At 64.0% G+C, this 108,678-nt stretch carries 114 protein-coding genes, 4 pseudogenes and 1 riboswitch (2 of these 119 running past the window's edge); of the genes and pseudogenes, 53 read left to right on the plus strand and 65 right to left on the minus strand.

Annotated features, from left to right (window positions below):
- The 7 genes from ACVJGD_RS12205 to ACVJGD_RS12235 form a co-directional block, all read right to left on the minus strand.
- Window positions 1-405: the 5' portion of an XdhC family protein gene (locus ACVJGD_RS12205; protein WP_456634573.1), read on the minus strand. It extends 297 nt beyond the left edge of the window; only the first 405 of its 702 coding nucleotides appear in the window; its start codon is at window positions 403-405; its stop codon lies off the left edge, out of view.
- 2 nt (window positions 406-407) lie between these two features.
- Window positions 408-731 (minus strand): XdhC family protein, encoded by a 324-nt coding sequence (locus ACVJGD_RS12210; RefSeq protein WP_456634574.1) that lies wholly within the window; start codon window positions 729-731, stop codon window positions 408-410.
- Between the two features lie 13 nt (window positions 732-744).
- Window positions 745-1,947, minus strand: coding sequence for a vWA domain-containing protein (locus tag ACVJGD_RS12215; RefSeq protein ID WP_456634575.1), 1,203 nt, complete (start codon window positions 1,945-1,947; stop codon window positions 745-747).
- 108 nt (window positions 1,948-2,055) lie between these two features.
- Window positions 2,056-2,964 carry an AAA family ATPase gene (locus ACVJGD_RS12220; RefSeq protein ID WP_456634576.1) on the minus strand — a complete coding sequence of 303 codons (909 nt, stop codon included), beginning with the start codon at window positions 2,962-2,964 and terminating at the stop codon, window positions 2,056-2,058.
- Between the two features lie 37 nt (window positions 2,965-3,001).
- Window positions 3,002-3,808, minus strand: a complete 807-nt coding sequence (locus ACVJGD_RS12225; protein ID WP_456634577.1) for an FAD binding domain-containing protein — start codon at window positions 3,806-3,808, stop codon at window positions 3,002-3,004.
- A 52-nt stretch (window positions 3,809-3,860) separates the two neighbouring features.
- Window positions 3,861-4,346, minus strand: a complete 486-nt coding sequence (locus ACVJGD_RS12230) for a (2Fe-2S)-binding protein (protein ID WP_456634578.1) — start codon at window positions 4,344-4,346, stop codon at window positions 3,861-3,863.
- Window positions 4,347-4,524: 178 nt separating this feature from the next.
- Window positions 4,525-4,971, minus strand: coding sequence for an SRPBCC family protein (locus ACVJGD_RS12235; protein ID WP_454619895.1), 447 nt, complete (start codon window positions 4,969-4,971; stop codon window positions 4,525-4,527).
- 190 nt (window positions 4,972-5,161) lie between these two features.
- On the opposite strand from ACVJGD_RS12235, the gene ACVJGD_RS12240 reads away from it, so the two are divergent.
- The 3 genes from ACVJGD_RS12240 to ACVJGD_RS12250 all read left to right on the plus strand — a co-directional run bounded on the left by ACVJGD_RS12240 (window position 5,162) and on the right by ACVJGD_RS12250 (window position 7,954).
- A complete protein-coding gene (locus ACVJGD_RS12240) occupies window positions 5,162-6,520 on the plus strand; it encodes a 3-carboxy-cis,cis-muconate cycloisomerase (protein ID WP_456634579.1) in 1,359 nt (452 codons plus the stop codon).
- A gap of 146 nt (window positions 6,521-6,666) precedes the next feature.
- Complete coding sequence (locus ACVJGD_RS12245) at window positions 6,667-7,623, plus strand: alpha/beta fold hydrolase (RefSeq protein ID WP_456634580.1); 957 nt, start codon at window positions 6,667-6,669, stop codon at window positions 7,621-7,623.
- On the plus strand, window positions 7,562-7,954 hold the full coding sequence (locus ACVJGD_RS12250; protein WP_282527254.1) for a carboxymuconolactone decarboxylase family protein: 393 nt from the start codon (window positions 7,562-7,564) through the stop codon (window positions 7,952-7,954). The genes ACVJGD_RS12245 and ACVJGD_RS12250 overlap by 62 nt, the downstream gene beginning before the upstream one ends.
- On the opposite strand, the gene ACVJGD_RS12255 is transcribed toward ACVJGD_RS12250, so the two are convergent.
- Together ACVJGD_RS12255 and ACVJGD_RS12260 are read right to left on the minus strand one after the other, a co-directional pair.
- On the minus strand, window positions 7,934-8,461 hold the full coding sequence (locus ACVJGD_RS12255) for a hypothetical protein (RefSeq protein ID WP_456634581.1): 528 nt from the start codon (window positions 8,459-8,461) through the stop codon (window positions 7,934-7,936). The genes ACVJGD_RS12250 and ACVJGD_RS12255 overlap by 21 nt on opposite strands.
- Before the next feature lie 203 nt (window positions 8,462-8,664).
- Window positions 8,665-8,826: a hypothetical protein gene (locus ACVJGD_RS12260; RefSeq protein WP_456634582.1), complete on the minus strand. Its 162-nt coding sequence runs from the start codon at window positions 8,824-8,826 to the stop codon at window positions 8,665-8,667.
- A gap of 368 nt (window positions 8,827-9,194) precedes the next feature.
- On the opposite strand from ACVJGD_RS12260, the gene ACVJGD_RS12265 reads away from it, so the two are divergent.
- From ACVJGD_RS12265 to ACVJGD_RS12285, 5 genes are all read left to right on the plus strand, one after another.
- Window positions 9,195-10,112 (plus strand): branched-chain amino acid ABC transporter permease, encoded by a 918-nt coding sequence (locus ACVJGD_RS12265; protein ID WP_456634583.1) that lies wholly within the window; start codon window positions 9,195-9,197, stop codon window positions 10,110-10,112.
- An 11-nt stretch (window positions 10,113-10,123) separates the two neighbouring features.
- Window positions 10,124-11,449 carry a high-affinity branched-chain amino acid ABC transporter permease LivM gene (gene livM, locus ACVJGD_RS12270; protein WP_456634584.1) on the plus strand — a complete coding sequence of 442 codons (1,326 nt, stop codon included), beginning with the start codon at window positions 10,124-10,126 and terminating at the stop codon, window positions 11,447-11,449.
- Window positions 11,446-12,279, plus strand: coding sequence for an ABC transporter ATP-binding protein (locus ACVJGD_RS12275; RefSeq protein WP_456634585.1), 834 nt, complete (start codon window positions 11,446-11,448; stop codon window positions 12,277-12,279). Before livM ends, ACVJGD_RS12275 begins: the two co-directional genes overlap by 4 nt.
- Window positions 12,276-13,010 (plus strand): ABC transporter ATP-binding protein, encoded by a 735-nt coding sequence (locus ACVJGD_RS12280; RefSeq protein WP_456634586.1) that lies wholly within the window; start codon window positions 12,276-12,278, stop codon window positions 13,008-13,010. Before ACVJGD_RS12275 ends, ACVJGD_RS12280 begins: the two co-directional genes overlap by 4 nt.
- 158 nt (window positions 13,011-13,168) lie before the next feature.
- A complete protein-coding gene (locus ACVJGD_RS12285) occupies window positions 13,169-14,287 on the plus strand; it encodes a branched-chain amino acid ABC transporter substrate-binding protein (RefSeq protein WP_456634587.1) in 1,119 nt (372 codons plus the stop codon).
- A 1,060-nt stretch (window positions 14,288-15,347) separates the two neighbouring features.
- On the opposite strand, the gene ACVJGD_RS12290 is transcribed toward ACVJGD_RS12285, so the two are convergent.
- Complete coding sequence (locus tag ACVJGD_RS12290) at window positions 15,348-15,749, minus strand: response regulator (RefSeq protein WP_456634588.1); 402 nt, start codon at window positions 15,747-15,749, stop codon at window positions 15,348-15,350.
- Between the two features lie 433 nt (window positions 15,750-16,182).
- Between ACVJGD_RS12290 and ACVJGD_RS12295 the strand changes: the two genes are divergently transcribed.
- Window positions 16,183-18,465, plus strand: coding sequence for an MASE4 domain-containing protein (locus ACVJGD_RS12295; RefSeq protein ID WP_456640236.1), 2,283 nt, complete (start codon window positions 16,183-16,185; stop codon window positions 18,463-18,465).
- A 54-nt stretch (window positions 18,466-18,519) separates the two neighbouring features.
- Window positions 18,520-19,515, plus strand: a complete 996-nt coding sequence (locus tag ACVJGD_RS12300) for a P1 family peptidase (protein WP_456640237.1) — start codon at window positions 18,520-18,522, stop codon at window positions 19,513-19,515.
- 2 nt (window positions 19,516-19,517) lie between these two features.
- Here the strand turns inward: ACVJGD_RS12300 and ACVJGD_RS12305 are convergent, their stop codons facing one another.
- Window positions 19,518-20,285, minus strand: coding sequence for an EF-hand domain-containing protein (locus tag ACVJGD_RS12305; protein WP_456634589.1), 768 nt, complete (start codon window positions 20,283-20,285; stop codon window positions 19,518-19,520).
- A gap of 257 nt (window positions 20,286-20,542) precedes the next feature.
- On the opposite strand from ACVJGD_RS12305, the gene rpe reads away from it, so the two are divergent.
- On the plus strand, window positions 20,543-21,244 hold the full coding sequence (gene rpe, locus ACVJGD_RS12310) for a ribulose-phosphate 3-epimerase (protein ID WP_130580214.1): 702 nt from the start codon (window positions 20,543-20,545) through the stop codon (window positions 21,242-21,244).
- On the opposite strand, the gene ACVJGD_RS12315 is transcribed toward rpe, so the two are convergent.
- From ACVJGD_RS12315 to ACVJGD_RS12340, 6 genes are all read right to left on the minus strand, one after another.
- Window positions 21,241-22,641 (minus strand): protein kinase domain-containing protein, encoded by a 1,401-nt coding sequence (locus ACVJGD_RS12315; protein WP_456634590.1) that lies wholly within the window; start codon window positions 22,639-22,641, stop codon window positions 21,241-21,243. The genes rpe and ACVJGD_RS12315 overlap by 4 nt on opposite strands.
- A gap of 4 nt (window positions 22,642-22,645) precedes the next feature.
- The gene (locus tag ACVJGD_RS12320) at window positions 22,646-23,386 is read right to left on the minus strand and encodes a metallophosphoesterase family protein (RefSeq protein ID WP_456640238.1); all 741 of its coding nucleotides are present in this window, start codon (window positions 23,384-23,386) and stop codon (window positions 22,646-22,648) included.
- A 103-nt stretch (window positions 23,387-23,489) separates the two neighbouring features.
- Window positions 23,490-24,086 carry a TetR family transcriptional regulator gene (locus tag ACVJGD_RS12325; RefSeq protein WP_456634591.1) on the minus strand — a complete coding sequence of 199 codons (597 nt, stop codon included), beginning with the start codon at window positions 24,084-24,086 and terminating at the stop codon, window positions 23,490-23,492.
- Between the two features lie 463 nt (window positions 24,087-24,549).
- Entirely contained in the window at window positions 24,550-25,161 is a 612-nt protein-coding gene (locus ACVJGD_RS12330) for a hypothetical protein (protein WP_456634592.1), read from the minus strand.
- A complete protein-coding gene (locus ACVJGD_RS12335; protein WP_456634593.1) occupies window positions 25,158-25,829 on the minus strand; it encodes a hypothetical protein in 672 nt (223 codons plus the stop codon). The genes ACVJGD_RS12330 and ACVJGD_RS12335 overlap by 4 nt, the downstream gene beginning before the upstream one ends.
- Window positions 25,819-26,580, minus strand: coding sequence for a MotA/TolQ/ExbB proton channel family protein (locus ACVJGD_RS12340; protein ID WP_456634594.1), 762 nt, complete (start codon window positions 26,578-26,580; stop codon window positions 25,819-25,821). Before ACVJGD_RS12340 ends, ACVJGD_RS12335 begins: the two co-directional genes overlap by 11 nt.
- A gap of 202 nt (window positions 26,581-26,782) precedes the next feature.
- Between ACVJGD_RS12340 and ACVJGD_RS12345 the strand changes: the two genes are divergently transcribed.
- From ACVJGD_RS12345 to ACVJGD_RS12390, 10 genes and pseudogenes are all read left to right on the plus strand, one after another.
- Entirely contained in the window at window positions 26,783-28,153 is a 1,371-nt protein-coding gene (locus ACVJGD_RS12345) for a histidine kinase (protein ID WP_456634595.1), read from the plus strand.
- Window positions 28,153-28,806 (plus strand): response regulator, encoded by a 654-nt coding sequence (locus tag ACVJGD_RS12350; protein ID WP_456634596.1) that lies wholly within the window; start codon window positions 28,153-28,155, stop codon window positions 28,804-28,806. Before ACVJGD_RS12345 ends, ACVJGD_RS12350 begins: the two co-directional genes overlap by 1 nt.
- Before the next feature lie 170 nt (window positions 28,807-28,976).
- Entirely contained in the window at window positions 28,977-30,284 is a 1,308-nt protein-coding gene (gene purB / locus ACVJGD_RS12355; protein ID WP_456634597.1) for an adenylosuccinate lyase, read from the plus strand.
- A gap of 138 nt (window positions 30,285-30,422) precedes the next feature.
- Window positions 30,423-31,208 carry a glutamate racemase gene (gene murI / locus ACVJGD_RS12360; protein WP_456634598.1) on the plus strand — a complete coding sequence of 262 codons (786 nt, stop codon included), beginning with the start codon at window positions 30,423-30,425 and terminating at the stop codon, window positions 31,206-31,208.
- Window positions 31,209-31,273: 65 nt separating this feature from the next.
- On the plus strand, window positions 31,274-32,050 hold the full coding sequence (locus ACVJGD_RS12365; RefSeq protein WP_456634599.1) for an HpcH/HpaI aldolase family protein: 777 nt from the start codon (window positions 31,274-31,276) through the stop codon (window positions 32,048-32,050).
- Window positions 32,051-32,093: 43 nt separating this feature from the next.
- Window positions 32,094-32,330 (plus strand): annotated as a pseudogene (locus ACVJGD_RS12370) (cupin domain-containing protein); the annotation flags it as partial.
- 184 nt (window positions 32,331-32,514) lie between these two features.
- Window positions 32,515-33,288, plus strand: coding sequence for an acyltransferase (locus ACVJGD_RS12375; protein ID WP_456634600.1), 774 nt, complete (start codon window positions 32,515-32,517; stop codon window positions 33,286-33,288).
- 210 nt (window positions 33,289-33,498) lie between these two features.
- Window positions 33,499-34,116: a 30S ribosomal protein S4 gene (gene rpsD, locus ACVJGD_RS12380; RefSeq protein ID WP_456634601.1), complete on the plus strand. Its 618-nt coding sequence runs from the start codon at window positions 33,499-33,501 to the stop codon at window positions 34,114-34,116.
- Between the two features lie 291 nt (window positions 34,117-34,407).
- The gene (locus ACVJGD_RS12385; RefSeq protein ID WP_456634602.1) at window positions 34,408-34,704 is read left to right on the plus strand and encodes a type II toxin-antitoxin system RelE/ParE family toxin; all 297 of its coding nucleotides are present in this window, start codon (window positions 34,408-34,410) and stop codon (window positions 34,702-34,704) included.
- A 56-nt stretch (window positions 34,705-34,760) separates the two neighbouring features.
- Window positions 34,761-35,828, plus strand: coding sequence for a threonine aldolase family protein (locus tag ACVJGD_RS12390; RefSeq protein WP_456640239.1), 1,068 nt, complete (start codon window positions 34,761-34,763; stop codon window positions 35,826-35,828).
- 5 nt (window positions 35,829-35,833) lie between these two features.
- Here the strand turns inward: ACVJGD_RS12390 and ACVJGD_RS12395 are convergent, their stop codons facing one another.
- The 4 genes from ACVJGD_RS12395 to grxD are packed head-to-tail and all read right to left on the minus strand — an operon-like array spanning window position 35,834 to window position 39,322.
- Window positions 35,834-37,123, minus strand: coding sequence for a serine hydrolase domain-containing protein (locus tag ACVJGD_RS12395; protein ID WP_456634603.1), 1,290 nt, complete (start codon window positions 37,121-37,123; stop codon window positions 35,834-35,836).
- On the minus strand, window positions 37,104-38,396 hold the full coding sequence (locus ACVJGD_RS12400) for a serine hydrolase domain-containing protein (RefSeq protein ID WP_456634604.1): 1,293 nt from the start codon (window positions 38,394-38,396) through the stop codon (window positions 37,104-37,106). The genes ACVJGD_RS12395 and ACVJGD_RS12400 overlap by 20 nt, the downstream gene beginning before the upstream one ends.
- 42 nt (window positions 38,397-38,438) lie before the next feature.
- Window positions 38,439-38,984, minus strand: coding sequence for an O-acetyl-ADP-ribose deacetylase (locus tag ACVJGD_RS12405; RefSeq protein WP_456634605.1), 546 nt, complete (start codon window positions 38,982-38,984; stop codon window positions 38,439-38,441).
- A gap of 5 nt (window positions 38,985-38,989) precedes the next feature.
- A complete protein-coding gene (gene grxD, locus ACVJGD_RS12410) occupies window positions 38,990-39,322 on the minus strand; it encodes a Grx4 family monothiol glutaredoxin (RefSeq protein ID WP_225119355.1) in 333 nt (110 codons plus the stop codon).
- Between the two features lie 290 nt (window positions 39,323-39,612).
- Between grxD and egtB the strand changes: the two genes are divergently transcribed.
- Window positions 39,613-40,866 carry an ergothioneine biosynthesis protein EgtB gene (gene egtB, locus ACVJGD_RS12415; RefSeq protein ID WP_456634606.1) on the plus strand — a complete coding sequence of 418 codons (1,254 nt, stop codon included), beginning with the start codon at window positions 39,613-39,615 and terminating at the stop codon, window positions 40,864-40,866.
- A 109-nt stretch (window positions 40,867-40,975) separates the two neighbouring features.
- Entirely contained in the window at window positions 40,976-41,947 is a 972-nt protein-coding gene (egtD, locus tag ACVJGD_RS12420; protein ID WP_456634607.1) for an L-histidine N(alpha)-methyltransferase, read from the plus strand.
- On the opposite strand, the gene ACVJGD_RS12425 is transcribed toward egtD, so the two are convergent.
- Together ACVJGD_RS12425 and ACVJGD_RS12430 are read right to left on the minus strand one after the other, a co-directional pair.
- Window positions 41,923-43,125, minus strand: a complete 1,203-nt coding sequence (locus tag ACVJGD_RS12425) for a low temperature requirement protein A (RefSeq protein ID WP_456634608.1) — start codon at window positions 43,123-43,125, stop codon at window positions 41,923-41,925. The two genes, egtD and ACVJGD_RS12425, sit on opposite strands and share 25 nt — an antisense overlap.
- 148 nt (window positions 43,126-43,273) lie before the next feature.
- Window positions 43,274-43,519, minus strand: a complete 246-nt coding sequence (locus ACVJGD_RS12430) for a BolA/IbaG family iron-sulfur metabolism protein (protein ID WP_027584882.1) — start codon at window positions 43,517-43,519, stop codon at window positions 43,274-43,276.
- Window positions 43,520-43,692: 173 nt separating this feature from the next.
- Between ACVJGD_RS12430 and ACVJGD_RS12435 the strand changes: the two are divergent.
- A pseudogene (locus ACVJGD_RS12435) lies at window positions 43,693-44,053 on the plus strand (DUF427 domain-containing protein).
- A gap of 138 nt (window positions 44,054-44,191) precedes the next feature.
- On the opposite strand, the gene ACVJGD_RS12440 reads toward ACVJGD_RS12435, so the two are convergent.
- Window positions 44,192-44,365, minus strand: coding sequence for a DUF1328 domain-containing protein (locus ACVJGD_RS12440; protein ID WP_028166384.1), 174 nt, complete (start codon window positions 44,363-44,365; stop codon window positions 44,192-44,194).
- Between the two features lie 106 nt (window positions 44,366-44,471).
- Window positions 44,472-44,843, minus strand: coding sequence for a hypothetical protein (locus ACVJGD_RS12445; RefSeq protein ID WP_456634609.1), 372 nt, complete (start codon window positions 44,841-44,843; stop codon window positions 44,472-44,474).
- Between the two features lie 172 nt (window positions 44,844-45,015).
- Here ACVJGD_RS12445 and ACVJGD_RS12450 point away from each other — a divergent pair, with 172 nt between their 5' ends.
- Window positions 45,016-46,200, plus strand: a complete 1,185-nt coding sequence (locus ACVJGD_RS12450; RefSeq protein WP_456634610.1) for an acyltransferase family protein — start codon at window positions 45,016-45,018, stop codon at window positions 46,198-46,200.
- A gap of 120 nt (window positions 46,201-46,320) precedes the next feature.
- Here the strand turns inward: ACVJGD_RS12450 and purL are convergent.
- Window positions 46,321-48,529 (minus strand): annotated as a pseudogene (gene purL, locus ACVJGD_RS12455) (phosphoribosylformylglycinamidine synthase subunit PurL).
- A gap of 161 nt (window positions 48,530-48,690) precedes the next feature.
- Here purL and ACVJGD_RS12460 point away from each other — a divergent pair.
- Entirely contained in the window at window positions 48,691-49,170 is a 480-nt protein-coding gene (locus tag ACVJGD_RS12460) for a PaaI family thioesterase (RefSeq protein WP_456634611.1), read from the plus strand.
- 84 nt (window positions 49,171-49,254) lie between these two features.
- On the plus strand, window positions 49,255-50,250 hold the full coding sequence (locus ACVJGD_RS12465; RefSeq protein WP_456634612.1) for a DMT family transporter: 996 nt from the start codon (window positions 49,255-49,257) through the stop codon (window positions 50,248-50,250).
- Window positions 50,251-50,270: 20 nt separating this feature from the next.
- On the opposite strand, the gene ACVJGD_RS12470 is transcribed toward ACVJGD_RS12465, so the two are convergent.
- The 5 genes from ACVJGD_RS12470 to purC are packed head-to-tail and all read right to left on the minus strand — an operon-like array spanning window position 50,271 to window position 53,205.
- The gene (locus ACVJGD_RS12470) at window positions 50,271-51,239 is read right to left on the minus strand and encodes a tripartite tricarboxylate transporter substrate binding protein BugD (protein ID WP_456634613.1); all 969 of its coding nucleotides are present in this window, start codon (window positions 51,237-51,239) and stop codon (window positions 50,271-50,273) included.
- The gene (purQ, locus tag ACVJGD_RS12475) at window positions 51,236-51,937 is read right to left on the minus strand and encodes a phosphoribosylformylglycinamidine synthase subunit PurQ (protein ID WP_456634614.1); all 702 of its coding nucleotides are present in this window, start codon (window positions 51,935-51,937) and stop codon (window positions 51,236-51,238) included. The genes ACVJGD_RS12470 and purQ overlap by 4 nt, the downstream gene beginning before the upstream one ends.
- Window positions 51,934-52,167: a hypothetical protein gene (locus ACVJGD_RS12480; protein WP_456634615.1), complete on the minus strand. Its 234-nt coding sequence runs from the start codon at window positions 52,165-52,167 to the stop codon at window positions 51,934-51,936. The genes purQ and ACVJGD_RS12480 overlap by 4 nt, the downstream gene beginning before the upstream one ends.
- Before the next feature lie 11 nt (window positions 52,168-52,178).
- Window positions 52,179-52,421, minus strand: coding sequence for a phosphoribosylformylglycinamidine synthase subunit PurS (gene purS, locus ACVJGD_RS12485; RefSeq protein ID WP_456634616.1), 243 nt, complete (start codon window positions 52,419-52,421; stop codon window positions 52,179-52,181).
- A gap of 16 nt (window positions 52,422-52,437) precedes the next feature.
- Window positions 52,438-53,205 carry a phosphoribosylaminoimidazolesuccinocarboxamide synthase gene (gene purC, locus ACVJGD_RS12490; protein ID WP_008974302.1) on the minus strand — a complete coding sequence of 256 codons (768 nt, stop codon included), beginning with the start codon at window positions 53,203-53,205 and terminating at the stop codon, window positions 52,438-52,440.
- A gap of 334 nt (window positions 53,206-53,539) precedes the next feature.
- On the opposite strand from purC, the gene ACVJGD_RS12495 reads away from it, so the two are divergent.
- The gene (locus ACVJGD_RS12495; protein WP_456634617.1) at window positions 53,540-53,863 is read left to right on the plus strand and encodes a DUF1476 domain-containing protein; all 324 of its coding nucleotides are present in this window, start codon (window positions 53,540-53,542) and stop codon (window positions 53,861-53,863) included.
- A 139-nt stretch (window positions 53,864-54,002) separates the two neighbouring features.
- On the opposite strand, the gene cynS is transcribed toward ACVJGD_RS12495, so the two are convergent.
- The 4 genes from cynS to ACVJGD_RS12515 all read right to left on the minus strand — a co-directional run bounded on the left by cynS (window position 54,003) and on the right by ACVJGD_RS12515 (window position 57,734).
- Complete coding sequence (gene cynS / locus ACVJGD_RS12500; protein WP_456634618.1) at window positions 54,003-54,491, minus strand: cyanase; 489 nt, start codon at window positions 54,489-54,491, stop codon at window positions 54,003-54,005.
- Between the two features lie 62 nt (window positions 54,492-54,553).
- Window positions 54,554-55,480 (minus strand): ABC transporter ATP-binding protein, encoded by a 927-nt coding sequence (locus ACVJGD_RS12505; RefSeq protein ID WP_456634619.1) that lies wholly within the window; start codon window positions 55,478-55,480, stop codon window positions 54,554-54,556.
- A 6-nt stretch (window positions 55,481-55,486) separates the two neighbouring features.
- A complete protein-coding gene (gene ntrB / locus ACVJGD_RS12510; protein WP_456634620.1) occupies window positions 55,487-56,323 on the minus strand; it encodes a nitrate ABC transporter permease in 837 nt (278 codons plus the stop codon).
- Between the two features lie 28 nt (window positions 56,324-56,351).
- Window positions 56,352-57,734, minus strand: coding sequence for a CmpA/NrtA family ABC transporter substrate-binding protein (locus ACVJGD_RS12515; protein WP_456634621.1), 1,383 nt, complete (start codon window positions 57,732-57,734; stop codon window positions 56,352-56,354).
- Window positions 57,735-57,906: 172 nt separating this feature from the next.
- Between ACVJGD_RS12515 and ACVJGD_RS12520 the strand changes: the two genes are divergently transcribed.
- Entirely contained in the window at window positions 57,907-59,829 is a 1,923-nt protein-coding gene (locus tag ACVJGD_RS12520; RefSeq protein WP_456634622.1) for a sigma 54-interacting transcriptional regulator, read from the plus strand.
- Here ACVJGD_RS12520 and ACVJGD_RS12525 read toward each other — a convergent pair.
- Window positions 59,826-61,019, minus strand: a complete 1,194-nt coding sequence (locus ACVJGD_RS12525; RefSeq protein ID WP_456634623.1) for a TrmJ/YjtD family RNA methyltransferase — start codon at window positions 61,017-61,019, stop codon at window positions 59,826-59,828. The genes ACVJGD_RS12520 and ACVJGD_RS12525 overlap by 4 nt on opposite strands.
- Before the next feature lie 372 nt (window positions 61,020-61,391).
- Here ACVJGD_RS12525 and ACVJGD_RS12530 point away from each other — a divergent pair, with 372 nt between their 5' ends.
- Together ACVJGD_RS12530 and ACVJGD_RS12535 are read left to right on the plus strand one after the other, a co-directional pair.
- Window positions 61,392-62,606: an NADP-dependent isocitrate dehydrogenase gene (locus tag ACVJGD_RS12530; protein ID WP_456634624.1), complete on the plus strand. Its 1,215-nt coding sequence runs from the start codon at window positions 61,392-61,394 to the stop codon at window positions 62,604-62,606.
- A gap of 52 nt (window positions 62,607-62,658) precedes the next feature.
- A complete protein-coding gene (locus ACVJGD_RS12535; protein WP_456634625.1) occupies window positions 62,659-63,165 on the plus strand; it encodes a DUF3455 domain-containing protein in 507 nt (168 codons plus the stop codon).
- A 704-nt stretch (window positions 63,166-63,869) separates the two neighbouring features.
- On the opposite strand, the gene ACVJGD_RS12540 is transcribed toward ACVJGD_RS12535, so the two are convergent.
- The 10 genes and pseudogenes from ACVJGD_RS12540 to alaS form a co-directional block, all read right to left on the minus strand.
- Window positions 63,870-64,187 carry a hypothetical protein gene (locus ACVJGD_RS12540; RefSeq protein ID WP_456634626.1) on the minus strand — a complete coding sequence of 106 codons (318 nt, stop codon included), beginning with the start codon at window positions 64,185-64,187 and terminating at the stop codon, window positions 63,870-63,872.
- A gap of 11 nt (window positions 64,188-64,198) precedes the next feature.
- Window positions 64,199-65,428: an efflux RND transporter periplasmic adaptor subunit gene (locus ACVJGD_RS12545; RefSeq protein ID WP_456634627.1), complete on the minus strand. Its 1,230-nt coding sequence runs from the start codon at window positions 65,426-65,428 to the stop codon at window positions 64,199-64,201.
- 2 nt (window positions 65,429-65,430) lie between these two features.
- Window positions 65,431-67,794, minus strand: coding sequence for an ABC transporter permease (locus tag ACVJGD_RS12550; RefSeq protein WP_456634628.1), 2,364 nt, complete (start codon window positions 67,792-67,794; stop codon window positions 65,431-65,433).
- Between the two features lie 4 nt (window positions 67,795-67,798).
- Window positions 67,799-68,506 (minus strand): ABC transporter ATP-binding protein, encoded by a 708-nt coding sequence (locus ACVJGD_RS12555; protein WP_456634629.1) that lies wholly within the window; start codon window positions 68,504-68,506, stop codon window positions 67,799-67,801.
- Between the two features lie 157 nt (window positions 68,507-68,663).
- The gene (locus tag ACVJGD_RS12560; protein WP_456634630.1) at window positions 68,664-69,146 is read right to left on the minus strand and encodes a hypothetical protein; all 483 of its coding nucleotides are present in this window, start codon (window positions 69,144-69,146) and stop codon (window positions 68,664-68,666) included.
- On the minus strand, window positions 69,139-69,813 hold the full coding sequence (locus ACVJGD_RS12565; protein WP_456634631.1) for a methyltransferase family protein: 675 nt from the start codon (window positions 69,811-69,813) through the stop codon (window positions 69,139-69,141). Before ACVJGD_RS12565 ends, ACVJGD_RS12560 begins: the two co-directional genes overlap by 8 nt.
- Window positions 69,813-70,069 (minus strand): annotated as a pseudogene (locus ACVJGD_RS12570) (DUF2933 domain-containing protein). The gene ACVJGD_RS12565 and the pseudogene ACVJGD_RS12570 overlap by 1 nt, the downstream one beginning before the upstream one ends.
- A 120-nt stretch (window positions 70,070-70,189) precedes the next feature.
- Entirely contained in the window at window positions 70,190-70,693 is a 504-nt protein-coding gene (locus ACVJGD_RS12575; RefSeq protein WP_456634632.1) for a Spy/CpxP family protein refolding chaperone, read from the minus strand.
- 487 nt (window positions 70,694-71,180) lie between these two features.
- Window positions 71,181-72,440, minus strand: a complete 1,260-nt coding sequence (locus ACVJGD_RS12580; protein ID WP_456634633.1) for a cyclic nucleotide-gated ion channel — start codon at window positions 72,438-72,440, stop codon at window positions 71,181-71,183.
- Window positions 72,441-72,446: 6 nt separating this feature from the next.
- Entirely contained in the window at window positions 72,447-75,119 is a 2,673-nt protein-coding gene (alaS, locus tag ACVJGD_RS12585; protein ID WP_456634634.1) for an alanine--tRNA ligase, read from the minus strand.
- A gap of 203 nt (window positions 75,120-75,322) precedes the next feature.
- A riboswitch (glycine riboswitch) is annotated at window positions 75,323-75,408 on the plus strand.
- Window positions 75,409-75,543: 135 nt separating this feature from the next.
- Here alaS and gcvT point away from each other — a divergent pair.
- The 3 genes from gcvT (at window position 75,544) to gcvP (ending at window position 80,092) form a co-directional block, all read left to right on the plus strand.
- Window positions 75,544-76,689: a glycine cleavage system aminomethyltransferase GcvT gene (gene gcvT, locus ACVJGD_RS12590; protein WP_456634635.1), complete on the plus strand. Its 1,146-nt coding sequence runs from the start codon at window positions 75,544-75,546 to the stop codon at window positions 76,687-76,689.
- A 9-nt stretch (window positions 76,690-76,698) separates the two neighbouring features.
- The gene (gcvH, locus tag ACVJGD_RS12595) at window positions 76,699-77,064 is read left to right on the plus strand and encodes a glycine cleavage system protein GcvH (RefSeq protein WP_456634636.1); all 366 of its coding nucleotides are present in this window, start codon (window positions 76,699-76,701) and stop codon (window positions 77,062-77,064) included.
- Window positions 77,065-77,218: 154 nt separating this feature from the next.
- Window positions 77,219-80,092 carry an aminomethyl-transferring glycine dehydrogenase gene (gene gcvP, locus ACVJGD_RS12600; RefSeq protein ID WP_456634637.1) on the plus strand — a complete coding sequence of 958 codons (2,874 nt, stop codon included), beginning with the start codon at window positions 77,219-77,221 and terminating at the stop codon, window positions 80,090-80,092.
- 132 nt (window positions 80,093-80,224) lie between these two features.
- Here gcvP and ACVJGD_RS12605 read toward each other — a convergent pair whose 3' ends face one another.
- Together ACVJGD_RS12605 and recA are read right to left on the minus strand one after the other, a co-directional pair.
- A complete protein-coding gene (locus tag ACVJGD_RS12605; protein ID WP_456634638.1) occupies window positions 80,225-81,211 on the minus strand; it encodes a hypothetical protein in 987 nt (328 codons plus the stop codon).
- Window positions 81,212-81,316: 105 nt separating this feature from the next.
- Window positions 81,317-82,405, minus strand: coding sequence for a recombinase RecA (gene recA, locus ACVJGD_RS12610; RefSeq protein WP_456634639.1), 1,089 nt, complete (start codon window positions 82,403-82,405; stop codon window positions 81,317-81,319).
- Window positions 82,406-82,693: 288 nt separating this feature from the next.
- On the opposite strand from recA, the gene ACVJGD_RS12615 reads away from it, so the two are divergent.
- The 4 genes from ACVJGD_RS12615 to ACVJGD_RS12630 all read left to right on the plus strand — a co-directional run bounded on the left by ACVJGD_RS12615 (window position 82,694) and on the right by ACVJGD_RS12630 (window position 84,572).
- Window positions 82,694-82,873: a hypothetical protein gene (locus tag ACVJGD_RS12615; RefSeq protein WP_456634640.1), complete on the plus strand. Its 180-nt coding sequence runs from the start codon at window positions 82,694-82,696 to the stop codon at window positions 82,871-82,873.
- A 132-nt stretch (window positions 82,874-83,005) separates the two neighbouring features.
- On the plus strand, window positions 83,006-83,173 hold the full coding sequence (locus ACVJGD_RS12620) for a hypothetical protein (protein WP_456634641.1): 168 nt from the start codon (window positions 83,006-83,008) through the stop codon (window positions 83,171-83,173).
- 720 nt (window positions 83,174-83,893) lie between these two features.
- Window positions 83,894-84,232 (plus strand): hypothetical protein, encoded by a 339-nt coding sequence (locus tag ACVJGD_RS12625; RefSeq protein ID WP_456634642.1) that lies wholly within the window; start codon window positions 83,894-83,896, stop codon window positions 84,230-84,232.
- Between the two features lie 106 nt (window positions 84,233-84,338).
- Window positions 84,339-84,572, plus strand: a complete 234-nt coding sequence (locus ACVJGD_RS12630; protein ID WP_456634643.1) for a DUF6894 family protein — start codon at window positions 84,339-84,341, stop codon at window positions 84,570-84,572.
- Between the two features lie 128 nt (window positions 84,573-84,700).
- Here ACVJGD_RS12630 and ACVJGD_RS12635 read toward each other — a convergent pair whose 3' ends face one another.
- Both ACVJGD_RS12635 and ACVJGD_RS12640 read right to left on the minus strand, forming a co-directional pair.
- Entirely contained in the window at window positions 84,701-84,931 is a 231-nt protein-coding gene (locus tag ACVJGD_RS12635) for a hypothetical protein (RefSeq protein WP_028163513.1), read from the minus strand.
- 82 nt (window positions 84,932-85,013) lie between these two features.
- Complete coding sequence (locus ACVJGD_RS12640; RefSeq protein ID WP_456634644.1) at window positions 85,014-85,292, minus strand: hypothetical protein; 279 nt, start codon at window positions 85,290-85,292, stop codon at window positions 85,014-85,016.
- Window positions 85,293-85,528: 236 nt separating this feature from the next.
- Between ACVJGD_RS12640 and ACVJGD_RS12645 the strand changes: the two genes are divergently transcribed.
- Window positions 85,529-85,990, plus strand: a complete 462-nt coding sequence (locus tag ACVJGD_RS12645; RefSeq protein WP_456634645.1) for a PaaI family thioesterase — start codon at window positions 85,529-85,531, stop codon at window positions 85,988-85,990.
- A gap of 4 nt (window positions 85,991-85,994) precedes the next feature.
- Here ACVJGD_RS12645 and ACVJGD_RS12650 read toward each other — a convergent pair whose 3' ends face one another.
- The 3 genes from ACVJGD_RS12650 to ACVJGD_RS12660 all read right to left on the minus strand — a co-directional run bounded on the left by ACVJGD_RS12650 (window position 85,995) and on the right by ACVJGD_RS12660 (window position 89,939).
- A complete protein-coding gene (locus ACVJGD_RS12650; RefSeq protein WP_456634646.1) occupies window positions 85,995-88,010 on the minus strand; it encodes a pyrroloquinoline quinone-dependent dehydrogenase in 2,016 nt (671 codons plus the stop codon).
- 72 nt (window positions 88,011-88,082) lie between these two features.
- On the minus strand, window positions 88,083-89,543 hold the full coding sequence (locus ACVJGD_RS12655) for a caspase family protein (protein WP_456634647.1): 1,461 nt from the start codon (window positions 89,541-89,543) through the stop codon (window positions 88,083-88,085).
- 162 nt (window positions 89,544-89,705) lie between these two features.
- The gene (locus ACVJGD_RS12660; protein WP_456634648.1) at window positions 89,706-89,939 is read right to left on the minus strand and encodes a hypothetical protein; all 234 of its coding nucleotides are present in this window, start codon (window positions 89,937-89,939) and stop codon (window positions 89,706-89,708) included.
- 177 nt (window positions 89,940-90,116) lie between these two features.
- On the opposite strand from ACVJGD_RS12660, the gene ACVJGD_RS12665 reads away from it, so the two are divergent.
- The 3 genes from ACVJGD_RS12665 to ACVJGD_RS12675 all read left to right on the plus strand — a co-directional run bounded on the left by ACVJGD_RS12665 (window position 90,117) and on the right by ACVJGD_RS12675 (window position 92,390).
- The gene (locus ACVJGD_RS12665; RefSeq protein WP_456634649.1) at window positions 90,117-90,500 is read left to right on the plus strand and encodes a hypothetical protein; all 384 of its coding nucleotides are present in this window, start codon (window positions 90,117-90,119) and stop codon (window positions 90,498-90,500) included.
- Window positions 90,501-90,646: 146 nt separating this feature from the next.
- Window positions 90,647-90,979: a hypothetical protein gene (locus tag ACVJGD_RS12670; protein ID WP_456634650.1), complete on the plus strand. Its 333-nt coding sequence runs from the start codon at window positions 90,647-90,649 to the stop codon at window positions 90,977-90,979.
- Window positions 90,980-91,178: 199 nt separating this feature from the next.
- Window positions 91,179-92,390: a GNAT family N-acetyltransferase gene (locus tag ACVJGD_RS12675; RefSeq protein WP_456634651.1), complete on the plus strand. Its 1,212-nt coding sequence runs from the start codon at window positions 91,179-91,181 to the stop codon at window positions 92,388-92,390.
- Window positions 92,391-92,588: 198 nt separating this feature from the next.
- Here the strand turns inward: ACVJGD_RS12675 and ACVJGD_RS12680 are convergent, their stop codons facing one another.
- The 5 genes from ACVJGD_RS12680 to ACVJGD_RS12700 form a co-directional block, all read right to left on the minus strand.
- Window positions 92,589-93,227: an NIPSNAP family protein gene (locus ACVJGD_RS12680; protein WP_456634652.1), complete on the minus strand. Its 639-nt coding sequence runs from the start codon at window positions 93,225-93,227 to the stop codon at window positions 92,589-92,591.
- A gap of 127 nt (window positions 93,228-93,354) precedes the next feature.
- The gene (locus ACVJGD_RS12685) at window positions 93,355-93,561 is read right to left on the minus strand and encodes a type II toxin-antitoxin system HicA family toxin (protein ID WP_456634653.1); all 207 of its coding nucleotides are present in this window, start codon (window positions 93,559-93,561) and stop codon (window positions 93,355-93,357) included.
- The gene (locus ACVJGD_RS12690; protein WP_456634654.1) at window positions 93,558-93,761 is read right to left on the minus strand and encodes a type II toxin-antitoxin system HicB family antitoxin; all 204 of its coding nucleotides are present in this window, start codon (window positions 93,759-93,761) and stop codon (window positions 93,558-93,560) included. The genes ACVJGD_RS12685 and ACVJGD_RS12690 overlap by 4 nt, the downstream gene beginning before the upstream one ends.
- A 54-nt stretch (window positions 93,762-93,815) precedes the next feature.
- Window positions 93,816-94,481 (minus strand): DsbA family oxidoreductase, encoded by a 666-nt coding sequence (locus tag ACVJGD_RS12695; RefSeq protein ID WP_456634655.1) that lies wholly within the window; start codon window positions 94,479-94,481, stop codon window positions 93,816-93,818.
- A 60-nt stretch (window positions 94,482-94,541) separates the two neighbouring features.
- Window positions 94,542-95,363: a helix-turn-helix domain-containing protein gene (locus ACVJGD_RS12700; RefSeq protein ID WP_456634656.1), complete on the minus strand. Its 822-nt coding sequence runs from the start codon at window positions 95,361-95,363 to the stop codon at window positions 94,542-94,544.
- Window positions 95,364-95,490: 127 nt separating this feature from the next.
- On the opposite strand from ACVJGD_RS12700, the gene ACVJGD_RS12705 reads away from it, so the two are divergent.
- Together ACVJGD_RS12705 and ACVJGD_RS12710 are read left to right on the plus strand one after the other, a co-directional pair.
- On the plus strand, window positions 95,491-95,712 hold the full coding sequence (locus ACVJGD_RS12705; protein ID WP_456634657.1) for a hypothetical protein: 222 nt from the start codon (window positions 95,491-95,493) through the stop codon (window positions 95,710-95,712).
- 36 nt (window positions 95,713-95,748) lie between these two features.
- Entirely contained in the window at window positions 95,749-96,147 is a 399-nt protein-coding gene (locus ACVJGD_RS12710; RefSeq protein WP_456634658.1) for a hypothetical protein, read from the plus strand.
- A gap of 79 nt (window positions 96,148-96,226) precedes the next feature.
- On the opposite strand, the gene ACVJGD_RS12715 is transcribed toward ACVJGD_RS12710, so the two are convergent.
- Complete coding sequence (locus tag ACVJGD_RS12715) at window positions 96,227-96,685, minus strand: group III truncated hemoglobin (RefSeq protein ID WP_456634659.1); 459 nt, start codon at window positions 96,683-96,685, stop codon at window positions 96,227-96,229.
- A gap of 84 nt (window positions 96,686-96,769) precedes the next feature.
- Between ACVJGD_RS12715 and ACVJGD_RS12720 the strand changes: the two genes are divergently transcribed.
- Complete coding sequence (locus ACVJGD_RS12720) at window positions 96,770-97,198, plus strand: RrF2 family transcriptional regulator (protein ID WP_456634660.1); 429 nt, start codon at window positions 96,770-96,772, stop codon at window positions 97,196-97,198.
- On the opposite strand, the gene ACVJGD_RS12725 is transcribed toward ACVJGD_RS12720, so the two are convergent.
- A complete protein-coding gene (locus tag ACVJGD_RS12725; RefSeq protein ID WP_456634661.1) occupies window positions 97,195-97,884 on the minus strand; it encodes an SET domain-containing protein in 690 nt (229 codons plus the stop codon). The two genes, ACVJGD_RS12720 and ACVJGD_RS12725, sit on opposite strands and share 4 nt — an antisense overlap.
- Window positions 97,885-98,101: 217 nt before the next feature.
- Between ACVJGD_RS12725 and ACVJGD_RS12730 the strand changes: the two genes are divergently transcribed.
- Window positions 98,102-98,701, plus strand: coding sequence for a hypothetical protein (locus tag ACVJGD_RS12730; RefSeq protein ID WP_456640240.1), 600 nt, complete (start codon window positions 98,102-98,104; stop codon window positions 98,699-98,701).
- Here the strand turns inward: ACVJGD_RS12730 and ACVJGD_RS12735 are convergent, their stop codons facing one another.
- Complete coding sequence (locus ACVJGD_RS12735; protein ID WP_456634662.1) at window positions 98,702-99,427, minus strand: TetR/AcrR family transcriptional regulator; 726 nt, start codon at window positions 99,425-99,427, stop codon at window positions 98,702-98,704.
- 111 nt (window positions 99,428-99,538) lie between these two features.
- Between ACVJGD_RS12735 and ACVJGD_RS12740 the strand changes: the two genes are divergently transcribed.
- From ACVJGD_RS12740 to ACVJGD_RS12755, 4 genes are all read left to right on the plus strand, one after another.
- Window positions 99,539-100,942, plus strand: coding sequence for a carotenoid oxygenase family protein (locus tag ACVJGD_RS12740; protein WP_456634663.1), 1,404 nt, complete (start codon window positions 99,539-99,541; stop codon window positions 100,940-100,942).
- Window positions 100,943-101,183: 241 nt separating this feature from the next.
- A complete protein-coding gene (locus tag ACVJGD_RS12745) occupies window positions 101,184-101,759 on the plus strand; it encodes a hypothetical protein (protein ID WP_456634664.1) in 576 nt (191 codons plus the stop codon).
- Between the two features lie 22 nt (window positions 101,760-101,781).
- On the plus strand, window positions 101,782-102,336 hold the full coding sequence (locus tag ACVJGD_RS12750; RefSeq protein ID WP_456634665.1) for an inner membrane-spanning protein YciB: 555 nt from the start codon (window positions 101,782-101,784) through the stop codon (window positions 102,334-102,336).
- A gap of 89 nt (window positions 102,337-102,425) precedes the next feature.
- Window positions 102,426-102,722: a hypothetical protein gene (locus ACVJGD_RS12755; RefSeq protein WP_456640241.1), complete on the plus strand. Its 297-nt coding sequence runs from the start codon at window positions 102,426-102,428 to the stop codon at window positions 102,720-102,722.
- Window positions 102,723-102,846: 124 nt separating this feature from the next.
- On the opposite strand, the gene ACVJGD_RS12760 is transcribed toward ACVJGD_RS12755, so the two are convergent.
- Entirely contained in the window at window positions 102,847-104,502 is a 1,656-nt protein-coding gene (locus ACVJGD_RS12760; protein ID WP_456634666.1) for a fumarate hydratase, read from the minus strand.
- Between the two features lie 248 nt (window positions 104,503-104,750).
- On the opposite strand from ACVJGD_RS12760, the gene ACVJGD_RS12765 reads away from it, so the two are divergent.
- Together ACVJGD_RS12765 and ACVJGD_RS12770 are read left to right on the plus strand one after the other, a co-directional pair.
- Window positions 104,751-105,182: a hypothetical protein gene (locus ACVJGD_RS12765; protein ID WP_456640242.1), complete on the plus strand. Its 432-nt coding sequence runs from the start codon at window positions 104,751-104,753 to the stop codon at window positions 105,180-105,182.
- Between the two features lie 83 nt (window positions 105,183-105,265).
- Window positions 105,266-105,625, plus strand: coding sequence for a GFA family protein (locus ACVJGD_RS12770; protein WP_456634667.1), 360 nt, complete (start codon window positions 105,266-105,268; stop codon window positions 105,623-105,625).
- 149 nt (window positions 105,626-105,774) lie between these two features.
- Here the strand turns inward: ACVJGD_RS12770 and ACVJGD_RS12775 are convergent, their stop codons facing one another.
- Window positions 105,775-106,482, minus strand: coding sequence for a glutathione S-transferase (locus ACVJGD_RS12775; protein ID WP_456634668.1), 708 nt, complete (start codon window positions 106,480-106,482; stop codon window positions 105,775-105,777).
- A gap of 152 nt (window positions 106,483-106,634) precedes the next feature.
- Between ACVJGD_RS12775 and ACVJGD_RS12780 the strand changes: the two genes are divergently transcribed.
- Window positions 106,635-107,030 carry a DUF3606 domain-containing protein gene (locus ACVJGD_RS12780; protein WP_456634669.1) on the plus strand — a complete coding sequence of 132 codons (396 nt, stop codon included), beginning with the start codon at window positions 106,635-106,637 and terminating at the stop codon, window positions 107,028-107,030.
- A 190-nt stretch (window positions 107,031-107,220) separates the two neighbouring features.
- Here the strand turns inward: ACVJGD_RS12780 and ACVJGD_RS12785 are convergent, their stop codons facing one another.
- Both ACVJGD_RS12785 and ACVJGD_RS12790 read right to left on the minus strand, forming a co-directional pair.
- Window positions 107,221-107,898 (minus strand): lectin, encoded by a 678-nt coding sequence (locus ACVJGD_RS12785; protein WP_456634670.1) that lies wholly within the window; start codon window positions 107,896-107,898, stop codon window positions 107,221-107,223.
- Window positions 107,899-108,048: 150 nt separating this feature from the next.
- Window positions 108,049-108,678: the 3' portion of a Tim44 domain-containing protein gene (locus ACVJGD_RS12790; protein ID WP_456634671.1), read on the minus strand. 342 nt of this gene lie beyond the right edge of the window; only the last 630 of its 972 coding nucleotides appear in the window; the start codon falls outside the window, past its right edge; it ends in the stop codon at window positions 108,049-108,051.

Raw genomic sequence — 108,678 nt, forward strand, 5'->3', positions numbered from 1 at the left:
ATCGACGTTGAGCGGCGGCAACGCGACGTCAGGCCACTCCGCAATCAACGGCACGTCGGGAAAGCGTTCGGGGCTCGCAAAGGCCGTGCGCGGATCGACGACAGTGACGTCATAATCCAGCGATCGCGCCAGCGGCGCCAGCGCCTGGCTGATATGGACGGCGCCGACGATCACGAGCTTTGCGGTCGGCGCGTAGACGTTGAGGAACAGCTTCTTGCCGCCGACCTCGACGTTGGTGCTCTTGCCCATGCGCAATGCCTTGGCAAGCTCGGCATTCAAGGGATCGGCGGCAAAGTCCTTGGCCTTCACCAGGCGCTGCTCGCCATCAGCGGTATCGGTGACGACGATCACCGGGCGCCGTGCGGCGCGCTCGGCATTCAGCTCTTTCAGCGTTTCGAGCTTCACGGCTAGCCTACCTTCTCGACGAAGACGCGGATGGTGCCGCCGCAGGACAGGCCGACATTCCAGGCGGTCTCGTCAGCGACGCCGAATTCGAGCATCTTTGGCTGGCCGCTCGAGATCACATCGAGCGCCTCGGTCACCACGGCGCCCTCGACGCAGCCGCCGGAGACCGAGCCCAGGAACGTGCCCTCGTCGTTGATGACGAGGCTCGAACCCGCCGGTCGGGGCGCCGAGCCCCAGGTTTCGACCACGGTGGCCAGCGCCACCCCGTGGCCGGCCTTCTGCCAGTCCTCAGCCGCCTTCAGGATGTCCTCGTCGCGATTGAGCATTTGAAAACCCTCTTCAAGCTACGGAGCGGATCAGGCTGCGATGATGAGGCGGCGGGGGGGCCGAAAGCGCCTCGATCAGCCCCTGGATGGAACTCAAGTTATGTACCGGGCGGAATTCGTCAACGTGGGGCAGCATCATTTTGATGCCCTGCGCCTTGGCCTCGAAGCCGCTGTAGCGCAGCAGCGGGTTGAGCCAGATCAGGCGGCGACAGGAACGGTGCAGCCGGTCCATCTCGAAGGCAAGCTTGGCGTCCGCCTCGCGCTCCAGCCCGTCGGAGATCAGCAGCACGATCGCCCCCTGCCCCAGCACCCGCCGGGCCCACAGCTTGTTGAACGTGTGCAGCGAGGTCGCGATCCTCGTGCCGCCGGCCCAGTCCTCGACGCTCGAGGAGCAGCTTGCCAGCGCCTCGTCGGGATCGCGCTGGCGCAGCGCCCGCGTCACATTGGTCAGCCGGGTGCCGAACAGGAACACCGAGACGCGCTTGCGGGCGTCGGTGATGGCATGCAGGAAGTGCAGGAACAGGCGGGTATATTCGCTCATCGAGCCGGAGATATCGAGCAGCGCCACGATCGGCGCCGGCTTGTCGATGCGGCCGAGCTTGCGGATGTCGACGATCTCCCCGCCGGTGCGCAAGGAGTTGCGCACGGTGCGGCGCATGTCGAGCCGGAGGCCGCGGGCATCAGGCTGGTAGCGGCGGGTCTCCAGCTCGGCCTGCGGCAGCCTCATCTTGGCGATGGCGCGGGTGACCTCGGTGATCTCGGCCGCGCTCATCTGCGCAAAATCCTTCTTCTGCAGGATCTCGCGGTCGGAGACCGAGAGCTTCAGTTCCTGCGCCTGCTCCTGCGGCCGCTCCTCGCGGCTCGCCGGGTGCGACAGCGCTTCCTGCACGCGGCGCGAGGCCGGCGGCGGCTTCTTCTTGGCGTGGTCGGGCAGCGGCACCGAGTCCAGCATGCTCTTCCACTCCTCGGCGGCGCGGAAGAACAGGTCGAAGGCCTGGGCAAAGATCAGCGCGTGCTCGTGGCGCTTGACGAAGATCGCTTCCAGCGTGGCGTAGAAATCGGCGCGGCTGCCGACTTCGATCAACTGCAGCGCATTGAGCGCATCGATCACCGAGCCCGGCCCGACCGGCAGCCCGGCCGCCCGCAGCGCGCGGGCAAAGCCGACGACATTGTCGGCCATGTGCCCCGTCGGCGGCGCAAGGTGGTTGATGGGCATCGGTGGCGACCTTGTCATTCCGGGGCATGCGAAGCATGAACCCGGAATCCAGAGATTGTGGCGCGAGATTCCGGGTTCGCGCTCCGCGCGCCCCGGAATGACGAATGACTAACTGTCGCTCGTCGCTTCCTTCAAAACCTTCTGCAGCGTATCGCCCTGCATGCGCGCGATGTCGTCCTGGTACTTCAGCAGCGCACCGAGGGTGTCGCCGACCACCTGCGGCGTCAGCGAGCGGGCATCGAGCTCAGAGAGCGCAGTCGCCCAGTCGATGGTCTCGGCGACGCCGGGCGACTTGTAGAAATCCTGGTCGCGCAACGCCTGCACGAAGCGCACCACCTGCTGCGACAGCTTGGCCGAGATGTTCGGCACCCGCGACTTGACGATCGCGAGTTCGCGCTCGGCGGCAGGGTAATCGACCCAGTGATAGAGACAGCGCCGCTTCAGCGCGTCGTGGATCTCGCGGGTGCGGTTGGAGGTGATGATCACGATCGGCGGCGCCGGCGCCTTCACGGTGCCGAGCTCGGGGATCGTCACCTGGAAGTCCGACAGGATTTCGAGAAGATAGGCCTCGAACGCCTCGTCAGCGCGGTCGAGCTCGTCGATCAGGAGCACCGGCGGGCCGGCGACGTCAGGCTCCAGCGCCTGCAACAGCGGCCGCTTGATCAGGAAACGCTCGGCGAAGATGTCGCTCGCAAGCTGGTCACGGTCGGTATCGCCCGAGGCCTCCGCCAGGCGAATCGCGATCATCTGTGACGCGCTATTCCACTCGTAGACCGCGGAGGCGACGTCGAGACCCTCATAGCATTGCAGGCGGATCAGCTTCCGCCCGAGCGCTGAAGACAGCACCTTGGCGATCTCGGTCTTGCCGACGCCGGCCTCGCCTTCCAGAAACAGCGGCCGGCCCATGCGCAGCGCCAGATAGGTCACGGTCGCGAGCGACCGCTCGGCGAGATAGCCGCGCGAGGTCAGGAGCTCGAGCAGCGCATCGACGGATTTCGGTAACGCCGATGCGGTCATGGGAAAGCCGGTGTTGGAGCCAAGGCAGCCTGCACTATCACGCTTTAGCGTTAGCAGCTTCGACCGCCCGGCGCGCCAGCACCCCGATCAAATGCGCGCGATATTCGGCGCTGCCATGCAGGTCGCTGTTCAGCCCTTCCGGGGATACGTTGATGCCCTCCAGCACCTTGGGCGAGAACCGCTTCTTCAGCGGCTCCTCGAAGGCTGCGACGCGGAACACGCCGTCCGAGCCGGCGCCGGTGACGGCGACGCGGACGTCCGACGGCCGCCGTGCCACGAACACGCCGACCAGCGCATAGCGCGAGGCCTGGTTGCGGAACTTCACATAGGCCGCCTTCTTCGGCACCGGGAACATCACCTTGGTGATGATCTCGTCGCCCTCGAGCGCGGTCGAGAACAGGCCCTGGAAGAACTCTTCCGCCTTGAGCCGGCGCTTGTTGGTGACGATGGTCGCGCCCAGCGCCAGCACGGCGGCCGGATAGTCCGCAGTCGGATCGTTATTGGCAAGCGAGCCGCCGATGGTGCCGCGATGGCGCACGGCCGGATCGCCGATTCCGCCTGCGAGTTCGGCCAGCGCCGGGATCGCCTCGCCGACAACGGCGGAGCTGGCGACGTCGGCATGCTTGGCGGTGGCGCCGATCACGAGCGCGCGGCCCTTCATCTCGATGGTGTCGAGGCCTTCGACGTGGGAGAGGTCGACCAGATGCGGCGGGCTCGCGAGCCGCTGCTTCATGACAGGCACCAGCGTGTGGCCGCCGGCGATCAGCTTGGCATCCTCGTTCTTCACCAACAGATTGGCGGCCTGTCGCACGGTCGCCGGACGATGATACTTGAATTCATACATTGGAATATCCCGGAAATAGCTTCAAATCGCGATCGCGGTCGAAGCGTCAGATTCAAGCGAGATCGGACTTCGCCATCGCCTTGGCGCCGGCGGCGATCGAGGCGACGATGTTCTGATAGCCGGTGCAGCGGCACAGATTGCCTTCGAGCTCTTCGCGGATCACCTCGTCGGAGAGCTCGTGGCCCTTGCGATGCACCATGTCGACCGCGGTCATGATCATGCCGGGCGTGCAGAAGCCGCACTGCAAGCCATGATGCTCGCGGAACGCTTCCTGCATCGGATGCAGCGGCCCGCCATCCGGCGCCAGTCCCTCGATGGTCTTGACGTCGTGGCCGTCAGCCATCACCGCGAGCGTGGTGCACGACTTCACGGCCTTGCCGTCGAGATGCACGACGCAGGCGCCGCATTGCGAGGTGTCGCAACCGACATGGGTCCCGGTCAACCGCAGGTTTTCACGCAGGAATTGGACGAGAAGGGTACGGGGGTCGACATTGGCGGTGACGGGATTGCCGTTCACGATCAGGGAAATCTTGGCCATCAGCACTCTCTTGATCTGCCCTGCCGCATATCGACAGAACAGGCGTTTATAACCGTTCCAAAGCCATAATATGGGCCATCACCGCAATGGGCAACCTCGCCCGTCGCATGGCCGGATGACGTCGTGCCGTTTTGGCGCGGTTGTGCAGCGCCGCTAGTCTTTATTCTAGAGAGAGCTTTCAGCCCTGCACGGCCTTGGCGAAATTCGCGAAGAATTCATCGGCCAGTTTCTTGGCCGTGCCGTTGATCAGGCGCTGGCCGAGCTGGGCGAGCTTGCCGCCGATCTGCGCCTCGACGTTGTAGCTCAAGAGCGTGCCGCCATCCTTGTCGGCAAGCGCGACCGTCGCGCCGCCCTTGGCGAATCCGGCAACACCGCCCTCGCCTTCGCCCGAGATCTTGTAGCCGTTGGGCGGATCGAGATCGCTCAGCATGACCTTGCCCTTGAAGCGCGCCGAGACGGGGCCGACCTTCATCTTGGCAACGGCGCGAAAGCCGTTGTCCTCGGTCCTCTCCAATTCCTCGCAGCCGGGGATGCAGACCTTCAGCACCTCGGGATCGTTGAGCTTGGCCCACACGGCCTCGCGCGGCGCCGCAAGCTGGACCTCGCCGTTCATCGTCATTGCCATGAGAGCCTCCCCGATCGCATCAAACCGACACCCAAGTAAAGCACAGCAGCCACAAAGGAAAGACCGACATCCGACCACGAGCGATGCATATTCGCAGCGCAGCAAAACGGAGGCCGCCCTTGTGATGGGCCAGACTCGATCAAAGAAGGGCCATTGGCAGGGCCGGCCTGGAATGATTAGGTCGCGCGCGATGAGCACATCCCTCTCCCCGCTGCTGGCACCGCTGCTGTCAAGCGCCGCGATGCGCGCAGTGTGCGACGATGCCGCCTATCTGCAGAATATGCTCGATTTCGAGGCAGCGCTGGCGCGCGCCGAAGCCGCGATCGGCGTGATTCCGAATGCCGCAGCCGGCCCGGTCGGCGCAGCCTGCAGGGCCGAATCATTCGATCTCCCGGCGCTCGCGGAGGCCGCCGTTCGGTCCGGTAACCTCGCGATTCCCCTGGTCAAGGCGCTCACCGCCGAGGTCGCCAAAGCCGACAAGGAGGCCGCGCGCTACGTGCATTGGGGCGCGACCAGCCAGGACGTCATCGACACCGCGACCATGCTCACCCTGCGCGGTGGCATCGATGCGCTGCTCACGGAGCTCGATCGGGCCATCATGGGCTTTGCCAAACTCGCCCGCCAGCATCGTGACACCGCGGTGGTCGCGCGCACCTGGCTGCAGCACGCGCTACCGATGCCGTTCGGCCTCAAGCTCGCCGAATATGCCGCAAGCCTGCACCGCTCGCGCAAGCGTCTGCAGCGCCTGCGCCGCGAGGCATTGGCCCTGCAATTCGGCGGCGCCGCCGGCACCCTCGCCGCGCTCGGCGACAGGGGCATGGCGGTAGCCGAAAAGCTGGCGCAGGAGCTCGACCTGCCGTTGCCGGAGGCACCCTGGCACACCCACCGCGACCGCATAGCAGACATTGCTTCCGCCTTTGCCATCCTCGCCGGTAGCTGCGGCAAGATCGCCCGCGACGTGTCCTTGATGATGCAGACCGACGTCGCCGAAGCCTTCGAGCCGTCGGGCGAAGGCCGCGGCGGCTCCTCCACGATGCCGCACAAGCGCAATCCGGTTGCCGCCGCAACCGCGCTCGCCGCCGCCACCATGGCCCCCAATCTCACTGCCACGATCCTCGCCGCGCAGGTGCAGGACCACGAACGCAGCGCCGGCCCCTGGCACGCGGAATGGCCAACCCTGCCGACGCTGATGCTGGTCACCTCGGGCGCGCTCGCCGCCACCGTCGAACTCGCCGAGGGCCTGGAGGTCGACGCCGCGCGCATGCGCGTCAACCTCGATGCGACCAGGGGGCTGATCATGGCGGAAGCGGTGTCGATGGCGCTCGCCGAGAAGCTCGGCAAGAGCGAGGCGCACCATCTGATCGAAGCCGCCAGCAAGAGGGCCGTTGCCGAGCAGAAGCACCTGCGCGACGTGCTGACGGCGGATCCACAGATCACCGCGCAGCTTGCCGCGGACCGAATCGAAAAACTTTTCGAGCCGATGTCCTATCAGGGCGCCTCGCAGGCGCTGATCGACCGCCTGCTCGCCTCGCTCAAGGATTTGTCGTAAGACCTCCGCTGTCATTCCGGGGCGTTCGAAGGACGAGCCCGGAATCCATTTCTCCGCCTGCGCATGCGGCGCGATGGATTCCGGGTTCGCGCTACGCGCGCCCCGGAATGACGGAGCGTGTGGAAAGAAATGAGGGAACGCAGACCATGCCGATGATCGACGCCGACGGATGCCTGCTCAACGTCCAGGTCGAAGGCCGCGACGGCGGACCGACACTGATGCTGTCCAATTCGCTCGGCTGCACCTTGCAGATGTGGGAGCCGCAGATGAAGGCGCTGACGCAGGTGTTCCGCGTCATCCGCTACGACCGGCGCGGCCACGGCAAGTCGCAGGTTCCTCCCGGCCCCTATTCGATGGAGCGTTTCGGCCGCGACGTGCTGGCGATCCTCGACGACCTCAACATCGAGAAGACCCATTGGTGCGGCCTGTCGATGGGCGGCATGGTCGGGCAATGGCTGGGCGCCAACGCGCCCGAGCGCTTCGGCAAGATCATCCTCTCCAACACCGCCTGCCACTATCCGGACCCGACCAACTGGCACAACCGCATCAAGGCGGTGAAGGAAGGCGGCCTCGCCGCGGTCGCCGACACCGTGATCGCCGGCTGGCTGACCGCCGATTTCCGCGAGCGCGAGCCGCAGATCGCCGCCCGGATGAAGGCGATGCTGCTGGCCTCGCCTGCCGAAGGCTACATCGCCTGCTGCGAGGCGCTATCGACGCTCGACCAGCGCGAGCTGTTGCCGAAAATCAAGAGCCCGACGCTGGTGATCGCCCGGCCGCCACGACATGGCGACCCCGATCTCGGCCGCGGAATTCATCCGCAGCCGTATCCCCGGCGCCAGCATGACGATCCTCGATGCCGCGCATATTTCCAACGTCGAGCAGTCGCACGCCTTCACCGAAGCCGTCGTCGGCTTCCTGACGCAACGCTAGGTGCCAACAAGGCCGTCATTGCGAGCGAAGCGAAGCAATCCATAGTGCCGCTTGTGGAGATGTGGATTGCTTCGTCGCTTTCGCTCCTCGCAATGACGGGAGGAGACAATCATGGACGACGACAAGCGCCGCGACGAGGGCATGACCCAGCGCCGAAAGGTGCTCGGCAATGAATGGGTCGACAAATCCATCGCCAACCGCAACGCGTTCAATACCGACTTCCAGGACCTGATCACGCGCTACGCCTGGGGCGACATCTGGACGCGGCCGCATTTCGACCACCGCACGCGGCGCGTGCTTGTCATCGGCACCATGGTCGCGCTCGGGCAGTGGGATGAGTTCCGCCTGCATGTGCGCGCAGCCCTCACCGAAGGCGGCTTCTCGCCCGACGACATCAAGGAGATCCTGCTGCAGCAGGCGATCTATTGCGGCGTGCCCGCCGCCAATCATGCGGTGAAGGAAGCGTCGGCGATCGTCGCGGAGCTAGGGCTGTTGAAGCGATAGCTCGCCAACCGGCGCGTCTACGCGGGCCTCGTCCCGCACCTCGGCCACCCGCGGCGCGGCGCCCTCGACCAGCAGTACGATGCCGATGCCGAGCAGCATCAGAAGTTCAGTCGCGTGCAGCCGCAGCGCCTCGGCCTCGCCGACCAGGGACGCCGCCACCATGCTGACGAAGCTGAGCACGCTGCCGAGCGCCAGCGCCATCCCGAGCGTTTCATCGCCGCTGCCGCGCTCGCGGACCGAGCGGCTCGCAAGCAGCACCAGGTACAGCGCGAAGAAAGCAATGGTGGTTATCCGCGCCAGCGCCAGCAGCCAGGCGACACGCACGCTCGCCACGCCCGACAGATGCAGATGATCGCTGATGAAGAACCCGATCGACACGCTCGGCCGTTCATAGAGGCCGCGGACCGGCGACACCAATATCTGGTAGGCGATGCTCGTCCAGGTCGGGATGAAATAGGCCGCAAGCAGCGCGCCGCTGAATGAGCTGATCCGCCAGTTGGTCGACATCTGCCGCTCCCCGCTGTTCCGCTCGCCCGACGCCGCGATGGCGGTTCGGAGCGAGGTAACTTCGTTGGAAGTGAAGCGGCAATCTAAACCCTTTGTTAACCTTAATTGGGGCGGCCGCCGTGGAGATCGTCCAAAATGAGTGTCCAAAAAGAAAGTCCCGCCTTTCGGCAGGACTTTCCTTTGGCTCTCGCTTGGACGGGAAACTAGCGCCCTTGGCCCGGGTTCTGGCCTTGGCCGGGGTTCTGGCCCTGACGGTTCGGGTCCTGCTGCTGCTGGCCGGGCTTGGTGCCGCCGCCCTGCTGCTGGCCGGGCTTCTGGCCCGGATTTTGATTCTGCTGACCCGCGTTCTGGTTCTGATTGGCCATTCGCGATCTCCCTGATTGGACCTGGCCCACTCGGACCAGGCAGAGGCCAACGCAGGAACCAGGACCCCGTTTCGGCGGGAACCGTCACGTCACGGTGAGCGAACGTTGAATGAGGAACCGGCAGCAAAACTACCTCTGTACAAGCCCTTGAAGCCGCAGCTCCCGCTGTTGCCGCCCAAGGGGTTCCACTGTTAGAAAATGAGACGACGCGTCGGACAAGGTTGCTGGGAGCCCTCGCCGCGTCGCTCCTCGGATGGCGTTTTCAAGCGAAGTGGATACCGGTTCGCGTGAAGAGAACGCGTCAAACCAACCCAGGGCTTGTCGGGTTCTGATCCGGTCAGAACCGAACCAGCTCCAAACGGCAGCGCATGGATTATTTCGCCCAACAACTCATCAACGGCCTCGTGCTCGGCTCGATCTATGGGCTGATCGCGATCGGCTACACCATGGTCTATGGCATCGTCGGCATGATCAATTTCGCCCATGGCGACATCTTCATGATCGGCGGTTTCATCGCGCTGATCTCGTTCCTGGTGCTGGTCTCGTTCGGCCTCACTGCGATCCCGCTGGTGCTGTTCGTCGTGCTGCTGGTGTCGATGGCAATCACCGCGCTCTATGGCTGGACGGTGGAGCGCATCGCCTACCGGCCGTTGCGGCATTCGTTCCGCCTGGCGCCGATGCTGTCGGCGATCGGCATGTCCTTCGTGCTGACGAACTTCTCTCAAGTCGCCCAAGGCGCCCGCGTGAAACCGGTGCCGCCGATCATCACCGGCGGCTATACGCTGCATGAGGGCCCGAGCGGCTTCAACGTGCAGCTCTCGAACATCCAGATCATCGTCGTGCTGGCGACCGTGGTGCTGCTCGCGCTGTTCACCTGGCTGGTGTCGCGCACGCGGCTTGGGCGCGACATGCGTGCCTGCGAGCAGGACCAGACCATGGCGGCGCTGCTCGGCGTCGACGTCGACCGCACCATCTCCATGACCTTCGTGATCGGGGCAGCGCTCGCCGCCGTCGCCGGCATGATGTACCTGCTCTATTACGGCCTGGTCGATTTCTTCATGGGCTTCGTCGCCGGCATCAAGGCCTTCACCGCCGCCGTTCTCGGCGGCATCGGCTCGCTGCCCGGTGCGATGCTGGGGGGATTGGCGATCGGGCTGATCGAGACGTTCTGGTCGGCCTATTTCTCGGTCGAGTACAAGGACGTCGCCGCCTTCTCGATCCTCATCGTGGTCCTGATCTTCCTTCCGACCGGCCTGCTCGGCCGGCCTGAAGTCGAAAAAGTCTGACGGGCGTCCGCGTGACCGCGTCAACGCTCGAGAAGCAACCGGCGCCGCGCGCGAGCGGCGCCGCCTTCATCCTCAAGAAGGCCACGATCAGCGCCCTCGTCGCGCTGGTGCTGTTCTCGCTGATGATCGGCGTCCGCACCGAAGCCGGCCCGCAGGGCGGGCTGATCTACTGGACGCGGTTCGGCGATCTCGCCGCCATCGTCGCCGCCGTGTTCGGCGGCAGCATCGTCGTCGAACTGCTGCGGCAATGGTGGGGCCCCGCCGACAAGGTCCGCGTCGTTCCGCCGGCGCTGCAAAGCGCGGTCTCGTTCGCCGGTCGCCTGATCGCGCCGGCGCTCCTGATCTTCACCTTCCTGGTCCCGGTGATCTTCTACGACCAGCGCTACATCCTCGATCTTGCGATCCTGGTGCTCACCTATGTGATGCTCGGATGGGGATTGAACGTGGTCGTCGGCCTCGCCGGCCTGCTCGATCTCGGCTATGTCGCCTTCTACGCCGTCGGCGCCTATTCCTATGCGCTGCTCGCCACCAATTTCGGACTGTCGTTCTGGGTCTGCCTGCCGCTCGCCGGCATCCTCGCGGCGTTCTGGGGCGTGCTGCTCGGATTTCCCGTGCTCAGATTGCGCGGCGACTATCTTGCGATCGTGACGCTGGCGTTCGGCGAGATCATCCGCCTCGTCATCATCAACTGGCAGAGCCTCACCGGCGGGCCGAACGGCGTCTCCGGCATCCCGCGGCCGACCCTGTTCGGCATTCCGCTCACGCCGGGCGAAGACGGGCTGGCGGCACGGCTCGGCATCGAGTTCTCGCCGACGCACCGCATCGTCTTCCTGTTCTACCTGATCCTGGCGCTCGCGCTGCTCACCAACTGGGTCACGATCCGCCTTCGCCGCCTGCCGATCGGCCGCGCCTGGGAGGCGCTGCGCGAGGACGAAGTCGCCTGCCGCGCGCTCGGCATCAACACCACCACGACCAAGCTCACGGCCTTTGCGACCGGCGCGATGTTCGGCGGCTTTGCCGGCGCGTTCTTTGCGACGCGCCAGGGCTTCATCAGCCCGGAATCCTTCACTTTCCAGGAATCGGCGCTGGTGCTTGCGATCGTCGTGCTCGGCGGCATGGGCTCGCAGCTCGGCGTGGCGCTGGCCGCGCTCGCGATGATCGGCGGTTTCGAGCTGTTCCGCGGCTTCGACCAGTACCGCATGCTGGTGTTCGGGATGGCGATGGTGCTGCTGATGATCTGGCGGCCGCGCGGGCTGATCGGCCATCGTGCGCCCACCGTCTATCTCGAACGCAACCAGGCGATCTCCTCCGACCTCGTCAAGGAGGGCCACGGATGAGCGGCGAAACCATCCTCTCCGTCGATTGCCTGTCGATGCGGTTCGGCGGCATCGTCGCCGTCAACGATCTCTCCTTCGATGCCGGGCGGCGCAAGATCACCGCGCTGATCGGCCCGAACGGCGCCGGCAAGACCACCGTCTTCAACTGCATCACCGGCTTCTACAGACCGAGCGGCGGCTCGATCGCCCTCACCCATGACGACGGCAAGACGATCCAGCTCGAACGTCTGAACGATTTCCGCATCTCCAAGCAGGCGCGCGTCGCCCGCACCTTCCAGAACATCCGCCTGTTCCCCGGCATGACCGCGCTGGAGAATCTGATGGTGGCGCAGCACAACGCGCTGATGCGCGCCTCGGGCCTCACCTTCCTCGGCCTGATCGGCGCACCATCCTGGCGCAGCGCGGAAGCGCGCGCGATCGATCTGGCGCGCACCTGGCTGACGCGCATCGGCCTGCTCGATCGCGCCGACGACGCCGCCGGCAACCTTCCCTACGGCGACCAGCGGCGGCTCGAGATCGCGCGCGCGATGTGCACCGAACCTGCGCTGCTCTGCCTCGACGAGCCGGCCGCCGGCCTGAACGCGCGCGAGAGCGCTGCGCTAAGCGAGCTGCTGCTCTCGATCCGCTCGGAACTCGGCACCTCAATTTTGCTGATCGAGCACGACATGTCCGTGGTGATGGAGATTTCCGACCACGTCGTGGTGATGGATTACGGCGTCAAGATCGCCGAAGGAACCCCGCAGGCCGTGCGCGACGATCCCAAGGTGATCGCCGCCTATCTCGGCGCCGACGAGGAAGAAGCGATCGCCGTCATGGAGAGCGGGTCATGACCTCTCCTCTGCTCGCGATCCGCGGCCTGCGCGCCGCCTATGGCAAGATCGAAGCGCTGAAGGGCGTCGATCTCGAGATCAATGGCGGCGAGATCGTCGCGCTGATCGGCGCCAACGGTGCTGGCAAGTCGACGCTGATGATGACGATCTTCGGCAAGCCGCGCGCCCGCGCCGGGCGGATCGAGTTCGACGGCTGTGACATCACCGCCGTGCCGACGCATCAGATCGCGCGCCTGCGTATCGCGCAATCGCCGGAGGGACGCCGGATCTTTCCGCGCATGAGCGTCGCGGAAAACCTGCAGATGGGCGCCGACGTGACCGAATGCAGCGAAGCGGAACGCGCCGCGGTGCTGGAACGCGTGTACACGCTGTTCCCCCGTCTGAAGGAACGCATCAACCAGCGTGGCGGAACGCTCTCCGGCGGCGAGCAGCAGATGCTGGCGATCGGCCGCGCGCTGATGAGCCGGCCGCGCCTGTTGATGCTGGACGAGCCTTCGCTCGGCCTTGCGCCGCTGATCGCGCGCCAGATCTTTGACGCGATCCGCACCCTGAACCGCCAGGATGGCCTGACCGTCCTGATCGTCGAGCAGAACGCCAACCACGCGCTGAAACTCGCCCATCGCGGCTACGTCATGGTCAACGGCCTGATCACGCTGTCCGGAACCGGCAGCGAACTGTTGCAGCGGCCGGAGATCCGCGCTGCCTATCTGGAAGGCGGGCGGCGGGGCTAGCCCGTCGGACAAGATCCTGCGGCAAGATGCTGCGAAGGGACCGGGCATCTGCCTGAAAATTGCCGATGACTTCATGGCAAATTCAGTCGACAATGCCCTTGGTTTCGCATCCGGGGCCGCCGGGTGCTTCCCTCAAGCGATGACCACGGGGACTCCACATGAAATCACTCAAGCTGATCGGCCTGGCATTGGGCGCATCGTTGGCATTGTCGGCGAGCGCATTCGCGCAGGACATCACCATCGCAGTGGCGGGCCCGATGACGGGCTCCGAATCCGCTTTCGGCCGGCAGATGAAGAACGGCGCTGAACAGGCGGTCGCCGATCTCAACGCCGCGGGCGGCGTGCTCGGCAAGAAGCTCAAGCTCGAGGTCGGCGACGATGCCTGCGATCCCAAGCAGGCACGCTCGGTTGCCGAGAAGTTCTCCGGCGCGCGGATCCCCTTCGTCGCCGGTCATTTCTGCTCGTCGTCGTCGATCCCGGCCTCCGAGGCCTATGCCGACGGCAACACGCTGCAGATCACGCCGGCCTCGACCAATCCGCTGTTCACCGAGCGCAAGCTCTGGAACGTCGCCCGCGTCTGCGGTCGTGACGACCAGCAGGGCCTGGTCGCCGCCGACTACATCATCAAATATTTCAAGGGCAAGAACGTCGCGATCCTGAACGACAAGACGACCTACGGCAAGGGCCTCGCGGATGAGACCAAGAAGGCGCTGAACAAGGCCGGCTTCCAGGAGAAGATGTTCGAGTCCTACAACAAGGGCGACAAGGATTTTAACTCCATCGTCTCGCGGTTGAAGCGCGACAATATCGACCTCGTCTATGTCGGCGGCTACCATCAGGAATCCGGTCTGATCCTGCGCCAGATGCGCGACCAGGGCCTGCAGACCGTGCTGATGGCGGGCGACGCCTTGAACGACAAGGAATTCGCCACGATCACCGGACCCGCCGCCGAAGGCACGCTGTTCACCTTCGGCCCCGATCCCCGCAACAAGCCGACCGCGAAAGCCATCGTCGAGAAGTTCAAGGCCAAGAACATCGATCCCGAAGGTTACACGCTCTACACCTACGCCGCGATGCAGGTGTGGTCGCAGGCGGTCGCCAAGGTCGGCTCGACCGATCCGAAGAAGGTGATGGACGCGATCAAGGCCGGCGAGTGGGACACCGTGCTCGGCAAGATGGCCTTCGACGCCAAAGGCGACATCAAGGCGATCGACTACGTCGTCTACAAGTGGGATGCCAAGGGCAACTACACCGAGGTGAACCCGAAGGGGTCGTAAGAACCTTCGAATGGCCAAATCGTAGGGTGGGCAAAGCGCAGCGTGCCCACCTTCGCGAGCACAGTGTTCGACGGTGGGCACGGCGCAAACGCGCCTTTGCCCACCCTACGGCTTCTACACCGAAGTCAACCCGAAGGGGTCGTAACGCGCGGGCGCTCCCGCAATCTCGTCATTCCGGGACGCGCCGCAAGGCGCAGGCCCGGAATCTATTCATCGGCATGCGCACGCGGCGAAATGGATTCCGGGCTCGCGCTGACGCGCGCCCCGGAATGACGGCGCGTGTTACGGGACGAGCCATGCAAAAACTGCCCGTCGGGCAAATCACCAAAAGTCTGTCCAGCCCTTCCGCAAAAAACATTCCGCTTCCGTCGTCGGGCAAATCAGTGATTTAACTCCGCGCGTCTCACGGCGGATGAGGGGCGGGTCGCGATCGTCACGAACGTTGCGGTGAGATGCGGTGGACGCGGGTGTTGCGACTGACGAGCGTGGCACCCACGGACGGCGAAGTCGTGTGGTTCTGGCGCCCCGACGCTGGCGCTAAGTTTTTTGCGTGAACAAATTCACGCGAGAGATGACGGTGGCAAGAAAGCCCGGTCACCGGGAAGAGCACGAAGTAAGTCGTAAAACCATCGCGCAGGGAAAGCCGGAGTTGCTTCGGTTGACCTGTGGTCCTACCCCCGTGCTTTTTGTTGCACGGGGCCCACGGGTGCAACCGGCACCCGGCTTTCCCTGCGCCCTCTGATCGATGAGAGGGTGAAACGAGACGCAAAGCTCGGGCAGATCATGCCGCGAGAACGCGGACTTATATCCCCTCCGCTGTTTGAAAGTTGAATCGGAATTTGCGATTGCCTTGCACTCGAATCTACCCCCTCACCCTGAGGAGCCTGCGCAGCAGGCGTCTCGAAGGGCGAGGCCACCGGCGGGGCCTCATCCTTCGAGACGCGGCGAAGAGCCGCTCCTCAGGATGAGGGGCTAGCGCCGTCGCTATCCGTCGTTGCCATGTCCCGCCTCGCTCAGAGAGGGCAAGAGCAAAGAACTCGCGCTGAAAAAAAGCGCCCGATCAAACCGCCGCGCGCACCGCAACGGGAGCAACCGCCTTTCGCGCGTTCTCGATGGCGCGCATCAGATCGTTCGGACGAAACGGCTTCTGCAGGCAGACCACGTTCGACAGGTCGGGCGCTTCGGTCACGAAATCCAGCGCTGTCATGCCGGAGATCGCGACGATGGGAAAATCCGGCTGGCGGGCACGCATCATCGACATGACGTCGAGACCGCTCTTGTCTTGCAGGAAGACGTCGACGATCGCGAGATCGAACTTCGCCCCCTCCCTGCCCGCTTCGAACGCCTTGATCCCCTCCGCGGCGGACGCCGCCTCGACGATCTCGAAGCGGTTGACGCGCAGCACAATCGCGATCATCGCACGCACGTCGGATTGGTCGTCGACAACGAGAACACGGGCCATGAAAACCCCCAGACCGGCTGCAGGAAGCGTAATTGTGGGAATCGTAATGCAGTAGGTAATCAGGCGAAATATCTGCCCTGTCAGTAAAGAGGTGGTTACCTCGACTCGATACGGGCGCCCGGTTCGATTCCCTGCGGTAGCAGGTAACCTTGGGTTGATTGGCGATTGCTGGTCTTGCCGCACCACAGCGACGCATGGCCCCCGCCGATACCGACAGATCGGCTGGATGTTCGCGTTGTGTGGACAGCCCGTGCGCGGGTTTGACGTGATCCTCTGTCTTGCGTTCGATACCGGTTCCAGGAGAGCATGAGTGGGCAACGACGGCAGCTTCTTCCTTTCGACCTTGCCGGCCTCGCGCGGCGACCGCAACGTCGCGCTGGCGGTGGTCGTCGTTTCGGCCGTGCTGTTCGCTATCGCAGTACCGTTCGCCGGGATGCCGCTGACGCCGGTGCCGGCCTTCGTAGCGAGTTACCAGTCCGCACTGGCGATCAACGATCTCATCACCGCGGTGCTGCTGTTCTCGCAGTTCGTCATCCTGCGCTGGCGCGCGCTGCTGCTGCTCGCGAGCGGTTATCTCTTCACCGCCGCGGCCGCGGTCACCCACGCGCTGACCTTTCCGGGCCTGTTCGCGCCGACGGGCCTGTTCGGGGCCGGCCCGCAGACGACGGTCTGGCTCTACATGGTCTGGCACGGCTTCTTCCCGCTGATGGTGCTCGGCTATGCGCTTTCGAAAGGCGACGACGGCGCCAGGATTCGCGGCTCCACGATGTCAGCGATCATCGGCAGCGTTGCGGCGGTTGTCGTCGCGACGGCGGTGTTCGCCTGGATCGTCACCGCCCAGCACGACCGCCTCCCCGTCCTCTTGAGCGGCGGACACTACACGCCGGTCATGATCGGTGTGGTCGCGACGGTGCTGCTCCTCTGTGCCGCCGCGCTTGCCGCATTGTGGTTGCGGAAACCGCATTCCGTCATCGACGTCTGGCTCATGGTCGTGCTGTGTGCCTGGCTGTTCGACATCGCGCTGTCGGCGATGCTCAACGTGGCGAGATTCGATCTCGGTTTCTATGCCGCGCGCATCTACGGCCTCTGCGCCGCCAGTTTCGTGCTCGCGGTGCTGTTGATCGATAACGTCGCGCTGCAGGCGGAGATGTCGCGGCTCCTGCGGGTGGTCCGCCGCCAGGCCGCCACCGAACGCGAGCAGACGCAAAAGGCGCTGAGCCGTGAGCTCGAGGAGCGGCAGCATATCTTCGAAGCCTCGCAGGACTTCCTGTCGATAACGGACAAGCAGGGCCATTTCGTCCAGGTCAGCCCGAGCGCCGGGACCATTCTCGGCTACGATCCCGCCGAGTTGGTCGGACGTTCCGCGACCGAGTTCGTTCATCCGGACGATCTCGAAAATACCCGCAACGAAATGCGCGCGGCGCGGCACGGCCAGAGCAAGCGCAGTTTCGAGACGCGCCTGATCCGCAAGGACGGCGAAGTGGTATCGCTCAACTGGTCCGCGACCTATTCGGAACCGATCAAGCGCTATTTCTTCATCGGCCGCGACCTCACCGAGAAGCAGGCCGCCGAAGCGCAGATCCGGCAGGTGCAGAAGATGGACGCGGTGGGCCAGCTCACCGGCGGCGTCGCCCATGACTTCAACAACATCCTGACCGTCATCACCGGCACCATCGGCATCCTGGAAGAAGCGGTCTCCGACCGGTCCGACCTCGTCGCCATCGCCCGGCTGATCGACGAAGCCGCCGAGCGCGGCGCCAACCTGACCAAGCACCTGCTCGCCTTCGCCCGCAAGCAGCCGCTGCAGCCGGCCGAGGTCGACATCAACGCGCTGATCCTGGAGGCGGCGAAGCTGCTCCGCCCGACGCTGGGCGAGCATATCGAGATCACGCCAATGCTGGCCGATGACGCCTGGACGGCGATGGTCGATCCGAACCAGCTCACCGCGGCGATCCTCAATCTCGCGCTGAACGCACGCGATGCCATGCCCCGCGGCGGCAAGCTGGCGCTCGAAAGCCGCAACGTCTATCTCGACGAGGGCTATGCCAGCATGCACAGCGAGGTCACCGTCGGCCATTACGTCATGGTCGCCGTCAGCGACAGCGGCACCGGCATTCCCGCCCATCTGCTGGAAAGAGTGTTCGATCCGTTCTTCACCACCAAGGAAGTCGGCAAGGGCACCGGGCTTGGGCTTTCAATGGTGTTCGGCTTCGTCAAGCAGTCCGGCGGCCATATCAAGATCTACAGCGAGGAACGCCACGGCACCTCCGTAAAGATGTATCTGCCACGCGCGACCGGCCTTACCCAGACCGTCGCGGAAGCGCAGCAGGCCGCCAATGTCCAGGGCGGGCACGAAGTCATCCTGGTGGTCGAGGACGACACGCTGGTGCGGAAATATGTGGTCACCCAGATCACGAGCCTCGGCTACTCGACGCTTGAGGCAGCGAACGCCGCCGAGGCCCTCAAGATCATCGATACCGGCGCGCCTATCGACCTCCTGTTCACCGACGTCATCATGCCCGGCGCCATGAACGGACGTCAGCTCGTCGACGAGGCGCTGAAGCGCCGGCCCGGGCTCAAGACCCTCTACACGTCGGGCTATACCGAGAACGCGATCGTTCATCACGGACGGCTCGATTCCGGCGTGCTGCTGCTGGCCAAACCCTACCGGAAGTCCGAGCTTGCCAAGATGATCCGGCTCGCGCTTGGCGGTTGATGCATTCGGTTCGGCTGCTATATCGATCAACAGGACGACAGGAGGATGCGCGCTTTGAAGAATCTCCTCACCGACATCGCAGGCGTCCGCGTCGGCCACGCCGACGACGCCTCGCTCGCCTCCGGCGTCACCGCGATCATCTTTGACAAGCCTGCCGTGGCGTCGATCGACGTCCGCGGCGGCGGTCCGGGCACCCGCGACGACGCGCTTCTGCAGCCGCACAACACCGTCGATGGGGTCGACGCGATCGCGCTGTCCGGCGGCTCGGCGCTCGGCCTCGATGCCGCCGGCGGCGTGCAGGCTTGGCTTGCCGAGCAAGGCAGAGGCTTACGGATTCGCGAGGCCGTGATCCCGATCGTGCCCGGTGCGATCTGCTTCGATCTCTTGAACGGCGGCAACAAGGCGTGGGGACGGTTCCCGCCCTATCGCGATCTTGCCTATGCCGCTGCGGCCGCGGCCGGCAGCGATTTCCGGCTCGGCAGCGTCGGCGCCGGCATGGGTGCGACCACGCCCAATTTGAAGGGCGGACTGGGTTCAGCATCGGTGCGAACCGATAGCGGCGTCACGGTTGCCGCACTTGCGGTGGTCAATGCGGTCGGCGCCGTCACGGTCGGCGACGGCCCGTGGTTCTGGGCCGCGCCCTTCGAAATCGACGGCGAATTTGGCGGACGCGGTCTGCCTGCAACGTTCACGCCGGACATGCTGAAGGCGCGGCTGAAGGGCGGCCCAGTGGCGGCATCCGGCGAGAACACCACGCTGGTCGTGGTCGTGACCGATGCCGCGCTGACGAAGTCACAGGCCAAGCGGCTGGCGATGATCGCGCAGACCGGCATGGCGCGGGCGATCTATCCGGTGCATGCACCGCTCGACGGTGACGTGGTGTTTGCCGCGGCGACCGGCGAGAAGCCGATCGATCCGCTGTTCGGCCTCACCGAACTCGGCATGCACGCCGCCAACACCGTGGCCCGCGCGATCGCGCGCGGCGTCTATGCGGCAACCGCGCTGCCCTTCCCCGGCGCGCTGCCGAGCTGGCAGGACCGGTTTGGATGATCTTATGCGCTGACCGAAAGCGATGCGCTGGCCTGCGAAGCAATGGTGTTCGCCTGACGTTGGATCAGTTGCTCGATGAAATTATAGGACGAGGTCGCGGCACCCGCGGCCGACGCGCTCGCGGCAGAGGTCATCGTCACCTTCGATCCGTCGGCATAGGTCAGCGTCGTCGTCACCGATCCATCGCTGTTGGTGACCGACGTCGTGGATTCGCCATCGAGCGCCTGCATCAGCGGATCGGCATTGCCGCCACCGCCGGACCCAGCTCCATCAGCGTGATGATGATGGCGGTGACCGGATCCACCTTTCAAGGCCGAGGACATCTCGCCGAGCGTGACGTTGCCGTCGCCATCCTTGTCAATCTTGGAGAACACGTCATCGGCCTGCGCCAGATTGGTCCCGCCGGCGCCAAGCGCATCCTCGAATTCGGATTTCGTGATGTTGCCGTCACCATCGCCATCGATCTGTCCGAACAGATCCTTCAGCGCATCCGAGGGACTCTTGGTCGAGGCCGCCGTGCCGGTCGAAGCCTGGCTCTGCGCGTCGAGCAGCGCGCTCATCGTCTCCGGGGCGATCGGCGCGGAGCTGTTGCCGGCCGATCCGGAATTCGGGGCCGCGCTGGTCGGCGCCGTCGTGGTGCCGGCAATGTCAAAGACGCTGGTGGCGTCCTGGGTCAGGCCGGTGGGCTTTGCCTGCGACGTCTTCGACGACGACGTCAGCGACTTCAGGAGATCGATGGCCGACGAGGCAGCGCCAAGGGCGAACAGCATGAGAGGGAACTCCGACAATGCCGCGCAAGCGGCGGCCCAACACCTGCACGGCTATCGAGCAAGCGCCGTGCCACGGCGAAAAGCCCTTTAAAATCGGCATTTCGCGCGCACAAGCCGGTTCGCGGAAGCCGGCAATTGCTGCCGCCGCGGCAGTTTTTTTCCTGCCCGCGACTTCCCTCCTGTGCATTGCCCGGCACCAGCATGCATGTTAGGCGGAGCCATCCCGCTCGCTACAGAGATGCCTTCGGAGAGCGTCCATGTCCCAGCCCTTCACGCCACGTCCGCTGGTGATCGCGCCGTCGATCCTGGCGTCGGATTTCTCCAAACTCGGCGAGGAAGTCCGCGCCGTCGACCAAGCCGGCGCCGACTGGATCCATCTCGACGTCATGGACGGGCATTTCGTGCCGAACATTTCCTACGGCCCCGACGTCATCAAGGCGATGCGTCCGCACACCAAGAAGATCTTCGACGCGCATCTGATGATCTCGCCCTGCGATCCCTATCTCGAGGCGTTCGCGAAGGCCGGCTGCGACCACATCACCGTGCATGCGGAGGCCGGCCCGCATCTGCATCGTTCGCTACAGGCGATCCGCGGGCTCGGCAAGAAGGCGGGTGTCTCGATCAATCCGGCAACGCCCGTGAGCGCGATCGAGCATGTGCTCGATTTGATCGACCTCGTGCTGGTGATGTCGGTCAATCCGGGATTTGGCGGCCAGGCCTTCATCCGCTCGTCGCTCGGCAAGGTCAGCGACGTCAGGGCAATGACCGCCGGCCGGCCGATCGACATCGAGGTCGATGGCGGCGTGGCGCCCGATGTATCAGGGGAGCTCGCAGCCGCCGGCGCCAATGCGTTTGTCGCCGGCTCCGCCGTGTTCAAGGGCGGCACGATGGAGGCGTACAAGGCCAACATCTCCGCGATCCGCAACGCGGCGGCGCTGGCACGCGGCGAAGCGATCTAGCTCTCCCGTGGCGGGCGTACCACGGTAACCGTGCACGGCGCCTCCGACGCCACTTTCGCCGAGACGCTGCCGAGCAGCGTCCGCAGCATGGAATCCTGCCGCGCACCGATCACGATGTGATCGACCTGACTGGCTGCCGCGAATTCCAGGATGGCCGCCGCGGGATCGATCGCCTCCAGCACATGCACCGACAGCCGGTTCTCGTCGAGTTTCAGCGAGGACGCCCAGTGCCGCAGCGCAACCAGGCGGTCGACATGCTTGTTGTTGCCCTTCTCATCCAGCGTCCGGTCGACGGTGACGAGGCCGAGCTTGAGCACGTTGACGCATGCGAGCCGGGCCTGTGGCAGCGTCCCGAGAATCCGCTCCGTGGTGACGCGCAAGGCCTCGTTCAGCGGGCCCGAGGTTACCGTCGTATCGATCGCAACCACCAGGATCGGGCTCGACGCCAGTTGGACGGCAACGTCGGACTTCGGCTTCGGCTGCCACGCCCCGCGGTTGAAGCGGCGGCGCATCACGGTCGCGAGCGGATCGCGCTCACGCCGTTCGGCGCGCGCCGTCAGCTTGACCTGGTCGGGATTGCCGAGATCGAAGGCGAGCTGCGAGGCGGTCGGATAGCGCCAGGCCGGCTCGATCTCCAGGCATCGCAGCACGATCTCCTGCAGCCAAAGCGGATAATCGGGCTTGAGCTGGCGCGGCGGATAGGGATCGCGCCACAGCCGCCGGCGCATGCCGCGCAACGTTTCGCTCTCGCCGAACGGCCGCACCCCGGTGGTGAAGAAATACAGGAGCACGCCGAGCGAAAACAAATCGCTGCGCGGATCGTCGCGCACCCCGAGCAGGCGCTCCGGCGCCATATAGGGCGCGGTGCCGTAAGGCAGGCGGAACTCCTCCTGGAGCAGATCGGGCAGTTGGTCGTGATGCGACAGGCCGAAATCGATCAGCACCGCCTCGCCGCTCTCGCGGAACATGATGCTGCTCGGCTTGATGTCGTGATGGATGACGTTCTGCCGATGCAGCGCCGACAGCGCGGAGGCGATCTTGATCCCAAGTCCCCTCGCCTCCTCGTAAGCGATCGGCAGATCATCCAGCCGCTTGTAGAGCGTCTGGCCCGGAATGCGCTCGATCACGACATAGGCCTGGCGCGCGAAATCGCCGGTGCCGAAGCAGGCCGGCACATGCGGCCCCGACAATCGCGGCAGGATCATCTGCTCCATCTCGAAGCTGACGATGGCGGCGGGATCCTCGCCTTCCGAGACACGTGGCACCTTCATCAGCAGCGGCACGTCGATGCCGGGATGGGTGACGCTCCACAGCGTCGCCATGCCGCCGCGATGCACGCACTCGCCGATGGCGAAGCCATCGATGACCGTGCCCGGCTGCATGAAATCTTTCGTCATCGCGCTATCGGCCGACGAACAGGCGATCGGCAAGCCAGCCCGGCAGGCCATTTTCGTGGATCCGTGCCGCCGCCGCCTCGATATCATAGGGAGCACGACAATAGGTGATCTCCCGCCTCTCGGTGTCGAACATGGCAAAGGCGGCTGCGGGAATGCCGTCGCGGGGCTGGCCGACCGAGCCGAGCACCGCAAGCCAGCGGCGGCCGGCCAGGAGCTGCACGGTCACGCCCGTGGTCGGCACGAAGCTCGTCATCTTCGCCGTCGACGACATCGAATAGAGCGCGGGACGGTGGATATGGCCGCAAAAGGTGACTGGAGCATCCACGGCCATAATGCTGCGCGCGGCGTCCGAAGCGTCGCGCACGTAGCGCCACCTGGTCGGGTTGGAGGCCTCGGAATGGACGTAGAGGCGGTCGTCCTCCTGCTGCATCAGGGGCAGTTCGGCGAGGAAGCGCCGCTGCGCCGCGCTAAGCTTGCCGCGGGTCCACTCGATCACGGCCTGGGCTTCGGCGTTCATTGCGTCGTTGTCGATGCCGATGGCGCTGTCATGGTTGCCGCGTACGGCGACCGCACCGTCCTCGACCAGCGCCATGACGCTGTCCACGGTCCATTCGGGGTCGGCGCCGTAGCCGACGAAATCTCCGAGAAGGATGAATTGCTCCGCGCCTTGCGCACGCGCGGCTTCGAGACAGGCACCGAATGCCTGCCGATTGCCGTGGATATCCGCAAACAGCGCGAGCCGCACGTTGTCCTCCCCAAGCCAATCCTGGCGGGCCCTGACCGTATCGGTCTTGATGGATATCAAATACGGGCAGCCGGCGCCCGCAAATGGGCCGGAAGAATCGGTCCTAGCGCTCAGGACAGGCTTCGAGCCCGCGGAACAGCAACGCCAGCAAGGCGTCGGTGCGGTCCTGCAGATCCGGATCGCCCCACTCGTCGGCATGGGCCGGGTGATGAAGGCTTCTCGTCGCCTCAAAAATCGCGCGCGCCGTTGCCTTGAGATCATCGACCTCGAACACGCCCTGCTCGACGCCGTCGGACAGGATATGCGCGATCTGGTCGGTCAGGCATTCTTTGTGGCCCTTGACCACAACACAAGCCTCGCGCGCCAGCGTCAGATAGGTGCGGAACATCTCCGGATCGTCGGCAAATCGGGCCTGCTTGGTCGCGAACAGCGTGCGCAACCAGCGATCGAGCCGCGCCTGCGCAGGGCCGGTACTCGCCGCGATCTCCTGCAGCGGGGCCTTGGCTCGGTCGAGCCAGCGTTTTGCCACGGCCTCGCGCAGCGACGCCTTGCTCGGAAAATGGCGGTAGACACTGCCGTGGCTCACGTCGAGCGCACGGGCAACGTCCACCACGGTCGCCTTGGCGAGCCCATAGCGACGCAGGACGTCCTCCGTGACCTCCAGAATTCGTTCAGGGGTCAAGACGACTGCTTCGTTCATGGCTCCACCCTATCCCCAGCTCTTGGGCATTTCCGTTCCGGCGGTCAGACGCACTCGCGAAACAGCCTGGCCGGTCGTTCAGGCAATCCTAATTCCAGCTTAGCGGGCGAGTTTCGCCGCCTGAGCGGCCAGGTGGCGAGCCACCTGCTGATTGAGCCAGCGCTGGATTTGTTCAGTCAGATGTAAAATCTCGATCGTCATCGTCGTAGTCTCCGGCAAGTCCGTGGCCGGCGCTTGGCTTGAAATCGGTACGGATACTCTTCCAGATCCATCCCTTTCGCGGCCGCGAGCCACGGGGCGCCCCATCCGCGTCCGAGAATGGATATAGCAGGTCTGACTGACAGATTTCAATATCTGTTATTCAATAAGGCGTGATTGACGGCTGTCAGTTGCGGAACGCGCTCGGCGGGGCCTCCGCCCAGTGTGCCCGTCCCCAAATATGCCAACTTCGGTATCCGGAAACCTATTGCTGATCCTTCGGCGGCATTCGCGGCGGCAGCAGCGGGGTAAATGACACTGCGTCGCCGGATCCTGGGGCCGCCATCAGTGCCCCGCCGGTCGAGGGATCGCCGCCCGACGTCTCGATCACGGCGCTCGGCGTGATGTATTCCCTGGCCGCCGCGATGATGCCGCCGCCCTCGCCGGTGCCGAAATCGGCGGCGCGCCCGCCCTGGGGACGGCCGGCGGCAATCTCGGTGATGGCCCTGTCGGTCTTCTGCGCAAGCGAGTCGCTGTAGGGGATGCGGAAGGCTCTGGGGACGCCGCTCGGCCGGTTGTCCTCGTCCAGGGTCTCGACCCACAGATAGATCGAGCCCGGGTCGCCTTCCAGCGAGTGCGGCTCCACGATCCGAGCCTGCAACAGTTTGAACGAAGCCGGCAGCCTGTCGACGCTGGCCCAGCCCAAGAGGCCGCGCACGCCGATGAAGCTCGCGATGTAGAACGCACTGGTCACGATCACGGCGACCGCCTTGGCCGACCAGGGCAAGCGTGCATAGACCAGGATAACGAGCAATAGCGCGCCGATCAGCGCGTAGCCGATCGACAGTGTGAGGATGACCGACTGGAGATTGCTCACGGGCGAGACATCCTGACGCCTGTCTTCGGATCGAGATCCGCGCCGTTTGCGCGCACGTTGCGGAACGTCTCCATCAGCGACTTCTGCCGCTGCTGAACATCGACCACCTTGCCTTCGCCATCGAGCCAGAAGCGTAGCGCGGTCTTTTCATCGCCGGTGTGATCGAGCATCAGCTTGTTGTCGAAGATCACCTGGGCGGTCGGATTAAGTTTCTGCACCTTCACGCCGACTGCGACCGGCTGCCCAGTCGTCGCCTGGAAATGCGAGACGTTGACGGTGTATTCGCCGGGGACGATGCCGCGCACCGTGACGATCTCTTCCCGGATCGGCGACGGAATCTTCTTGCCGTTGACGATGATGAAATCGTTGGCGCCGCCGCGATCGTCGCGGTCGAGCGTGAGGAAGCCGGCTTCGCGGCGACGATACCACGCGATGTTGCCGGCAGGATCCTGCACGAACAGATCGAGGTCGTCGGGGTGATTGTCCGGCCAGTCCATCGTGATGATGAATTCGGCCTTGGAGTCGATCTTGCCTTCCTTCGAGTCCGGCGAGACCGCGAGCAACGCGAGGAAGAACAGGAAGGCGATGACCTGCAGCGCCTTGAACAGCATCACGCCGAGCGGATCGAAATGTTCCTCCCGCGGATAGAGGCCGAACTCATCCATCATGATGGTGTTCCAAGGCCGGGGTGACGTGGGTCTCGGTCAACATGACGGCATCGGAAAACACCCGCTGAGTGGCGGCATCGAGCATGTAGTATTGGATCCTGACGAGGATGGAGCCGATCAGGCCGGCCAGCGTCGTGTACATGGCCACCGCCATGCCGTCGCTCATCAGACCCATCGACGATCGCATGGCGACCTTGTCGGCCGCGTCAAGCGTTGCGATCGGCGCCAGCATGATGATGAAGCCGATGATGGTTCCGAGCAGCCCAAGCTTCATCAGCGTATCGGAAACGAATGCGCCAAAGGCGTTGGAGCCGCGCAACCGGTCCGCCAGCGACCTGAGCAGCAACGTCTGATCGATGCGGCCGGCGGCCTGCGCCGCGGCCTTCTTCACGAGACTACGGATGTGATCGCTGACGAGGCCAACAGGCAGGACCCGCGCATCCTCGTCGAGCCTCTTCGCGACGCCGGGAGCTGACAGGATCGCGCGGCAGCGTCTGGCCGCTTCGCCCTCCCGCGCGATCGCTCGCGTCCGCCAGAAGCAATGGCAGCAGGTGATGATGTAGAGGACGGCGATCAGGCTCGAAATATAGGTGCGGTCCGAGGTGACCATCAGATGGAGCAACCCATATCGCCACAGCAGCACGGCTGCAAAGATCGAAAGCCCTGTGAAGATCATCCATAGCAGCAGGACGCTTCGCTCCGAAGTGTCCTTGCCGGGCAATACAGCCTCGGCGCCGACCGCGGCACTCATGCAGCTTTGCTCCCTAAGGGCGGCCCAGAGGCTGCCCGCAAACGGTCCCCGGCTTTGTTAATCCGACACAGCAGGTTGCGTCCAAAGACATATGCCCGCGGTTCGTTGGGAAAATTTCCCGAGCTGCGCCTCCCCTGCCATCTTGCAATTGGCGTCGAATAGCGGTGCTGTTACCTTCGTAAAGAAGCCGCGGAGTGATCGCATGCGCCTCGTGCTCCAGCTCGTCGCCCGTCTGCTCGTCATCGTCATTCTGTGTCTGGGAGGCGCGACCGTTTGGGCGACGATCGACGCCTATCGCAGTGTCGACCGTGCCACGGCCGCATCCGCCGAACGGGTTTCGCAAGCGCTGGAAGCGCTTTACTGGCGCGAATTGCTGTTGCGCGGCAACAGGACACGCGAACATCTTTTGCCCGTACCGGAATGGCGCACCATCCAGACGATGAGCCTGATTTCGCCGGGCGTCTGCGTCCAGTTCGAGCCGAAGGGCGCGTTCGAGAATCCGCTCTGCGGCCAGAGCAAGGGGATCGGCGCATCGCCGCCACACTGGTTCGCAGCCGCCGTGGAGACATTCCTTGGCGGCCACGCCGCGGTCGCCCGGCCAATCAGTGCGCGCTCGGTCACCGCCGGCACGGTCTCGGCCGTCGCCGATCCTGACGCCGCGATATCGCTCGCCTGGCAACACATTCTCGATAACGTCCATGTCGCGCTGCTGATGGCGATGGCCATCGCCCTGCTTGCCTCGCTCGCGATTGCGCACGCGCTGGCCCCGGCGCAGTCGATCGTTGCCGCACTGCAGCGCATGGCGCACGGCCAATACCGAACACCGCTTCCGCGCTTCCGATCGATGGAACTTGCCATGATCGGGCAAGCGGTTGGCGAGCTCGGAGATCGCCTTGCGCAGGCCAGGGAAGAACGGGCTGTCCTGACCCGCCGGCTGCTTGAAATCCGCAGCGACGAGCGGCGGGCGCTGGCGCGCGAACTGCACGATGAGTTCGGGCAAAACCTCACGGCAATCCTCGCCTTCGCCAACACGATCGAAGCCGCCAGCGCGAAAGCGCAGGACCGAGGCGACGTCGCGCAGGATGCGCGGATGATCTCGCAAGCCACGCTGCACATCATGGCGTGCCTGCGCGGCACCCTGAACCGCCTGCGTCACCCGCCCGCCGAGGAGCTCGGGCTTGAGGCGAGCCTGATCAGCCTTGTTGATAGCTGGCGATCGCAGAACGCAACGCAGCCGATGATCCAGCTCGATCTCAAAGGCGATTTCGCCGACGTGCGCGGTACCGTCGCCGCGACCGCCTACCGCGTGGCCCAGGAATGCCTGACCAACTCGTTGCGGCACAGCGCGGCGCGCGAGATCGTGCTTCGGATCGAGCGGCGGACGGGTGTGGAAAATGCGCTGCTGGTCCGTGTCGAGGACGATGGGGGCGGCGATGCGGCCAAGGTGGCGCAGTCCGCCGGCTTAGGCCTGACCGGAATACGCGAGCGGGTGACCGCTCTCGGCGGCTCGCTGTCAATCGCGCGCGCAAGGCGCGGCCTCAGCGTTGCCGCCACGATCCCGCTTGCCGCCTGATGCCGGCGTCGCAAACCAGTGGCATTTCCATCCTGCTTGTCGACGACCATCCCGTGGTCCGGCAAGGCTACCGGCGCGTCCTGGAGCATCAAGGCGACTTCCGGGTAGTCGCCGAAGCCGATAACGCAGCCGACGCCTACCGCGCATTCAAGACGCACGCCCCTGACGTCGTGGTGATGGACATCTCGATGCCGGGAGCCAGCGGGCTCGAAGCTATCAGGAACATCCGGCTGCGCAGCGCTGCCGCGCGCATTCTCATCTTCAGCATGCATAGCGAGGCGGCGCTGGTGAAGGCCGCCTTCGGCGCCGGAGCGAGCGGCTATGTCACCAAGAGCAACGAGCCGACCGTGCTGATCGCGGCCATCCGTTCGGTGGCGCGAGGCGAACATGCGATGAGCGACGACGTCGCTCATGTCCTGGCTATGGAAAGCCTGACCCCGTCGGGATCGGTCCTCGACCAATTGGGGGAACGGGAGATCGAGATCCTGCGGCAACTGGCGGCCGGCTCGACCACGGAGCAAATCGCCGCAAACCTCAATCTCAGCATGAAGACGGTTCAGAACTATCACTATCTGATCAAGACCAAGACCGGCATGCGGACCGACGCGCAGCTCGTCCGCCTCGCCGTCGAGTGCGGGTTGACTAGCCTCTAGCCACGGCTCGCCCGGCAGTCTGCCGCGGCCTCTTTCGGAAGCGGCCCTATTTTCCACCCGCGAGAAGCCCCGTATGGGTGGCCTCTCCGAGCCCTCTCTGCTAAAGCGCAGCGTAAAAACAAATCGGCCGGGAGTCGCTTGGCGCCCCGCCCTGCACCTCGGAGTTTTCGATGATCCCCCGCTACACCCGCCCCGAGATGGCCGCGATCTGGGAGCCGCAGACCCGCTTCAAGATCTGGTTCGAGATCGAGGCGCATGCGGCCGATGCGCTGGCGGAACTCGGCGTCATCCCCAAGGAGGCGGCGAAGACGATCTGGGCCAGGGGCAAGGACGCAACCTTCGACGTCGCGCGGATCGACGAAATCGAGCGGGAGACCAAGCACGACGTCATCGCCTTCCTGACCCACCTGGCTGAGATCGTCGGTCCCGAGGCGCGCTTCGTGCACCAGGGCATGACCTCCTCCGACGTGCTCGATACCTGCCTCAACGTGCAGCTCACCCGCGCCGCGGATCTCCTGCTCGCCGATATCGACAGGGTTCTGGCCGCGCTGAAGAAGCGCGCCTTCGAGCACAAGATGACGCCGACCATCGGCCGCTCCCACGGCATCCACGCCGAGCCGGTGACCTTCGGCCTCAAGCTCGCCTACGCCTATGCCGAATTCTCCCGTGCCCGAGAGCGACTCGTCGCCGCCCGCAAGGAAGTCGCGACCTGCGCCATCTCGGGCGCGGTCGGCACCTTTGCGCAGATCGACCCGCGCGTGGAAGAGCATGTCGCCAAGGCCATGGGACTCGAGCCGGAGCCGATCTCGACCCAGGTGATCCCGCGCGACCGCCACGCGATGTATTTCGCGACGCTGGCCGTGATCGCCTCCTCGATCGAGCGCCTTGCAGTCGAAATCCGCCACCTGCAGCGTACCGAGGTGCTGGAAGCCGAAGAGTTCTTCTCGGAAGGGCAGAAGGGTTCGTCGGCGATGCCGCACAAGCGCAATCCGGTGCTGTCGGAGAACCTCTCCGGCCTGTCGCGGATGGTGCGGGCCTATGCAGTGCCCGCATTGGAGAACGTCGTGCTCTGGCACGAGCGCGACATCTCGCATTCCTCCGCCGAGCGCATGATGGGTCCGGACGCCACCGTAACGCTCGACTTCGCGCTGGTCCGCCTCGCCGGCCTGATCGAAAAACTGTTGGTCTATCCGCAGAACATGCAGAAGAACCTCGATCGCCTCGGCGGTCTGGTACATTCGCAGCGGGTCCTTATCGCCCTGACGCAAAAGGGCGCCAGCCGCGAGGACGCGTACAAATTCGTGCAGCGCAACGCCATGCCGGTCTGGCGCGGCGAAGGCGATTTCCTGACGCTGCTCAAGAAAGATCCGGACGTGAGGAAATATCTAAGCGATGCCGAGATCGAGGAGCAGTTCGACCTCGGCTATCACCTCAAGCATGTCGACACGATCTTCAAGCGCGTGTTCGGGGAAGCCTGAGCGGCAGTGAGTTCCTTTGCCTCCCGCTTGCGGGAGAAGGAGCGCAGTTTCCATCGCGAAGACAGGCGCTTAGCCGCAAGGCCGGCGGCGCCTTCAAATCAACTGAATCGTAACGCTGGAATGGGATAAGGTGGAACCGTGGCGACACCCCAAACCATTCTGGTATTCGATTCTGGCCTTGGCGGGCTGACGGTGTTGCGCGAGACCGTGCGCGCCCGACCCGACGCGCGTTACGTCTATGTCGCCGACGACGCCTTCTTTCCCTATGGCCACCATAGCGAGGACGAGATCATCGCGCGCGTGGTGCCGCTGGTGGGCGAATTGATCAGGAGCCACACGCCCGATCTGGTCGTGATCGCCTGCAATACCGCCTCCACGCTCGTCATGTCCCACCTGCGTGATGCCTATGACCTGCCCTTTGTCGGAACCGTGCCCGCGATCAAGCCGGCCTGCGCCAGTTCGAAGACCAAGCGCGTGTCCGTGCTTGGCACCAAGGGCACCGTCAAACGGGAATATACCAGAAAGCTGATCCACGATTTCGGGCAGGGCTGCGAGGTGACGCTGGTCGGCTCGGGCGAGCTCGCGTCGCTGGCGGAAGCCGCGCTACGCGGCCAGGAAGTCAGCGACGCCGATATCGCCACTGAACTTGAGCCCTGCTTTCTCGATGGCGCGGCGCGCACCGACACCGTGGTGCTCGCCTGCACGCATTATCCCTTGCTGCTGGATCGCCTGGTGAAACTCGCGCCATGGCCGGTCGACTGGATCGATCCGGCGCCCGCCATCGCGCGCCGCGTTTCCGATTTGCTCGGCCCGCCCGGCGACAGCAGAGACGAGGCCGGCGCCGAAATGCTCTTCACGTCCAGCCGCCCGCACACGCTGAGCCGGGCCTTGATGCCGTTTTTCGGCGGCCGGGTCCCGGCCTGAACTTTCTGCCGCCATACGGCGCAGATAGGGTTTGGTGGGCACCGCAAGCTTATTGGAGTTCTGCATTGACCTCCGCGACGCCAACTCCCCTCAACCGGCTGCGACAGCAATGGCGCGAGCGGCGCCCGACCTTCGGCGCCATCGCCACCATCCCGAGCATCCAGACCGTGCAGATCATGGCGCAGTCGCTCGACTGGATCATCGTCGACCTTGAGCATGGCCCGATCGACCTCGGCACCGCGCATGCGATGATCGTGGCGACCTCCGGCACGTCATGCGTGCCGATGGCGCGAATTGCCGCCAACGAGCCCTGGCTTGCCAAGGCGCCGATGGACATCGGTGCGCTCGGCATCAATTTCCCGATGATCTGCAGCCGCGCCGAGGCCGAGAAGGCCGCACGCAGCGTGCGTTATCCCCCCAGAGGCGACCGGCTGTGGGGACCGTTCCACGCCCCGTTCCGCTGGGGCGTCTCGATGGCGGACTATATGGCCACTGCCGATGACGACATGATCTGCATGATCACGATCGAGCATGTCGAGGCGGTCGAACGGATCGACGAGATCATGGCCACCCCCGGCATCGACATCGCCGTGATCGGGCCCGGCGATCTCGCCACCTCCATCAACAAGCGCGGCCTCCCCGATGATCCCGAAGTGGTGGCGCTGATGCAGCGCGCCGAGGAAGGCATCCTCAAGAGCGGCGTGCCGATCGGCGGGGTGGCGCGGTCCGCCGAGCAGGCCAACGCGATGATCGAGCGCGGCTATGCGGCGCTCGCGCTCGGCTTCGACTGGTCGCTGCTCCAGCGCGGCATTGCTGCGGGTTTTGCGGGTATCAGGCGCTAGGGTTGCTTCTCCCGCCAAGAGCGCGCTGCTAGGTTCCTCCCCGCCGGCTGGCGGTGCGGCGGGACGCCACACTCATCCCGGCGCCGAAACCGGCTATGTGCTGGATGGCGAACTTGAACTCGTGATCGACGGCCAGCCGCCGAAGACGATCAAAGCCGGCGAGTCCTACCAGATCCCGCCGGGCGCGATCCACGACGCAAAGGCCGGCGATAAGCCCTTCAAAGTGCTGGGGGTTTATGTGGCGCAGGCGGGAGAGCCGCTGGCCAAGCCGGCGCCCTGAAGCGCGATGACCTATTGGATTGTCATTTCGCTTTAGTTCCTTGTTTTCGCGTGATCTTTCGGGGTCATGCCCCAGAACCTGCCGGCAGCAACGCCGTTGGTTCATGCTCGGTTCAGGGCTGGCGAGCGGATACTCCGAGGCGCCAGCCTTCTCGTTGTTGAATGCAGGAACATCCGGCGGAGTAATGCGCGGAACGGCCCGAAAAATCTCAATCCCGCGCTGTTTCATCGCCGACCTCATGCGTGCGTCGCTCGACATCCCCTTCGTGTCGCTCGCTCGCCTCCTGAACGTCCAAGACCTGGTGGAAGCCCGCACGGCGGCTGCCCGTCCGCCCGGCTGGGCCGCGATCTTCGTCAAAGCCTTTGCCCTGGTGGCGAAAGACGAGCCGGCGCTGCGGACGCTCTACGTCAAATGGCCGTCGCCCGGCTTCTACGAACTGCCGTGCAGCGCCGCCACCGTCGCGATCGCGCGAGTCGTGGAAGGCGAGGATTGCGTGCTGCCGCAAAAGATCGGCACCCCCGAGGCTAGGCCGCTCGTCGAGATCGACGCCCTGATCCATCATGCCAAGGAGGCGCCGGTCGAGGACGTTGCGGCGTTCCGAAAGGTGCTGCGGGCGACCCGGCTGCCGCTGCCGCTGCGCCGCCTGCTCTGGTGGATCGGGCTGAATTCCGGGCGCCAGCGCGCCAATTACTTCGGCAGCTTTTCCGTGACCTCAGTGGGCGCCTTCGGTCCCGGGGAACTCCACGCCCTCACCCCCGGGCCGTTCATCATCAGCTACGGCATGGAGGCCGACGGGGCCATCAACGTGGTGCTGCGCTGGGACCACCGGATCACCGACGCCGCCCTCATCGCCCGGACGCTCTGCCGGCTGGAGCAGGTGCTGAATACCGAAATCGCCGCGGAATTGCGGGCCGATCGGCAGCAAACCGAAAGAGCAGTCCGGGCGGTTGCGACCTGACGGCACTAAATCTCCACCTCTTTCGTTGACAGGACGGCCATCCTTCCCCTAAAAGCCCCCTGCTCGCGGGCCGGTTTCGGCCCGCGATGCGTTTCGCGACCCGTGGTTCGTCCCGAGCTTTCGAGGCGGACCTGTCGGCACCGGCCACATGGCAGGCTGCACAGGAGGGCGCGTCTCCTCAAACCCAACTTTGACCTGAAGAGGACCGCGATGACAAAGCGCAGTGAGGCGAAATACAAGATCGATCGCCGCATGGGCCAGAATATCTGGGGCCGCCCGAAGAGCCCCGTGAACCGCCGCGAATATGGCCCGGGCCAGCACGGCCAGCGCCGCAAGGGCAAGCTCTCCGACTTCGGCGTGCAGCTCCGCGCCAAGCAGAAGCTCAAGGGCTACTACGCCAACATTTCCGAGCGCCAGTTCCACGGCATCTATGTCGAGGCCGGACGCCTCAAGGGCGACACCGGTGAGAACCTGATCGGCCTCTTGGAGCGCCGTCTCGACACGGTGGTCTATCGCGCCAAGTTCGTGTCCACGATGTTCGCCGCGCGCCAGTTCATCAACCACGGCCACGTCAAGGTGAACGGCCGCCGCGTCAATATCAGCAGCTACCGGCTCAAGATCGGCGACGTCATCGAGGTCAAGGAAGCCTCCAAGCAGCTAACGCCCGTTCTGGAAGCCATCCAGCTTCCCGAGCGCGACGTGCCCGACTTCCTCGAGGTCGATCACGGCAAGATGACCGCGAAGTTCATCCGCATTCCCGGCCTGTCCGACGTGCCGTTCCCGGTGCAGATGGAGCCGCACTTGATCGTCGAATTCTATTCGCGCTGATCGGACGGAACGTTTGAGGTATCGAAGGCCCCGGAATTCCGGGGCCTTTTTGTTTCCGGACCGATTGGTGCTATACTCAACGCATGTCGCAAACGAGCTATAAGCTAACTCGCGTGATGCCTTCCGCCGCGCCGACGGAAGAAGAGCTTGCCGCTTGGGCTGCTCTTCCCCGCGACGAGCAAGTGCGACGGTACCAGGAGTTGTTCCGACATCCCGACTGCAACACCTTCACTACAGACAGCCCCGAGGAAATCTTGGCCGCCGCACGCCAGCGTGTTGCCGCGCGACGCCATGGCTGAGTATCGGCTTTCTGACAGAGCCCGTGCCGATCTGATCGATATCTACGACTTTACAGAGAGTCGTTTCGGCGCCTATCAAGCCGATGCATACTATGCTGGCTTGCTGCGCTCTTTCGGACTTCTCGCTGACTTCCCCCTTATTGGCCAGCCCGTGGACGAGTTGGCAGCAGGCTATCGACGTTTCCGCTTTCAGTCGCATTTGATCTTCTACACCACGCAGGCTGATCAAGTCGAAATCCGCGCCATCCTCCACGGTGCCCAAAATATAAGGCCTCAGCTCTTCGAGTAGGCAGCGAGAACAACTCCGCCCGCGATCGTATCAGGCCAACGAAACCAATAAGGACAATCATGTACACCCCTGCCCCGCGCGATCCCAAGGCACCGCCTGTTCGCATCAATCTCTTGTCCGACACCCAGACACGCCCGACGCCGGCGATGCGGGAGGCGATGGCGTGGGCGGAAGTTGGCGACGAGCAGATTGGCGATGATCCGACCGTGAACCTGCTCTGCGAGCGCGTTGCCGAGTTGCTCGGCAAGGAAGCCGCGGTGTTCATGCCCTCCGGCACGATGTGCAACGTCGCCGCGACGCTGGCTTATTGCCGGCCGGGCGATGAGATCCTGGCGCATGCGACTGCCCATATCATCGCCCGCGAAGGGGGTGCGCATGCTGCGCTCGGCGGCTTCCAGATCACGCCGCTGCCCGGCGACGACGGCCAGTTCGCGCCGGAGACGTTCCGCGCGGCACTGCATCCGCGTTCGCGCTACCAGCCGCCGCAGGTGCTGGTCAGCGTCGAGCAGACCGCCAATATCGGCGGCGGCACGATCTGGAAGAAGGCCGCGCTCGACGAAATCGTCGGTATCGCGAAAGCCCACGGGCTCGCCACCCATATGGACGGCGCGCGGCTGCTCAACGCCACGGTCGCCACCGGCATTTCCGCACGCGACATGGCCGCCGGCTGGGATTCGGCCTGGATCGATTTCTCGAAAGGGTTGGGCGCGCCGATCGCCGGCGTCATCGCGGGCTCTCGCGATTTCATCGACGAGGTCTGGCGCTGGAAGCAGCGCCTTGGCGGCTCCATGCGCCAGGCTGGCATCTGCGCCGCCGCCTGCATCTATGCGCTCGACCATCACGTCGACCGCCTCGCCGACGATCACGCCAATGCAAGGGCGCTGGCGCGAGGGCTGTCGCAGATCGACGGCATCGTGGTGCAACAGCCCGAAACCAATCTCGTCTTCTTCAAGCCTGATGGTGCGGGCGTCGCCGGCGACAAGATGATCGCCGAACTAGGCAGGCGCGGCGTGCTGCTCGCGATGATGGATGGACGGATCAGGGCCTGCACGCATCTCGATGTCACGGCCGACATGATCGAGGAAACGGTCAGCCTGGTGCGCCAGATCGTGCGCGGAGCGTAAGCCGCTCACCGTCCCATCGCCTGATAGATCAGCGTCTTCAACTCCAGCTCGATCCGTCCGCGCTGCGTGGGCGTCTGCACCATCAGAATCGCGAACATGTCGTCTTCGGGATCGATGAAGAAGAAAGTGCCGGCGACGCCGTCCCAGCGGTATTCCCCACGCGGCCATGACGTGTTCGGAGGCGCCGATGTGCGCACGGCGAAGCCGAGACCGAAGCCGCTGTTGGCGCCGGGATAATAGCGGTCATCGCGCGCGATCTTGGTCTCCGGGCCGATATGATCCCTGGTCATCAGGGCGATGGTCTCCGGCTTGAGGTAGCGCCGCCCCTCGAACGTGCCGCGGTTCAACAGCATCTGCGCAAAACGCGCATAGTCGCCGATGGTGCCGACCATGCCGGCGCCGCCTGACTCCCATTTGCGCGGCTGCATGGGATCGCTGACCATCGTGGCCGGGCCGAGCGCACGGTCGTCCGGCATCGGCTCGGCGATGCGCGGCCGCTTGGCGGGATCGGCGACGTAGAAGACGGTCTCGTTCATCCCGAGCGGACCCAGCAGCCGCTCCTTTTCGAACTGGTATAGCGTCTTTCCCGAGATAACCTCGATCACGCGGCCGAGTATGTCGGTGGAATGCCCGTAATCCCAGAGGGTGCCCGGCTGCTCGGCCAGCGGCAATTTCGCGATCCGCGCGGCGAATTCGGCGTTGGTCCAGTCACCATTGAAAAGGTTCGCTTCCGCATAGAGCTTTCGCACCGTGCCGTCGCCGGAAAAGCCGTAGGTCAAACCAGACGTATGGCGCAGCAGATCCTCGATCGTGATCGGGCGCTTGAGCGACTCCAGCGCAAGCGTCGCGCTGCCGTTCTCCGCTCGCTGGTCGACGCCGACCTTCACATTCGCGAATGCGAGGATGTATTTTGACACGGGGTCGTCGAGCGCGAGCTTGCCGTCCTCCACCAGCATCATCGCGGCCACCGAGGTGATCGGCTTCGACATCGAATAGAGGCGGAAGATGGTATCCGCGCTCATCGAAAGCTGAGTGGCGACGTCGCGGACGCCGAAATTCTCGTAATAGACCGGCCTGCCGTGCTGCTGGATCAAGAGGATGGCGCCGGGAATCTTGCCGGTCACGATCTCGTTCCTGATGTAGTCGCTGACGCGCGCCAGCCCCGCGGCGGAAAAGCGGTACGCGCCGGTGGCCGGAGGTTCTGCGCGGGCGCCACATCCCGCAGCGACCAGAAGCGCGAGCGCCGCCGCGAGAACGAGGCGGCGGGAAAAAGCTTCAGTTCTCCATCGCTTCATAGACTAGCTGCTTCAGCGTCCGCTGGATGCGTTGCCGCTCGGTCGGCGTCTGCTCCAGGAGCACGAAAAACATGTCCTGTTTGCGGTCGATCACGAAATAGCAACCGCTGGCGCCGTCCCATTTCAGTTCGCCGAGCGAGCCCGGCGGCGGCGGCTTTGCGTTGCCGGGATCGGTCCGAACCGCAAGGCCAAGCCCGAAGCCAAAGCCATCGCCGGGGAAATAGAAATAGTCCCGCCCCACTCCCGAGCCGGGACCTACCTGATCGGTGGTCATCAGCTTGAATGTCTCGGGGGTCAGATAAGTCCGGCCATCGAATGTGCCGCCGTTGAGCAGCATCTGCGCAAAGCGCGAGAAGTCGGCCATGGTTGACACCATGCCGCCACTGGCAAACTCAATTTTCTTGACGACTGTCGGGTCGTTTTCGCGGCCAACCCGGAAATTGCTGTCATTCGGCATCGGCAGCGCCAGAAGTTTCTGCTTCGCCGGATCGGTGACGAGGAAACGGGTGTCGTTCATGCCGAGTGGATCGAGCAGCTTCTCCCGCTCGACCGCGAGCAGCGGCTTGCCGGACACGATCTCCATGATGCGCGCCAGCACGTCGGTGGAGTGGCCATATTGCCAGAGCGCGCCCGGCTGGTTGTGCAGCGGCAGCCTGGCGATCCGCTCGGCAAACTCGGCCAGATCGAAATCGCCGGCATAGAGATTGGCGGAGGCATAGGCCTTGCGGACCAGGCTGTCGCCATAGAAGCCATAGGTGATGCCGGAGGTGTGGCGCATCAGGTCGAGCACGGTCATCGGCCGGTCCGGCGGCACCAGTTCGAGCGTCTTGCTGCCGTCCTCGTTCTTCTTCTCGACGCCGACCTTCACGTTCGCAAAGGATGGGATGTATTTCGCGACCGGATCATCCAGCTTGAACTTGCCTTCCTGAAGCAACTGCATCGAGACGACGGCGGTGATCGCCTTCGTCATCGAAAACAGGCGGAAGATCGTCTTGTCGGTGATCGGCGCCTTGCTCGCCACATCCTGCACGCCGAAGGACTGGTGATAGACCGGCTTGCCATGCTGCTGAATCAGGACGATTGCGCCCGGGATTTTTCCGGTCGCCACCTCGTTGTTGAAGAACGTCCCGATCTTCGCAAGCTTGTCCTGGTTGAAATGCGCGCCTGCCGGAATATCGAACGTTCCTTCCGCACCAGCGGCGGGCAATGCAACAAGCACAAAAGGCATCAACGCGCCTGTCGCCAGCACGCGCAGCAATTTTACCGAATTCATTGGACCCCTCCCGAATTCGGCAGGGAGTGTAGCGGCGGCGCGTCAATCAGCACAAGGGCCGTCAAGACCGGCCAAAGACTGCTCATGCAGCCGGGCGCTGGCTTCAGAGAAGCAGCAGAAGATCACCCGGTTGACCGTCGGTGCGTGGCTAAGTCCCGCCGCGACCGTCCCGACCGAAATCCCGGCAGCACGGTCGGCGGGGAAGCGATAGACACCGGTCGAAATGGCGGGGAATGCCAGTGAGGCAAGCCCGTTCGCCTGACAGAGCTCGAGCGCGCGGCGATAGCAGGAGGCGAGCAATCCATCCTCGCCTTGATCGCCGCCGTGCCAGACCGGTCCGACGGCGTGAATGACATGCCGTGCGGGAAGCCGATAACCATGTGTGATCTTGGCATCGCCGGTCGCGCAGCCGCGCAACGTACGGCACTCGGCGAGCAGTTCGGGCCCCGCGGCACGGTGGATCGCGCCATCGACACCGCCTCCACCCAGGAGGGACGAATTGGCCGCGTTGACGATGGCGTCAACGCGCAGGGTGGTGATGTCGGCAACGACGACTTCGAGGCGCGCGTTACCGAGCTGGCGCGCCATCAGGCTCAGGCGGCGGCGCCGACCGGAACGCCCTTGTCGGCGAAAAGCTGCTGCAGCTCGCCGGCCTGGAACATCTCGCGGATGATGTCGCAGCCGCCGACGAACTCACCCTTGACGTAGAGCTGAGGAATGGTCGGCCAGTTCGAATAGACCTTGATGCCGTTGCGCAGTTCGGCGGACTCCAGCACGTTCAAACCTTTATAGCCCACGCCGATATGGTCGAGGATCTGCACGACCTGACCTGAGAAACCGCACTGCGGAAATTGTGGCGTGCCCTTCATGAACAGCACGACGTCGTTCGACTTCACTTCGTTGTCGATGAATTGTTCGATGCTCATTTTCGTTTCCCTTTGGGGCTCCGCCCCTTGCGGCACTTGGTGGGCCGGCTCGACCCGCTTACCCCGCGACTGGCTATATATGTAGCCCAAACCGTTGTGCATCCAAAGCAAAATGGCGGAGAGCTGGCATGCATCGGGCCCTTTTCGGGCGCCGGGGGCATAATCTGACGACACTAATATCATGGCCGCGGGAGGCTTTTTTCCCGGATGGGAGCCCCTATCTAGGACGGACTGCCCGTAGGGAACCAGTTTGGCAGAGCAACGTTCTCTCCAGCCATCCGGAGATACCCGTGACGAAACCAGCATCCGCTGCCGCCACCCTCGCGACCCCATCCTCATCACGCGCTTCTGATTCCGGTCCGCTCTCCCAGGGCCTGGTGGAGGCGTATCTCGTGGTGCGGAATGAAACCGAACGCCGGGCCGCGCCCCTGTCGGCGGAGGACCAGTTGATCCAGTCGATGCCGGACGCGAGCCCGGCCAAGTGGCACCGCGCCCATACCACCTGGTTCTTCGAGCAGTTTCTGCTCGGCCAGCACCAGGACGGCTACAAGCCCTTCCATCCCGACTACGCCTATCTCTTTAACTCCTATTATGTCAGTGCCGGCCCCCGCCATGCACGGCACCAGCGCGGCCATCTGACCCGGCCCAGCGCCGACGAGGTCACCGCCTATCGCCGCCACGTCGACGATGCCGTGGTGAAGTTCTTCAAGACCACGGGTGAGGAGAAGCTGGAAAAGCTGGTCCCGCTGGTCGAGGTCGGGCTCAATCACGAGCAGCAGCATCAGGAGCTGATGTGGACCGACATCCTGCACGCTTTCGCGCAGAACCCGATCCCGCCGGCTTACGATTCGGCCTGGAGCTTCCCGGCCTCGCAACGCGACGGTCAGGAATGGGTCACGCTGAACGAGGGTATCCACACCATTGGCCATCCGGACGACAGCTTTCATTTCGACAATGAAAAGCCGGCGCATCGGGCCCTGGTCGGCCCGGTCAAACTGGCGCGAAGTCTTGTGACCAACGCGGAGTGGCTCGCCTTCATCCAGGACGGCGGCTATCGGGCGGCGACGCTTTGGCTGATGGACGGTTTTGCGACCGTCGAAAAGGAAGGCTGGGAAGCGCCCGGCCATTGGCGCAAGGTCGATGGCCAATGGCAGATCATGACCTTGGGCGGCCTGCAGCCGATCGACCCGGCAGCCCCGGTCTGCCATGTCAGCTATTACGAGGCCGACGCCTTCGCGCGCTGGGCGGGCAAGCACCTGCCGACCGAGATGGAATGGGAGGTCGCCGCGCGCGCCGGTCAGCTCAACGATGCCTTCGGCATCGTCTGGCAGTGGACCCGCTCCTCTTATTCACCCTATCCGGGCTATCGGGCGATCGAGGGCGCGCTCGGCGAGTACAACGGCAAGTTCATGGTCAATCAATTGGTGCTGCGCGGCTCCTCGCTTGCAACGCCGAGCGGTCATAGCCGTATCACCTATCGCAACTTCTTTTATCCGCACCACCGCTGGCAATTTACGGGATTACGGCTCGCCGACTACGCCTGATCGGTTCTCAAGCATGATCCGGAAAAGTGGATACCGGTTTTCCGAAACGATCGTGCGCAAAAACAACCAAAAATCATAGCGCGCGGGAAGGCGCGTTCAGGAGAGTATCATGAATGTGCATGCCCGCGCTTTGGCCAAGGCTTATGCCTTTGACGAACAGACCGCAGCTTTTGCCGACGACGTGATCGGCCAGCTCGCTCAGCATCCCAAGCGCCTGTCGCCCAAATATTTCTATGACGCGGCCGGCTCGGAGCTGTTCGAGCAGATCACGGTGCAGCCGGAATATTACCCGACCCGCACCGAGCTTGGCATCTTGCGCGATCGCGGGGCCGATATCGCCGCGATCATCCCTGCGGGCGCGGCGCTGGTCGAGTTCGGCGCGGGTGCGACCACCAAGGTACGCCTGTTGCTCGAGCACTGCGAATTCGGCGCCTACGTGCCCGTCGACATCTCCGGCGATTTCCTGAACGCGCAAGCGGATGGCCTGCGCAAGGACTTTCCGGGCCTGCGCGTCTATCCGGTCGCCGCTGATTTCACCGCACCGTTCGCGCTGCCGGCCGAGATCGCCGAAACGCCGAAGGTAGGCTTCTTCCCAGGATCGACGATCGGCAATTTCGAGCCGCAGGAGGCCGCCGATTTCCTGCGCACCGCGCGTGAAATCCTGGGCTCTGGCGCGCAGATGATCATCGGCGCCGACCTCGAGAAGGACGAGCGCGTGCTGTACAACGCCTATAATGATTCAGCCGGCGTCACCGCGCGCTTCAATCTCAATGTGCTGGTGCGCATCAATCGCGAGCTCGGCGGCAATTTCGATCTTCCCGCCTTCTCGCATCGCTCGGTCTACAACCGCGACCGCCACCGCATCGAGATGCACCTGATCAGCCGCAAGGCGCAGAGCGTGCGGATCCTCGGCAACACCTTCTCGTTCCGTCCCGGCGAGAGCATTCACACCGAGAACAGCTACAAATATTCGCTGGAGCGGTTCACGGAGCTGGCTCGAAATTCGGGCTGGACGGTGCGAGAGTCCTGGACCGACGCGGCAAAGATGTTCTCGGTTCACGCGTTGGTCGCTTCGGAATGAGATTCCGAAGCCGAGCCCAGCGACACGGATTCCCACGCCGCGACCACGATAAGGATCGCGGTCGTGAGGATCGACAGCCATAGCGGCGACAGCTCGCTTGCGAACCAGCTCAGCACGAGCAGCGCGACGATGCCCGCGATGTGGGAGAGCTGCAGGAAGCCCCGGATCGAGAGCTTGAACAGGATCGTCCCGACCAGGAACAGAAGCGGGCCACCGATCGCGCTCAAGATCGTCTTGAGATCGGAGTGGCCGCCGGGATGCTTCAGCACCAGTTCATCCGAAACCGCGGTCAGGATGATGCCGGCGACGATCGGCATGTGCAGATAGGTGTAGGCAAGGCGCGCCAGTTTCCCTGATTCGACCGATTTCGAGATCAGTTCGGAGCCGGCTTCGGCGCCCTTGTGGAAATAGATCCACCACATCGCGATGCTGCCGACCAGCGAGAACACGAAAGCGAGGATGTTCTCGGTCGTCCAGCTCAGCTCGGCAAAGGTCGCGCCGTTCACGACAACCGCCTCGCCAAGCGCAATGATGATGAAGAGGGCGCAGCGCTCGGCCATATGGCCGCCTTCGACCGCCCATGCCTCGAGCGATGACAGCCCCAACCTCGGGACCCAGAACCGCGCCGCCGGCGAGACATATTCGATCACGAGTGCAATGATCCACAGCCATAGCCTGGACTCACCTTCGGCAAGGCCGCCGAGGATCCAGAACACGGCGGAGGTGGAGAGCCAGGCCAGGATGCGGATGGCGTTGTGGCGCACCGCGGTCCAGTGATGCGGCGTCGAGAACAGCCAGAACGCGGTGCGTCCGACCTGCATCACTGCATAGGCAATCGCGAACCACAGGCCGCGGTCTTCAAAGGCCTTCGGGATCGAGGTCGACAGCACGAGGCCGCCGAGCATCATCAGGAACAGCAGGATACGTACCGGCGTCAGCTCCGGATTGAGCCAATTGGTCACCCAGGCCGTGAAGACCCAGACCCACCACACCGCGAGGAACAGCAGCGTAACCTCGACGGCGCCGATCGGCGTGAAATGATGAAGCAACGTGTGCGAGATCTGCGTGACCGCGAACACGAACACCAGATCGAAGAACAGTTCGGCATAGGTGACGCGGCTGTGCTGGTTGGGCACGACGACGCGAAACATCGCGCCGCGTCGATTGTCCGCAGCCATCAGTGGCCCCCTGGAGCATGATCCGGAAAAGTGGAGACCGGTTTTCCCTCGCGACAAACGCGGAGCGTTTGCGCGGAGATCATGCTCAAACAAAGAGATGAGATCATGATCTGATTCCGTCTAGTCGGATCATGATCGAACGAGATGATCAGGCCTCGGGTCCGCCGGGCACCCCGGTCTGCAGCGCCAGTGCGTGCAGCACGCCGCCCATCTGCCCCTTGAGCGACTGGTAGACGATCTGGTGCTGCTGAACGCGGGACTTGCCGCGGAAGGATTCCGAGATCACCGTTGCCGCGTAATGGTCGCCATCACCGGCCAGGTCGCGGATCGTCACCACGGCATCGGGAATGGCTGCCTTGATCATCGATTCGATATCGCGGGCGTCCATCGGCATCCCAATACACCTCCATTCGACCGTTCAAATCGCGGCCGGCACGGCCAGCCGCGGGGAACAAAACCTAGCGCTTGCGCTCTTCTAGGTCATCCTATCAGGCACTATATTCCGCTTCCAATCGTTTTAGCTGCATCAATCGGTCACAACGAACTGACCAAAAAAGGCGCAGAACCATGAAACTCCCAGGTCCCGACCATCCGATCACGATTACACCCAATCCCAAGCGCGTCCGCGTCCGGGCGGGGGATGTCGTCATCGCCGACTCCACCCCACGCGCTGACCCTGAAGGAAGCGAGCTATCCCGCCGTGCAATACATCCCGCGGGAGGACGCCAACATGGCCCTGCTCTCCCGGACCGAGCGGACCACACATTGCCCCTACAAGGGCGACGCGAACTATTTCAGCATCAATGCCAACGGCAAGACGCTGGATAATTCGATCTGGACCTATGAAACGCCCTTCCCGGCGATGACCGAAATCGCGGGACACCTGGCGTTCTATCCGGACAAGGTCACGATCGAGGAAGTGGCGTAAGGGCGGAAGTTACTGCCTGCCGTCATGGCCGGGCTTGACCCGGCCATCCATGCAATTGCTCGCGCTGGTACCGAGACGTGGATGCCTGGGACGAGCCCGGGCATGACGACGCGCCTCTATCGCTTCCACCGCTGAATGCTAAGCCCTGAATATCGTGAGCCCAAGTATCAGGAGCACCAGGAAGATCACGACGAAGATATAGAACAACACCCGCGCGATATCGGCTGACGCCGCCGATATGCCGGTGAAGCCGAGCAGGCCGGCTATAATAGACACCACAAGAAAAATCAGCGCCCACTTAAGTAACGTCATCGCCCGCTTCTCCAGCTATTTCGCGGAGGTAACCGCAGGAGATGGCGCGAGTTCCAAGGCAGCGAGCGGCGAATCATCGTCGCCCGCTTTCCCGTTGCACGTTGCGCTATCGTTGGATGCGCCCCGGAGGGCCGGACGGGGTGGCATCATCGTCCGGCATGCCGTTCGGAGACAGGCCGGTCCCGGGCGTGCCCGGCGATGTGTTGGGCGTACCCGGCTGGCTGAGGGACGGATTGGGCGTGGTGGACGTCCCGCCGCTGCCCATTCCGGTGGTGGAGCTCGATTGTCCGCCGGGCGCCGATGAGATACCGGCCGATCCCGGGTTGGTCGGTGCGGCCGGTGGCGCACTGCCGACCCCGGACGACGTACCGCCTTGCGCTGTCCCGATGCCGCCGCCTGGAGCTTGCGCGAAGGCGGCTGATGACGCCGTCATCAATGACATCGCGATGACAGCCGATAGATGCAATTTGTGTCGCATGATAATTCTCCGCATTGCATGCGGCCGCACCAACGTCCCGTGACTCGCGTCGTTCCGTTGCGCTCGCAAGCGCGAGATCACATCGACGTTTTCGGAATGTCACGATTGGGCCTTGCCCAATCGGGTTCCGGGTTGCAACATCAAGACCGATCACCTCTTAAGAGGGGCGCCTATGAGCTCGATCTCCCACACCATGGCGACCGCGGAAGCTCACGCCGCACCGAAAGCAAAAGCGCGCAACGCCGCGCTCGATCGCGCCCGCACCTTCTTGACGCTCGTGGTGTTGCTGCACCACGCCGTGATTCCCTACACGTATTTCGGACACACCGATCCGAAATATTGGATCGGCTTCGACATGGTCGTGCTCGCCACCGACAGTTTCTTCATGGCGATGTTCTTCTTCCTGTCGGGACTCTTCGTGTGGCCGGGTCTCGCTCGGAAAGGGCCAGTGCAATATTTGCTCGATCGCCTGGTTCGGCTTGGCCTGCCCTTCGTGATCTGCGCGTTCACGCTCATTCCGCTGGCCTATTACTCCTTCGCGCTGCGCCAAACTCCGGATCTGAGCTTCTCGGAGTTCTGGTGGAAGACGATCACCGTGGGCCCATGGCCGAGCGGCCCGATCTGGTTTCTCTGGGTCTTGCTCGCCTTCGACCTCGTCGCGAGCGCGCTCTATCTGTTGTCGCCCAAAATCATCGATCCGATCAACCGACTGTCGCTCAAAGGTCATGAGCAGGCCACCTTATTTTTCGTGGTCATGCTTGCGGTCACCGCCGGGCTCTACATTCCGGGGCGCGTTCACTATGGGCCAGGCAGTTGGTTCGAGTTCGGGCCGTTCTCGGTGCAGCACGGCCGCGTGTTGCTCTATACGACCTACTTCTTTTTTGGCGCCGGCATAGGCGCGATGTATTTGGATCGCGGTCTATTGGCTGCAGATGGCCGGCTGGCGAGGAGCAGTTGGGGCTGGGCGGTCGCGGCGCTCGTTCCGTATTGCCTGATGTGGGTGCTGATCTACATCAAGCGCGAAATCCTGGGGAATCCGGTATGGCTGCCGAGCTGGTATGAGGCGACCTATGGTCTCTTCTTCGCCTCCTTCAGCGTGGCCATCATGTTTGTGATCCTGGCCTATTTCCTGAGATTCAAGCAATCCGGCTGGAGCATCCTCGATCCGATGCAGCCTGATGCCTATGGCATGTTCCTGGTGCACTATCCGATCGTGCTCTGGCTGCAATATTGGATGTTCGATTTCAATTGGCCGGCAATCGTGAAGGCGGCCATCGCCTTCGTGCTGACCGTGCTGCTGAGCTGGGCGGCGACCGCGGCCTTGCGGAAGATTCCAGGCGCGAACCACGTGCTCTGAAGCCGTCGTCTTCGCTGTCATTGCGAGGAGCGACAGCGACGAAGCAATCCATTGCTCCGCAAGTGGCGAAATGGATTGCTTCGCTTACGCTCGCAATGACGGGGATAGAAGCCGGCGACCCTACGCCGCCTTGCCGCTCATATAGGCCGGCAGCCAGCGCTCGAACGCCTCGTTCAGCGTCGTGATCGCCATCGGCGTTTCGCCCGCGATCGCGATTGCGTCGCCGCCGGTGGTGCCGATGCGCGCGCAGGGCATGCCGCAACCCCGCATCTTGGCGAGCACGCGCCCGGCGTCCGCCTCCGGCACGGTGACGATGTAGCGCGCCTGATCCTCGCCGAACCAGTAGGCGTGCGGCACCAGCGCTGTCGGTGCCGCCAACAGGCGCGCGCCGATGCCGCTTGCGATCGCCATCTCGGCAAGCGCGATCAATAGCCCGCCGTCGGAGACGTCATGCACCGCGGTTGCGGTCCCGGCATGAATCATGCCGCGCACGACGTCGCCGTTGCGCTTCTCGGCGGCGAGATCGACCGGCGGTGGCGCGCCTTCCTCGCGGCCGCAGATCTCGCGCAGATAGACGGACTGGCCGAGCCCAGCCATGGGTCTCGCCGATCAGCAGGATCGCCTCGCCTTCCGCCTTGAACGCAAGCGTCGCCGACTTGGTGAAATCGTCGAGCACACCGACGCCGCCGATCGAGGGCGTCGGCAGAATGGCGCGGCCGTTGGTCTCGTTGTAGAGCGAGACGTTGCCGGACACGACCGGGAAGTCCAGCACGCGGCAGGCTTCTGAAATGCCCTTCAGGCAGCCGACGAACTGGCCCATGATCTCGGGCCGTTCAGGATTGCCGAAATTGAGGTTGTCGGTGATCGCGAGCGGCTTGCCGCCGACGGCGGTGATGTTGCGCCAGGCTTCCGCAACCGCCTGCTTGCCGCCCTCGAACGGATCGGCCTCGCAATAGCGAGGCGTCACATCGACCGTCATCGCAAGCCCCTTCGGCCCGTCCTGCACGCGGACCACGGCAGCATCGCCGCCGGGGCGCTGCACGGTATTGCCGAGGATGACGTGATCGTACTGCTCCCAGACCCACCGCTTCGAGCAGAGATCGGGCGTGCCGATCAGCTTCTCCAGCGCCTGCGGAACGCCAAGCGGCGTCTCGACGTCGCGCGCATGGATCACCGGCTGTGCGATGGAAGCCGTGTGCGGACGATCGTAGACCGGCGCCTCGTCGCCGAGCTCCTTGATCGGCAGATCGGCCATGACGTCGCCGCCATGCTTCACCACGAAGCGCTTGGTCGGGGTGGTGTAGCCGACCACCGCAAAATCGAGGCCCCATTTGCGGAAGATCGCCTCGGCTTCTTGCTCCTTCTCGGGCTTGAGCACCATGAGCATGCGCTCCTGGCTTTCCGAGAGCATCATCTCGTAGGCGCTCATGCCAGTCTCGCGGGTCGGCACCGCGTTGAGGTCGAGGTCGACGCCGAGATCGCCCTTGGCGCCCATCTCGACCGCCGAGCAGGTCAGCCCGGCTGCGCCCATGTCCTGGATCGCGATCACGCAGCCTTTTTCCATGATCTCGAGGCAGGCCTCGAGCAAGAGCTTCTCCGCGAAGGGATCGCCGACCTGCACGGTCGGCCGCTTCTCCTCGGAATTGTCGTCGAACTCGGCCGAGGCCATCGAGGCGCCATGGATGCCGTCGCGGCCGGTCTTCGAACCGAGATAGACGATCGGCATGTTCACGCCGGAGGCCGCCGCGTAGAAGATCTTGTCGGCGTCGGCGAGACCGACGGCCATGGCATTCACCAGGATGTTGCCGTCGTAGCGGGTGTGGAAGCGGACCTGCCCGCCGACCGTCGGCACGCCGAAGGAATTGCCGTAGCCGCCAACGCCGGCGACGACACCGGAGACGAGATGCCGGGTCTTCGGATGCTCGGGCGCGCCAAAGCTCAGCGCATTGAGGCAGGCAATGGGGCGCGCGCCCATCGTGAACACATCGCGTAAAATGCCGCCGACACCGGTGGTCGCGCCCTGATAGGGCTCGATATAGCTCGGGTGGTTGTGACTCTCCATCTTGAAGACCACGGCCTGGCCGTCGCCGATGTCGATCACGCCGGCATTCTCGCCCGGCCCCTGGATCACCCATGGCGCTTTCGTGGGCAGCCCGCGCAGATGGATGCGCGAGGACTTGTACGAGCAGTGCTCGTTCCACATCGCCGAGAAGATCCCTAGCTCGGTGAAAGTCGGCACCCGTCCGATCAATTTCAGGATGCGCTCATACTCGTCCGGCTTGAGCCCGTGGGCGGCGACGAGTTCGGGGGTAATCTGGGGCTCGTTCATGGGTCCCTTATTAGGTAGATCGGCCGTGCGGGCAAAGGCCTTTTATGGCGCTTTTCCGCCCTGTCCAGAGCTTTGCGGCGGCGCGCCGCAGGCTAAGGAATTTGCACTGCAGCACAGGATCGGATTTAAGGATCGAAACTCAATTTTGAAAGCCTGCGAGCGTGAACGACCTTTCCAAGACCGCATTCCTCCAGCGCCCAGACCTGCATGTCGCGACCGAGGGCGAATTCAAGGGCTGGCGCACCTGGATCCGCGACAGCTTCGAGAGCCATATCGGCCCGTTCTGGCACCGGATGGATGAGACCGGCCGCGTGCATTGCGCCTTCCGGGTGGAGAAAAAGCACCTCAACGGCATGCGCAACGTCCATGGCGGCTGCTTCATGGCCTTTGCGGATTACTGCCTGTTCGCGATTGCCTCGGCCGAGCTGGAAGGCCCGGGCGTGACGGTGGCATTCTCCTGCGAATTCCTCGACGCGGCACGCGAGGGCGAGCTGGTCGAATGCATTGGCGAGGTGACCCGCGCCGGCGCCTCGCTGATCTTCCTGCGCGGCGTTCTGAAATCCGCCGAGCGCCCGCTATTCACCTTCTCGGGAACGATCAAGCGGGTGAAGCGGAAGGCGCCGCTTGAGGCCAGCGCATAGCTCCTTGACTTCCCTTTGCCTTTCCTTTTGGCGCTCTCACGCTAAGAGTGGCTCTCAGCGCGCCAATGCGCCGGGAGCCAACAGGTGCCGAAGAGCACGTCAAGGACGGGTAGCGTGACGGCTGCCGTGGAAACGCCTGCGCTATCAGCCCTGAAGCGGCCGCACCATCGCTGGCAGGATTATGCGCTGCTGCTCGCGCTCGCCTGCTGCTGGAGCTCGACCTATCCGCTGACCAAGATCGGTCTCGGCTCGATCCCGCCGCTCACCTTCATCTCGGCCCGCTCACTGATCGCGGCGCTGTTCCTCTTGGTGATCCTGCGCATCCGCGGCCTTCGCATTCCAACCGACGCCAAGGCGTGGAAGCTGTTCGCCTTCCAGCAGACCATCAACTCGACAGTCCCATTCCTGGTGATCAACTGGGCGCAGCAATATGTGGCCGCGGCTCCCACCGTGGTGCTGGCCTCGACCACGCCGATCTTCGCATTCCTGATCACCTGGGCCATCACGCGGCATGAGCCGGCCACGCTGTTGAAACTCACTGGGGCGATCCTCGGCCTTGCCGGCACCGCCGTCATCATCGGCCTCGATGCGCTCGGAGGCCTCGGCAGCGAGCTCTTCGCCGAGATGGCGATCCTGCTCGCCACCATCTCGTTCGCCTGCGCCACGATCTTCGGCCTGCGCCTGTCCGGTTACGACCCGATGGTGGTCGCGGCCGGCTCGCTGTTGTTCGGCGGGCTGGTGCTGCTACCGGCATCTCTCATCATTGACCATCCCTGGACCTTGCGCCCGACGCCGCAGGCGCTCGCCGCCGTCGTCACCATGGGCATCTTCTCCAGCGCGATCGGCCTGATGCTGTTCTACATGTGCCTCACCCGCCTCGGCACGCTGACCACCAATGCGCAGGGCTATCTGCGCATCCCGATCGGCGTCGGCCTGTCGGTGGTGCTGCTCGGTGAATCCGTACCCTCGAACCTCGCGCTCGGGCTCGTCCTCGTCATGGCCGGCGTGGCGGCGATGACCGTTCCCGGCAACCGCTACAAGCTCGCCCTGAACTGGCTGCGTGTGCGGCTGAGGGGCTGAGAGGCGAGCAGGCGGCCTGGCTACTTCTGGTCGTCGGCGAGCAGCCTCTTGTATTTCTCGACGTCGCGCGCGACGAGCTGTTGCAGCACGTCCGACGCATGCTCGTTGGCGTCGGGCGCAACCGTCGAGAGATCGGCAAAGCGCTTCTTCACCGCCTCGCTCTCGACCGCCGTGCGGGCTGCGACATTGAGTTTTGCGATGATCGCGGGCGGCGTGCCCTTCGGCGCAAACAGACCGTTCCAGCCCTGCGCCTCGAATTCAGGCAGGCCCGCTTCCGCAGAGGTCGGCAGATCCGGCAGCGTCGCGAGCCGCACGGTCGAGCCGACCACGAGCCCCTTCACCAGCTTCTCGTTGATCGCCTGCGACACCGAGGCCGCCGCATCGCATACGCCGTCGATCTGGCCTCCGATCGCATCCGTCAGCGCGGGCGCCGCGCCGCGATAACCGACAAGCGTCACGTCGATCCCGGCGGCATTCACAAAACTTTTGCAAATGAGGTAATTCGAGGAGCCGACGCCGGCATGGCCGAGATTGACCTTGCCCGGATTCTTCTTCGCGTAGGCGATGAAGTCCTGCAGATCCTTGGCTGGAAAGTCCTTGCGTAACGCAATGATGCCAAAGGTCTTTGCGACCACCGCGATCGGCGCAAAGGAGCCCGGTGTGAACGGCAGTTTCGGATAGATCGTGTAGGTGGCGGCGCTGGTGCCGGCATTGCCGATCGCAATCGTGTAGCCATCCGGTTCGGCACGCGCAGCCCGCGCAAGTGCGGTCGAACCGCCGGCGCCAGCGACATTCTCGATCACGATCGGCTGTCCGAGCGCCACGCTCATCTGCTCAGCAACGACGCGCGCGATCACATCGGACGTGCCGCCCGCTGCGAACGGCACGATCATGGTGATGGGATGCTTTGGGAAATCCTGGGCTGTCGCTGTGGCCGCAAGCCAAAGTGCCGCGATCGCCGCGAGGCACCTCGCGACGAGCGACTTCACGCCGCCTTTTCCAGATGCTGGACCAGACCCGCGAACAGGCCGCGGCCGTCGGTGCAGCCCATGATGTCTTCGACGTGGTTTTCCGGATGCGGCATCATGCCGAGCACGTTGCCGCCGTCGTTGACGATGCCAGCGATCGAATTAGCGGCGCCGTTGATGTTGTGGCGCTCGTCCACCACGCCTTCCGGCGAGCAGTAGCGATAGAGCACCCGCCCTTCGCCTTCCAGCCGCTTGATCGTCTCTTCATCCGCCTCGTAATTGCCCTCGCCGTGCGCGACCGGCACGCGGATCACCTGGCCTGCATTGTAGCCGCGGGTGAACGGCGTATCCGAGCGTTCGACGCGCAGATGCACGTCGTGGCAGATGAACTTCAATCCCGCATTGCGCATCAGCACGCCGGGCAGCAGGCCGGATTCGCAGAGGATCTGAAAGCCGTTGCAGACGCCGAGCACGAGACCGCCTTTGCCGGCATAGTCGCGCACCGCGTCCATGATCGGCGCCCGCGCCGCGATCGCGCCGCAGCGCAGATAATCGCCATAGGAGAAACCGCCGGGCACCACGACGAGGTCGGTGCCCGCAGGCAGCGAAGTCTCGGCGTGCCAGACCATCGCCGGCTCCTGGCCCGAGATGAGCTTGAGCGCCCGCGCCATGTCGCGCTCGCGATTGATGCCGGGGAAGACGAGGACGGCGGATTTCATAGGGTCGGCGCTTCGTTCAGTTCGAGGCGACCTTCAATACGCTCGAGCCGCAGGTCGTAACGGCCGAGAATTCCGTATACGTTGTGAATGTCCTGCTGCAACGAGATCATATGACCCCGAATCGCATTCAATTCGGTCTTGACGTCATTGATACTGCTCTTCGTCTCACTAAGGTCCCGCTGGAGAACCTTCAGAATCTCGAAGAGGAGTTCGTTGCTTACCTCAGCCATCGCCGACCTTCTCAGCCTTTCACCTCGATAGCGTAGTTCTCGATCACTGTATTCGCCAGCAGCTTGTCCGCGGCGTCCTTCAGCGCGGCTTCCGCCTTGGCACGGTCGGAGCCGGAGAGCTCGATGTCGAACACCTTGCCCTGGCGGACGCTGGCGACGCCGTCGACGCCGAGCGATTTCAGCGCCCCCTCGATCGCCTTGCCCTGGGGATCGAGGATGCCGGATTTCAACGTAACGGTGACGCGTGCCTTCACTTAAACTTTGCCCCTCTTAGCTCTTCACCAGCACCGGACCAGAACCGGCCGGCCGCTCGTTCTCCATGAGGATGCCGAGCCGCTTCGCCACCTCGGTATAGGCTTCCAGCAGACCGCCGAGGTCACGGCGGAAACGGTCCTTGTCGAGCTTCTCATTCGACTTGATGTCCCAGAGCCGGCACGAATCGGGCGAAATCTCGTCGGCGACGATGATCCGCATCATCTCGTTTTCAAACAGCCGTCCGCATTCCATCTTGAAGTCGACCAGACGGATGCCAATCCCTAAGAAAAGCCCGGTCAGGAAGTCGTTGACGCGGATGGCCAGTGCCATGATGTCGTCGATCTCCTGCGGCGTCGCCCAGCCGAAGGCGGTGATGTGCTCTTCCGACACCATGGGGTCGTTGAGCTGGTCGTTCTTGTAATAGAATTCGATGATCGAGCGCGGTAGCTGCGTGCCTTCCTCGATGCCGAGGCGCTGCGACAGCGAGCCGGCGGCGACGTTCCGCACCACCACTTCCAGCGGCACGATCTCGACCTCGCGAATCAGTTGCTCGCGCATGTTGAGGCGACGGATGAAGTGGGTCGGCACCCCGATGTCGTTGAGGTGCTGAAACAGGTACTCCGAAATCCGGTTATTGAGGACGCCCTTGCCCTCGATCACCTGGTGTTTCTTGGCATTGAACGCGGTCGCGTCGTCCTTGAAATGCTGGATCAGGGTTCCAGGCTCTGGACCTTCGTAAAGGACCTTGGCCTTGCCCTCATAGATGCGGCGTCGACGGCTCATTGGGATGTACCGTGTTTTGTTGAAATCCATGAATCTGGTGTGCTCCGGTTGACAAGGGATTGCGACCCACGACGGAGCTGCCGCGGAAAGCCTGGAACCCCAAACAGAACAAGAACCAAGCCGTATGGCAACCTATCCGATTGGCCCCTCCAGCACAATCGACCCGGACCCCTTTGGCGGACTTATCCGCCTTGGATTGCGGCCCGGAAATCTGCCATTCTGGCTGCGGCTTAACGGCTCGTTGTCTTGCCGATTCGTCCCTTCTATCTAGGCATCCGCCGGGGCTGCCGCAACGCAAGCTCCACCCGTCCGTCAGCAGGAATTGGAACCGCCCATGACTACATTCGATAAGCGCGAGGAAGGTTTTGAGAAGAAATTCGCCCTCGACGAGGAGCAGAAATTCAAGGCCGAGGCGCGCCGCAACAAGCTGCTAGGCATATGGGCGGCGGAAAAGCTTGGCCTCACGGGCGATGCCGCCAACACCTACGCCAAAGAAGTGGTTGCCGCCGATTTCGAGGAAGCCGGCGATCAGGACGTGCTGCAGAAGGTTCTGAAGGACCTTACGGCGAAGGGCGAGGCCGTCACGGAAGGTCAAATCCGCGCCAAGATGGACGAATTGCTGGTCCAGGCCGTGGCGCAGGTGAAAGCGGGCGGTTAACCATCACCGTCATTCCGGGGCGCGTCGAGGACGCGAACCCGGAATCCATCGGGCCACATACGCAAGCGGAGAAATCGATTCCGGGTTCGTCCTTCGGACGCCCCCGGAATGACGACGCCGATGCGATGCGGTGGCCTCCTCACCCCTCCTTGAACCCGTACTCCGGTACGTTGCCACTGGCGCCGTAATATTTGTACGGCAGGAATTTTCCGGACATCGTGAACTTGACGCGGTCGCCCTTGGGATTGGGCAGACGCTCCATCACCATGTCGAAGTCGATCGCCGACATGATGCCGTCGCCGAATTCCTCCTCGATCAGCGCCTTCCAGGCCGGGCCGTTGACCATCACGAGCTCGTAGAAGCGATAGATCAGGGGATCGGTCGGCGGCATCGGTACGCCCTCTCCGCGCATCGGCGTCTCGTTCAACATCGCGATTTCGGATTTGGACAGGCCGAACAGCTCGCCGGCATTGGCGGCCTGTGGCTTGGTCAACTTCATCTGGCCGAGGATGGCGCCGACGATCAGCACTTCGGAATAGCCGCCGATCTGCTCGCAGATATGTTTCCAGCTCCAACCCTTCTCGCGCTTGATGTCGAGCAGCTTTTCGGTGAGGTCGGAACGTTTCATGGAGCTCTCCTTGCTTTCGTCATGCCCGGGCTTGTCCCGGGCAACAACGTTGTTGATGCGACTCAAGAAGACGTGGATGGCCGGGACAGGCCCGGCCATGACGTCTGGGTTGGCGGCTCGGCTTCCGACGCGATCGCCAATTCAGGCAAGCCCGGCCGCACCGTCGGCACCTTGCGCGGGTCGTGATCGGTGGTCATCGCCGCGAAGCTCTTGCTGCGGCTGACCAGGAAATCGATGATGTGGTTGCGGAGCGCGTAGTAATAGGGGTGGCGGTGCAGATCGATCCGGCCGCGATCCTTGGGTAACGGATTTTCGACGATCTCCGCCAGTACGGCGCCAGGGCCGTTGGTCATCAGGAATATCTTGTCGGCGAGATAGATCGCCTCATCCACGTCGTGGGTGATCATGAATGCGGTCTGCCCGGTCTCCAGACAGATGCGCCGCACCTCGTCCTGCAGCGTGCCGCGCGTCAGCGCATCCAGCGCCGAGAACGGCTCGTCCATCAGCATGATCTTCGGCGTGATCGAGAGCGCACGCGCAATACCGACGCGCTGCTTCATGCCGCCGGACAGTTCGGACGGGCGCTTGTGCTCCGAACCGGTGAGGCCGACGAGATCGATGAACTTCTGCGCATGCGCCTTGACCTTCGCGCGATCCCATTTGCGCCATTTCGAGCTGACGGCATAGGCGACGTTGCCAAGCACGGTGCGCCAGGGAAGCAACGCGTGGCTCTGGAAGATCACGGCGCGGTCGAGGCTCGTGCCCTCGATCGCCTGCCCGTCGACGATCACGGTACCCTCGCTCGGCTCATCGAGGCCGGCGAGAATGTTGAGCACCGTGGTCTTGCCGCAGCCGGAATGGCCGATCACGCAGCCGAATTCGCCCCGCGCCATCGAGAGCCACAGGTTTTCGAACACGGTGGTGGTGCCGCCACCGGCGCCCGGATAGCGCCGCGCGATGCCTTCGATCGAGATGAATTTGTCGGTCATCGCCCCCTACTCCGGAAACGTGACCATGCGTGTGAAACGCGCGAGGATCTGGTCGAGCAGCATGCCGACGATCCCGATCATGAGGATCGCGATGATGACATTGGTGATCGAGAGGTTGTTCCACTCGTTCCAGACGAAATAGCCGATGCCGGTGCCGCCGACGAGCATCTCGGCGGCGACGATCACGAGCCAGGCGATGCCGATCGATATCCGCATGCCCGTCAGGATCGTCGGCGCCGCGGCCGGCAGGATCACCGTGAAGGCGCGCCTGACGGTGCCGACTTCGAGCGTGCGCGCGACGTTGATCCATTCGCTGCGTACGCTGGCAACGCCGAACGCCGTGTTGAGCAGCATCGGCCATACCGAGCAGATGAAGATCACGAAGATCGCGGATATCGAAGAATCCTTGATAGTGTAGAGCACGAGCGGCATCCAGGCGAGCGGCGAGATCGGCTTCAGCACCTGGATGAACGGGTCGAGCGCCCGGCTGATCAATGGCGACATGCCGATCAGGAAGCCGAGCGGGATCGCTACCAGGACCGCGATGAGGTAGCCGAGCCCGACGCGGCCGATCGAATAAGCGAGCTGGATTCCGAGCCCCTTGTCGTTCGGCCCGTTGTCGTAGAACGGCCGCCTCAAGTGCTCCCACAATTTGGCGCCGACATCGAGCGGACCGGGCATCGCCGATTTGCCTTGCGTGGCGGTGAGCCCCATCAGCTTGGCGTATTCCGGGCTCATGTTGGTGGCCGGACTGCTGCTACGGGTCGCAAGATGCCAGATGCCGACGAGGGCAACGAACAGCACGATCGAGACGATCGCCGCGCGCAGGCGAAGCGAGTTCATCTGCTCCTCCCTGTGTGCGGGAGCGCCTTCACGACGCCTTCCTGATCTTGAAGCTCGCGAGATAGTCGTCCGGCTTGGCCGGATCGAAGGTCTTGCCCATCACCGCGAACGATTTGTACGTGGTCGTCGGCGGCGTGAGCCCCATCTCGGCCATCAGCCTGCCGGTATCGGTGGCGAGATAGACCTGCTCGGCGACCGCCTTGTAATCGACGTCGCCCTTGATCTGCCCCCAGCGCTTCATCTGCGTCATGATCCAGACCGCGAAGGACTGCCACGGGAACGGATCGAAATCGACGCGGCTCGGCTGCGTGACCACGTTGCCGAGGCCGTCGGCGAAGGTGCCCGTCAGGATCTGCTCGAGCACGATCTGCGGCTGGTTCAGATAATTCGCCGGCGCGATCGCTTCCGCGATCTGCTTGCGGTTCTCGGCCTTGTGCGCAAACGCGGTGGCGTCGATGATCGATTTCAGGAGCGCCCCATAGGTGTTCGGCATCGAGGTGACGAACTCTTTCGAGGCCGCGAAAGCGCAGCAAGGATGGCCTTCCCAGATATCCTTGGTCAGGATGTGGATGAAGCCGACGCCGTCATAGACGGCGCGCTGGTTCATCGGATCGGGGCCGAGGAAACCGTCGATATTGTCGGCGCGCAGATTGGCGACCATCTCCGGCGGCGGCACCGCGCGGATCTGCACGTCGACGTCGGGGTCGAGGCCGTGCTCGGCGAGATAGTAGCGCAGCAAATAATTGTGCATCGAATAGTCGAAGGGCACGGCGAATTTGAAACCCTTCCAATCCTTGGGATCGCGCTTGTCCTTGTGCTTGATCGAAAGCGTGATCGCCTGTCCGTTGATGTTCTCGACCGCCGGCATCGTGTAGGGCAGCGGGTTGGAGCCGACGCCCATGGTGATGGCGAGCGGCATCGGCGACAGCATGTGCGCCGCGTCGTATTCCTTGTTGATGGTCTTGTCGCGAATGACAGCCCAGCCCGCGGTCTTGATCACTTCGACGTTCAATCCGTGCTTCGCATAGAAGCCCATCGGCGCAGCCATGATGATCGGCGTCGCGCAGGTGATCGGAATGAAGCCGACCTTGAGGTCCTTCTTCTCGGGCGCGCCGCCTTGCGCGAGCACCTCGGTCGCCATCTTGATCGGGAAGAACTGCGACAGCGCCGCGAGCGCCGTGGAGGCGCCGACCGACTTCAGGAAGGCGCGACGGGCCGCGTCCTGCGGAAACACCGCGCGCATCACGGCAGAGGCGACCACGCCCTCGTAACGCTTGTCTTCGCTTTCCGCGGGCTCGCAGCGCAACGCCAGCGCCGCATTCCGGTGCTCGACTTCGTTGATATGTCGGCCGCAACTGCAGCCGGTGCGAAGACTGCGGTCGGGATCGAATGGATTGTCGAACATGGACATCGGACCTCCTGCGCGCGGCGTTGCCGTTCATTTACGCAAGGTCCATGCCAGCCCATAATTTGGGCCGATGGCTTTGATGTCGCAGGCTTTTGTCCGCGCCTTGGCGACTACAAAAACTCGTGATACACGAGAAATCGTAATCGAATTACGATTTTTCGGGGCGCCCCGCACGATGGACCTGGCTCTCAGCGCAACAGCGAGCGCGCACGACGCGGACCTGCGTGCCGCCGCCTTCGAGTGCTCGATCGAGCCGGCGCTGCTGCTCGATCCCTATGCCGACGCGATCCTCGACGCCAATCCCGCCGCCTGCTCCCTACTCGGCTACGACCGCGCGCTGCTGCGCCAGACCAAGGTAAGCGCGCTGCATGCAGGGCAATTGCCGGCCCTGATCGTCTTCACCCAGGCCGTGCTCGACAAAGGCGCGTATTGGACCGATGCGCTGACGCCGCGGCATGCGACCGGGCAGAATCTGCGGATCGAATATGCCGGCTGCGTGGTGCCGCATGACGGGCGCAAGCTGATGCTGCTCACGATGAGCGACCTCGACGCACGCCGCCGGCGCTATGTCGATGCCGCCGCCGAGGACCACATGCGCAGCGGCATTGCCACCTGGCAGCGGGTCGAGCGCGTGTTCCAGGACATCGAGCGCGAGAACCAACTGATCCTGCGCGCTGCCGGCGAAGGCATCTATGGCGTCAACGCGGAAGGAAAGACCACTTTCGTCAACCCGGCCGCCGAGCGGATGCTGGGCTGGACCGCCGAGGAGTTGGTAGGCAAGGAGATCCATCCGATCGTCCATCACACCCATCATGACGGGCGCCACTACCATGATCACGACTGCCCGATTTACGCAGCGTTCCGCGACGGCGCCGTGCACCAGGTCGACGGCGAAGTGTTCTGGCGCAAGGACGGCTCGCCGGTCTGGGTCGAATACACCTCGACGCCGATCCGCGACCGCGGCGTGGTGGTCGGCGCCGTCGTGGTGTTTCGCGACGTCAGCCAGCGGCGAGAGGCGGACGAGAAGCTGCACGCCGCACTTGCGGAGGTCGATCGGCTGCGCGAGCGGCTGGAGCTGGAGAACGCCTACCTGCAGGAAGAAATCCGCATCGAGACCAATCCGCGCGGGATCATCGGCCAGAGCGAGGCGATCCAGAAGACGCTGCGCCAGGTCAAGCTGGTGGCGCCGACGTCGGCGGCGGTGATGATCACGGGCGAGTCCGGCACCGGCAAGGAACTGATCGCGCGCGCCATCCATGAAGCCAGCAGCCGCTCCGACCGCCCGCTGATCCGCGTCAACTGCGCCGCGATCCCGCGCGAACTGTTCGAGAGCGAGTTCTTTGGCCATGTCCGTGGCGCCTTCACCGGCGCGACGCGCGACCGCATCGGCCGGTTCGAGCTGGCCGACGGCGGCACGCTGTTTCTCGACGAGGTCGGCGAAATCCCGCTGGAGCTGCAGGGCAAGCTATTGCGCGTGCTGCAGGAAGGCAATTTCGAGCGGGTCGGCGAGGAGCGCACCCGCACCGTGGATGTGCGGCTGATCGCAGCCACCAACCGCGATCTCAAGCAGGAGGTGCAGCGCGGCCGGTTTCGCGAGGATCTCTACTTCCGCCTCAACGTGTTTCCGATCGAATCGGTCCCCCTACGCGAGCGGCGCGAGGACATCCCGCTGCTGGCGCAGCATTTCCTGAGCAGCGAAAGCAAGGCGCTGAAATCCGATCTGCGCCTGTCGGAAGGCGACGCCAGGCGGCTTGCGCGCTACGACTGGCCGGGCAACGTCCGCGAATTGCAGAACGTGATCGAGCGCGCCGCGATCCTCGCCCAGAACGGCCGGCTGCGCATCGACCTGCCCGATGCATCCGGCAGCCAGACCTCGGCGGGCTCGGCCCGCGTGAAGACCGATGCGCGTCCCGCGGTGATGACGGCCGCCGAGCTGCGCGATCACGAGCGCGCCAACATCGGCGCGGCGCTGGAAGCTTGCGCCGGCAAGGTGTTCGGGCCGGGCGGTGCGGCCGAAATGCTCGACATGAAGCCGACCACGCTGGCCTCGCGGATCAAGGCGCTCGGAATTGCCGGACGGCGCCGTGCTCCGGGCTAAACTTGCATCGTGCCCTGCAGCCGATCCAATTCGCCGGCCAGATCACGCTCCACGTCCGCCGCGCGCATGTTGAACACGCGATAGTCCCGCTCCTCCAGCCATTCCCGCCGCTTGGCTCGGTCGGCCGCGATGGTCTCGCTCTCGTCAGGGTTTTCCAATTCGATCGCGATCCGGTGGATGAAGGAGACGAAATCGGGGATATGGCGCCCGACCGGGGTCTGGCGCTTGAACAGGCCGGCGAAGCGGCGATCCTTGGTCAGCGCCTGCCACAGGATGCGCTCGGCATCGGTCGGATTGCGCCGGAGCAGCCGCGCCAGCCCGCGCACGGTGCTGCTGGCATCAGCGGAGGCGCCGCCCTGCCCCTGCTCGGCCAGCAGCGCCCGCAGCTTGGTCGCCTGCTCGCCGTCGAGCACGCCGCCCTTGGCCGGCCCCTTGCGTCCCTCGGCGATCGCCATGATCACCCCGTGCAGGGTATGCATGTCCTGCTTGGTCGGCTCCATCCGGGTGAAGATGTTGCGCAGATTGACCAGCATGGTGTCGCGCTTCTCGCGCGGCCGCAGGAACTCGACCCTGTCGAGCTCGGCAACCAGATTGTCGAAGAAGGCCTGGACCTGGTGCTGCGAGGCGCGCTCGGATCGTTCGGGCATCGCGAACGGCAGTTCGCCCGATGTCGAGAGCTTGAACCACTCATAGCCCATCAGCAGCACCGCCTGGGCCAGGTTCAGCGAGGCGAAGCCCGGGTTGACCGGGAAGGTGACGATGCGGTTGGCAAGCGCGACCTCCTCGTTGGTCAGGCCGGCGCGCTCCCGGCCGAACAGGATGCCGGCGCCGCCGCCGGCCGCGACATGCGTCACGATCTCGCGGGCGGCTCCATCCGGCCCGACCACCGGCTTGGCCTGGTCATGGGCGCGGGCGGTGGTGGCATAGAGGAGGTCGAGATCGGCGACCGCCTGCGCGAGCGTGTCGAACAACTCGACCCCGTCGAGAATATGGTCGGCGCCCGCTGCGGCGCGCTGCGCGGCGATGTTCGGCCAGCCATCGCGGGGATTGACCAGCCGGAGCCGCGACAGCGCAAAATTGCCCATTGCGCGCGCAGCCATCCCGATGTTCTCGCCAAGCTGCGGCTCGACCAGGATCACCACGGGACCCCTGAGGTCGTGGCCGGTCTTGGTCTTGTCGGTGCCGGACATCTTAGACTTCGCTTCCTGATTCAACCTCTGAACAATCTGATTCAGGTCCTGAAGGCGCTGAATCAGATTGCCAAGTTTCCTGTCGCGCCCGGATTGCCCCGCGGGCGCAATTTTCTCAAGCGGAATAATGGCGTTACGGCCGCTTTTGAATCTTCATCCGAAACCTGAGGGGGCGCAGCGTCGCAACGCCACTTCAGCCCTTCCCCTGCCGCCTCGAAGCATGAAACATAACGGCGGCATTCTCGGCTAAAGGATGAGCCGAAACTGCATAACCCCTTGGCTTCCGCCGGCGCTTTCCCGGTGCTATAGGCCGCAAACATATTCCGCTAGTCGCGCCCGAAAGCGCGCTGTTCCCCAAGAGGCCCTATTCCCATGGCAAAAATCAAGGTGACCAACCCCGTCGTCGAACTCGATGGCGACGAGATGACCCGGATCATCTGGCAGTACATCAAGGACAAGCTGGTCCACCCGTTCCTTGACATCAACCTGATGTATTTCGACCTGGGGATGGAACACCGCGACAAGACCAACGACAAGGTCACGATCGACGCGGCGGAAGCGATCAAGAAGGTCGGCGTCGGCGTCAAATGCGCCACCATCACCCCCGACGAGGCCCGGGTGAAGGAGTTCGGCCTCAAGGAGATGTGGAAGTCGCCGAACGGCACCATCCGCAACATCCTGGGCGGCGTGGTGTTCCGCGAGCCGATCATCTGCAAGAACGTGCCGCGCCTCGTGCCGGGCTGGACCAAGCCGATCATCATCGGCCGTCACGCCTATGGCGACCAGTACCGCGCCACCGACATCAGGTTCCCGGGCAAGGGCACGCTGTCGCTGAAGTTCGTCGGCGAGGACGGCACCGTGATCGAGAAGGAGGTCTTCAAGGCGCCTGGCGCCGGCGTCGCCATGGAGATGTACAATCTGGACGAATCCATCGCGGACTTCGCCCGCGCCTCCTTCAACATGGGCCTGGCGCGCGGCTATCCGGTCTATCTCTCGACCAAGAACACGATTCTTAAGGTCTATGACGGCCGCTTCAAGGACATCTTCCAGGAGATTTTCGACAACGAGTTCAAGTCGCAGTTCGAGGCCAAGAAGCTTACCTACGAGCACCGCCTGATCGACGACATGGTCGCTGCCGCGCTAAAATGGTCAGGTGGCTACGTCTGGGCCTGCAAGAACTACGACGGCGACGTGCAATCCGACACGGTTGCCCAGGGCTACGGCTCGCTTGGCCTGATGACCTCCGTCCTCATGACGCCCGATGGCAAGACCATGGAAGCCGAGGCCGCGCACGGTACGGTGACCCGGCACTATCGCGAGCACCAGAAGGGCAAGGAGACCTCGACCAACTCGATCGCCTCGATCTTCGCCTGGACCCGGGGCCTCGCCCACCGCGCCAAGCTCGACAACAATCCCGAGCTCGCGAAGTTCGCCGACACGCTGGAGAAGGTCTGCGTCTCCACCGTCGAGGACGGCTACATGACCAAGGACCTCGCGCTCCTGGTCGGCGCCGACCAGCGCTGGCTCTCCACCACCGGCTTCCTCGACAAGGTCGCCGAGAACCTCACCAAGGCGATGGCGACCTAAGGCCGCCTCCCGGGCTTTGCCCACTCCCGGGGAATACGTGTGGAGATTGACCATGCCGCTCCCCGGGAAAGTCGCGCTCGCATTGCTCTTGCTGTCGGGCACGCTCACAAGCGTGCACGCGGAAACACCTCTTCCCGAGGCGATCGCTGCGCCGGGAGAAGCGGTCGTGCTCAGCGTTCACGCCGAGGGCGCGCAGGTCTATGAGTGCAAGGCCGGCGTCGAAGGCAATTTGGCCTGGGCCTTTCGCGAGCCGATCGCAACGCTGATGGCCGACGGCAGGACCGTCGGCCGCCACTATGCCGGGCCGAACTGGGAGCATGTCGACGGCAGCGCCGTGCTTGGCAGGGCCTCCGGCAATGCGCCGGGCGCGACGCCGAACGATATTCCCTGGCTCAAGCTCGACGTGATCTCGCGCCGCGGCAGCGGTACGCTGTCCGACGTCACGACGGTGCAGCGGATCAACACCGCGGGCGGCATCCTCGAAGGAGCGTGCGACAAGGCCGGCGCCACCCATAGCGCACCCTACTCCGCCGACTACGTGTTTCTCCGCAAGGGCTGAGCGGTTCGGCGCGGCAAGACCGTAGGATGGGTAGAGCGCAGCGAAACCCATCGCGATAAAGCAAGCGGCGCGCATGATGGGTTTCGCTTCGCTCTACCCATCCTACGAGTCCGGCGTGCGCCGTTCGACCCTCATCCTGAGGAGCGGCGTCTTCGCCGCGTCTCCGGACGATGCTGCGCATCGCCGGGAGAAGGATGAGGCCCCGCCAGTGGCCTCGCCCTTCGAGACGACCGCTGCGCGGTCTCCTCAGGGTGAGGAGATAGACACGCGTGCGCTGCACCTTCGGTCGACGTCTGATTCAATTTTCAAACAGCGCAGAGGATGTGAGTTCGCATTCTCGCGGCGCTGCGCGTCCGAGGTTTGCGTCTCGTTTCACCCTCCTCGATGTCAGAGGGCGCAGGGAAAGCCGGGTGCCGGTTGCACCCATGGGCCCCGTGCAACAAAAAGCACGGGGGTAGGACCACAGGTTCAACCGAAGCATTCCGGCTTTCCCTGCGCGATGGTTTACGGCTTACTTCGTGCTCTTCCCGGTGACCGGGCTTTCTTGCCACCGTCACCTGCGGGATACTTCCCGCAAGCTTAGCGCCAGCGTCGGGGCGCCAGAACCACACGACTTCGCCGTCCGCGAGTGCCACGCTCGTCAGTCGTGACACTCTCGTCCACCGCATCTCACCGCAACGTTCGTGACGATCGCGACCCGCCCCTCATTTGGGTGAGACGGCGCTATAGGCGACTGATTTGCGCCAATAGTGAAGCGGAATATTTTTGCGTGAAAGGCTGGACAGACTTTCGAGTGATTTGCCCGTCGGGTCGTTCTGTCGCGGCCAAGCATCAAAATCGTCGTTGCGCTCGAAGCGAAGCAGGCCGTAGCGAAAACAAGACGACGGTCTCAAAGGCTCAGCCGAATGCCCTGCATGTCCGATTTCGGAGACAAGAACGGAAATAGAAAACTCAATCCGAAGGTGACCGTTTTTGACCCGGCGCCGACAAAGCGAGATATTCGCTCGAACGTCCGGTGCCACACTTAGCGCTCCTAGCGCTGCGTTATACGGCTTCCGTCGGCAATTCGGTCGCTGGGATGCAGGACGACCCGATCGCCGGCCGAAAGTCCGGAGACCACTTCGGCCAGCCGATTGTTGCGATGTCCGACTTGGACTGGAGTGCTTCTGGCACGACCGTTCTCGTCGGCAAAAACGGTCCACTGATCACCTTTTCGGAACAAGGCGCTTACGGGGACGGTCAAGGCGTCTGAACCGCTCCAAGTGGTCACGTGGACGACAACGCGGTAGTCGTGACCTAGCTGCGACCACACCTCCGGCGGATCCACGAAGTCGATAGTCACCCGGACCCGCTGCTCCTCAATGCCAAGCGCCGATACCTTCAAGAAGCCGGCCGGATCTACGCGGACGACCTTCCCCTTGATGGGCTGTCCGCCCCAACTGTCGATTCGGACGGCCGCGTCCACCTTGATCTGGACCGCGTCGGTCGAGAGCAGTTCCGCTATGACCTCCAGATCGAGCGGATCGCCGATCTCGACGAGCGGCGCTCCGGGCAGAACCACCGCCTCGCTGTCCTGGATGATTTTCAGCACCCGTCCGCCTGCCGGCGCAAGCACCCGGACGCAGCACGTCGGCTCCGCTGAGGGCGCGGTGTTAGCCGGGTCCATCAGTCGTGCCGCAAGGCTGGCGCGCACCGCGCGACGCATGTCGACTTGAGCCTTCGCACTCGCCAAGGCCGCCTCATTGGTAGCGACATCGAACTTCGCCTTGTCGAAGGCCTGGGCCGAGATGGTCTGTGTCCGCGAGAGAGCCTGCGCCCGCTGGAATTCGGTCCTGGACAGGTCCAGCGCGGCCTCGATCCGCTGCACCTCGGCTGCCTGCTGCTGGATGGCAGCATCGGCAGCCAGGACCTCGGCCTGAAGCTGATCGCGAGAGCGTACGTCAATGAAGCTCGGCAGCGTCGGCTGCATCAGGGCGACGACGGTCTGGCTGGCGACGACCTCGTCGCCGACGTGAAGTGAAGGTCCCTTCTCTCCTAGCGGATGCGAAATTCTCAGCACCTTTCCCGCAATAGGTGCCGAGACGGTGTAGACGTGGCGGACGCGGGTCTTGCCGTCGTCGTCCGCCGTGACTTCGATCGGGCCTTTTGCCACAGTGGCGAGATCGACGAGAACCGGCTGAGGCCAGGCAAACCAAGCCAGTCCCCCCGCTATCGCGACCAGAGCCGCAGCACCGACAATACGTCTGGTCCAATTCGCCGGCATGGCTAGTCTCGTGTCTTGAGGACCGCAACAAGGTCCAGGTTATCGATGCGTTCGCGGATAACCGCTGCGGAAGCGATAGCAGCCAACACCACCACGGACGCGGCGACGACGTAGGTCGAATGCTCGACGACGAGGCGGACGCGCATAAGTTCGCCGGCCAAATTTGTCTTCATGACCCATGCGAGCCCGTAGCCCATTACCCACCCAGGCGGCTGCGCGACGAGCGTCAGGATAGCGAGTTCAAGCAGGAGGATGCGCAAAACCTCGCCGCGCGTGAAGCCGAGGACGCGCAGGCTCGCCAGTTCCCGCGCCCGTTCGGATAGCGAAATCCGGGCGTTGTTGTAGACCACTCCGAACGCGATCACCGCAGCGAGGCCGGTGTAGATGCTCGCCATCGTGGTAACGAGCAGCGCGACGGTCTTGCGGAAGTTCGCGAGCGAGACACGCTGCAGCGCCACGCCGCTGATCGTCGGCATGGATTTCACGGACGCGTAGAATTCCTCCTTCCGGTTCTCGTCGAGGCTGAGGTTCACGCTGTTCACGACGGGCGCCTCGCGCATGAATTTATGAAGAGCGCCGATATCCATCATGCCCCTGATGCCGAAGTAGTCCTCGACGGTGGCCACGATCGGAATCGTCACGGTGCGTCGGGCACCCTCCAGCAGATCGACCTCGACGGTGTCGCCGGCCCCGACGCCGAGGATGTGGCCGAGCATGCTCGAGATCGCAAGACCCGTATCGGGAACTACGACCGGCCGAAGGCCGACGTCGATGATGCGCCTCAGATCGGCATCGGTGGGCCGGCCGCTGATCGTGATCCGTCGTTCGACGTTGCCATGGCGGATCCGCGCGGGCACCTCGCGGGACGGCTCGGCGGTGAGAACGCCGGGAAGCCGGTTTACTTGCGCCACGACGTTTTCGACCCGCTTCTCGACGAAGCCGATGGTCGCGTCCTGCCGATCGGCGAGAAAATAGGTTACGTCGATCAGTTGCTCCATCGTGTCCCGCGTGAACAGCGAGACGATCAGGATCGCGGTGGCCAGAGCCATGCCCAGTGCCGTGAACGTCGCCCTAAGGGGATGCCGCGCGATGTTGCGGATCATCATCAGCGTTGGCTGCGACGCGATCTGGTCGAGCTGGATGCTCGTCGGAAGCAGACGCCGGTAAACCGGAGGAGCAGGCGGCTGCATGGCGACGGCGGGCGGCAGCTTCACTACTTCGCGCAGAGCCCGTAACGCGCCGATCGCGGCGGCGGCCACGCTGAGCGCGCCGGCGGTAACATACAGATCCGGAGCTTTTGCGAAGACGAGGAACGGGAAGTGGAAGAAGTCGCCGAACAAGGCGGTGACACGCAATCCGAGCCACGTGCCGGCGATGCCTCCCACAATGGTTCCCACTGCGACGATTAGGGCGACGAACTTAAGGTAGTGCAGCACGATGCTGCGATCGGCGTAGCCCAAGGCTTTCAGCAGACCGATTTGCTCGCGCTCAAGCGCAACCAACCGAGTCAGGGTGAGATTGACCAGGAAGGCGGCGACCAGCAGAAAGATCGGCGGCAGCGTGCGGCTCATGTTGTTGAGCATATCGAGCTCATGATCGAGCCAGGCGTGCGAGGTCTGATCCTTCCGGCCGTGGGCCGCCTGCCCGCCGTAGGGATCGAGCAACGCGTCCAACCGCGAAACCACCTCCCGCTCCGAAGCGCCGGGTTGCAGCTTGATCGAGACCGCCGAGAAAGCGCCGTCGAGATCGTAGACCCCGGCGAGCGCCTTCTCGGACATCCAGACGATCCCGTAGCGGCGGTCGTCCGGCATCAGGTCGCCCGGTCCGACCGTGTAGACGAACTCAGGTGACAGAGCCGTTCCGACGATGACGAGTTCCTGCTTCTTCCCGTTCAGGATGGCCGAGAACCGCGCCCCCTCGGAGAAGCCGTGGGCTCGGGCGAACGGCCCGTTGACGACGACCTCTTCCGTCCGCCCGGGTTCGGGAAGGTGTCCCGAACGCATGTAGAGCCGATTGAGATGCGGCTCGCCATTGTCGGGCAGCGAAACGAACTGCCCGCTGGCCGGTTCGGAGAAGCCCGGGATGTCCAGCAGCGCCAGCTTGGCGATGCGCGTGTCGATGGCGGCAACGCCGGGGATCTCGGCGATCCTGTCGGCGAGCGCCTTGGGTGCGCGCTTCGCCTGAGCGAACACATCGCCGAAGCCGTAGCGTTCGTAGTACGCGATCCGCGTCTCTTCCAGGGAACGATGCGAGCCGACGGCGAGCACCATCGCGGCAACGCCGCCTCCGACGACCAACGCGACGGCGAGGATCTGCGCCCAGAGCCGCCTGACATCTCGAAACAGCTTGATATCGAGCGCAGTCATGTCGTCACCAGGTGAGCTCCGCCGCTTCCCGGCGGGTCTCGTTCTTCTGAATCCTGGAGATCCTGCCGTCCGCGAAGAACAGCACCCTATCGGCGACCTCCTGGATGCTGGCGTTGTGCGTGATAATGACGGTAGTTGTCCCGAGCTGCCGGTTGACCCCGAGCAGCGCCTCGATGACGCGAATGCCGGTCTTCGAGTCCAGCGCTCCGGTCGGCTCGTCGCAGAGCAGCACCGCCGGGCGTTTTGCGATCGCACGCGCAATGGCGACGCGCTGCTGCTCGCCGCCCGAAAGCTGAGCAGGAAAATTATGCATCCGCGCTTCAAGCCCGACCAGAGAGAGCGCCTCGTCAGGACGCATTGCGCGGTCGGAAATCTCGGTGACCAGCGCAACATTCTCATACGCGGTGAGGCTTGGCACGAGATTATAAAACTGGAACACGAACCCGATATATCTGCGGCGATAGTTTGTGAGCTCGCGGTCGTTGAGACGGGTCAGTTCCAAGTCCCCGAAGAAGAGCCTGCCGCTCGTCGGATGATCGAGCCCGCCCATGATGTTGAGCAGGGTCGTCTTACCGCTGCCGGAGGGACCGAGCAGTACAACCACTTCCCGCTCAGCGATCTCGAGATCGACATTGTTGAGCGCATGGACCTCAACCTCGCCGGAGACGTAGGTTTTGGTTAGGCCGGAGGCTATGAAGACCGGCTGTGTCATGGTGCCTACTTACCGCTGTCGGCGCCATTCCCTGTTGATCTAGATCACTCGCCGGCCCTAGAAGAAGGCGACAGAACCTGCCCGGCGATGGCGATCGCAGTCCATTTTCGGACTGTTCGCGAAGAGCGCCCATTGCAAAGCGGGGCTGCGATCTTCCTTACCGGCGATGGTCGTACTTGAATTGCAGAACGGCCGGCGCGGCAGCGCTTCGCTCGATCGTCAGCTTCACAGTGTAGAGATCAAATCCGGGCAGATCGACGAAGCCGCCGTAGGTCGTCGTGCCTGCGATCTGCATCGGTTCCAGTTTCTTCCTGTTGCCTGATAATCCGAGACCTGCCACTTCCGCAGTCACGGCGGCGTCTGAAACGCGCGCGCCACTTGCGGCATCGAACACGGCGGCGACAAGATGATATTCGTGCGGTCCCTTCGGAATGCCGCCGTGCATCGGCCGCTCCGAGGAGCTGCCCGCAGAGAGCCCCTTGACGATCTGAGCCGGAACGACGCCGAGATAGACGGTCACGCCGCCAGCCGTTTTCGATAGCTCGGTCTCCGCGGCAACAGCCGTGACGCTTGCGCCTGTCAAAGGAAGGCCAAACGCAAGCGAGGCAAGAAAAGCGACCAAAGCACGTCTGCTAGCCATGGCGGTAACCTCCGGTGGGCTCCTTGCGGAGCAGCCGGCTCAGCTTTGGAATAAAGCCGGGTACGTCGGCCGCATATCGCGCATAGGCATCGCCGAATGCGGACCGCGCATCACCCTCTTCGCTTCGCGCCAGCCGAACGTACATCGCAGTCAGCACCGGAAACATTGCCAAGGTCAGGATCGTCGGCCATTGCAACAGGAAGCCGAACATCACCAGGATGAAGCCGACATATTGCGGATGGCGCACATAGCTGTACGGCCCGGTCGTGGCGAGGCTCCGGGTCTGCTGCGCGTCATAGAGCACTCTCCAGGCCGCGGCGATCAGGATAAAGCCGCCGCCAATGAAGATGAAGCTCAGGATGTGGAACGGTCCGGCATGCGGATTGGCCTTCCAGCCGAACAGCATCTCCAGGAGGTGGCCGGCATCATGCGAGAACCAGTCGACGTCGGGGTAGCGTGACTGCAGCCAGCCCGAGAGAAAATAGATGGTCAGCGGAAAGCCGTACATCTCGACGAACAATGCCGCTAGAAACGCGCTGAAGGCGGAGAACGAGCGCCAGTCGCGCGCGGTCTGCGGCTTGGAGAAACTGTACGCGAAGAGGATGAAGACGGTGGAGTTGACGATCACCAGGCTCCAGAGCCCGTAAGCAGGTGCTGCATCGTGCATCACGCCCTCCTTTGGTCGTTCGGTTGACCATGGCCACTATGATGATCATGGCCGCCATGATGCATGAACAAATGCATCAGCGGGCAGGCGAGCAGCGGCAGCCAGACCAGGAGACCCAGCACATGGGCCCGGTGCTCGGTGAACAGCAATGCGAAGGCGATGGCCAGAAAGGCAAGGAGTACGATGCCCGCGCGCGCCTTCACGGAAGTCCCGGCCGCGCCGGTTCTCGATGCCTGACGTGATCCTGCATCGACATGGACAGCTCCCAACGTCCAAAAATCAGGTTAGAGCCGAACCGGCCGTACGGTGTTGATGCAAATCAACATTCACAGAGCCCCGCCAAGTGACGGGTCGCCAGGCGATCGACGCTTACGCCTCACCGCGCCGGCTTTGCCTCCGGCATCCGTCCCACTCCCATCGTCTGACCGCTCTGCATTCCCGCCATCATGGGCATCATGCCCAGATGTGGGGCGAGAAGCTCATCGGCAGACTTCTTCTGCTCGTCAGACAGGACGCCGACAAGAGCGGCAAGGGCTGCCTTGATCGCGCGGGTGCCGTCCAGGCGCGCGGCCAGCCATTTCTCTTGTTGCGTCAGGCGATCGACCAGGCTCGGCGCGCCGGCTTGAGACATCATCGATTTGCGCACTTCACCCAGCGTCTTGGCGTTGGTTTGCAGCGCCTCAGCAAAGCCGTTCCAGACAGAAGCCTGCGCATCCGTGATCTTGAGCTCGGTGCGCAGGAAAGCAATCCGGCCCTCGACGCGATCGACGGTCTCCATGCCACCCATTCCGTCGCCGCCCTGCCGCATCATGCCCATCGACTGCATCATGTCCATCATCGGCATCCTGCCGCCCATCATGTTCATCATGCCGCCGCCCATTCCTCCGCCTGGTCCGGGCCGGACCGCCGGCGGTGTTGTTTGGCTCGCCGCTGGCGTATCCTGATCAGGATGATGAGCCTGATGTTCGGCCGGCGATTGCGCCCAGCCTGAGGTGCTCAGGGTCGAAAGCAGGAGCGCAGTAGAAAGCGCAAAGCGTCGCATCGTATCCTCCTTATAAAACTCCCTTCGCAAGAGTGTCGTGTCCTGGCGAATGCTATTTGATGGAGGTCAAAGTCGATCGGAATCAAATCGAAGCTTTTGCGGCGCAACATTGTCCCGCACCACACGGGAGAGAAGAAGTAGATGGCTGCCGGACGCCACCGAGTATGAAGCACTGAGTATCCGCTGCCCTGTGCCTCGCAGATCTGTTGCAAGGTAAACCGGACCGGGTACAGCGCAACGCACGACTTCCGCTTTTGGCGATCGCGTCGATATTGGCATGTCTGCGCTTGCGCCGCTCTTCAGGACTCAGCGGGCATGAACCAATTTATGAATGCCCGGCCCGATCGTCGTTTCCGCCGCCGCTCTCGGCCGGCTCCGCCTGCGCGATCTCGGCTGCGGCGATATCCCCCTTGCTGACCTCGACCGTGTCGGCAAGCCGCGCTTCCGCCGTCTGCCTCACATGCGCCGCGAGCGCGGGCAGGCGCTCGATCAAAGCGTGAAAGTCCTGCGCATCCAACGCCAGCAGTCTGGTCTTGCGTGTCGCCGTCACGGTGCCGGAGCGGCTGGTGCGCTTGAGCAGCGCGATCTCGCCGAAGAAGGTGCCGTCGGACAGCCTGACCCGCTGGGTCGGCAATTCGATCTCCACCTCGCCTGCGGTGATGAAATACATCGAGGAGGCGACGTCGCCGCGGCGGACCAGCACCTCGCCCTGCTCGATGGTCTGCGCGCGCAACAGCCGCATGATATCGGCGATCTCGGCGGCGCCGAGATGGGAGAACAGCGGCACCCGCGCCAGCATGCCCCAGGTGACGACGAAATCGCGCCGGCGCACCTCGTCGGCGAAGGCGGTGGAGACGATCGCGACCGGCAGCGCGATCATGGCAAAGCCGACCACGATCGCGAACACCGTGACGATCTTGCCGAGCGGCGTCACCGGGATCACGTCGCCATAGCCGACGGTGCCGAGGGTGACGATCGCCCACCACATCGCCTGCGGGATGGTGCCGAACTTGTCCGGCTGGACCTTGTGTTCGATGGCATAGAGCAGTGAAGCAAACAGCAGCACCGCGCCGGCGAGGATCACCACGCAGCCGACCAGCGTGCGCCGCTCGGCATGCAGAGCCGCGAGCAGCGAGCGCATCGCCGGCGAGTAGCGCACGAGCTTGAAGAATGGCAGCATGCCGGACAGCACCACCGCGGTCTTGTCGCCGTGCATCAGCGCGATCGCCGATGGCAGGAAGGCGATGAGGTCGATGATGCCGAAGCTCGAGAACACATATTCGAACCGCGCCCGCGCGGCCGTCGTGGCGTGCAGGGAGTGGCCGGCCGCGCTCCAGATCCGCACCGCATATTCCAGCGCGAAGACGATGACCGCGGCGACTTCGATGATCGTGAACAGCGTCCCGAACGAGGCATCGAGCTCCGGCACCGACGCCAGGACCGCCGCCAGCACAGAAATCGCGATGATGAGGACGAGCAGCCGGACCAGGCGCGAGCCCGGCGTGTAAGGCAGATGATCGTGTTCAAGCAGCTCGTAAAGCCGGTCCCGCAACTCTGGGGCACCGGTCACGCGCTTGCCGGGCATGGCCGCTTACACGCCGGCGAGCGCTTGCTCGATCGCCGAGAGCGCCGCATTGGCCTTGGCGCCATCGGGACCGCCGGCCTGCGCCATGTCGGGCCGGCCGCCGCCGCCCTTGCCGCCGAGCGCCTCCGATCCCTTGCGCACCAGATCGACCGCGTTGAAGCGCGAGGTGAGATCGGCGGTGACGCCGACCACGATGCCGGCCTTGCCGTCCTCGGTGACGCCGACGATCGCGACCACGCCGGAACCGATCTGCTTCTTGCCGTCGTCGACCAGGCTCTTGAGGTCCTTGGTCTCGACGCCCTCGACGGCGCGCGCCAGCAGCTTGATGTTGCCGACCTCGCGCACGCCTGCGCCGCCGCCGTTCGACGCGGCGCCGCCGCCCATCGCAAGCTTCTTGCGCGCATCCGACAGGTCGCGCTCGAGCTTCTTGCGCTCCTCCATCAGCGAAGCGATGCGCACCGGCACGTCGTCGATCGACGTCCTCAGCTCCTGCGCCGCGGTCTTAGCCAGCGCGATGGTGTCGTTGGCGTGCTTGCGGGCATAGCTGCCGGTCAGTGCCTCGATGCGGCGGACGCCGGAGGCGACCGCGCTTTCGCTGGTCACCGAGATCAGGCCGATGTCGCCGGTGCGCCGCACATGGGTGCCGCCGCACAATTCCACCGACCAGCCGAGCGCGTTCTGGCCTTCCTCGCGCGGGCCCTTGCCCATCGAGACCACGCGGACCTCGTCGCCATACTTTTCGCCGAACAGCGCGCGGGCGCCGGCTTCGCGGGCGTCATCGACCGCCATGATGCGGGTGGTGACCTCGTCATTCTCCAGCACCACGTCGTTGGCGATGTCCTCGACCCGGGCGAGTTCCTCAGCCGTGATCGGCTTCGGGTGCACGAAGTCGAAGCGCAGCCGGTCCGGCGCGACCAGCGAGCCGCGCTGGGCGATGTGATCGCCGAGCACCTGCCGCAGCGCCTCATGCAGCAGGTGGGTCGCGGAATGGTTGCGCCGAATAGCAGAACGCCTGCCGTGATCGACGTCGAGCTGCAGCGCGGTGCCCGCCTTCAGCGTGCCCTGCTCCACCTTGCCGATGTGGACGAAGAGATCGCCGGCCTTCTTCTGGGTATCGGTGACACGGAACTTCACGCCCTCACCGATGAGCACGCCGGTATCGCCGACCTGACCGCCGGACTCCGCATAGAACGGCGTCTGGTTCAGCACCACCGCACCACTCTCGCCGGCCTTCAGGCCGTCGACCTCCTGGCCGTCCTTCACCAGCGCCGCGACCACGCCTTCGGCACGCTCGGTCTCATAGCCGAGGAACTCAGTCGCGCCGAGCTTCTCGCGCAGCGGGAACCAGACGCTCTCGGTCGCAGCCTCGCCGCTTCCCGCCCACGCCGCACGCGCCTTCTCGCGCTGGCGCTCCATCGCATCGGTGAACGAGGCCTGATCGACGCTGATGCCGCGCGACTTCAGCGCGTCCTGGGTGAGGTCGAGCGGGAAACCATAGGTGTCGTAGAGCGTGAAGGCGGTGTCGCCATCGAACATGTCGCCCTTCTTCAGGCCGGCGCTCTTCTCGTCCAGAATGGCAAGACCACGCTCCAAGGTCTTGCGGAAGCGGGTCTCTTCCAGCCGCAGCGTTTCTTCAATCAGTTTCTCAGCGCGCACCAGTTCCGGATAGGCCTGGCCCATCTCGCGCACCAGCGCCCAGACCAGGCGATGCATCAGCGGCTCGCGCGCGCCGAGGAGCTGCGCGTGGCGCATCGCGCGCCGCATGATCCGGCGCAGCACATAACCGCGGCCCTCGTTGGAGGGCAGCACGCCATCGGCGATCAGGAACGAGGAGGCGCGCAGGTGGTCGGCGATCACGCGCAGCGACGCCTTCTGCTCGCCTTTGGGGTTGGTGCCGGTGAGATCGGCGATGGTGCGGATCAGCGAGACGAACAGGTCGATGTCGTAATTGTCGTGGACGCCCTGCAGCACGGCGGCGACGCGCTCCAGCCCCGCGCCGGTGTCGATCGAGGGCCTCGGCAGTGGATTGCGCGCGCCGCCCTCGAGCTGCTCGAACTGCATGAACACGAGATTCCAGATCTCGATGAAGCGGTCGCCGTCCTGCTCCGCCGAACCGGGCGGGCCGCCCCAGATCTTGTCGCCATGGTCGTAGAAGATTTCCGAGCACGGGCCGCAGGGGCCGGTGTCGCCCATCTGCCAGAAGTTGTCGGAACCGGCGATGCGGATGATGCGCGACTCCGGCAGGCCGGCGATCTTCTTCCAGAGATCAAAGGCCTCGTCGTCGTCGACATAGACGGTCGCCGTCAGCTTGTCCTTGGGCAGGCCGAATTCCTTGGTGACCAGGTTCCAGGCCAGCTCGATCGCGCGATCCTTGAAGTAATCGCCGAAGGAGAAGTTGCCGAGCATCTCGAAGAAGGTGTGATGGCGCGCGGTGTAGCCGACATTGTCGAGGTCGTTGTGCTTGCCGCCGGCGCGCACGCATTTCTGCGAGGTGGTGGCGCGCTGGTACGGCCGCTTCTCGACCCCGGTGAAGACGTTCTTGAACTGCACCATGCCGGCATTGGTGAACATCAACGTCGGGTCGTTGCGCGGAACCAGCGGCGACGACGGCACGATCTCGTGGCCGTTCTTCGCGAAGAAATTCAGAAAGGTCGACCTGATGTCGTTGACGCTGCTCATAGCCATCCAACCGGAAAAGGGGCCCGGAATCCGCCACAAAAGGGTTAATCTTCCGGCCGAACGCTTTTAGACAAGGCGCACGGCGGTGTCCAGAAACTGTGCAAGCACATCATAGGGTTGCCGCGGTCGCGTAAAGGGCCGTTGATAGTTGCCGCGGCTGCGTTGACAGCCTTGGCCGCGCCGTGTTTCCCTCTTATCTATACATCGTCACGTCGGGAGAGACCGGCCTAGCCGGCGCCGAAGGAGCAACCGCCCCGGAAACTCTCAGGCAAAAGGACCGCGTGACCACTGACATCTGGAAAGAGGCGCTGATGGCTTCAAGCCGGCCGCGCCCGCCGACGGGATAATACTCTCAGGCAAAGCGACAGATGGGGCTTTTGGGTTTCCAGGGGATGGTCCCCAGGGGAACCGCGAGGGCCCTGTAATGCTTGCGCGAGACCAATCCGAGCTCAAACGCACTCCCCTCCACGCGCTGCACCTTGCCCGCGGCGGCAAGATGGTGCCGTTCGCGGGCTATGACATGCCCGTGCAATATCCGGCGGGCGTCCTGAAGGAGCACCTTCATACGCGCAGCCACGCCGGCCTGTTCGACGTCTCCCATATGGGCCAGATCGCGCTCTGGCCGAAATCCGGCGAGGTCTCCGACGCGGCGCTGGCGCTGGAGCGGCTGGTGCCGCAGGACATCCTGGGCATCGCGCCGGGACGGCAGCGCTACGCCCAGTTCACCAATTCCGATGGCGGCATCCTCGATGACCTCATGGTCGCGAATTTCGGCGATCACCTGTTCCTGGTGGTGAATGCGGCCTGCAAGGCCGAGGACGAGGCGCATCTCCGACAGCTTTTATCTGATGCCTGCGACATCGATTCGCTGGAAGGCCGCGCGCTGGTCGCGCTGCAGGGGCCGAAGGCCGAATCGGCGCTGGCGGAAATTTGTGCAGACGCGCCGGCGATGAAGTTCATGGACGCCGGCCCGCGCCGCGTCGCTGAATTCGACTGCTTCGTCTCCCGCTCCGGCTATACCGGCGAGGACGGTTTTGAGATCTCCGTTCCGGCGGCGCAGGCCGAAGCGCTGGTGACCCGGCTCCTGGATAATCCGGACGTGCTGCCGATCGGGCTTGGCGCGCGCGACAGCCTCCGGCTGGAGGCCGGGCTCTGCCTCTACGGCCACGACATCGACACCACGACAACGCCGGTCGAAGCCGCGCTGGAATGGTCGGTCCAGAAGAGCCGCCGCAAGGGCGGCGCGCGGCCTGCCGGCTTTCCGGGCGCGGACAAGATCCTCGGCCAGTTCGAGCATGGCGCGCCGCGCCGCCGCGTCGGGTTGAAGGCGCAGGGACGCGCCCCGGTGCGCGAGGGCGCGCCGCTGTTTGCCGACGCTGATACGGGCGAGGCGATCGGCAAGGTCACCTCCGGCGGCTTTGGCCCGAGCCTCAATGCGCCTGTCGCGATGGGCTATTTGCCCACCTCGCTCTCCGGCATCGGCACTACCGTTTTTGCCGAGGTGCGCGGCCAGCGCCTGCCGCTTGCGGTCGCCGCCACGCCTTTCGTTCCCAACACCTATAAACGCTGAGGAAGTTTCATGACGACGCTCTACACGTCCGACCACGAATGGCTCCGCATCGAGGGCGATGTCGCCACCATCGGGATCACCGACTACGCGCAGACGCAACTCGGCGACGTCGTGTTCGTCGAGCTGCCGAAGATCGGGCGCACGCTGAAGAAGGCGGAAGCCGCCGCCGTCGTCGAATCCGTGAAGGCGGCCTCCGACGTCTACGCGCCGATCTCGGGCGAAGTGCTCGAGGTCAATGACGCCCTTGCCGCCGAGCCGGCGCTGGTCAATTCGGATGCCGCCGGCAAGGCCTGGTTCTTCAAGATGAAGGTCGCCGACAAGGGCGAGCTCGGCGGCCTGATGGACGAAGCCGCCTACAAAGCCCACACCGCGTGAGATGATGATGAGGCCCTTCGCAACATACTCGCTGTCATCGTCCGCGAAGGCGGACGATCCAGTACGCCGCGACGTCTCGGCTCAATCACTGATGCCAGTGAATACTGGATGCCCCGCCTTCGCGGGGCATGACGGGGAATAGAGAGGAATGAACATGAACGCGCCGTTCAAACCGACCAGTGAAGCTGCCGCCACCTTCGTGCGCCGCCACATCGGCCCCTCCCCGCGCGATATCGACGCGATGCTGGAGACGGTCGGCGCGAAAGACCTTGCCGCGCTGATGGGCGAGACGCTGCCTTCTTCGATCCGGCAGAAGGCGCCGCTCGATCTCGGCCGCGCGCTGAGCGAGACCGAGGCGCTGGCCCACATGAACGAGCTCGCCGCGCAGAACCAGGTGTTCACCTCGCTGATCGGCCAAGGCTATTCCGGCACGATTTTGCCCGCGGTGATCCAGCGCAACATCCTGGAAAATCCGGCCTGGTACACGGCGTATACGCCCTATCAGCCCGAGATCAGCCAGGGCCGGCTGGAGGCGCTGTTCAACTTCCAGACCATGATCTGCGACCTGACCGGGCTCGACATCGCCAACGCCTCGCTGCTCGACGAGGCGACGGCGGCAGCGGAAGCGATGGCACTGGCCGAGCGGCACTCGCAGGTGAAGGCGCAGGCATTCTTCGTCGATCACGAAGTCCATCCGCAGACGCTCGCGGTGCTGCGCACCCGGGCCGAGCCGCTGGGCTGGAGCCTGATCGTCGGCGACCCCCTCACCGATCTCGACAAGGCCGACGTGCTCGGTGCCCTCCTGCAATATCCGGCCACGTCGGGCGCGGTGCGCGACCTGCGGCCCGCGATCACGGCGCTGCGTGCCAAGGGCGCGCTCGCGATCGTCGCCGCCGACCTCTTGGCGCTGACGCTGCTGGCCTCGCCGGGCGAACTCGGCGCCGACATCGCCATCGGCTCGGCGCAGCGCTTTGGCGTGCCGATGGGCTATGGCGGCCCGCATGCCGCCTACATGGCGGTGCGCGATGCGCTGAAGCGCTCGCTGCCCGGCCGCATCGTCGGGCTCTCCGTGGATTCGCGCGGGCTGCCGGCCTACCGGCTGGCGCTGCAGACCCGCGAGCAGCATATCCGCCGCGAGAAGGCGACCTCGAACATCTGCACCGCGCAGGTGCTGCTCGCCGTGATCGCCTCGATGTATGCGGTCTATCACGGCCCCGAAGGCCTTACTCATATCGCGCGCAACGTGCATCGCCGCGCCGCCGTGCTGGCGGCGGGATTGCGCAAGCTCGGCTTCGCGCCCACGAGCGAGGCGTTCTTCGACACGCTGACCGTCGAGGCTGGCGCGAAGCAAAGCGAGATCGTGGCCCGCGCGCTCGCGGAGAAGATCAATCTGCGGATTGGCCAAGGTACGCTCGGCATCGCCGTCGACGAGACCACGACGCCTGAGATCATCGAGGCGGTGTGGCGCACATTCGGCGGCAACCTTGCCTATGCCGACGTCGAGGCCGGTGCGCGCGAGGCGCTGCCGACGGAATTGAAGCGCACGACCGCGTTCCTGACCCATCGGGTGTTCCATGCGCACCGCTCCGAGACCGAGCTGCTCCGCTACATGCGCAAGCTCAGTGATCGCGACCTCGCGCTCGACCGTGCGATGATCCCGCTCGGCTCCTGCACCATGAAGCTGAACGCGACCACGGAGATGGTGCCGCTGACCTGGCCCGCCTTCGGCAATCTGCATCCGTTCGCGCCGGCAGATCAGGCCAAGGGCTATCACGCGCTGTTTGCGCGCTTGGAGAAATGGCTGTGCGACATCACCGGCTATGACGCGGTGTCGCTGCAGCCGAATTCAGGGGCGCAGGGCGAGTATGCCGGCCTGCTCGCGATCCGCGGCTATCATGCCGCGCGCGGCGAGGCCCATCGCAGGATCTGCCTGATCCCCTCCTCCGCCCACGGCACCAATCCGGCTTCCGCCGCGATGGCCGGCATGGAGGTCGTGGTGGTCGCCTGCGATGCGCGCGGCGACGTCGATGTCAATGATCTCCGCGCCAAGGCGGAGAAGCATTCGGCAAATCTTGCAGCCGTGATGATCACCTATCCCTCGACGCATGGCGTGTTCGAGGAGCACATCAGCGAGATCTGCGACATCGTGCATCAGCATGGCGGGCAGGTCTATCTCGACGGCGCCAACCTGAATGCGCAGGTCGGATTGTCGCGGCCTGGCGACTATGGCGCCGACGTCAGCCATCTCAACCTGCACAAGACGTTCTGCATTCCGCATGGCGGCGGCGGCCCTGGCATGGGCCCGATCGGCGTGCGGGCGCATCTGGCCCCTTATCTGCCCGGCCATCCCGCAACCGACGGCGGAACGCCGCACCCGATCGGGCCGGTGTCGGCGGCGCCGTTCGGCTCGGCGTCGATCCTGACCATCTCCTACATCTACATCCTGATGATGGGCGGCGAAGGCCTGACACGTGCCACCGAGATCGCGATCCTCAATGCCAACTACATCGCCGCACGTTTGCACCCGCATTTCCCGGTGCTGTACCGCAACGCCAAGGGCCGCGTCGCCCATGAATGCATCGTCGATCCGCGGCCGCTGAAGACTTCGGCCGGCGTCACCGTCGACGACATTGCAAAGCGCCTGATCGATTACGGCTTCCACGCGCCGACCATGAGCTTCCCGGTGCCGGGCACGCTGATGATCGAGCCGACGGAATCGGAATCCAAGGCCGAGCTGGATCGTTTTTGTGATGCCATGATCGCGATCCGCCAGGAGATCGCCGAGATCGAAGGCGGCCGCTTCAAGGTCGAAGCCTCGCCGCTCCGCTACGCTCCGCACACCGTGCACGACATCGCCGACGACGGGTGGAATCGCGCCTACAGCCGCGCCGAGGGCTGTTTCCCGGACGGGGTCTCGCGCACGGACAAATACTGGAGCCCGGTCGGCCGCGTCGACAACGCCTACGGCGACCGCAATTTGGTGTGCTCCTGCCCGCCGGTGAGCGATTACGCGCAGGCTGCGGAGTGATGTTAGTTCGTCATGCCCGGGCTTGACCCGGGCATCCATCCCAAAAGAGTCTTTGGAAGAAGGATGGCTTGCCGGGTCGAGCCCGGCAATGACAGTTGAGTAGGTAGACGAAACCCATCCTACTCGCCGTCTCTAAGGCGCGATCAGCCCAGGACTCCAGCGCCAGAGGTTATCGTTCGTCAAATGCGTGCCGCCCCACCAGCGGTCGATCGGGTTGTGGCGGCTGAAATCTTCCTTGTGGCCGACGACGGCCTTGCCGAAATCTGTCAGCGACAGCCGGCTTCGTAAGAGAGCCGTGTGCCGGTCCCGCAGGTTATCCCGCCCGATCGTCCGTAGTTCCTCGTCGAGTCCCGCGACCGCAGGAGTCGGGCCAAGCCCAAGCCCGTCAAGCAGGTAGCCGTGCTGCCACTCGTCGAAGACGTGCGTCTGGCGAAGCTGCCGGAAGTGGAAAAGCGGATTGACGTTCGCATAGCCCCTTGAGATCAGCTCCAGCATCCGCATTTCCGTCGCACCCAGCCCGGTCGAAGCCGAGGGAAGCTCTTCCAGGAGATCGAGCAGGACAGGCTTGAGCGACGGCAGAGCACTCAAGTCCTTGCGGAGCAGACCGAAGCAGGCTTCCGGCGTCGGCGCCCGATAGGCCTGCCATGCGGCGCTTGCCGTTGCGAGTTCCTTCTCGGTGACATCGATGGCGGGCGGTCGCCACTTGTGAAAACCGCCCGGATGAAGCCCGATCATCTCAAGGTCAACAAGGCGCAGCCTCAATCTGGCGACGGTTTCGGGATAGGAGCTGAAGTAATCGAGCAGCCAGACCAGTTGCAGTTGGGCGTCCGGGCGTACGTCGTACCATAGCTCCACGCTCTCGTATTGCTGGCAGAACTCGGCCAAGCCGAGATCCCTGTGGCGCTTGTTTTCGCTACGCGACCACCGGGTCGCAAAATCCGACCAGTGAGTCCCTTGCTTTTGGCCGGACGTGCGGGGACCAAGATGGGCTGCCAGCTCTTCTGGAGACGGTAACGGTCCCCACGTGAAGCGATAGAAGAAATCAACAGCGAGATCGGCGAAATCAGATTTAATAAACTCCGGGATCAACCAGCCCGTCAGGACCAGGGGCTTCATCATTCTCTCCGGCAATCACCCAAACCAAAACAAAACGGGCGCCGAAGACGTCGGCAACTCAACGTCCTCAGCGCCCGCTTCCCGCGAAGAAATCGGATATCTCGAAACTTACTCTTCCGCCGGCTCCTCACCGTCGGCGTCGCGCTCGGGTGTGCCGGCGAGGATCTGCTCGGCGATCAGGCCGGAGTTCTGCCGGATCGCGAGCTCGATCTTGCTGGTGATGTCGGGGTTGGAGCGGAGGAACGCCTTGGAGTTCTCACGGCCCTGCCCGAGCCGCTGGCTGTCATAGGAGAACCAGGCACCGGACTTCTCGACGATACCGGCCTTGACGCCGAGGTCGAGGATCTCGCCCATCTTGGAGACGCCCTCGCCATACATGATGTCGAACTCGACCTGCTTGAAGGGCGGCGCCAGCTTGTTCTTGACCACCTTCACGCGCGTGGTGTTGCCGACCACCTCGTCGCGCTCCTTGATCGCGCCGATGCGGCGGATGTCGAGGCGGACGGAGGCGTAAAACTTCAGTGCGTTGCCGCCGGTGGTCGTCTCCGGCGAGCCGTACATCACGCCGATCTTCATGCGGATCTGGTTGATGAAGATCACCATGGTGTTGGACTTGTTGATGGAGGCGGTGAGCTTGCGCAGCGCCTGACTCATCAAGCGCGCCTGCAGGCCGGGCAGCGCATCACCCATCTCGCCTTCGAGCTCGGCCTTCGGCACCAGCGCCGCTACCGAATCGACCACCAGCACGTCGACCGCACCCGAACGCACCAGCGTGTCGCAGATCTCCAGCGCCTGCTCGCCGGTATCGGGCTGCGAAATCAGGAGCTCGTCGATATTGACGCCGACCTTGCGCGCATAGACCGGGTCGAGCGCGTGTTCGGCGTCGATGAAAGCACAGATGCCGCCCTTCTTCTGCGCTTCCGCGACCGTATGCAGCGCCAGCGTTGTCTTGCCCGAAGATTCCGGTCCGTAGATCTCGACGATGCGTCCCTTCGGCAGGCCGCCGACGCCAAGCGCGATGTCGAGCCCGAGCGACCCCGACGATACCGTCTCGATATCCATCGAGCGATCGTTCTTGCCAAGCTTCATCACCGAGCCCTTGCCGAACTGGCGCTCGATCTGGGAGAGCGCGGCAGACAGAGCCTTGGACTTATCCATGGAGGATCCTTCGACGATACGCAGGGCAGTGGCGGACATTGGATGTGCTCCTTATGACGGGGATTCGCTAGCGGGAAATACGGGGGCCGATGAGGATTCGATGGCTATTGCGTTGAAAGCCTGTACCATCTTTGTTCCATGTTCGCAATATGTTCTTTTCGTTAACCCAGGGCGCCCCACCCCGGGGCTCCGCCGCCCTAAATTCACTTCTGAACCAAAGCCGCCCCGCCGAGTTGCCTGTCCATCACCGACAGCGGATCCGCCCGTAGGCAACGGTGGCTGAGAGACCAATCGCGCTCCCGCCTGCATGATTCAAGGGAGCGCGAGATGATCGGCGGGCACACCTATATTTATCGCCCGTCCTGGGCGCAGGACGACGTATTCACGACGCGCTCGCGCGAGATCATCGCACGATCCTTCCAACTCCTCGAACAAACCGCAAAGCCTGACACGTTCCTGGGACGTCAAACCTTTGAGCCGTTCCCGAAAGAGGACGACAATCCGTAGTTCTCCGACCGAGAACGAAGTTCCTTTCCGCCTTAACGCAAGTTAGCGGCTATGCGGGTTTCCCTTTTTGTGAAGGGAGCATCGCTTCCGTTCCGGAATTGTCGTTCAGACAGATCAGAGCGGGAAGTGCCCATGAGGAACACACTGCAAGACCCGAGCTATTGGCGAGAGCGAGCGGAAGAGACCCGCACCAAAGCAGAGTCGTTTGTCTATCGTAATTCGCGCGAGAGGCTGCTCAAGATCGCCGAAGAATATGATCGGCTGGCCGTCTACGCCGAGCAGTGGCAGTTGCAACAGTAAGGCCGCGCCATCCCGTCGAGACGCCGCAGCAGTCGGGAAGAATTGGCAGTCGTCGATGTCGGCAGTCTGCCTGTGATCGATCAAAGCGCTCTCGCAACATCCGTGACCTGCCTTGCGAAGCTCCTCGGAACACGCGCTCCGGATCGATGCTCGCATAGCAATCATTTGCCCGCTGCCATCCGATCGCCGCTGCCGGCAAGCAATGATGCGACAGCTCGCACAGACCTGCAGTCGCCGATCGACGAGCTACGATTGCTTCGCCCCGACGACAGGCGATCGTTCGCGGTGAAACCCAACATGGCGTGGATCGGGTGTCCATGTACCGATCGAGCCCGCCCGGGCGCCGTAGTTCTCCGGACAAGAACAAAGTTCCATCAAAATGTTCGCGATTTGGTGCATCCGCCCGAGAACGCACGGGTTTTCGGATGGCGGACTGCTTGGCGGTATCTTTCCACGCTTGGCGGTACGCAGAATGCCTCGGGTCCTTGGAGGACAAGTTCCTCGTCGGCCGGGCGTGTCGCGCGCCTGTCCAAGGGCCGCCGCTGCCGCCCGCATTTTGCGAGAAGTTCCTTCCGCACCAGCGTGACGCGATTTGATCGAGCGCGCCGACATCGGCGTGCTCAAAGCAGACCTGCCTGAACCCGGGGAAAAATATGCAGTGCGCCGGAACGGGCAGATTCGATCGATGTTAACTTACGTTAAGCTCGGGGACGGCGACTGATGGCGCTGGAAATACCGGGATCGGGCGATCGGATCGCGCAACGCGGCAACTGCCCTTCGGCGGATTCCAATGTGGTGCAACCTTTCGTTCAGCCTGGAATGCCGCCGGGTGTGTGCGGAGCCTTGAAGATGATCCATAAGGGCGTCGAATATACCGTCACGTTGGTCACACCCGGTGTCTGGAAGTGGCAGTTTCAGATCGGCGATACAGTCAAGACCGGCAGGACCGAGGCGAAGCTTCAGTTGCTGGCGATTCGGCGCGTCCAGTTACGCATCGACCGCGAGTTGAAGAAGGCCAGCCGCGAAGCGACCGGCACCGGCGACTCATCATTGCGCTGACAGCACTTCCGTAAATAACCGGGATTGATCTTTACGGCGCCAGGGACTCCACTTCCTGTTCCCAGTGGGTTGCCCGTCGGCGGCCTTGATGCGCCGGTGCCATCTCATGCCGCTCTATTTCTTTCGCATCCGAACCGTCGACGGCACCGGCATCTGCAATGACGGTGCCGAGTTTCCCGATCGCGACGCGGCGTGGAAGGAGATGACTCGTGTCTGCGCCGACATGATCAGCGGCGTGTCGCGTCATCTTCAGGAAAACGCGGAGTGGCAGATCGAACTGCTGGACGACACCAAGCATCCGATCTGTCGGATTCGACTGGTCGCGAAAACGCTGGACTAGAGCGTTTTCGAGCGAAGTGGATTCCGGTTCGCATAGCAATCAAGGTTACGCAGATTGCGTAGACTTATCTGCGCAGAAAACGCGTCAAAACAAAAATCTGGATCAGAACCGTTTCCGGACCTGGCGCGTCAATCGGCGCTGGCAAGACGCCGCATCGTGAATTCGATCCTGTCGCCGGGCAATTCGCGCCAGCTTTCCACCGCGCTCATATAGGCGGCCTTGGGATACCGGTTGAGGAAGTCGCGTGCCTTCAGCCGCGCCTCGTCGCGCGGCAGGGTAAAGGTCTCGCGCAGGAAGCCGTCGCCCCGCTTTCGCCGGGCGGCCATTCGGCTCGCAAGATCACGCGGACGCAAGGCCATGTCGCAATTCCAAACCAGGTGACGACCGGCCAAATATAGGGAGAGCGGAGACCGAATCCGAGTCTCCGCGTAACGTCGGCGCTTACTGCTGCGCGCTGCCGGTCTTGGTCTTCGGCTTCGCCGGGGCGGCCGCCTTGGGCGCCTCGCTCCGCACGCTACCCCACGGGTCGGATGACGTCTTGGCGTCGGGGATCTTCCTCAGCGATTCCCTGTAGGCCTTGTCCCTGACCGCGTCCTGCTCGAGCTCGTCCGGCGTCTTCGTCGGTCCGTCCGCAAGCAGGTTGATATGCGGGGTCTGCATTTGCGCGTAAGCCGGCGTTGCCAGCATCGCCACGACCGCCATGGCGCCCAGAATTCTCATAACATGCTCCCTCACTAGTCCCCCGGGATTTAGCTTGGCGTATATCCCGCCCAAGCCGCTTCGCCAAGCAGGCCCCAGACCTGAGATCTGCGGGATCTTGGCGCCCTCTCCTGAGATGGCGGTCATGGGATGCCAAAAGTCTGGCAATTTCAAGCCGGCCGCCCTGCTGTTCCCTTCCGGTAAATGCCCTCTAGAATGCATCCGCCGTCATCGCCAAGGGAGAGGAATACGCATCCATGCAGCAGGAAGGGGTCACGGAATTCGGCATCGATGATGCGCGGCGGGTGCTTGGCGAGGTATTTGCCCCCTGGGTGCTCGATCTCAATCTCTCGATCGAGGGCTTTGATGTTGCGCCGCCGCGGGAGGCCGGCGCCGATTGGCAGCCCGGTGCGGTCTTGCGCATGCCCTTCTCCGAACGGCTGTGCCGCCATGGCGGCGTCGTCTGCGGCCAGGCGCTGATGGCATTCGCGGATACGTCGATGGTGATCGCCAACCTTGCCGCCAACCGCAGCTATCGGCCGATGACCACCGTCGACCAGACCACGCATTTCATGCGCGCGGTGAGCGCCGCCGACGTGCTGGCGGACGCGCGCGTCGTCCGCCTCGGCCGCACCATGAGTTTCGGCCGCGTCACGCTGCTCTCTGCCACCGACAACAAGCCGGTGGCGATGGTCTCAAGCGCCTTTGCGATGCTGTGACGGCTTAGCGCGCATCGCGTCGGCGGCGCCAGCGCCATGCCGCAGCCACCAGCACCGCGAGAAGGAGTCCCGCTGAAGTCGCCCCGCCAAGGAAGCGTCCGCCCGGCCGGTCGATCGTGCGCGACCAGAGCGAGGGCGCTTCGCCCTGTCGCGGCAGACGGAAGGCCACCATACTGTCGCCGATCGTCGTGCCCGCTTCCGAATGGCCGCCGGCGCCGATCACGACATATTGCTCGCCCTTCCACAGATAGGTCATGGGATTGGCGACGCCGGGCACCGGCAGCCGGCCCTGCCACAACTCCCGGCCGGTCCTGGCATCGAACGCGCGCAGATAGGCATCCATCGCGCCGGTGAAGACGAGGCCGCCTGCGGTGACCACGACGCCATTCACCAGCGGCATGCCCCAGGGGCGTGCAATGCCGAGCGGCGCGCGATCCTCCGTCGTGCCGACCGGCGAACGCCACAGAATCTTGCCGGCCCTGAGATCAACCGCGACCATCTCGCCCCAGGGCGGCTTGTTGCAAAACAATCCGAGCGGCGAAGTCACGATCGCACGCGACATCGCGAAAGGCGCGCCCTGCTGCCGGCCGAAATCATGGCCGGGCGGCGGATTGAAACCGGTAGCCTGCTCGCGCGGGATCAGCTTCACGAGATGCACACCGCGGCTGACATTGGCGTAGAGGATCTGATGGAGCGGATCGAACGCGACGCCGCCCCAGTTCACGCCGCCGGCGGTGAATGGAAACAGCAGCGTGCCTTGCGTCGATGGCGGCGTATAGAGGCCCTCGCTGCGCGCGGCTGCGAATTGCTCCTTGCAGGTGGAGCGGCCGACCAGCGGAAACGGATCGAACGCGTCGTCGACCGAGATCCCCTGCGGCACGAGCGTCGGCACATGGGTCGGGAATGGCTGCGTCGGCGAAGGCTTCTCGCCGTCCGCCGCGCCCTGCGGCACCGCGCGCTCCTCGACCGGCCATATCGGCTTGCCGGTATTGCGGTCGAGCACGAAGACGAAGCCCTGCTTGGTCGGCTGGATCACGACGTCGCGCATGGCCTGGCTGACATCGATCCGCACCAGCGTCGGCTGCGCCGGCAGGTCGTAATCCCAGAGATCGTGATGCACGGTCTGGAACGACCACACCAGTTCGCCGGTCTCGATGCGCAGCGCGACGACGGAGTTGGCATGCTGATTGTTACCCGGACGCCTGCCGCCCCAGAAATCCGGGCTCGGCGACGACGTCGGCAGGAACACCAGGGCGCGCGTCTCATCCACCGACATCGGCGCCCAGACATTGGCGTGGCCCGCCTCGATGCCGTCATGCATCAGCGGATCAAAATTCCAGCGTGGCGCTCCGCTGCGCGCATCGAAGGCGCGCACCATGCCGCGCGGTGCGTCGACACGGCGGTTGTCGCCGATCGCGGAGCCGACCACGATCACGCCGCGGCCGACCGCCGGCGGCGAGGTCACCTGAAACTCGCCCGGCCACTCCAGTGTCATGCCGATATCGAGCCTGACCTCGCCGCCATTGCCGAAACCGGCGCAAGGAAGCCCGCTCTTCGCATCGAGCGCGATCAGACGAGCGTCGTTGGTGCCCATGAAGATCCGCGATCGGCAGGCAGCGCCCGCGGGCGCGCTGTCGTCGACCCAATAGGTGACGCCGCGGCAGACATAACGGTTGGCGGGACGCTGGCCAGTGCTGATACCGGGATCGAAGCGCCACTTCTGCGCGCCGGTCCCGGGATCGAGCGCGATCACCTCGTTGAACGGCGAGCAGAACACCAGGCTGTCCTCGACGAACAGCGGCGTCGCCTGGAATTTCGTCCGCCGCATCACGTCCGGCGCGCGGCGGTCGAGATCGCCGGTCCTGAATTCCCAGGCGCGGATCAGATTGGCGACATTGTCAGGCGTAATCTCCTTGAGCGGCGAGAAGCGCGATCCGCCGCGATCGCCGCCCCAGTGCTCCCATGCGAGGGCCGGAGTCGCGAGACACAACACGGCGAGCAGGCGGACGAGATGGCGCATGGCGTTCCGCTGAAGATGCGGTCATCGACAGTGGCTGCCGCATCTTGCCCGGATGGATACGCCATTGCCTGCTCAGTATCCACTCCTGCGACCGGTCCAGCCATCGCCACCGCGCCCGCCATATCCGCCATAGCCGCCGGGCCGGCCGTAGCCGCCACCGCCGATCCCGATTCCGATGGAGACCGGCGGTCCGGCGGGTTCGTAGACTACACGCGGCGGCGGACGGCGCACGACCACGACTTCTTCCTCCTCGACGACGCGGCGCGGCGGCGGCGTGCTGGCGCGCTTGGGCGGCGCCGGCTCGGCGCGCTTCCTGGCGGGCGTATCAACCCTCCTGATCGGTGCCGGTTGCGACGGCGCGTTGCAGGGACAGGTCAGCGCGGCGTTGGTCGCGGGCACGCTGACGGGCGCTGCGAGTGCCAATGCCATATTCGGCCGGTTGCGCAGCCGCTCCTCCAGCCTGCGTGCGGTCGCGGTGAGATCGCTGTCGGGATATTGCGCGAGGAACGTGCGATAGCCAGCGGCTGTGTTGATGAGGACAGCGTTATTCCAGGCCACCATGCGGCGATGGCGATCGAGCCAGTCGCGCGCCTGCAGGCCGCGCGGCGTCGAGGCATAGAGCGCAGCAAAGGCTTCATAGGCCTCGTCGGTGCCGTCGGCGACGATGATCTCATTGGCGGCCTCGACCGGCTTGCCCTGCAATTGGCGCTTCCATTCCTCGACCGTGCGCCTGGTCGATGCGAGCTTTGGCGCGGCAGCGTTCGTGCCGGCGGCATCAGCCACGAAGCGGAAATCCTCGGTCAGCGACGAACTGTCCCACGGCGTCTGCCGGCCATCGGTCGCCTTGTTCACCGCGACGCGGACGCGCTTTAACGTCTCCTCGATCGGTGCCGGCTCCTTCGCCGCGGCCAGCAGCGCCGTCGTGTAGGGACTGTTGCTGCCGTCGCCGTCTTCGGCTTCCGCGCCGGGCGAGGTCGAGAACGACAGGAAGGTGCCGGGCGCGCCGGTCTTGGCGTCGACAATCGCAAGCCCGTGACCGGCGCTCTTGAGCTCCGGGAATGGATTGTTGCGGCAGGCGTCGAGCAAAAGGATACGCATCTTGCTCGGCACTGAGTTCAGCGTGTTCAGGATGTCGTTGAGGCGCACCGCCTGGATCGGAATGTCGGCCTCGCGCTTCGGATCGACGTCGGTCGGAACGAGGAAGTTCTCGCCATCGACCTGCAGACCGTGGCCGGCATAGAACACCAGCGCCACCGTATCGGCGCCCTTTGCCGCGACCTCGCCGGCGAATTCGCTGACCTTGGCTCGCAATTCATTCTGCGAGAGATCGGAAGCCGATACCACCTGGAAGCCCGAATCGGTGAGAAGCTGGGTCATCGCCTTGGCGTCATTGGCCGGATTGGGCAGCACCGGCACCGACTTGTAGGCGGATTGTCCGATCACCAGCGCCAGCCGGTTCTCGGCCAAAGCGGGACACGCGCCGAGCAGCACGGCAGCGGAAACAAGCAGTCTGGCGAGCGAGCGGCGCGACATCGGCGACCTCCAGCAATGCGATGGCTTGCCGAATTGGTCGTGAGCTTTGACGGCCAGGTTCAACCTTGCCGGCCGATCGCAGGATGCGCCGGCTTGCGAATCGCGGGCGATGTGTCGCAGGCCCCATGAACATCGCGCCGTTGTTCGACGACGGATGTCAGATCATTTCGACTTGTTCGCAGGCTCGGCCGGCCGCGCCACACCCCAGGGATCGTATTTTTCCTTTGGCGCGGGGATGCGTTCGAGCGCGGCCTTGTAAGCCTTCTCGTCAATCTTTGGCTTACTATCCTGCTTGCTTCCGGCCGCGTCGCCGTGATGCCGCTTGCCGCCCATCTGGGCGTAGGCCGGCATCGCCATCAGCGCCAACACCGCCGCAGCGACCATGAACCTGCGCATTGTCACTCTCTCCCCGCCACTTCCTCCCGGTATCTTCATACTGGAAAACGGCAGCATGGCGTGCCCCGGACTCATTTCAGCAATAGTTGATCGATAGCGCGCCATCCGGGGGCAGCCAAGTTTATTTGCGCAGGGTAAGTACGTCGAATGGGATGGGGCGGCGTTCGGGTTGTATTGATGATGGGTCTGGCGGCGACGCTGGCCGGGTGCGGCTTTGTGGACAGCCGCTCTCCGCTGCCAATGCCGGCGTTCTTGCGCGCCAAGGAAGCCGAGCCGCCACCACCTGAAGCACCGCCCGACATCAAGCGGCTGGTCGGCGAAAAACTGGACGCGGTGTTTGTATCGACCTCGCGTCCCACCAATGTCCGCGTCTCGCAGCCGCTGCACGATCCGCGTGGACCGGGATGGACCGCCTGTGTGCGCGCCGAACTGACATCGGTGATGGGCCAGCCGCTGGGCACCCAGACCTATCGCATCGTCATCAATGAAGGCGCAATCGCGGATCGTCGCCGTGTCGAAGGCGAGGATACTTGCGCAACGGAGAATTACGAGCCGATCTGATCTCTGTTCCCAGGTTGAATTGTTCCCTCGCGAGAAGGCACATCGCGCGCGCGACGGAACCCATCCGCCACGCCAGTTCCTTCGGAACGAAACCCTCCGCGCAGCTTTGTCAGCCGAGAGGGCAGTATCTATGCGGAGGCGGAACCATGAAGACATTTGCAATCGCTTTGCTGGCCGGCGTCGGCGCGCTGTCTGTCGGCAGCGCAGCCAAGGCCACCGACATCTACAGCACCACGGAGTACAGCAGCCCAGAGCTCGTGCAGCAGGTCCGCGTGGTCTGCGACGACGATGGGCGCTGCTACCGTACCCGCGGCGGATCGCGCGTGATCATCCGCGATTCCTACAACTACATGCCGCGCGAACGCTACATCGAACGCCGCGAATATCGGGGACGCGACTACTACGATGACGGCCCGCGCGCGGGCGTCGGCATTCGTACGCCCGGCGGCACCGTGGGCATCGGCGTTGATCGCTACTAGGCACTGACGAGACAAAGAGAGCCGCCGAACGCGCTTCGGCGGCTCTCCTTTGCTGAACAACCCGTTAACATTACCGCTCGAATTGCAGCGCCGAACCAACCCTATTTTGCATTTCTTCCGCTAGCCTTGCCAGGCAGGCGCGATCATGAGAGGCGACGTCAACTGTCGCTCCATCGCTTGCGCACGGGGAGCGGGGAAAGTGGCCGAGATCGCCGACAAAGCGGTTGTCCATCGCGTATCGACCGACGATGCCACGCCGGCGAAGGGCGGTCCCACGCTCGCTCCGCTCGCTGATATTCCCATGGGCCAGTGGCGCGCGCTCGCCGAGCGCGTCGTCGAGCCGAACGCCTATTACCTGCCGCAATGGGCGTTGGCGGTGAGCGCCTCGGCCCGCGGCCGCACTGGCGCCTTGGCGCTCAGCGCCTTCAGCGATGCTCCGCTCGCCTATGACGGACCGGCGCGGATGATCGGCCTGCTGCCGGTCGTCTCACTGTGGCGCGCCTATAAGATCCCCCTGCCCGCGCTGGTGAGCGCGCAGCCCTATGGCACCCTGTGCACGCCGCCGCTCGATTGCGACCTCACTGACGCGGCAGCGGAGCGGCTGATGCAGGAAGCGCGCAAGGCCGGTGCGCATGCGCTGATCCTGCGCGACATGTCGCTGGACGGCAAGGTGATGCGCGCCTTCACCGAAGTGCTGCGGCTGAACGGCATGCGTCCTCACCTGATGCAGTCATACCTTCGCGCCTGCCTCGACACGACGCGTAATGCGGACGAACTGCTGCTCGACGCGCTCGGAGCCAAGAAAATGAAGGAGCTGCGCCGGCTGCGTCATCGTCTTGCCGACCATGGCGCCGTCAGCTTCGAGGTGGCGCGCACGCCTGCGGAAGTCGCAGCCGCGCTTGAAACCTGCCTCGTGCTCGAAGCCAGCGGCTGGAAAGGCAAGCGCGGCACCGCGCTCGTCCAGCACGATGGCGATGCCGCCTTCATCCGCCGCGCCACGGCAGCGCTTGCCGAAACCCGCCAATGCGAGATCGTGACGCTCCGCGCCGGCGACACGCCGGTCGCAGCCGCAATCGTGCTGCGGCATCAGGATCGCGCGTTCTATTTCAAGCTCGGCATCGACGAGCGCTTTGCCAAATATTCGCCGGGCGTGCAGTTGACGCTCGATCTGACGCGCCATCTCTGCAGCGATCCGGCGATCCGTTCCGCGGATTCAACCGCGGCACCCGACCATCCCATGATCAACCCGATCTGGCGCGGGCGCTTTGCCATCGGCGACGTGCTGATCCCGCTGCGGCGACACGATCCGCTCGTGCCAATGATCCACACCGCGCTGGCCGCGCACCGCTTTGCGGAGGAGGCGGCACGCGGCGCTGTTCGGTTGATCAGAAACCGCGGCAAATCCCATTAGTTAGAGCGCGATGCGATCACATTGAATCAGCCGCAGATCGCTCACCTCCCCCGCTTGCGGGGGAGGTCGGCGCGAAGCGCCGGGTGAGGATTCTCTCCCCTCGGGGAATCCCAATGCGGAGACACCCCCACCCCAGCCCTCCCCCGCAAGCGGGAGAGGGAGCGCAGCGTCATCGCGGCTACATTTCACGCCCATAGCTCACTGCAATGGCGAGTGCGGCGCGGGCAGCATGATGGTCGAGTGCATCTCGTCGAGCAGCGGGCTGCCCTTGCGGAGGAATTCCTGCCACGCCGGATCCTTCAGGGCGTTCGCGCGGGCCTCAGCGCGCGCGTTGAGACTGGGATAAGCCCAGAGATGGCAGACTTCGTTCGGCTGCCCTGCCTCGGTCTGCCAGAGCCCGACGATCCTGGAATATTTCTCGCGCGCCGGGAGCGCCTCCATGAGCGCTTCGAGCCATTGCCTGACCGCGCCGCCTGGCTTGGCGCGGTAGTTGCGGAGTTCGTAGATGTTGCCTGTCGATGCCGGAGCAACCGGTGGCTTCACCGCGTTGAGCAGGCGGATATCCTGACGCTGGAGCAGCGGGCGGATCAGCGGAATGTACTCGCCGGTCCAGCGCGGATTTTTGGCGAGCTCGCCGCGCAGCCTGTTCCGCTCCTCAAAATCCTTGTAGCTCCACAGGTGCATGACCTGATTGAGCGGACCGATCTCGGTCATCCAATAGCCCTCGAGCTTACCGTAGTCATCCTTGCGGATGGCGCGCGACACGGTACTCGCCGCTTTGACCATCTCGCCGATGGTCCCGGGCTTCACCGTATAGGTCCGGAGCTCATAGAGCATGACGTTTCTCCCGATTTTGTTCTGATGTTTTTATTGGTCCGTAGCGCAGGTGAAGCGCAGCGTAACCCGGGACTCTCGTAGATGTCGACGCAACCGCGCGTGATGTGGTCAGGTCGATCGGACCGACCTAAAAATCCTCGTCCGATAGATCCGCGAGCTTCGCCAGATGCCTGAGCAATCCGGCCTTGAGTGGTTTGTTGCCATGAATGGGAACTGACAGTCTAACAATACTGCCGCTCTTGCCGTAAATATGATGGCTGCCATTGACGCGCAGCAATGTCCAACCGCGTCGTTCAATGATCCGGGCGAACTCGCGGCCGGACAAAGACTTCATGCAGGCAATTCCAGCATCCGCTCAATGCCGCCGGGCTCTGGCGGGGCAACTTCAACAGATAGGCATCCCTCGATTGCCTCACGGAGGTTTAGCATGAGTTCATCCATGCTCTCACCCTGAGTGGCGCAGCCGGGAATAGCAGGGACTTCAGCCCAGTAGCCGCCCTCTTCGGCTTCATGCACGACAATCTTGATCTTCATCTTCTCTCCATCCTGCCGGATAGTTGCGTGCGCAATCTCCAAATTCAAGTCTTGTTATTCCGCCGCTTCCGCGTTGATCTCGGCGGAAACCTGGCGGATGGCGCGGGCGAGTTGTTCGGCCGGCTGCGCGCCCGAGACCGCGTATTTCTGCGCGAAAACGAAGGTCGGCACGCCGGAGATGCCCTTGTCGGACGCTTCCTGCGCCTGCGCCGAGATCAGCGCGACATCTTCGTCGGTTGCAAGACGCTTGCGCACGTCGTCGGCATCGAGCCCGACATCGGCCGCTGCCTGCACCAGCACGTCGGTGTCGGTGAGGTCGCCGCCGTCGCGGAAGTAAAGCTCCATCAGCCGCTGCTTCATCTCGGCGGCTTTGCCGCTCGCTTCCGCCCAATGGATCAGGCGATGGCAATCGATGGTGTTGGGCTGGCGCTTCACGAGGTCCGGGCGATAGGTCAGCCCCTCCTCGCCCGCGGCCGCGACGACGCGCCCGGCGATGCCCTTATAGGCCTCGACCGAGCCGAACTTGGCGGTGAGATATTCGTCGCGGCTGATGCCCTCGCGCGGCACCCAGGCATTGAGGAAGAACGGCCGCCAGTGCACTTCAACCGGCACATCCGGCACCAGCTTGAGTGCATTCTCGATCCGCCGCTTGCCGATATAGCACCAGGGGCAGACGACGTCGGAGACGATGTCGAGGCGAAGCGGCTTCAGGGTGCTCATCGTGCGTTCCTCCGCTGGAAAGACGCACAGATAAGCCCCGGGATGAACCCCGACAACCCGCTATTTCATGGCGTCAGCCATCTGCTTCAGCCGCTCGGCGGTCAGATCGTCGGCGGGAAAGAAGGTTTCCAATGCCAGTTCCGACAAAGTGATATCGACCGGCGTGCCGAACACCATGGTGGTGGAGAAGAAACTCAGCACTCCGCCATCGTGACGCAGCTTGAGCGGGATCGCGACATTGTCCGGCGGCAGCGGTCCCGAGCGCGCCGGGATCGGATAGCTCTTCAGGTCCCGGTAGAGCTTCAGCAATTCCGGATCGGCCGTCGCCTCGCATTGCCGGTGCAGCCGCTCCAGGAGGTGCCCGGTCCATTCGGCGAGATTGACCGTGCGCGCCGCCAGCCCCTCGGGATGAAAGGCAAGCCGGAGGATGTTGAAGGGCTGGCCGAGCAGCCGCTGCGGAATGCCCTCGAGCAGCGGCGCCACCATGCGGTTGGCGGTGACCAGATTCCAGTGGCGGTCATAGGCCAGCGCCGGGTTCGGCTCATGCGCCTTCAACACCAGGTCGATCGCCTGCCGCGCTGATTTCAGCGCGGGATCGTCGAGCGAGCGCTGCGGGAAGGCCGGTGCGAAGCCGGCCGCGACCAAGAGCACGTTGCGTTCACGCAAGGGCACCTCCAGCCGTTCGGCCAGCTTCAACACCATCTCGCGCGATGGCGCAGCGCGGCCGGTTTCCACGAAGCTCAAATGGCGCGCCGAAATATCCGCTTCGATCGCAAGATCGAGCTGGCTCAGATGGCGGCGTTGCCGCCATTCACGCAAGTGATCGCCGACATGAATCGGCCTGGTTGGTTCGGCCCGCGCCGTGGATGCATGTGCGTTCATGGCCGGAAAACTACCACGCGGCTGTCGCCCATTCCATTACGTCCGAGGTAATCGAAAGCTCTTACGTGCGAGGTAATCGAAAAGGCGCGCGGATCGCGGCATCTTCGAAAAGCAGGAGGAGATGACCATGAGACCCGACCCGAGTCCCTTCCCATCCGCCGCTGACATCGCTGTGTGGCTGCTCAACCTCGCGACGTGGCTGATCGCACGTTCGCTGCAGCTACCGGAACCGCTGGTCTACTCGACCGGCGTCTATGTCGTCGCGCAGGTGCAGGCCGCCGAGACCAGGGCGGCGAAGCGGCTTTGCCCGTTGCGCCTCATGCGTCAGCTCCGTCGGCTGTTCCGCTGAACCATCAACCCAGGCTGCAACCAGAGGAGACCCGTCATGATTCACTCGTCCCAATTCCTGCGCCGCGCATTGCTCGCCGACGCCGTCTTCAGCGGCGTTTCGGCCGTGGGCCTGACGCTTGGTGCGGGCGCCGTTGCTTCGCTCTTGAATCTGCCCGAGATGCTATTGCAGGAAACCGGGCTGTTCCTGATCGCCTATGCCGCGCTGGTCGGCTGGCTCGGCTCGCGGCCAATGGTGCCGAAAGCGCTGGTAGTGCTGGTGATCGCGGGCAATGCGCTCTGGACGCTTGCGAGCATTGCATTGCTGTTCTCGGGTGCGGTGAACCTCAATTTGCTCGGCACCATCACCGTCGTCGCGCAGGCGATCGCAACCGGCGTGTTCGCAGAACTGCAATATGTCGGCTTGCGCCGGAGCGGTGACGCGGTGATCGCGTAAGCCTTTACCAGCCGGCCCAAAAGAACGGCCGCCGTGAGCGCTCACGGCGGCCGTTCTTTCTTTTGCGTTAGACCGTGGCTCAGGCGCTTGCGGCCTCGCCGCGCCGAAACCGCTCGCCCTTGCCGAGCATCACGCCCTGCGCGCCGGCGATGCCGAGCTCGAGGCTGGCAGCGATCCGCTCCGCGCGCTCGATGAAATGCACCGCCGCCTCCGGCGGACAGATTTCACGCGCGGTCTGTTCGAACAACTCAAGCCAGCGGTCGAAATGACCGGCATCGACCGGCAACGGCAGGTGCTTTGCCATCGGCGTGCCGTGATAGCGGCCGGTCATCAGCGCGACCGACGACCAGAACGCGCACATTTGCGCAAGATGCGGCTCCCAATCCCGGATGCGTGCTTCGAACACCGGCCCAAGCACCGTATCGGCGCGGACCTTGGCATAGAAGCCGTGCACGAGGCGCTCGATCATGGCCTCGGTGATGCCGGTGTTGGCGACGATTTCGGCCGTGATCCGCTCGCGCCGCTCTGCCCCTGTCATGCCAGCTCTCCCTAAATAGGTATTCCAGATACCCATTTAGGGCAGTATGGCTGTTTCGCAAAACCGGATTTTTGCGGGGCTCCCATGCGCCTCACTCTGTTCACCGATTTCGCCCTGCGCGCCCTGATGCGGCTTGCGGGCGAGCCGACGCGTTCGTTTGCCACCAGCGAGATCGCGGCCGAATTCGGCATCTCGCGCAATCATCTGGCCAAAGTGGTGCGGAACCTTGCGGATAGCGGCTTCATCACCACCCAGCGAGGGGCTGGCGGCGGTTTTATGTTGGCGCGGCCGCCGCAGGCGATCACGCTCGGCGAGGTCGTGCGCGCGCTGGAGAGCGACCAGGCGCTGGTCGAATGTTTTCGTGAGGATGGCGGCGCCTGCGTGCTGACGCCGCGCTGCCGCCTGAAGGGAAAGCTCGCCGCGGCGCGCGAAGCCTTCTTGCGTGAGCTCGACGCCACGACGCTTGCCGAATGCGCCTATCCGGCGCGGCCGAAAACCATAAGGCAGGTCTAGGCGTGAAGCGGGATCACTGAGCTCTTGCGCTTTCCGACGACCATTTTCTTGCCGGCAGGCTGCTTGGGGCGGCCAGAGCCATTCAGGTACTTGCCATTGGCCTTGCCGTTCTTCTTTTTCGCCTTTTCCTTGGCCTTCTCTTGGGCCTTCTCTTGAGCCTTCTCTTGGGTCCTGGCTTTTTCCTGGGCCAGCTTCTCGGCTTTCCGCTTCGCCTTGCGCTCGGCCTTCTCCTTCAGCCTAAGCCGTTCCGCCCGCGCCTCGGCGCGCTTCTTCTTGCGCTTCTTCTCGCAGGAATCGCACTTGCAGCCGATCGGCTTCAGATAGGCTTTGAAATAATCGGTGCCGTAGTCGTAGTTGATCTCCTCGCCCGGCTCGATGTTCTTGATGGCGCGGATATAGATCTTGCGCTTGCGTGGGCGAACGTCGGATTCCGCGTTCGGCCTGCAGGAATGGTTGATATAGCGGGCGATGTTCGCGCGGATCGAACCGTCGATGGTCCAGCGGTTGGTGAGCTCGAACAGATATTTGTTCTCGATCTCGTCCTCATCCTTCTTCTTGGAATCCAGGAGCGGCCCGAAATAGCGGATGATCCTGCTACCCTTCTTGATCGGCTTGGTGGCGAAGAGACCGAGCCCGGTGCGGGAACGGCCGACGCGATAGGGTTTATTCGGCGATATCGAGGGCATGATAAGGTTGAAGGAACGAACGCGCGATAAAGCGACAGTTTAGGGAGCCGCTCTTCTAGGACAATTCAGCGCCGCTGTCAGGTGTTTCGCGCTTCCCGTTGAACCTTGCCCACAATGAACGCGTCTGAATAAAGCATGATCCGGTGAAGCAGGAAGCGGTTTTGCGAAAAGATCATGCTCAAACAAGGAGATGAGTTCCGCTGTGAAGCCCTGCATGATGAAGCTTGTCATAAACGCATGCGCATTTGCCATCCTGTTCACCGGCGGTCTTGACCATTCAAACGCCCAAACGTTCAGCAGCAGCTACACTTCGACGGCGCCAAAGCACTGCCGCGCGGTCGGCAAGCCGAGCGAATCCGGCGGCACGACGCAGGTTTGCCCTGGAAAATCGGGTTTCGTGGTGCTGATCGCCGAGGACGATCTGCGCGAGACTGTCTCTGTCGGTCGCGATCGTGCCGCTGCGGCCAAGGAACCGGCTGCAGAAGCCTGGTTTGCACCGTTCAATTCGACCGAACACAAGGTCGAATGGCGGACAGCCAACGGAAAACCATTCGCCATCGTCCAGCGCTGGCATATCGCCGACGGCAATGACCTCGACAAGGACGGACGCCCCAACACCAAGGCGATGCTGATGGTCACGCGTCTGCCGCCGGGCGCGGTGTGCCATGTCGCCTATGTCGATGCGAAAGCCAATCCCGACGCCAATGAGTTGGCCCGCAAGGCCGCCGACGAATTGGCGCGCGACTTCCAGTGCGGCAAGGACCAAGTCAGGATCATCGGCCAGAGCGGCCGCGCGGTGGAGCTGTTGCGGCGCTGATCAGGTCGCCGGCGGACGAACCGCCGAACTGCGCAGCATCGCGTCCAGCAGCGTCTCGACCGATGTGCCCTCAGGCAGCCGCCTCAGGACATCGGAGAGGCGATCATCGAGCAGCAGTGTGGTGAAGCCGTGCACCAGCGACCAGGCGCGCACGATCGCGGCGGCCTGGTCGAGCGACAGCTTCTGCTCCTCGATATGCTCGTGGCGGCTTTCGCCGATTGCACCAGCGAGACCGGCGAAGGCGGCGCCTGCGGCCTCGTGCAGCGAGGGTCTGGACATGTCGAGCCGCTCGGTGCGGAACATCAAGCTGTACATGCCCGGATGCGCCTGCGCATAAGCGACATAGGCCCGCGCGCGCGCCAGCGCTTTCTCCATGATGGTGGCACCGCCCGCGACGGCCGCGCGCATCGCTTCATTGAATTGCCGGAAGCCGATGGCGGCAAGCTCGCTGACCAGGCCGGTCAGATCGCCGAAATGATGCGTCGGCGCGGCATGCGAAACGCCGGCCTCGCGCGCCACCGCGCGCAGGGTCAGCCCGGCCAGCCCGTCGCGTTCGAGCACGCGCTCAGCGGCCTTCAGCAGCGCCTCGTGCAGCGCGCCATGATGATAGGGCGCATCACCCGACCGGCGCTGTCGGCGCGCCGGCCTCGCTGCGGTTTGTTTCGCCGCCTTCCGGCCCCTCGAAGGCGACGCGCTCGCCTTGTTTTCTCTCGACAATCTCGTCATGCGAATCCTTATATGTCGCAATTTTTACACTGTAAAGATTTTGCTTGACGGTCAGCATCACCGCCTGTATCGACATCTTTACGATGTAAAGATAACATGGAGGGAGTGACGATGCTCGATCAGGCGATCGCTGAGACACCGCGGACCAATTTGGCGCCGATTCCCTTTGAGGCCGATGCGCCATTCCTGAAGATATCGGGCGAGTTGCCGCGCGAGCTCAACGGCACGCTCTACCGCAACGGGCCCAATCCGCAATTCGAGGCTCCCGGCGCGCATTGGTTCGTCGGCGACGGCATGCTGCACGCCTTCCGTCTCGAGAACGGCCGCGCCAGCTATCGCAATCGCTGGGTCCGCACGCCGAAATGGCAGGCCGAGCATGATGCCGGCCGCGCATTGTTCGGCGGCTTCGGCCGCAAGCTCCCGGATGCGCCGCCCGCGACCACCACTGACGGCGGCGTCGCCAACACCAACATCATCTTCCATGCCGGCCGCCTGCTCGCACTCGAGGAAGGCCATCTGCCGACCGAGATCGAGCCCGGCACGCTGAACCGGCTCGGTTACTGCGACTATAGCGGCGCCATCCAGGGCCCCTTCACCGCGCACCCCAAGATCGACCCGAAGACCGGCGAGCTCGTGTTCTTCGGTTACAACGCCGCAGGCCCGCTGACCCCTGCCCTTTCCTTCGGCTCGGTCGATTCGTCCGGCGTGGTGACGCGCTTCGAGCGCTTTGAATCGCCCTATGCCAGCATGGTGCACGACTTCATCGTCACCGAGAACCATCTGCTGTTTCCGATCCTCCCCATCACCGGCAGCATGGAGCGCGCGATGCGCGGAAAGGCGCCTTACGCCTGGGAGCCCGACAAGGGCGCCTATGTCGGCGTGATGAAGCGGAACGGCTCCGCGCAGGACATCACCTGGTTCCGCGCCGAGAGCTGCTACGTCTTCCACGTGATGAACGCCTGGGAGGAAGGCAGCCGCATCATCGCCGACGTGATGCAGTTCGAGGAAGCGCCGCTGTTCAATCATCCTGACGGCTCGCCGACCGACCCGAAGAAGAACCGCGCGCGCTATTGCCGCTGGACCTTCGATCTCGCCGGCAATACCGACCGCTTCACGCAAACCTATCTCGACGACCTCGCCGGCGAATTCCCGCGCATCGACGATCGGCACGCGGGCCATGCCTTCGCCCATGGCTGGTACGCCTGCGCCAATCCTGACCTGCCGATGTTCGGCGCGCTCTCCGGCATCGTGCATGTCGATGGCACCGGCAAGCGCCTCGGCCGCTATCTGCTGCCCGCCGGCGACACCATCTCGGAGCCGGTATTCGTCGAGCGCAGCAGCGATGCCGCCGAGGGCGACGGCTGGCTGCTCGCGGTGGTCTGGCGGGCGCGGGAAAACCGCAGCGACCTCGCCGTGTTCAACGCGCGCGACGTCGAGACCGGCCCGATCGCGCTGGTCCATCTCGGCCACCGCGTGCCCGACGGTTTCCACGGCAATTGGGTCGGCGCGAATTGAGCCAAGCCCCTCCGTCATTCCGGGGCATCGCGCAGCGATGAACCCGGAATCCAGAGGTGACCAATCTCGAGATTCCGGGTTCGCGCTGACGCGCGCCCCGGAATGACGCGCTAAATGGCTGAAAAATCTCGATTTATCCAATCTCGCCGTTATTTTGACAGTGTAAAGATTTCGCTTGACGCCTCTCCGGCACCTCCGTATTGTATCTTTACATTGTCAAGATTAGCCTGGAGAGGCGGCCATGACGATCTTTCTCATCCTCGCCCCCTACGGTGCCTTCGCAGCCTTGCTGCTGGTGACGTCAGCGACCGCCAGCCTGTTTGCCGCCGCTGCGATCTGCTCCGCGGTCATCGCCTTCGACGTGATGCGCGGCCTCTCGATCAAGATCCTCGGCGTCGGCTCGGTGATCACCTTCGCCGCGATCGGCATTTATGTCGCTTTCGTTGATGAGCACCTCGGCACCGCATCGGTGAGGTTCGCCGTCGACACCGGCATCTTCCTGGTGTCGCTCGGCTCGATCCTCGCCCGTCGTCCGTTCACGCTGCAATATGCGCGCGAAGTGGTCGACGCTCATACCGCACAGCAGCCCGGCTTCCTGCGCGTCAACTACGTCATCACCTGGGCCTGGACCATCGCCGCGCTGCTGATGATGGTCGGCAACATCGCCGTCCTCTATGTGCCGAGCCTGCCGCTGTGGACCGGGCTTCTGATTGCGTTCGCCGCGCGCAACAGCGCGGTCTTCTTCACGAAATGGTATCCGCACTACCGCATGACGAGACACGGCACGCATCCGGTCATCGCGCTGCCCGCCAACTAAGTATCGCAGGAGAAACATCGACATGAGGGACGTGTTCGCGAGACTCGCCGGCGATTTCTTCTCGACAATCGTGTTCCTGGCGGTCTATGTCGCCACCGACAACGTTCTGCTCGCGACCGGGATCGCGATTGCCGGTGCGATCGCGCAGGTGGTGCATTCCCGCATCAAGGGCGCGTCGCTCGGCTTCATGACCTGGGCGAGCCTTGCGCTGGTGATCGTGCTCGGCAGCGCGACCCTGCTCACGAGCGATCCGCGCTTCGTCCTCGCAAAGCCGTCGATCGCGCATTTCGCGATCGGCACGATCATGCTGAGGCGCGGCTGGATGCTGCGCTACATGCCGCCGATCGTGGTCCAGACCATTCCGGAATATGTCACCCTCGCCGGCTACGCCTGGGCTGCATTGATGTTTGCGATCGGCGCCGGCACCATCGCGGTGGCCGCGACCGGCGACATCAAGCTGTGGGCGGCCTATGTGACTGCGGTCGCGGCCGGCTTGAAGATCGCCGCCTTCGCGATCCAATACGTCCTCTTCCGCATCATCGTGACAAGCCGGCTGCGCGCAGCCGCCCGCGCTTAATCATCGCAGGAAGAAATAGATCGTTGGGCATGCACGACGAGATAGGCTATATCGCCGTCCGGCTTCACCTTAACCTCGGAGAGACAGGCATGGCGGTGGACGGAAACTGGAATCTCATCATGAGCACGCCGATGGGCGAACGTCAGTCGACGCTGTCGTTGAAGAACTCGGGCGGCACGCTCACGGGCACGCACAGCGCCGAAGGCACCGACATCGAGATCTTCGACGGCACGACCAGCGGCGACGACGTCGCCTGGAAGGTTTCCATCACCAACCCGATGCCGCTCACGCTCGAATTCATCGGAAAGGTGACGGGCGACAGCATCGCTGGCGAAATGGGCATTGGTCCGATGGGCAGCTTCCCGTTCACGGGGACGAGGGCGTAACGTTTCAGCCGTCGTCCCGGGACCCATACGCCGCGGCAGTAGTCATCTGGCGGGATGGTCGACGGCTTTCTCTCAACAATGACCGCTGGTGGTTATGGGTCCCGGCTCAAGGCCGGGACGACATCTAGCCCAGATTCAGCTCCTTGAAGAAGTCGTTGCCCTTGTCATCGATGATGATGAAGGCCGGGAAGTCCACGACCTCGATGCGCCAGATCGCTTCCATGCCGAGCTCGGGATATTCGACCACCTCGACCTTCTTGATGCAGTGCTCGGCGAGGTTCGCCGCAGCGCCGCCGATCGAGCCGAGATAGAAGCCGCCGTGCTTCTTGCAGGCTTCGCGCACCGCCGGCGCGCGGTTGCCTTTCGCCACCATCACCATCGAGCCGCCGGCGGCCTGGAACTGGTCGACGAAGGAATCCATGCGCCCGGCCGTGGTCGGACCGAACGCGCCGGAGGCGTAGCCATCCGGCGTCTTGGCGGGACCGGCGTAATAGACCGGATGGTTCTTGAAGTAGTCCGGCAGCGGCTCGCCGCGGTCCAGCCGCTCGCGCAGCTTGGCATGCGCGGCATCGCGCGCGACGATCATGGTGCCTGTCATGGAAACGCGCGTCTTGATCGGGTGCTTCGACAGTGTCGCCAGGATGTCCTTCATCGGCTGGTTCAGATCGATCTTGACGACCTCGCCGCCGAGCGACTGCTCGACCTGCGGCAGATACTGCGCCGGATTGTGCTCGAGCTCTTCCAGATAGACGCCGTCCTTGGTGATCTTGCCGAGCACCTGGCGGTCCGCCGAGCAGGATACGCCGAGCCCGATCGGCAGCGAGGCGCCGTGGCGCGGCAGCCGGATCACGCGCACGTCGTGACAGAAATATTTGCCGCCGAACTGCGCGCCGACGCCGAGTGACTGCGTCATCTTGTGGATTTCCTGCTCCATCTCCAGATCGCGGAACGCGTTGCCGTCGGCCGAGCCGTGCGTCGGCAGCGCGTCGAGATAGCGCGCGGAAGCGAGCTTCACTGTCTTCATGCAGAGCTCGGCCGAGGTGCCGCCGATCACGATCGCGAGGTGATAGGGCGGGCACGCCGCGGTGCCGAGCGTGAGGATCTTCTCCTTCAGGAACGCCAGCAGCCGGTCCTTGGTCAGCACCGACGGCGTCGCCTGGAACAGGAAGCTCTTGTTGGCAGAGCCGCCGCCCTTGGCCATGAACATGAACTTGTAGGCATCATCGCCCTCGGCGTAGATCTCGCACTGCGCCGGCATGTTGTTGGCGGTGTTCTTCTCCTCATACATCGAGAGCGGCGCCACCTGCGAATAGCGCAGGTTGCGGCGCAGATAGGCGTCGCGCGCGCCCTCCGACAGCGCCGCCTCGTCGTCGCCGTCGGTGATGACGTTGCAGCCCTTCTTGCCCATGATGATCGCGGTGCCGGTGTCCTGGCACATCGGCAGCACGCCGCCGGCGGCGATATTGGCGTTCTTGAGGAAATCGAAGGCGACGAACTTGTCGTTGTCGCTGGCCTCCTTGTCGTCGAGGATGTTGCGAAGCTGCTTCAGATGCCCTGGGCGCAGGTAGTGGTTGATCTCGCCGAACGCGGCCTCCGACAGCGCCCGCAGCGCCTCGCGCGACACCACCAGCATGTCCCGGCCCAGCACCTTCTCGACCCGAACGCCATCCGCCGTGATCTTCTTGTACGGCGTCGCGTCCTTCCCCAGCGGGAACAGCGGCGTGTGCCTATAGGGCGGAACGGGCTTGGACTGGTCGGGGAAGGCGGTGGGAGCGTTCATGGGCATGATCTCAGGTTGGGACCGGGAACGTCGGCCCGGCATCTAGAGCCGTTCTAAGCATTTTTGCCGCAAAAGGAAGGCGTGGGAACGCTCGGCAGCGATCCGAGCATCTGCGGTCTCGCGCAAGGCTGGCATATTGACGCAACCCGCTCGACCCTGCATTGAACCCGTGTGGTTTTCCATGCCGGCAGGGGGCATCCGTGACCAGAACACTCGTATTACGCCTTCGAGGTGCGGCGCTCGTCGCGATGATCGGGCTTTTCGCCGCCCTCACCGCCTCGACGGCACACGCCGACCAGTGCGACGACATCGCCAAGCAGCTTGCGAGCCAGATCGACGGCCTCAAGGTCAACTTCAAGGCCGCCAACATCGTCTATCTGACTCATCCCGCGACCAGGGAATTGTCGCTCGGCTGCCGTGGCAGGAACTACTCCATCGAGCTCTATGCCAAGGGCGACCGGAAGCCGAAGCCGGAATTCTATCAATTGGTCAGCTCGGCGGCGGCGATCATCTTCACTGTGCCGAAGGACGACACCACGACCGGCGCCACCCGCTGCCTGAAGCGCATGGGCCTGCTGCGCGGCGACAAGGTCAGCATGCGCTTCCGCCGACTCAACATGGACTGCACGCGCACCAGGACCGAGGCGTCGATCGCGATCACGCGCGGCAAAGACGAATAGCGCACCACTCCACGGACCCCGCCCCGCTGACTGCGCCGCGCCGCTGCGCTATCATCCCTTCCCCGGATGTGGTGAGGACGACGATGCCTGACAGCAAAACCTATACCGGCGGCTGCCATTGCGGACAGGTGCGGTTCGAATGCACCAGCGATCTCGCCATGGTGACCAATTGCAACTGCTCGATCTGCACCAAGAAGGGCCTTCATTTCACCTTCCTGCCGCCGAGGAGCTTTCAGCTGCGCGCCGGCGAGGAAAATCTGAAGGAATACCTCTTCAACAAGCACGCCATCCGCCATCAATTCTGCATCGACTGCGGCGCCGAGGTGTTTGCCTATGGCAGGAAGCCCGACGGCACCGATGTGGTGGCGCTGAACGTGAGCTGCATCGATGGCATCGAACTATCGAAGCTCGCGATGACGCCGTTCGACGGGCGAAACCTGTGACGGATGTCGTAGGGTGGGCAAAGCGGAGCGTGCCCACCATTACGAGCAGCGAGCTTGAGGGTGGGCACGCTTCGCTTTGCCCACCCTACGATTGCTGTTGCCGCATCACGCCGTCAAGCCCGGCCATGACGAACGGATAGAGCGACACTTCATAAATCCAATTCCTTGTAGCGGCGGAAGATCCCCTGCTCGTTGAACGGAATCCGCCGCTCGCTCGCCAGATACGTCTTGATGTTCGGCCGCTCGGCGACACGGTCGCGCAATTCGATCAGGCGGGGAACGTTCTCCTCGAACGCCCGCATATGCTTCGGGAACGCGTAGCGCAGGCCCTCCACGATCTGGAACAGCGACAGATCGACATAGGTCACACGGCGACCGCTGACGTAAGCACCGCCATTCGCCTCCACGATGTCTTCAAAATAGCCGAGATATTTTGGGACCCGCTCCTTCCAGAACTCCGCGGTGCGCTTCTTCGCCGGCGCCTTCTGGTCCTCGTAATAGAGCGTCGGCCCGAGCGGATGATGGGTGTCGTGAACTTCCAGCACGAGATCGGCGATCGTGAGCTGCATTTGATGCACCCAAAGCCGTCCCCCTTCCGCCTTCGGCGCGAGGCCGTGGCGCGCGCCGAGAAAGAACAGGATGTTGGCGGTCTGCCCGATTACGAGCTTACCGGCCTTCAGGAACGGCGGCGCGAAGGGCGGCGTGCCCTTGCCCGCTTCCATCATCGACATCATTGCGCTTGTTCCGCCCGCGCCGCGCGCGACATCGTCATAATCAGCACCGGCATCCTCCAACGCGAGCCGCACATATTCGCCGCGGCCCTGAATGTCGGGCCAGTAATAGAGCTGATAGCGCATGGACGAGCCTCCCTCGAACCGGCTCACCGCAATAACACACTCCTGTGGCCAGTGCTCCGCAGCCGCGTGATCGCAATTGTTCGAAAGCGCGCGACGATGTTAGCCTGTTCCGGTCTTGGAACATCCGATTCCCGCTCGGACAGGAGAATGTGATGGCGGATAGCAAGAAGAAGCGCGGCGGCAGCGATCGCGCACGGATCGCGTTGAGCGAGGCTTACGAGGTCGCCTATTGGTCGAAGAAGTTCAAGGTCACACCGGCCAAGCTGAAATACGCCGTCAAGAAAGTCGGACACTCCGCCAAGAAGGTGGAAGCCTATTTCAAGGAGCAGACACATCTTGCCGCGGACCGAGCGCGGATTGCGGTGAGCGAGCCTTATGAAGTGCGCTATTGGTCCAAGAAGTTCAGGGTCACGCCGGCCAGGCTGAAGGCTGCCGTCGCCGCCGTGGGCCATTCATCGAAGAAAGTCGCGGCCTATGTGGCGAAGAAGAAGACGGCTCCCAAGAAGAAGGTAGCGAAGAAGAAAGTTGCCAGGAAGAAGGCCGCCTGAGCGCTCGCGAGAGCATGATGAGATAAGGTCGAATTACGTCCGCGATGGGCGCTGGGTCTCTTCACCTCTCCCGTAGGGAGAGGTCGGCGTGTAACGCCGGGTGAGGGGATTTGCTCTATCGAGGGACCATAACCCCTCACCCGCGCCTTCGGCGCGACCTCTCCCTACGGGAGAGGTGATCGTCGCGGATTCAGTTCGCGGCGAAACAGTACAGCAAGCCGTCGCCGCCGGTGCTCTTCAGATCGGCCTGCGAGCAGCCACCGTCCGGCCCACGCGAAGGATGCGATGAGTTCCAGGATTTGGACGGCTCGTCGTCGCGCAGGCCAAGACGGTCGAAATGGCCGACCACGGCGGCGCCCTGCGTGCTGCTCGTCCAGTTCTTGCAGGTGCGATCCTCGCCGGCGGCAAACGCGGTACCGTCCGCTTGCGAGCCGGTCAGCACGTCGTGACGGTTCGGCCTGTCGCCGCTGCCGTTGATGACCTCGCCTTTTTCGGAGAGCGCGGTCTGCTTGGTGAGATTGTTGCCCGCGCTGTGGAGGTCGGCGACGTTCTTCGCGATCACCACGCCCTTCACATTCTGCCACGGCCCTTTGCCGATGCGGTCGCGCGCATTCACGGCGGGCTGGCCGTCGGCCGCCTGCGTCGACAGATAGGCACGCCAGGTTTTCGGTGCACCAAAGCCCGCCGCCTGCGCCAGCGTCTGGCAGTGATTGTCGGCCCCCGCAAGCCCGCCGAGATTGCCGCCATTGCCGACGCCGTTGCTGGTCAGAAAGAAGCTGGCGTTGGCCGACTGCGCCCCTGCCGGCTGCACCGCGAAAGCGGCGAGCGCGAAACATGTCGGCGCAAGGATGCTGGCACAAATCTTCATTTCATCCTCCCGGTTGTTTTTGGCTCCTGACATCAACCCGTAGGGGTACCTATTATTCCAGTCCTGCAACCGCGAAAATGAACCGCGCAAAAGCAAAAGGCGCCGCGGAACGAACCGCAGCGCCTTGATGTTGCGTGGTCTAGCGGACGATCAGTTCGTCTGCTGGATCGCCGAGAGTTCCCAGTCGCTGCCGCGCCGGCGCACGAAGGTCCAGACCTCCGTCGCTTCCTGCGGCTGCTCTCCGCCGCCGACCGGCCGGCCGGTGTTGCGGTCGAGCATCTGGTCGACCAGCGAGAAGCGCATCGCCACCGTGGCGTAATCGGACTCGCCCTCGCGCCAGGCTTCGGCAAGATCGCCCTGCAACAGCTTCACGTTCGTCACCTTGTTGATGACGTTGCGGGCCTTGTTCTCCTCCAGGTCCTTCGAGAAGTAGGAGACCATCTCGGGCGTCGCGAGCGTGTGCAGCTTGGCGATATCCTCGTTCGACCATGCAGCCTGGACCTCGCCGAGCAGACGCTCGAAGGCCTCATAGTCAGCCGGCGCGATTTCCAGCGGCGCGCTGGCCGAACCAAGCCCGAAGCCCATGCTCGAGCGGTAGTTCGGCTGCGGGCCGACGCCGGGTGCAGGTGTCGGTCTGCCGGCATAGGCGGCGGCCGGTGTCTGGCGGCGCTGCCACCACGACATCGCCAGCCGCACCACCAGCACGATCAGGCCGATCTGCAGCAACAGGCCAAGGATCGACGACAAGCCGCCGAGACCGGAGAACAGGCCGCCGCCGAA

The organism is Bradyrhizobium sp. USDA 10063 (assembly GCF_054063735.1).

What these genes read in the sequence shown, in the direction of transcription:
- ACVJGD_RS12640 (WP_456634644.1), bottom strand. Translation starts at nt 85,292, where the DNA reads ATGAGAATTCTGGGCGCCATGGCGGTCGTGGCGATGCTGGCAACGCCG.
- ACVJGD_RS12550 (WP_456634628.1), bottom strand. Translation starts at nt 67,794, where the DNA reads ATGACTGCGCTCGATATCAAGCTGTTTCGAGATGTCAGGCGGCTCTGG.
- ACVJGD_RS12515 (WP_456634621.1), bottom strand. Translation starts at nt 57,734, where the DNA reads ATGTCCATGTTCGACAATCCATTCGATCCCGACCGCAGTCTTCGCACC.
- ACVJGD_RS12525 (WP_456634623.1), bottom strand. Translation starts at nt 61,019, where the DNA reads ATGTCCGGCACCGACAAGACCAAGACCGGCCACGACCTCAGGGGTCCC.
- ACVJGD_RS12635 (WP_028163513.1), bottom strand. Translation starts at nt 84,931, where the DNA reads ATGGCCTTGCGTCCGCGTGATCTTGCGAGCCGAATGGCCGCCCGGCGA.
- ACVJGD_RS12670 (WP_456634650.1), top strand. Translation starts at nt 90,647, where the DNA reads ATGAAGACATTTGCAATCGCTTTGCTGGCCGGCGTCGGCGCGCTGTCT.
- ACVJGD_RS12535 (WP_456634625.1), top strand. Translation starts at nt 62,659, where the DNA reads ATGCCGCTCCCCGGGAAAGTCGCGCTCGCATTGCTCTTGCTGTCGGGC.
- ACVJGD_RS12705 (WP_456634657.1), top strand. Translation starts at nt 95,491, where the DNA reads ATGAGACCCGACCCGAGTCCCTTCCCATCCGCCGCTGACATCGCTGTG.
- ACVJGD_RS12375 (WP_456634600.1), top strand. Translation starts at nt 32,515, where the DNA reads ATGCGCGGAACGGCCCGAAAAATCTCAATCCCGCGCTGTTTCATCGCC.
- ACVJGD_RS12565 (WP_456634631.1), bottom strand. Translation starts at nt 69,813, where the DNA reads ATGCACGATGCAGCACCTGCTTACGGGCTCTGGAGCCTGGTGATCGTC.
- ACVJGD_RS12745 (WP_456634664.1), top strand. Translation starts at nt 101,184, where the DNA reads ATGACGATCTTTCTCATCCTCGCCCCCTACGGTGCCTTCGCAGCCTTG.
- ACVJGD_RS12265 (WP_456634583.1), top strand. Translation starts at nt 9,195, where the DNA reads ATGGATTATTTCGCCCAACAACTCATCAACGGCCTCGTGCTCGGCTCG.
- egtD (WP_456634607.1), top strand. Translation starts at nt 40,976, where the DNA reads ATGAATGTGCATGCCCGCGCTTTGGCCAAGGCTTATGCCTTTGACGAA.
- ACVJGD_RS12440 (WP_028166384.1), bottom strand. Translation starts at nt 44,365, where the DNA reads ATGACGTTACTTAAGTGGGCGCTGATTTTTCTTGTGGTGTCTATTATA.
- ACVJGD_RS12305 (WP_456634589.1), bottom strand. Translation starts at nt 20,285, where the DNA reads ATGCTGTTCGCCCTTGGCGCTGCCTCGTCGGCCATCGATCTCCTGAAG.
- cynS (WP_456634618.1), bottom strand. Translation starts at nt 54,491, where the DNA reads ATGAAACGTTCCGACCTCACCGAAAAGCTGCTCGACATCAAGCGCGAG.
- ACVJGD_RS12340 (WP_456634594.1), bottom strand. Translation starts at nt 26,580, where the DNA reads ATGAGTGCCGCGGTCGGCGCCGAGGCTGTATTGCCCGGCAAGGACACT.
- ACVJGD_RS12425 (WP_456634608.1), bottom strand. Translation starts at nt 43,125, where the DNA reads ATGGCTGCGGACAATCGACGCGGCGCGATGTTTCGCGTCGTCGTGCCC.
- ACVJGD_RS12605 (WP_456634638.1), bottom strand. Translation starts at nt 81,211, where the DNA reads ATGATGAAGCCCCTGGTCCTGACGGGCTGGTTGATCCCGGAGTTTATT.
- ACVJGD_RS12260 (WP_456634582.1), bottom strand. Translation starts at nt 8,826, where the DNA reads ATGGCCAATCAGAACCAGAACGCGGGTCAGCAGAATCAAAATCCGGGC.
- ACVJGD_RS12285 (WP_456634587.1), top strand. Translation starts at nt 13,169, where the DNA reads ATGAAATCACTCAAGCTGATCGGCCTGGCATTGGGCGCATCGTTGGCA.
- ACVJGD_RS12735 (WP_456634662.1), bottom strand. Translation starts at nt 99,427, where the DNA reads ATGACGAGATTGTCGAGAGAAAACAAGGCGAGCGCGTCGCCTTCGAGG.
- purQ (WP_456634614.1), bottom strand. Translation starts at nt 51,937, where the DNA reads ATGAAATCCGCCGTCCTCGTCTTCCCCGGCATCAATCGCGAGCGCGAC.
- recA (WP_456634639.1), bottom strand. Translation starts at nt 82,405, where the DNA reads ATGTCCGCCACTGCCCTGCGTATCGTCGAAGGATCCTCCATGGATAAG.
- gcvP (WP_456634637.1), top strand. Translation starts at nt 77,219, where the DNA reads ATGAACGCGCCGTTCAAACCGACCAGTGAAGCTGCCGCCACCTTCGTG.
- ACVJGD_RS12315 (WP_456634590.1), bottom strand. Translation starts at nt 22,641, where the DNA reads ATGACGAAAGATTTCATGCAGCCGGGCACGGTCATCGATGGCTTCGCC.
- ACVJGD_RS12290 (WP_456634588.1), bottom strand. Translation starts at nt 15,749, where the DNA reads ATGGCCCGTGTTCTCGTTGTCGACGACCAATCCGACGTGCGTGCGATG.
- ACVJGD_RS12730 (WP_456640240.1), top strand. Translation starts at nt 98,102, where the DNA reads ATGAAGCTTGTCATAAACGCATGCGCATTTGCCATCCTGTTCACCGGC.
- rpe (WP_130580214.1), top strand. Translation starts at nt 20,543, where the DNA reads ATGTCCCAGCCCTTCACGCCACGTCCGCTGGTGATCGCGCCGTCGATC.
- ACVJGD_RS12645 (WP_456634645.1), top strand. Translation starts at nt 85,529, where the DNA reads ATGCAGCAGGAAGGGGTCACGGAATTCGGCATCGATGATGCGCGGCGG.
- ACVJGD_RS12385 (WP_456634602.1), top strand. Translation starts at nt 34,408, where the DNA reads ATGGCTGAGTATCGGCTTTCTGACAGAGCCCGTGCCGATCTGATCGAT.
- ACVJGD_RS12695 (WP_456634655.1), bottom strand. Translation starts at nt 94,481, where the DNA reads ATGAGCACCCTGAAGCCGCTTCGCCTCGACATCGTCTCCGACGTCGTC.
- ACVJGD_RS12495 (WP_456634617.1), top strand. Translation starts at nt 53,540, where the DNA reads ATGACTACATTCGATAAGCGCGAGGAAGGTTTTGAGAAGAAATTCGCC.
- ACVJGD_RS12760 (WP_456634666.1), bottom strand. Translation starts at nt 104,502, where the DNA reads ATGAACGCTCCCACCGCCTTCCCCGACCAGTCCAAGCCCGTTCCGCCC.
- ACVJGD_RS12345 (WP_456634595.1), top strand. Translation starts at nt 26,783, where the DNA reads ATGCGCCTCGTGCTCCAGCTCGTCGCCCGTCTGCTCGTCATCGTCATT.
- ntrB (WP_456634620.1), bottom strand. Translation starts at nt 56,323, where the DNA reads ATGAACTCGCTTCGCCTGCGCGCGGCGATCGTCTCGATCGTGCTGTTC.
- ACVJGD_RS12750 (WP_456634665.1), top strand. Translation starts at nt 101,782, where the DNA reads ATGAGGGACGTGTTCGCGAGACTCGCCGGCGATTTCTTCTCGACAATC.
- ACVJGD_RS12710 (WP_456634658.1), top strand. Translation starts at nt 95,749, where the DNA reads ATGATTCACTCGTCCCAATTCCTGCGCCGCGCATTGCTCGCCGACGCC.
- ACVJGD_RS12655 (WP_456634647.1), bottom strand. Translation starts at nt 89,543, where the DNA reads ATGTCGCGCCGCTCGCTCGCCAGACTGCTTGTTTCCGCTGCCGTGCTG.
- ACVJGD_RS12580 (WP_456634633.1), bottom strand. Translation starts at nt 72,440, where the DNA reads ATGCCCGGCAAGCGCGTGACCGGTGCCCCAGAGTTGCGGGACCGGCTT.
- ACVJGD_RS12255 (WP_456634581.1), bottom strand. Translation starts at nt 8,461, where the DNA reads ATGTCGACCAACTGGCGGATCAGCTCATTCAGCGGCGCGCTGCTTGCG.
- ACVJGD_RS12505 (WP_456634619.1), bottom strand. Translation starts at nt 55,480, where the DNA reads ATGACCGACAAATTCATCTCGATCGAAGGCATCGCGCGGCGCTATCCG.
- ACVJGD_RS12395 (WP_456634603.1), bottom strand. Translation starts at nt 37,123, where the DNA reads ATGAAGCGATGGAGAACTGAAGCTTTTTCCCGCCGCCTCGTTCTCGCG.
- ACVJGD_RS12685 (WP_456634653.1), bottom strand. Translation starts at nt 93,561, where the DNA reads ATGAAGTCTTTGTCCGGCCGCGAGTTCGCCCGGATCATTGAACGACGC.
- ACVJGD_RS12295 (WP_456640236.1), top strand. Translation starts at nt 16,183, where the DNA reads ATGCCGCTGACGCCGGTGCCGGCCTTCGTAGCGAGTTACCAGTCCGCA.
- ACVJGD_RS12530 (WP_456634624.1), top strand. Translation starts at nt 61,392, where the DNA reads ATGGCAAAAATCAAGGTGACCAACCCCGTCGTCGAACTCGATGGCGAC.
- ACVJGD_RS12430 (WP_027584882.1), bottom strand. Translation starts at nt 43,519, where the DNA reads ATGCCGATGGACGCCCGCGATATCGAATCGATGATCAAGGCAGCCATT.
- ACVJGD_RS12680 (WP_456634652.1), bottom strand. Translation starts at nt 93,227, where the DNA reads ATGCTCTATGAGCTCCGGACCTATACGGTGAAGCCCGGGACCATCGGC.
- ACVJGD_RS12350 (WP_456634596.1), top strand. Translation starts at nt 28,153, where the DNA reads ATGCCGGCGTCGCAAACCAGTGGCATTTCCATCCTGCTTGTCGACGAC.
- ACVJGD_RS12275 (WP_456634585.1), top strand. Translation starts at nt 11,446, where the DNA reads ATGAGCGGCGAAACCATCCTCTCCGTCGATTGCCTGTCGATGCGGTTC.
- ACVJGD_RS12625 (WP_456634642.1), top strand. Translation starts at nt 83,894, where the DNA reads ATGGCGCTGGAAATACCGGGATCGGGCGATCGGATCGCGCAACGCGGC.
- ACVJGD_RS12650 (WP_456634646.1), bottom strand. Translation starts at nt 88,010, where the DNA reads ATGCGCCATCTCGTCCGCCTGCTCGCCGTGTTGTGTCTCGCGACTCCG.
- ACVJGD_RS12620 (WP_456634641.1), top strand. Translation starts at nt 83,006, where the DNA reads ATGAGGAACACACTGCAAGACCCGAGCTATTGGCGAGAGCGAGCGGAA.
- ACVJGD_RS12235 (WP_454619895.1), bottom strand. Translation starts at nt 4,971, where the DNA reads ATGGCAATGACGATGAACGGCGAGGTCCAGCTTGCGGCGCCGCGCGAG.
- ACVJGD_RS12765 (WP_456640242.1), top strand. Translation starts at nt 104,751, where the DNA reads ATGATCGGGCTTTTCGCCGCCCTCACCGCCTCGACGGCACACGCCGAC.
- ACVJGD_RS12785 (WP_456634670.1), bottom strand. Translation starts at nt 107,898, where the DNA reads ATGAAGATTTGTGCCAGCATCCTTGCGCCGACATGTTTCGCGCTCGCC.
- gcvH (WP_456634636.1), top strand. Translation starts at nt 76,699, where the DNA reads ATGACGACGCTCTACACGTCCGACCACGAATGGCTCCGCATCGAGGGC.
- ACVJGD_RS12480 (WP_456634615.1), bottom strand. Translation starts at nt 52,167, where the DNA reads ATGGCTGAGGTAAGCAACGAACTCCTCTTCGAGATTCTGAAGGTTCTC.
- ACVJGD_RS12715 (WP_456634659.1), bottom strand. Translation starts at nt 96,685, where the DNA reads ATGACAGGGGCAGAGCGGCGCGAGCGGATCACGGCCGAAATCGTCGCC.
- ACVJGD_RS12280 (WP_456634586.1), top strand. Translation starts at nt 12,276, where the DNA reads ATGACCTCTCCTCTGCTCGCGATCCGCGGCCTGCGCGCCGCCTATGGC.
- ACVJGD_RS12520 (WP_456634622.1), top strand. Translation starts at nt 57,907, where the DNA reads ATGGACCTGGCTCTCAGCGCAACAGCGAGCGCGCACGACGCGGACCTG.
- ACVJGD_RS12225 (WP_456634577.1), bottom strand. Translation starts at nt 3,808, where the DNA reads ATGTATGAATTCAAGTATCATCGTCCGGCGACCGTGCGACAGGCCGCC.
- ACVJGD_RS12770 (WP_456634667.1), top strand. Translation starts at nt 105,266, where the DNA reads ATGCCTGACAGCAAAACCTATACCGGCGGCTGCCATTGCGGACAGGTG.
- ACVJGD_RS12575 (WP_456634632.1), bottom strand. Translation starts at nt 70,693, where the DNA reads ATGGGCGGCGGCATGATGAACATGATGGGCGGCAGGATGCCGATGATG.
- ACVJGD_RS12690 (WP_456634654.1), bottom strand. Translation starts at nt 93,761, where the DNA reads ATGAAGATCAAGATTGTCGTGCATGAAGCCGAAGAGGGCGGCTACTGG.
- ACVJGD_RS12630 (WP_456634643.1), top strand. Translation starts at nt 84,339, where the DNA reads ATGCCGCTCTATTTCTTTCGCATCCGAACCGTCGACGGCACCGGCATC.
- ACVJGD_RS12615 (WP_456634640.1), top strand. Translation starts at nt 82,694, where the DNA reads ATGATCGGCGGGCACACCTATATTTATCGCCCGTCCTGGGCGCAGGAC.
- ACVJGD_RS12450 (WP_456634610.1), top strand. Translation starts at nt 45,016, where the DNA reads ATGAGCTCGATCTCCCACACCATGGCGACCGCGGAAGCTCACGCCGCA.
- ACVJGD_RS12240 (WP_456634579.1), top strand. Translation starts at nt 5,162, where the DNA reads ATGAGCACATCCCTCTCCCCGCTGCTGGCACCGCTGCTGTCAAGCGCC.
- rpsD (WP_456634601.1), top strand. Translation starts at nt 33,499, where the DNA reads ATGACAAAGCGCAGTGAGGCGAAATACAAGATCGATCGCCGCATGGGC.
- ACVJGD_RS12775 (WP_456634668.1), bottom strand. Translation starts at nt 106,482, where the DNA reads ATGCGCTATCAGCTCTATTACTGGCCCGACATTCAGGGCCGCGGCGAA.
- purC (WP_008974302.1), bottom strand. Translation starts at nt 53,205, where the DNA reads ATGAGCCGTCGACGCCGCATCTATGAGGGCAAGGCCAAGGTCCTTTAC.
- gcvT (WP_456634635.1), top strand. Translation starts at nt 75,544, where the DNA reads ATGCTTGCGCGAGACCAATCCGAGCTCAAACGCACTCCCCTCCACGCG.
- ACVJGD_RS12700 (WP_456634656.1), bottom strand. Translation starts at nt 95,363, where the DNA reads ATGAACGCACATGCATCCACGGCGCGGGCCGAACCAACCAGGCCGATT.
- ACVJGD_RS12250 (WP_282527254.1), top strand. Translation starts at nt 7,562, where the DNA reads ATGGACGACGACAAGCGCCGCGACGAGGGCATGACCCAGCGCCGAAAG.
- ACVJGD_RS12545 (WP_456634627.1), bottom strand. Translation starts at nt 65,428, where the DNA reads ATGCCGGCGAATTGGACCAGACGTATTGTCGGTGCTGCGGCTCTGGTC.
- ACVJGD_RS12665 (WP_456634649.1), top strand. Translation starts at nt 90,117, where the DNA reads ATGATGGGTCTGGCGGCGACGCTGGCCGGGTGCGGCTTTGTGGACAGC.
- ACVJGD_RS12555 (WP_456634629.1), bottom strand. Translation starts at nt 68,506, where the DNA reads ATGACACAGCCGGTCTTCATAGCCTCCGGCCTAACCAAAACCTACGTC.
- ACVJGD_RS12215 (WP_456634575.1), bottom strand. Translation starts at nt 1,947, where the DNA reads ATGCCCATCAACCACCTTGCGCCGCCGACGGGGCACATGGCCGACAAT.
- ACVJGD_RS12245 (WP_456634580.1), top strand. Translation starts at nt 6,667, where the DNA reads ATGCCGATGATCGACGCCGACGGATGCCTGCTCAACGTCCAGGTCGAA.
- ACVJGD_RS12325 (WP_456634591.1), bottom strand. Translation starts at nt 24,086, where the DNA reads ATGAACGAAGCAGTCGTCTTGACCCCTGAACGAATTCTGGAGGTCACG.
- purB (WP_456634597.1), top strand. Translation starts at nt 28,977, where the DNA reads ATGATCCCCCGCTACACCCGCCCCGAGATGGCCGCGATCTGGGAGCCG.
- ACVJGD_RS12780 (WP_456634669.1), top strand. Translation starts at nt 106,635, where the DNA reads ATGGCGGATAGCAAGAAGAAGCGCGGCGGCAGCGATCGCGCACGGATC.
- ACVJGD_RS12210 (WP_456634574.1), bottom strand. Translation starts at nt 731, where the DNA reads ATGCTCAATCGCGACGAGGACATCCTGAAGGCGGCTGAGGACTGGCAG.
- ACVJGD_RS12230 (WP_456634578.1), bottom strand. Translation starts at nt 4,346, where the DNA reads ATGGCCAAGATTTCCCTGATCGTGAACGGCAATCCCGTCACCGCCAAT.
- ACVJGD_RS12720 (WP_456634660.1), top strand. Translation starts at nt 96,770, where the DNA reads ATGCGCCTCACTCTGTTCACCGATTTCGCCCTGCGCGCCCTGATGCGG.
- alaS (WP_456634634.1), bottom strand. Translation starts at nt 75,119, where the DNA reads ATGAGCAGCGTCAACGACATCAGGTCGACCTTTCTGAATTTCTTCGCG.
- ACVJGD_RS12400 (WP_456634604.1), bottom strand. Translation starts at nt 38,396, where the DNA reads ATGAATTCGGTAAAATTGCTGCGCGTGCTGGCGACAGGCGCGTTGATG.
- ACVJGD_RS12445 (WP_456634609.1), bottom strand. Translation starts at nt 44,843, where the DNA reads ATGCGACACAAATTGCATCTATCGGCTGTCATCGCGATGTCATTGATG.
- ACVJGD_RS12335 (WP_456634593.1), bottom strand. Translation starts at nt 25,829, where the DNA reads ATGATGGATGAGTTCGGCCTCTATCCGCGGGAGGAACATTTCGATCCG.
- ACVJGD_RS12660 (WP_456634648.1), bottom strand. Translation starts at nt 89,939, where the DNA reads ATGCGCAGGTTCATGGTCGCTGCGGCGGTGTTGGCGCTGATGGCGATG.
- ACVJGD_RS12725 (WP_456634661.1), bottom strand. Translation starts at nt 97,884, where the DNA reads ATGCCCTCGATATCGCCGAATAAACCCTATCGCGTCGGCCGTTCCCGC.
- grxD (WP_225119355.1), bottom strand. Translation starts at nt 39,322, where the DNA reads ATGAGCATCGAACAATTCATCGACAACGAAGTGAAGTCGAACGACGTC.
- ACVJGD_RS12220 (WP_456634576.1), bottom strand. Translation starts at nt 2,964, where the DNA reads ATGACCGCATCGGCGTTACCGAAATCCGTCGATGCGCTGCTCGAGCTC.
- ACVJGD_RS12740 (WP_456634663.1), top strand. Translation starts at nt 99,539, where the DNA reads ATGCTCGATCAGGCGATCGCTGAGACACCGCGGACCAATTTGGCGCCG.
- ACVJGD_RS12755 (WP_456640241.1), top strand. Translation starts at nt 102,426, where the DNA reads ATGGCGGTGGACGGAAACTGGAATCTCATCATGAGCACGCCGATGGGC.
- ACVJGD_RS12560 (WP_456634630.1), bottom strand. Translation starts at nt 69,146, where the DNA reads ATGGCTAGCAGACGTGCTTTGGTCGCTTTTCTTGCCTCGCTTGCGTTT.
- ACVJGD_RS12405 (WP_456634605.1), bottom strand. Translation starts at nt 38,984, where the DNA reads ATGGCGCGCCAGCTCGGTAACGCGCGCCTCGAAGTCGTCGTTGCCGAC.